This window comes from Roseomonas sp. AR75, from assembly GCF_005222815.1.
In the GTDB taxonomy this organism is placed as follows: domain Bacteria; phylum Pseudomonadota; class Alphaproteobacteria; order Acetobacterales; family Acetobacteraceae; genus Falsiroseomonas.
Genome location: NZ_STGB01000001.1, coordinates 399,479 through 509,264 on the forward strand (window position 1 = coordinate 399,479; position 109,786 = coordinate 509,264).

At 70.9% G+C, this 109,786-nt stretch carries 113 protein-coding genes (2 of these 113 cut by a window edge); 45 read left to right on the forward strand and 68 right to left on the reverse strand.

Going from position 1 to position 109,786, the window contains the following annotated elements:
• From E4T13_RS01760 to E4T13_RS01780, 5 genes are all read right to left on the reverse strand, one after another.
• Positions 1-168 carry the beginning of an adenine deaminase C-terminal domain-containing protein gene (locus tag E4T13_RS01760; protein WP_137176521.1) on the reverse strand. 1,596 nt of this gene lie to the left of the window's left edge, so 168 of the gene's 1,764 nt are visible here — the first part of the coding sequence; it begins with the start codon at positions 166-168; the stop codon falls past the left edge of the window.
• A gap of 25 nt (positions 169-193) precedes the next feature.
• Positions 194-1,198 carry a hypothetical protein gene (locus tag E4T13_RS01765; protein ID WP_137176522.1) on the reverse strand — a complete coding sequence of 335 codons (1,005 nt, stop codon included), beginning with the start codon at positions 1,196-1,198 and terminating at the stop codon, positions 194-196.
• Positions 1,199-1,281: 83 nt separating this feature from the next.
• Positions 1,282-1,677 carry a hypothetical protein gene (locus tag E4T13_RS01770; RefSeq protein ID WP_137176523.1) on the reverse strand — a complete coding sequence of 132 codons (396 nt, stop codon included), beginning with the start codon at positions 1,675-1,677 and terminating at the stop codon, positions 1,282-1,284.
• 72 nt (positions 1,678-1,749) lie between these two features.
• Positions 1,750-3,315 (reverse strand): ABC transporter substrate-binding protein, encoded by a 1,566-nt coding sequence (locus E4T13_RS01775; protein ID WP_137176524.1) that lies wholly within the window; start codon positions 3,313-3,315, stop codon positions 1,750-1,752.
• The gene (locus E4T13_RS01780) at positions 3,312-4,004 is read right to left on the reverse strand and encodes a phosphoribosyltransferase (RefSeq protein WP_137176525.1); all 693 of its coding nucleotides are present in this window, start codon (positions 4,002-4,004) and stop codon (positions 3,312-3,314) included. Before E4T13_RS01780 ends, E4T13_RS01775 begins: the two co-directional genes overlap by 4 nt.
• An 89-nt stretch (positions 4,005-4,093) precedes the next feature.
• Here E4T13_RS01780 and E4T13_RS01785 point away from each other — a divergent pair, with 89 nt between their 5' ends.
• Entirely contained in the window at positions 4,094-5,023 is a 930-nt protein-coding gene (locus E4T13_RS01785; protein WP_137176526.1) for a nucleoside hydrolase, read from the forward strand.
• Between the two features lie 12 nt (positions 5,024-5,035).
• Here E4T13_RS01785 and E4T13_RS01790 read toward each other — a convergent pair whose 3' ends face one another.
• Complete coding sequence (locus E4T13_RS01790) at positions 5,036-7,954, reverse strand: response regulator (protein WP_137176527.1); 2,919 nt, start codon at positions 7,952-7,954, stop codon at positions 5,036-5,038.
• 1 nt (position 7,955) lies between these two features.
• Complete coding sequence (locus tag E4T13_RS01795) at positions 7,956-9,026, reverse strand: TRAP transporter substrate-binding protein (protein WP_240790946.1); 1,071 nt, start codon at positions 9,024-9,026, stop codon at positions 7,956-7,958.
• A 385-nt stretch (positions 9,027-9,411) separates the two neighbouring features.
• On the opposite strand from E4T13_RS01795, the gene E4T13_RS01800 reads away from it, so the two are divergent.
• Positions 9,412-9,846, forward strand: a complete 435-nt coding sequence (locus tag E4T13_RS01800; protein WP_170984746.1) for an OsmC family protein — start codon at positions 9,412-9,414, stop codon at positions 9,844-9,846.
• Positions 9,847-9,923: 77 nt separating this feature from the next.
• On the opposite strand, the gene E4T13_RS29720 is transcribed toward E4T13_RS01800, so the two are convergent.
• The 4 genes from E4T13_RS29720 to E4T13_RS01820 form a co-directional block, all read right to left on the reverse strand.
• Entirely contained in the window at positions 9,924-10,025 is a 102-nt protein-coding gene (locus E4T13_RS29720) for a PEP-CTERM sorting domain-containing protein (RefSeq protein ID WP_170984747.1), read from the reverse strand.
• Positions 10,026-10,103: 78 nt separating this feature from the next.
• On the reverse strand, positions 10,104-11,429 hold the full coding sequence (locus tag E4T13_RS01810; RefSeq protein ID WP_137176530.1) for a TRAP transporter large permease subunit: 1,326 nt from the start codon (positions 11,427-11,429) through the stop codon (positions 10,104-10,106).
• Positions 11,430-11,450: 21 nt separating this feature from the next.
• Positions 11,451-11,960, reverse strand: a complete 510-nt coding sequence (locus E4T13_RS01815; RefSeq protein ID WP_240790947.1) for a TRAP transporter small permease subunit — start codon at positions 11,958-11,960, stop codon at positions 11,451-11,453.
• Positions 11,961-11,962: 2 nt separating this feature from the next.
• Complete coding sequence (locus E4T13_RS01820; protein WP_137176531.1) at positions 11,963-13,048, reverse strand: TRAP transporter substrate-binding protein; 1,086 nt, start codon at positions 13,046-13,048, stop codon at positions 11,963-11,965.
• A 186-nt stretch (positions 13,049-13,234) separates the two neighbouring features.
• Here E4T13_RS01820 and speB point away from each other — a divergent pair, with 186 nt between their 5' ends.
• The 5 genes from speB (at position 13,235) to E4T13_RS01845 (ending at position 19,393) form a co-directional block, all read left to right on the forward strand.
• Complete coding sequence (speB, locus tag E4T13_RS01825; RefSeq protein WP_137176532.1) at positions 13,235-14,122, forward strand: agmatinase; 888 nt, start codon at positions 13,235-13,237, stop codon at positions 14,120-14,122.
• A 577-nt stretch (positions 14,123-14,699) separates the two neighbouring features.
• Positions 14,700-15,908, forward strand: a complete 1,209-nt coding sequence (locus E4T13_RS01830; RefSeq protein WP_137176533.1) for a type III PLP-dependent enzyme — start codon at positions 14,700-14,702, stop codon at positions 15,906-15,908.
• A gap of 38 nt (positions 15,909-15,946) precedes the next feature.
• Positions 15,947-17,365, forward strand: coding sequence for a homospermidine synthase (locus E4T13_RS01835; RefSeq protein WP_137176534.1), 1,419 nt, complete (start codon positions 15,947-15,949; stop codon positions 17,363-17,365).
• Between the two features lie 109 nt (positions 17,366-17,474).
• Complete coding sequence (gene denD, locus E4T13_RS01840) at positions 17,475-18,458, forward strand: D-erythronate dehydrogenase (protein WP_137176535.1); 984 nt, start codon at positions 17,475-17,477, stop codon at positions 18,456-18,458.
• A complete protein-coding gene (locus tag E4T13_RS01845) occupies positions 18,455-19,393 on the forward strand; it encodes a 2-hydroxyacid dehydrogenase (RefSeq protein WP_137176536.1) in 939 nt (312 codons plus the stop codon). Before denD ends, E4T13_RS01845 begins: the two co-directional genes overlap by 4 nt.
• A gap of 71 nt (positions 19,394-19,464) precedes the next feature.
• Here the strand turns inward: E4T13_RS01845 and E4T13_RS01850 are convergent, their stop codons facing one another.
• Genes E4T13_RS01850 through E4T13_RS01860 form a run of 3 tightly spaced genes read right to left on the reverse strand, consistent with a single transcriptional unit; the run spans position 19,465 to position 23,319 of the window.
• Complete coding sequence (locus E4T13_RS01850; protein WP_137176537.1) at positions 19,465-21,165, reverse strand: ABC transporter permease subunit; 1,701 nt, start codon at positions 21,163-21,165, stop codon at positions 19,465-19,467.
• Between the two features lie 46 nt (positions 21,166-21,211).
• On the reverse strand, positions 21,212-22,246 hold the full coding sequence (locus E4T13_RS01855) for a PotD/PotF family extracellular solute-binding protein (RefSeq protein WP_137176538.1): 1,035 nt from the start codon (positions 22,244-22,246) through the stop codon (positions 21,212-21,214).
• The gene (locus tag E4T13_RS01860; RefSeq protein ID WP_240790948.1) at positions 22,243-23,319 is read right to left on the reverse strand and encodes an ABC transporter ATP-binding protein; all 1,077 of its coding nucleotides are present in this window, start codon (positions 23,317-23,319) and stop codon (positions 22,243-22,245) included. Before E4T13_RS01860 ends, E4T13_RS01855 begins: the two co-directional genes overlap by 4 nt.
• A 254-nt stretch (positions 23,320-23,573) precedes the next feature.
• Between E4T13_RS01860 and E4T13_RS01865 the strand changes: the two genes are divergently transcribed.
• Genes E4T13_RS01865 through E4T13_RS01880 form a run of 4 tightly spaced genes read left to right on the forward strand, consistent with a single transcriptional unit; the run spans position 23,574 to position 27,595 of the window.
• Positions 23,574-24,605: an ABC transporter substrate-binding protein gene (locus E4T13_RS01865; protein WP_137176539.1), complete on the forward strand. Its 1,032-nt coding sequence runs from the start codon at positions 23,574-23,576 to the stop codon at positions 24,603-24,605.
• Positions 24,606-24,612: 7 nt separating this feature from the next.
• Positions 24,613-25,413 (forward strand): ABC transporter ATP-binding protein, encoded by an 801-nt coding sequence (locus E4T13_RS01870; RefSeq protein ID WP_240790949.1) that lies wholly within the window; start codon positions 24,613-24,615, stop codon positions 25,411-25,413.
• Positions 25,410-26,270, forward strand: a complete 861-nt coding sequence (locus E4T13_RS01875; protein WP_137176540.1) for an ABC transporter permease — start codon at positions 25,410-25,412, stop codon at positions 26,268-26,270. Before E4T13_RS01870 ends, E4T13_RS01875 begins: the two co-directional genes overlap by 4 nt.
• The gene (locus tag E4T13_RS01880; protein ID WP_137176541.1) at positions 26,267-27,595 is read left to right on the forward strand and encodes a cytosine deaminase; all 1,329 of its coding nucleotides are present in this window, start codon (positions 26,267-26,269) and stop codon (positions 27,593-27,595) included. Before E4T13_RS01875 ends, E4T13_RS01880 begins: the two co-directional genes overlap by 4 nt.
• Before the next feature lie 4 nt (positions 27,596-27,599).
• Here the strand turns inward: E4T13_RS01880 and E4T13_RS01885 are convergent, their stop codons facing one another.
• Positions 27,600-28,181 (reverse strand): NAD(P)H-dependent oxidoreductase, encoded by a 582-nt coding sequence (locus tag E4T13_RS01885; RefSeq protein ID WP_137176542.1) that lies wholly within the window; start codon positions 28,179-28,181, stop codon positions 27,600-27,602.
• Positions 28,182-28,240: 59 nt separating this feature from the next.
• Here E4T13_RS01885 and E4T13_RS01890 point away from each other — a divergent pair, with 59 nt between their 5' ends.
• From E4T13_RS01890 to E4T13_RS01900, 3 genes are all read left to right on the forward strand, one after another.
• Entirely contained in the window at positions 28,241-28,678 is a 438-nt protein-coding gene (locus E4T13_RS01890; protein ID WP_240790950.1) for a cupin domain-containing protein, read from the forward strand.
• Positions 28,678-29,259: an NAD(P)H-dependent oxidoreductase gene (locus E4T13_RS01895; RefSeq protein WP_137176543.1), complete on the forward strand. Its 582-nt coding sequence runs from the start codon at positions 28,678-28,680 to the stop codon at positions 29,257-29,259. The genes E4T13_RS01890 and E4T13_RS01895 overlap by 1 nt, the downstream gene beginning before the upstream one ends.
• Before the next feature lie 62 nt (positions 29,260-29,321).
• Positions 29,322-30,290 carry a tripartite tricarboxylate transporter substrate-binding protein gene (locus E4T13_RS01900; RefSeq protein ID WP_137176544.1) on the forward strand — a complete coding sequence of 323 codons (969 nt, stop codon included), beginning with the start codon at positions 29,322-29,324 and terminating at the stop codon, positions 30,288-30,290.
• 64 nt (positions 30,291-30,354) lie between these two features.
• Here the strand turns inward: E4T13_RS01900 and E4T13_RS01905 are convergent, their stop codons facing one another.
• From E4T13_RS01905 to E4T13_RS01955, 11 genes are all read right to left on the reverse strand, one after another.
• A complete protein-coding gene (locus tag E4T13_RS01905) occupies positions 30,355-31,014 on the reverse strand; it encodes a type 1 glutamine amidotransferase (protein WP_137176545.1) in 660 nt (219 codons plus the stop codon).
• Positions 31,011-31,706 (reverse strand): 7-cyano-7-deazaguanine synthase QueC, encoded by a 696-nt coding sequence (gene queC / locus E4T13_RS01910; protein ID WP_137176546.1) that lies wholly within the window; start codon positions 31,704-31,706, stop codon positions 31,011-31,013. Before queC ends, E4T13_RS01905 begins: the two co-directional genes overlap by 4 nt.
• Positions 31,703-32,743 (reverse strand): tRNA epoxyqueuosine(34) reductase QueG, encoded by a 1,041-nt coding sequence (queG, locus tag E4T13_RS01915; protein ID WP_137176547.1) that lies wholly within the window; start codon positions 32,741-32,743, stop codon positions 31,703-31,705. Before queG ends, queC begins: the two co-directional genes overlap by 4 nt.
• On the reverse strand, positions 32,740-33,255 hold the full coding sequence (locus E4T13_RS01920) for a type II toxin-antitoxin system VapC family toxin (protein WP_206030104.1): 516 nt from the start codon (positions 33,253-33,255) through the stop codon (positions 32,740-32,742). The genes queG and E4T13_RS01920 overlap by 4 nt, the downstream gene beginning before the upstream one ends.
• Positions 33,159-33,419: a type II toxin-antitoxin system Phd/YefM family antitoxin gene (locus E4T13_RS01925; RefSeq protein ID WP_137176549.1), complete on the reverse strand. Its 261-nt coding sequence runs from the start codon at positions 33,417-33,419 to the stop codon at positions 33,159-33,161. The genes E4T13_RS01920 and E4T13_RS01925 overlap by 97 nt, the downstream gene beginning before the upstream one ends.
• Positions 33,420-33,457: 38 nt before the next feature.
• Positions 33,458-33,925 (reverse strand): preQ(1) synthase, encoded by a 468-nt coding sequence (queF, locus tag E4T13_RS01930; protein ID WP_137176550.1) that lies wholly within the window; start codon positions 33,923-33,925, stop codon positions 33,458-33,460.
• The gene (gene tgt, locus E4T13_RS01935; protein ID WP_137176551.1) at positions 33,922-35,052 is read right to left on the reverse strand and encodes a tRNA guanosine(34) transglycosylase Tgt; all 1,131 of its coding nucleotides are present in this window, start codon (positions 35,050-35,052) and stop codon (positions 33,922-33,924) included. Before tgt ends, queF begins: the two co-directional genes overlap by 4 nt.
• Entirely contained in the window at positions 35,049-36,098 is a 1,050-nt protein-coding gene (gene queA, locus E4T13_RS01940) for a tRNA preQ1(34) S-adenosylmethionine ribosyltransferase-isomerase QueA (RefSeq protein ID WP_137177659.1), read from the reverse strand. Before queA ends, tgt begins: the two co-directional genes overlap by 4 nt.
• Positions 36,099-36,212: 114 nt before the next feature.
• Positions 36,213-36,548 carry a hypothetical protein gene (locus tag E4T13_RS01945; protein ID WP_137176552.1) on the reverse strand — a complete coding sequence of 112 codons (336 nt, stop codon included), beginning with the start codon at positions 36,546-36,548 and terminating at the stop codon, positions 36,213-36,215.
• 57 nt (positions 36,549-36,605) lie between these two features.
• Positions 36,606-37,811, reverse strand: coding sequence for a DUF1501 domain-containing protein (locus E4T13_RS01950; protein ID WP_137176553.1), 1,206 nt, complete (start codon positions 37,809-37,811; stop codon positions 36,606-36,608).
• Positions 37,808-39,163, reverse strand: coding sequence for a DUF1800 family protein (locus E4T13_RS01955; RefSeq protein WP_137176554.1), 1,356 nt, complete (start codon positions 39,161-39,163; stop codon positions 37,808-37,810). Before E4T13_RS01955 ends, E4T13_RS01950 begins: the two co-directional genes overlap by 4 nt.
• A gap of 283 nt (positions 39,164-39,446) precedes the next feature.
• On the opposite strand from E4T13_RS01955, the gene fusA reads away from it, so the two are divergent.
• A complete protein-coding gene (gene fusA, locus E4T13_RS01960; RefSeq protein WP_137176555.1) occupies positions 39,447-41,528 on the forward strand; it encodes an elongation factor G in 2,082 nt (693 codons plus the stop codon).
• Between the two features lie 185 nt (positions 41,529-41,713).
• The gene (locus tag E4T13_RS01965) at positions 41,714-42,697 is read left to right on the forward strand and encodes a hypothetical protein (protein WP_137176556.1); all 984 of its coding nucleotides are present in this window, start codon (positions 41,714-41,716) and stop codon (positions 42,695-42,697) included.
• A 103-nt stretch (positions 42,698-42,800) separates the two neighbouring features.
• On the opposite strand, the gene E4T13_RS01970 is transcribed toward E4T13_RS01965, so the two are convergent.
• Positions 42,801-43,157, reverse strand: a complete 357-nt coding sequence (locus E4T13_RS01970; protein ID WP_137176557.1) for a TfoX/Sxy family protein — start codon at positions 43,155-43,157, stop codon at positions 42,801-42,803.
• Between the two features lie 5 nt (positions 43,158-43,162).
• Positions 43,163-43,606: a MaoC/PaaZ C-terminal domain-containing protein gene (locus E4T13_RS01975; protein ID WP_170984748.1), complete on the reverse strand. Its 444-nt coding sequence runs from the start codon at positions 43,604-43,606 to the stop codon at positions 43,163-43,165.
• 85 nt (positions 43,607-43,691) lie between these two features.
• On the opposite strand from E4T13_RS01975, the gene E4T13_RS01980 reads away from it, so the two are divergent.
• Positions 43,692-44,651 (forward strand): tripartite tricarboxylate transporter substrate binding protein, encoded by a 960-nt coding sequence (locus E4T13_RS01980; protein WP_170984749.1) that lies wholly within the window; start codon positions 43,692-43,694, stop codon positions 44,649-44,651.
• A 37-nt stretch (positions 44,652-44,688) separates the two neighbouring features.
• Here E4T13_RS01980 and E4T13_RS01985 read toward each other — a convergent pair whose 3' ends face one another.
• Positions 44,689-45,636, reverse strand: coding sequence for a tripartite tricarboxylate transporter substrate binding protein (locus E4T13_RS01985; RefSeq protein WP_137176560.1), 948 nt, complete (start codon positions 45,634-45,636; stop codon positions 44,689-44,691).
• A gap of 78 nt (positions 45,637-45,714) precedes the next feature.
• Between E4T13_RS01985 and E4T13_RS01990 the strand changes: the two genes are divergently transcribed.
• Positions 45,715-46,623 (forward strand): NAD(P)-dependent oxidoreductase, encoded by a 909-nt coding sequence (locus tag E4T13_RS01990; protein WP_137176561.1) that lies wholly within the window; start codon positions 45,715-45,717, stop codon positions 46,621-46,623.
• Positions 46,624-46,626: 3 nt separating this feature from the next.
• On the opposite strand, the gene E4T13_RS01995 is transcribed toward E4T13_RS01990, so the two are convergent.
• The 6 genes from E4T13_RS01995 to E4T13_RS02020 all read right to left on the reverse strand — a co-directional run bounded on the left by E4T13_RS01995 (position 46,627) and on the right by E4T13_RS02020 (position 51,582).
• Entirely contained in the window at positions 46,627-47,148 is a 522-nt protein-coding gene (locus E4T13_RS01995) for a GNAT family N-acetyltransferase (RefSeq protein WP_137176562.1), read from the reverse strand.
• Positions 47,145-48,629, reverse strand: coding sequence for a tripartite tricarboxylate transporter permease (locus E4T13_RS02000; RefSeq protein WP_137176563.1), 1,485 nt, complete (start codon positions 48,627-48,629; stop codon positions 47,145-47,147). The genes E4T13_RS01995 and E4T13_RS02000 overlap by 4 nt, the downstream gene beginning before the upstream one ends.
• A 10-nt stretch (positions 48,630-48,639) precedes the next feature.
• Entirely contained in the window at positions 48,640-49,104 is a 465-nt protein-coding gene (locus E4T13_RS02005; protein WP_137176564.1) for a tripartite tricarboxylate transporter TctB family protein, read from the reverse strand.
• 36 nt (positions 49,105-49,140) lie between these two features.
• The gene (locus tag E4T13_RS02010; protein WP_137176565.1) at positions 49,141-50,133 is read right to left on the reverse strand and encodes a tripartite tricarboxylate transporter substrate binding protein; all 993 of its coding nucleotides are present in this window, start codon (positions 50,131-50,133) and stop codon (positions 49,141-49,143) included.
• A 76-nt stretch (positions 50,134-50,209) separates the two neighbouring features.
• Positions 50,210-50,650: an NfeD family protein gene (locus E4T13_RS02015; protein ID WP_137176566.1), complete on the reverse strand. Its 441-nt coding sequence runs from the start codon at positions 50,648-50,650 to the stop codon at positions 50,210-50,212.
• Entirely contained in the window at positions 50,635-51,582 is a 948-nt protein-coding gene (locus E4T13_RS02020) for an SPFH domain-containing protein (RefSeq protein ID WP_137176567.1), read from the reverse strand. The genes E4T13_RS02015 and E4T13_RS02020 overlap by 16 nt, the downstream gene beginning before the upstream one ends.
• Before the next feature lie 112 nt (positions 51,583-51,694).
• On the opposite strand from E4T13_RS02020, the gene E4T13_RS02025 reads away from it, so the two are divergent.
• Positions 51,695-53,164, forward strand: coding sequence for a sulfatase-like hydrolase/transferase (locus E4T13_RS02025; RefSeq protein ID WP_240790951.1), 1,470 nt, complete (start codon positions 51,695-51,697; stop codon positions 53,162-53,164).
• A gap of 57 nt (positions 53,165-53,221) precedes the next feature.
• Here E4T13_RS02025 and E4T13_RS02030 read toward each other — a convergent pair whose 3' ends face one another.
• The 6 genes from E4T13_RS02030 to E4T13_RS02055 all read right to left on the reverse strand — a co-directional run bounded on the left by E4T13_RS02030 (position 53,222) and on the right by E4T13_RS02055 (position 58,417).
• A complete protein-coding gene (locus E4T13_RS02030) occupies positions 53,222-53,569 on the reverse strand; it encodes an HPF/RaiA family ribosome-associated protein (protein ID WP_137176569.1) in 348 nt (115 codons plus the stop codon).
• A gap of 50 nt (positions 53,570-53,619) precedes the next feature.
• Positions 53,620-54,915 (reverse strand): TRAP transporter large permease, encoded by a 1,296-nt coding sequence (locus tag E4T13_RS02035; protein ID WP_137176570.1) that lies wholly within the window; start codon positions 54,913-54,915, stop codon positions 53,620-53,622.
• Positions 54,916-54,919: 4 nt separating this feature from the next.
• Positions 54,920-55,435, reverse strand: coding sequence for a TRAP transporter small permease (locus E4T13_RS02040; protein ID WP_137176571.1), 516 nt, complete (start codon positions 55,433-55,435; stop codon positions 54,920-54,922).
• An 86-nt stretch (positions 55,436-55,521) separates the two neighbouring features.
• Positions 55,522-56,565, reverse strand: coding sequence for a TRAP transporter substrate-binding protein DctP (gene dctP / locus E4T13_RS02045; protein ID WP_137176572.1), 1,044 nt, complete (start codon positions 56,563-56,565; stop codon positions 55,522-55,524).
• Positions 56,566-56,756: 191 nt separating this feature from the next.
• Positions 56,757-57,464 carry a carboxymuconolactone decarboxylase family protein gene (locus E4T13_RS02050; protein WP_137176573.1) on the reverse strand — a complete coding sequence of 236 codons (708 nt, stop codon included), beginning with the start codon at positions 57,462-57,464 and terminating at the stop codon, positions 56,757-56,759.
• The gene (locus tag E4T13_RS02055) at positions 57,461-58,417 is read right to left on the reverse strand and encodes a tripartite tricarboxylate transporter substrate binding protein (protein WP_170984750.1); all 957 of its coding nucleotides are present in this window, start codon (positions 58,415-58,417) and stop codon (positions 57,461-57,463) included. Before E4T13_RS02055 ends, E4T13_RS02050 begins: the two co-directional genes overlap by 4 nt.
• Before the next feature lie 172 nt (positions 58,418-58,589).
• On the opposite strand from E4T13_RS02055, the gene E4T13_RS02060 reads away from it, so the two are divergent.
• Positions 58,590-59,147: a cysteine dioxygenase family protein gene (locus E4T13_RS02060; protein WP_240790952.1), complete on the forward strand. Its 558-nt coding sequence runs from the start codon at positions 58,590-58,592 to the stop codon at positions 59,145-59,147.
• A 67-nt stretch (positions 59,148-59,214) separates the two neighbouring features.
• Here E4T13_RS02060 and E4T13_RS02065 read toward each other — a convergent pair whose 3' ends face one another.
• On the reverse strand, positions 59,215-59,436 hold the full coding sequence (locus E4T13_RS02065) for a hypothetical protein (RefSeq protein WP_137176575.1): 222 nt from the start codon (positions 59,434-59,436) through the stop codon (positions 59,215-59,217).
• A 427-nt stretch (positions 59,437-59,863) separates the two neighbouring features.
• On the opposite strand from E4T13_RS02065, the gene E4T13_RS02070 reads away from it, so the two are divergent.
• Positions 59,864-60,328 carry a PilZ domain-containing protein gene (locus tag E4T13_RS02070; RefSeq protein WP_137176576.1) on the forward strand — a complete coding sequence of 155 codons (465 nt, stop codon included), beginning with the start codon at positions 59,864-59,866 and terminating at the stop codon, positions 60,326-60,328.
• A gap of 9 nt (positions 60,329-60,337) precedes the next feature.
• On the opposite strand, the gene E4T13_RS02075 is transcribed toward E4T13_RS02070, so the two are convergent.
• The 5 genes from E4T13_RS02075 to E4T13_RS02095 all read right to left on the reverse strand — a co-directional run bounded on the left by E4T13_RS02075 (position 60,338) and on the right by E4T13_RS02095 (position 66,442).
• The gene (locus E4T13_RS02075) at positions 60,338-60,754 is read right to left on the reverse strand and encodes a PaaI family thioesterase (protein WP_137176577.1); all 417 of its coding nucleotides are present in this window, start codon (positions 60,752-60,754) and stop codon (positions 60,338-60,340) included.
• Positions 60,751-61,950: an imidazolonepropionase gene (gene hutI, locus E4T13_RS02080; RefSeq protein ID WP_137176578.1), complete on the reverse strand. Its 1,200-nt coding sequence runs from the start codon at positions 61,948-61,950 to the stop codon at positions 60,751-60,753. Before hutI ends, E4T13_RS02075 begins: the two co-directional genes overlap by 4 nt.
• Positions 61,947-63,449: a histidine ammonia-lyase gene (gene hutH / locus E4T13_RS02085; protein WP_137176579.1), complete on the reverse strand. Its 1,503-nt coding sequence runs from the start codon at positions 63,447-63,449 to the stop codon at positions 61,947-61,949. The genes hutI and hutH overlap by 4 nt, the downstream gene beginning before the upstream one ends.
• A gap of 137 nt (positions 63,450-63,586) precedes the next feature.
• Positions 63,587-65,257: a urocanate hydratase gene (hutU, locus tag E4T13_RS02090; RefSeq protein WP_137176580.1), complete on the reverse strand. Its 1,671-nt coding sequence runs from the start codon at positions 65,255-65,257 to the stop codon at positions 63,587-63,589.
• A 33-nt stretch (positions 65,258-65,290) separates the two neighbouring features.
• The gene (locus E4T13_RS02095; protein WP_137176581.1) at positions 65,291-66,442 is read right to left on the reverse strand and encodes a PLP-dependent aspartate aminotransferase family protein; all 1,152 of its coding nucleotides are present in this window, start codon (positions 66,440-66,442) and stop codon (positions 65,291-65,293) included.
• Between the two features lie 233 nt (positions 66,443-66,675).
• On the opposite strand from E4T13_RS02095, the gene E4T13_RS02100 reads away from it, so the two are divergent.
• From E4T13_RS02100 to E4T13_RS02120, 5 genes are all read left to right on the forward strand, one after another.
• Positions 66,676-68,034, forward strand: coding sequence for a formimidoylglutamate deiminase (locus E4T13_RS02100; RefSeq protein WP_137176582.1), 1,359 nt, complete (start codon positions 66,676-66,678; stop codon positions 68,032-68,034).
• A complete protein-coding gene (locus E4T13_RS02105) occupies positions 68,031-68,786 on the forward strand; it encodes an SDR family NAD(P)-dependent oxidoreductase (RefSeq protein ID WP_170984751.1) in 756 nt (251 codons plus the stop codon). Before E4T13_RS02100 ends, E4T13_RS02105 begins: the two co-directional genes overlap by 4 nt.
• Positions 68,787-68,791: 5 nt before the next feature.
• Positions 68,792-69,622 (forward strand): GNAT family N-acetyltransferase, encoded by an 831-nt coding sequence (locus E4T13_RS02110; protein ID WP_240790953.1) that lies wholly within the window; start codon positions 68,792-68,794, stop codon positions 69,620-69,622.
• Between the two features lie 54 nt (positions 69,623-69,676).
• Positions 69,677-71,161 carry an ATP-binding protein gene (locus E4T13_RS02115; RefSeq protein WP_137176584.1) on the forward strand — a complete coding sequence of 495 codons (1,485 nt, stop codon included), beginning with the start codon at positions 69,677-69,679 and terminating at the stop codon, positions 71,159-71,161.
• A 68-nt stretch (positions 71,162-71,229) separates the two neighbouring features.
• Complete coding sequence (locus E4T13_RS02120; RefSeq protein ID WP_137176585.1) at positions 71,230-72,195, forward strand: tripartite tricarboxylate transporter substrate binding protein; 966 nt, start codon at positions 71,230-71,232, stop codon at positions 72,193-72,195.
• A gap of 7 nt (positions 72,196-72,202) precedes the next feature.
• On the opposite strand, the gene E4T13_RS02125 is transcribed toward E4T13_RS02120, so the two are convergent.
• The 4 genes from E4T13_RS02125 to E4T13_RS02140 are packed head-to-tail and all read right to left on the reverse strand — an operon-like array spanning position 72,203 to position 75,478.
• Positions 72,203-72,895: a hypothetical protein gene (locus tag E4T13_RS02125; RefSeq protein ID WP_137176586.1), complete on the reverse strand. Its 693-nt coding sequence runs from the start codon at positions 72,893-72,895 to the stop codon at positions 72,203-72,205.
• Positions 72,892-74,010: a site-2 protease family protein gene (locus E4T13_RS02130; protein ID WP_137176587.1), complete on the reverse strand. Its 1,119-nt coding sequence runs from the start codon at positions 74,008-74,010 to the stop codon at positions 72,892-72,894. Before E4T13_RS02130 ends, E4T13_RS02125 begins: the two co-directional genes overlap by 4 nt.
• Positions 74,007-74,555, reverse strand: coding sequence for a lipocalin family protein (locus E4T13_RS02135; RefSeq protein ID WP_137176588.1), 549 nt, complete (start codon positions 74,553-74,555; stop codon positions 74,007-74,009). The genes E4T13_RS02130 and E4T13_RS02135 overlap by 4 nt, the downstream gene beginning before the upstream one ends.
• Positions 74,552-75,478 (reverse strand): polysaccharide deacetylase family protein, encoded by a 927-nt coding sequence (locus tag E4T13_RS02140; protein WP_137176589.1) that lies wholly within the window; start codon positions 75,476-75,478, stop codon positions 74,552-74,554. The genes E4T13_RS02135 and E4T13_RS02140 overlap by 4 nt, the downstream gene beginning before the upstream one ends.
• A gap of 136 nt (positions 75,479-75,614) precedes the next feature.
• On the opposite strand from E4T13_RS02140, the gene cydD reads away from it, so the two are divergent.
• Together cydD and cydC are read left to right on the forward strand one after the other, a co-directional pair.
• Positions 75,615-77,294 (forward strand): thiol reductant ABC exporter subunit CydD, encoded by a 1,680-nt coding sequence (gene cydD, locus E4T13_RS02145; RefSeq protein ID WP_137176590.1) that lies wholly within the window; start codon positions 75,615-75,617, stop codon positions 77,292-77,294.
• The gene (cydC, locus tag E4T13_RS02150; RefSeq protein WP_137176591.1) at positions 77,291-78,946 is read left to right on the forward strand and encodes a thiol reductant ABC exporter subunit CydC; all 1,656 of its coding nucleotides are present in this window, start codon (positions 77,291-77,293) and stop codon (positions 78,944-78,946) included. Before cydD ends, cydC begins: the two co-directional genes overlap by 4 nt.
• Positions 78,947-79,069: 123 nt before the next feature.
• On the opposite strand, the gene E4T13_RS02155 is transcribed toward cydC, so the two are convergent.
• Both E4T13_RS02155 and E4T13_RS02160 read right to left on the reverse strand, forming a co-directional pair.
• Entirely contained in the window at positions 79,070-80,176 is a 1,107-nt protein-coding gene (locus E4T13_RS02155) for an asparaginase (protein ID WP_137176592.1), read from the reverse strand.
• 108 nt (positions 80,177-80,284) lie between these two features.
• Entirely contained in the window at positions 80,285-81,346 is a 1,062-nt protein-coding gene (locus E4T13_RS02160) for an isocitrate/isopropylmalate dehydrogenase family protein (protein WP_137176593.1), read from the reverse strand.
• Positions 81,347-81,496: 150 nt separating this feature from the next.
• Between E4T13_RS02160 and E4T13_RS02165 the strand changes: the two genes are divergently transcribed.
• Together E4T13_RS02165 and E4T13_RS02170 are read left to right on the forward strand one after the other, a co-directional pair.
• Positions 81,497-82,828, forward strand: a complete 1,332-nt coding sequence (locus tag E4T13_RS02165) for an acetyl-CoA hydrolase/transferase family protein (protein ID WP_137176594.1) — start codon at positions 81,497-81,499, stop codon at positions 82,826-82,828.
• Positions 82,828-83,163, forward strand: a complete 336-nt coding sequence (locus tag E4T13_RS02170; RefSeq protein WP_137176595.1) for a Rap1a/Tai family immunity protein — start codon at positions 82,828-82,830, stop codon at positions 83,161-83,163. The genes E4T13_RS02165 and E4T13_RS02170 overlap by 1 nt, the downstream gene beginning before the upstream one ends.
• Here E4T13_RS02170 and E4T13_RS02175 read toward each other — a convergent pair whose 3' ends face one another.
• Positions 83,164-84,210: a serine hydrolase gene (locus E4T13_RS02175; protein ID WP_137176596.1), complete on the reverse strand. Its 1,047-nt coding sequence runs from the start codon at positions 84,208-84,210 to the stop codon at positions 83,164-83,166.
• Positions 84,211-84,483: 273 nt separating this feature from the next.
• Here E4T13_RS02175 and E4T13_RS02180 point away from each other — a divergent pair, with 273 nt between their 5' ends.
• The 6 genes from E4T13_RS02180 (at position 84,484) to E4T13_RS02205 (ending at position 89,197) form a co-directional block, all read left to right on the forward strand.
• Positions 84,484-85,233: a PEP-CTERM sorting domain-containing protein gene (locus E4T13_RS02180; protein ID WP_170984753.1), complete on the forward strand. Its 750-nt coding sequence runs from the start codon at positions 84,484-84,486 to the stop codon at positions 85,231-85,233.
• Positions 85,234-85,367: 134 nt separating this feature from the next.
• The gene (msrA, locus tag E4T13_RS02185) at positions 85,368-85,913 is read left to right on the forward strand and encodes a peptide-methionine (S)-S-oxide reductase MsrA (RefSeq protein WP_137176598.1); all 546 of its coding nucleotides are present in this window, start codon (positions 85,368-85,370) and stop codon (positions 85,911-85,913) included.
• The gene (gene msrB, locus E4T13_RS02190; protein ID WP_137176599.1) at positions 85,913-86,344 is read left to right on the forward strand and encodes a peptide-methionine (R)-S-oxide reductase MsrB; all 432 of its coding nucleotides are present in this window, start codon (positions 85,913-85,915) and stop codon (positions 86,342-86,344) included. Before msrA ends, msrB begins: the two co-directional genes overlap by 1 nt.
• A 74-nt stretch (positions 86,345-86,418) precedes the next feature.
• Complete coding sequence (locus tag E4T13_RS02195; RefSeq protein WP_240790954.1) at positions 86,419-87,501, forward strand: YncE family protein; 1,083 nt, start codon at positions 86,419-86,421, stop codon at positions 87,499-87,501.
• Entirely contained in the window at positions 87,498-88,253 is a 756-nt protein-coding gene (locus E4T13_RS02200; RefSeq protein ID WP_240790955.1) for a polysaccharide deacetylase family protein, read from the forward strand. The genes E4T13_RS02195 and E4T13_RS02200 overlap by 4 nt, the downstream gene beginning before the upstream one ends.
• Positions 88,253-89,197: a sterol desaturase family protein gene (locus E4T13_RS02205; protein WP_137176601.1), complete on the forward strand. Its 945-nt coding sequence runs from the start codon at positions 88,253-88,255 to the stop codon at positions 89,195-89,197. The genes E4T13_RS02200 and E4T13_RS02205 overlap by 1 nt, the downstream gene beginning before the upstream one ends.
• Positions 89,198-89,217: 20 nt before the next feature.
• Here the strand turns inward: E4T13_RS02205 and E4T13_RS02210 are convergent, their stop codons facing one another.
• The 3 genes from E4T13_RS02210 to E4T13_RS02220 form a co-directional block, all read right to left on the reverse strand.
• A complete protein-coding gene (locus E4T13_RS02210; RefSeq protein WP_137176602.1) occupies positions 89,218-90,282 on the reverse strand; it encodes a helix-turn-helix domain-containing protein in 1,065 nt (354 codons plus the stop codon).
• Between the two features lie 125 nt (positions 90,283-90,407).
• Positions 90,408-90,764 (reverse strand): YMGG-like glycine zipper-containing protein, encoded by a 357-nt coding sequence (locus E4T13_RS02215; RefSeq protein ID WP_137176603.1) that lies wholly within the window; start codon positions 90,762-90,764, stop codon positions 90,408-90,410.
• A gap of 99 nt (positions 90,765-90,863) precedes the next feature.
• Complete coding sequence (locus E4T13_RS02220) at positions 90,864-91,745, reverse strand: manganese catalase family protein (RefSeq protein WP_137176604.1); 882 nt, start codon at positions 91,743-91,745, stop codon at positions 90,864-90,866.
• A gap of 143 nt (positions 91,746-91,888) precedes the next feature.
• Between E4T13_RS02220 and E4T13_RS02225 the strand changes: the two genes are divergently transcribed.
• The 3 genes from E4T13_RS02225 to E4T13_RS02235 all read left to right on the forward strand — a co-directional run bounded on the left by E4T13_RS02225 (position 91,889) and on the right by E4T13_RS02235 (position 94,889).
• Positions 91,889-93,001, forward strand: a complete 1,113-nt coding sequence (locus E4T13_RS02225; RefSeq protein ID WP_137176605.1) for a kelch repeat-containing protein — start codon at positions 91,889-91,891, stop codon at positions 92,999-93,001.
• Positions 93,002-93,007: 6 nt separating this feature from the next.
• Positions 93,008-93,823, forward strand: coding sequence for an alpha/beta hydrolase (locus E4T13_RS02230; RefSeq protein WP_137176606.1), 816 nt, complete (start codon positions 93,008-93,010; stop codon positions 93,821-93,823).
• A gap of 241 nt (positions 93,824-94,064) precedes the next feature.
• Positions 94,065-94,889 (forward strand): hypothetical protein, encoded by an 825-nt coding sequence (locus E4T13_RS02235; protein ID WP_137176607.1) that lies wholly within the window; start codon positions 94,065-94,067, stop codon positions 94,887-94,889.
• A 126-nt stretch (positions 94,890-95,015) separates the two neighbouring features.
• On the opposite strand, the gene E4T13_RS02240 is transcribed toward E4T13_RS02235, so the two are convergent.
• Positions 95,016-96,380, reverse strand: a complete 1,365-nt coding sequence (locus E4T13_RS02240) for an MFS transporter (RefSeq protein WP_170984754.1) — start codon at positions 96,378-96,380, stop codon at positions 95,016-95,018.
• 79 nt (positions 96,381-96,459) lie between these two features.
• Positions 96,460-97,428, reverse strand: a complete 969-nt coding sequence (locus E4T13_RS02245) for a RimK family alpha-L-glutamate ligase (protein WP_137176609.1) — start codon at positions 97,426-97,428, stop codon at positions 96,460-96,462.
• 198 nt (positions 97,429-97,626) lie between these two features.
• On the opposite strand from E4T13_RS02245, the gene dapF reads away from it, so the two are divergent.
• Genes dapF through ftsY form a run of 3 tightly spaced genes read left to right on the forward strand, consistent with a single transcriptional unit; the run spans position 97,627 to position 100,906 of the window.
• Positions 97,627-98,454: a diaminopimelate epimerase gene (gene dapF / locus E4T13_RS02250; RefSeq protein WP_137176610.1), complete on the forward strand. Its 828-nt coding sequence runs from the start codon at positions 97,627-97,629 to the stop codon at positions 98,452-98,454.
• Positions 98,444-99,670, forward strand: a complete 1,227-nt coding sequence (mtaB, locus tag E4T13_RS02255) for a tRNA (N(6)-L-threonylcarbamoyladenosine(37)-C(2))-methylthiotransferase MtaB (protein WP_137176611.1) — start codon at positions 98,444-98,446, stop codon at positions 99,668-99,670. Before dapF ends, mtaB begins: the two co-directional genes overlap by 11 nt.
• Before the next feature lie 3 nt (positions 99,671-99,673).
• Positions 99,674-100,906 carry a signal recognition particle-docking protein FtsY gene (gene ftsY / locus E4T13_RS02260; RefSeq protein ID WP_170984755.1) on the forward strand — a complete coding sequence of 411 codons (1,233 nt, stop codon included), beginning with the start codon at positions 99,674-99,676 and terminating at the stop codon, positions 100,904-100,906.
• Positions 100,907-100,915: 9 nt separating this feature from the next.
• Here the strand turns inward: ftsY and E4T13_RS02265 are convergent, their stop codons facing one another.
• Both E4T13_RS02265 and E4T13_RS02270 read right to left on the reverse strand, forming a co-directional pair.
• Positions 100,916-101,227 (reverse strand): hypothetical protein, encoded by a 312-nt coding sequence (locus E4T13_RS02265; RefSeq protein WP_137176612.1) that lies wholly within the window; start codon positions 101,225-101,227, stop codon positions 100,916-100,918.
• A 6-nt stretch (positions 101,228-101,233) separates the two neighbouring features.
• Complete coding sequence (locus E4T13_RS02270; protein WP_137176613.1) at positions 101,234-101,518, reverse strand: osmoprotectant transporter permease; 285 nt, start codon at positions 101,516-101,518, stop codon at positions 101,234-101,236.
• Positions 101,519-101,621: 103 nt separating this feature from the next.
• Here E4T13_RS02270 and E4T13_RS02275 point away from each other — a divergent pair, with 103 nt between their 5' ends.
• Both E4T13_RS02275 and E4T13_RS02280 read left to right on the forward strand, forming a co-directional pair.
• Positions 101,622-102,416 (forward strand): creatininase family protein, encoded by a 795-nt coding sequence (locus E4T13_RS02275; protein ID WP_240790956.1) that lies wholly within the window; start codon positions 101,622-101,624, stop codon positions 102,414-102,416.
• Between the two features lie 46 nt (positions 102,417-102,462).
• Positions 102,463-103,014: a hypothetical protein gene (locus tag E4T13_RS02280; protein WP_137176614.1), complete on the forward strand. Its 552-nt coding sequence runs from the start codon at positions 102,463-102,465 to the stop codon at positions 103,012-103,014.
• Here the strand turns inward: E4T13_RS02280 and E4T13_RS02285 are convergent.
• The 7 genes from E4T13_RS02285 to E4T13_RS02315 form a co-directional block, all read right to left on the reverse strand.
• Positions 102,995-103,309 (reverse strand): hypothetical protein, encoded by a 315-nt coding sequence (locus E4T13_RS02285; RefSeq protein ID WP_137176615.1) that lies wholly within the window; start codon positions 103,307-103,309, stop codon positions 102,995-102,997. The genes E4T13_RS02280 and E4T13_RS02285 overlap by 20 nt on opposite strands.
• A gap of 101 nt (positions 103,310-103,410) precedes the next feature.
• Positions 103,411-103,962, reverse strand: a complete 552-nt coding sequence (locus tag E4T13_RS02290) for an NUDIX domain-containing protein (protein WP_137176616.1) — start codon at positions 103,960-103,962, stop codon at positions 103,411-103,413.
• Positions 103,963-104,051: 89 nt separating this feature from the next.
• Positions 104,052-104,243: a hypothetical protein gene (locus tag E4T13_RS02295; RefSeq protein WP_137176617.1), complete on the reverse strand. Its 192-nt coding sequence runs from the start codon at positions 104,241-104,243 to the stop codon at positions 104,052-104,054.
• A gap of 175 nt (positions 104,244-104,418) precedes the next feature.
• Positions 104,419-105,789, reverse strand: coding sequence for an MmgE/PrpD family protein (locus E4T13_RS02300; protein ID WP_137176618.1), 1,371 nt, complete (start codon positions 105,787-105,789; stop codon positions 104,419-104,421).
• Positions 105,789-107,249 (reverse strand): tripartite tricarboxylate transporter permease, encoded by a 1,461-nt coding sequence (locus E4T13_RS02305; protein ID WP_137176619.1) that lies wholly within the window; start codon positions 107,247-107,249, stop codon positions 105,789-105,791. Before E4T13_RS02305 ends, E4T13_RS02300 begins: the two co-directional genes overlap by 1 nt.
• 1 nt (position 107,250) lies before the next feature.
• Positions 107,251-107,709, reverse strand: coding sequence for a tripartite tricarboxylate transporter TctB family protein (locus tag E4T13_RS30370; protein WP_240791026.1), 459 nt, complete (start codon positions 107,707-107,709; stop codon positions 107,251-107,253).
• The gene (locus E4T13_RS02315) at positions 107,706-108,665 is read right to left on the reverse strand and encodes a tripartite tricarboxylate transporter substrate binding protein (protein ID WP_137176621.1); all 960 of its coding nucleotides are present in this window, start codon (positions 108,663-108,665) and stop codon (positions 107,706-107,708) included. The genes E4T13_RS30370 and E4T13_RS02315 overlap by 4 nt, the downstream gene beginning before the upstream one ends.
• 608 nt (positions 108,666-109,273) lie before the next feature.
• Between E4T13_RS02315 and E4T13_RS02320 the strand changes: the two genes are divergently transcribed.
• Positions 109,274-109,786, forward strand: the beginning of a protein-coding gene (locus E4T13_RS02320; protein WP_137176622.1) for a fatty acid desaturase. The gene runs 738 nt beyond the window's last position; 513 of the gene's 1,251 nt are visible here — the first part of the coding sequence; its start codon is at positions 109,274-109,276; its stop codon lies off the right edge, out of view.

The following is a 109,786-nucleotide window of genomic DNA, read 5'->3' on the forward strand; positions in this document are numbered from 1 at the left end:
ATGCACGCTGGCGATCAGCGGGCCGACGATCCCGACATCCGCAGCGCGCAACTCGCCGGTCGCGACATCCACCACCGTGCCGCCGGCCAGCAGCAGGTCGAAGGGCGCCGCGCCGCGGGCGGCCTGAACCGCCCGCGCGCGCAGCGCGGGATCGACCGGGTCGTTCATGCCCAACACTCCTGCAGGATTGCGTTCACGCCGGCGGGTCGGCCGGCTCCGCGAGCGGCGCCGCGTCGCGGCGGCGGATCGTCTCGCCCAGCGTCTCCACCGCCTTGCGCAGCACGTCGGCGCCGACCTGGCGCAGCAGATATGCGCCGAGGATGCGCGCCTTCGCGTCCTCCGCGATGGCCTTGTCGTCGCCGAGCTTCTTGATCTGGTCGCCGAGTGCCCGCTGCTCGTCGGCGTCCAGCCCCTCGACGAGGCCGAGGCAGAAGGCCGGCAGCGTCGCCTGCGCCTTGGCGAAATCGACATCCTTCATCCAGGCGCCCACCGCATCGGCGCGCGCCGTCGCCTGGTCGCGGTTCACCATCCGGTCGCAGGACTCTAGGAAAGTCTTGAGCATGGTGGACGGCCCGATGCCCACATCGGTGTCGCCCACACGCGCCGTGAACAGCGAAGTGCGGAAGAAGGCGATGGCGCCGAAGGCGGCGATCAGCCCCTCCACAAGCGCCTTGTTCTTCTGCGTGGTCACCACCTCGAACTGCTGCACCAGCGCGAGCGCGATCACGCCGGCCGCCACGTTGATCGCGACATAGGCCGCCGCCGGCCGCAGCCCGAGCAGCCTGCCGGGATCGTCGCGGTAGCGCGCGATCAGTTCGCCGAAGCCGACCGCGCCGGCGAAGAAGGCGACTGCGCCGTACTGCGTGAGCAGCAGCCGCCAGGGCTCCTCCGACCAGGGCTTCGACGGATCGTGCCGCACCCAGATGATGAGCGCGGTGAGCAGCACCGCCAGCAGCAGCGCGCTGCCGAGGGTCAGCACGACGCCGGCCGCGGCGCTGCGCACGCCCGGCAGCGGCGTCGCCGGTGTCGGCACGCTGCGCCCGGCAATGAGGAAGACGAAGGCGCCGCCGACCACCGCGATCAGCCCGATCAGCGAAAGGTCGCGCAGCATGCCCGACGCCGTCAGCCCACCGATGAAAGGGATCAGCGGCAGCGCGACGACGAGCAGGAGGAGGGCAATGCTGGTGCGGCGATCCATCGGCCCCGTGGCTCCGCGACGGCCCCAGCCGTCCGCACCGGAAGCCTAACGGTCGCGGACCGCCGCTGACAATGCCGCGCGGGTCAGCTGGCCTCGCGCGAAGCGGCTTCGCGCCCCGCCTCGGTCAACAGGAACATGCCGGAGTCGTTGCGCACCAGGCCGAGCGTCTCCGCCTGCTTCAGCGCCGATGCCGCAGCGTCCAGCGACGCACCGAAGGTGGTGGCGACCGCAACGACGGAGAGCTTGCTGTCCGGCGCGCTGGGCCAGACCTTCACCAGCGCATCCAGGGAAATGGCGCCGCTCGGCGCCGTCTGCGTCGGGACGGACCCGACCTTGCGGCCGACCGCCTTTTCCACGGCAGCCTGCACCTGGGCCAGCAGGTCCGCCGCGCCCTCTGGCTTGCTGCCGCGCGTAGTCCCGCTGGTGGTGCCCAGCGCATCGAGAAAGGTACCGAAATAATCCGTCTTGCGACCGCTCACCCGAGCCTCCACGCCAACGTGGCGCACGATCCTAGCATGGGTGCGCTCCCCGTCGCGATCAAGGCGCGGCCTTCAGCGCGGCGCGCGCCCGGCGCTGAAGGCCAGCGTCATCTCGTCGGTGCGCGCCTCATAGGTGAGGCCGCGCCGCATCGCCCAGGTGTTCACTTGGAAATACAGCGGGATCAGCGCAGTGTGGTCGCGCAGCGCCAGGCGCGTCGCTTCCTGCGTCAGCGCGCGGCGCCGGTCGTTGTCGATGGTGGTGCGGGCGCGCTGGATGATCGCGTCGATCTCCGGGTTGCTGAATCGCCCGCGATTGGCCGTGCCAAGGCCGAGCTGCGGGTTCCAGCTGTGGATCTGCGTCTCGAGCATCCCCAGCACTTCCGGGTTCGGCGAAAACCCTGCGAGGTTGACGGAATACTTCAACTGCGCCGCCTCGCTCAGCCAGACGGAGCGCGTGCGCGTCTCCACCGTCGCCGTCAGGCCGAGCCGCGTCCACATCTGGGCGATGGCCTGTACCACCTGCTCGTCGTTCGGATAGCGGTCGTTCGGACCGTTGACCTGCACAGCAAAGCCGTCGGGCAGGCCGGCTTCGGCCAGCAGGCGCTTCGCCTGATCGAGATCGAAGGGCGTCGGCGACAGGTCGGGGGAGGTGCCGAAATAGCCGGGCGGTCCGAGGTCACCGGCAGCCAGCGCCTGGCCTTGCATGATGCGGCTGACGATCGCGTCCCGGTTGATGGCGAGCGACAGCGCGCGCCGCACGCGGGCATCGCGCAGCGGATTGGCGATGGGACCGCCGCCCTTGGCGCGCACGAACGGGCTGGTCTCGCGATCGGAATCGAGCGTGAGGAAGATCAGGCGGTTCGAGGGGCTTTCCGCCACGCTGAACCGCGCGGTATCGCCGCGCAGGCGCGCAAACTGATCGGGCGGCACGATCTCCACCAGGTCCACGTCGCCGGCCTGCAGCGCGGCCACGCGCGCGCCCGCATTGGCGATGGGACGGAACTCGACGCGCGCGAAGGCGGGTGCCGTGCCGCCGAAATCCGGGTTGCGTTCCATCACCACGGGGCTGCCGGGCTGCCAGGAGACATGGCGGAACGGGCCGGTGCCGATCATCGCGCGGCCCGAATTGTAGTCCGCCGTCGTCGCGCCCTCGCCATGCTTCTTCGACACGATCATCACCAGCGCCAGGAAGTTCGGCAGCAGGGGCGTGGGCTGGTGGGTGCGGATGCGCACCGTGGTCGGGTTCACCGATTCCACCGCCGAGACGGGGCGCGTGGCGTAGCGGAAGCTGCTGGGGCTGTTGGGCACGTCGCCCGCGCGCGCGATGGTGAAGGCGATGTCCTCCGCCGTCACCGGCGCGCCGTCGTGGAAGCGCATGCGCGGGTCGAGCGTGACCTCCCACGTCGTGTCGTCCACGACGCGCATCGCGGTGGCGATGGCCGGCCGCAGGTTCTGCTGCGCGTCCTGCTCCATCAGCGGCTGGAAGACGTGCCGCGCGAAGGCGATGTTGGTGATCAGGCTGGCGAAGTGCGGATCGAGGCTGGTCGGTCCGGCCTCCACGCCGATGCGCAGGTTGTCCTGCGCGAGGGCGGGCGAGACAGCCAGGGTGGCGGCGAGCAGGGCGGCACGCAGCTTCATGCGGCGAGGTCCTTGGGCATGAGGGGGCAGATGTCGTGGCGCGCGCTGCCGGGAACCGGCACCCAGCCGGCGGAGCGGCGCGCGAAGATCGGCGTGGCGAAGACGGCGCGCACGGGAACGGCGTCGGGCCAATCCGACGCCCAGCGGTCGCCCTGCGCCATTGCGACCAGCAATGCGACCGGGGTGACCCCGGCCGCGGCCAGCAGGGCGAGGCCTGCGCGCGCCGAAGCACCGGTGGAGATCACGTCGTCCACCAGCAGCACGCGCCGCCCGGCCAGCCGCGGCAGCAGCCGCGGATCGAGCCAGAGCCGGCGCTCGACCGGCGAGGTGATGGAGTGCGCCGCCACGCTGAGGCGTTCCTCGTACCAGCGCTTGCGCGACCAGCCCGGCGCGACCCAGTTGGGATGGCCCAGCGCCTCCGCGATCGGCGGCGCGAAGACCTGGCCGAGTGTAGGCAGGCCCACCACCGCCTCCGCGCCCAAGGGCCGGGCAAGCTCGGTCATCCAACCCGACAGGCGCCGCAGAACGGGGAAGGATGCCTGGTTGGCGACGAAGCCGGCCACCGCCGTCTCGCCGAGGTCGCGCAGCGGCAGGCGCAGCGCGGCGCCGTCCGGCAGCGGCGCATCATAGGCCGCGTCCCACGCAGCCCGCGGCGCGGCGCGCGTCTCGAAGCTCTGCCAGAACTCCATCGGCTCTCGGCTGGGTTGATGCGGCGCAGCGTGGCATGCTGCAGGGCAGGACCGCAACCGGCGGGCCGCCGGAAGGGAGCCCGAGGGGTATGAGGCCGAAGCCCACCATCATCGATTGCGACCCCGGCACCGACGACGCCATCGCCCTCTGGCTGGCGCTCGGCTCGCCGGAACTGGATGTGAAGCTGGTGACGGTTGCCGGCGGCAATGTCGGCCTGGCGGCGACCACTGCCAATGCGCGCGCGGTGGTCGGCCTGACCGGACGCGCCGTGCCGGTGGTGGCAGGCGCCGAACGCTCACTGCTGGCGGATTTCCGTGCCGAGACCGCTGTGCATGGCGCGGATGGGCTGGGTGGCGTGCGCCTGCCGGAGGGGCCGCCGCTGGCGCCCGGCATCGCGGCCGATGCGATCCGCACCGTGCTGCGCGCCGCCGACCCGGATTCGGTGACGGTGATCGGGCTCGGGCCGGTCACCAACCTGGCGCTGGCGCTCGCGACCGAGCCCGCGCTGCTCGGGCGCATCGCCGAGATCGTCCTGATGTCCGGCGCCTGGAGCGAGGGCAACATCACCCCCGCGGCCGAGTTCAACGCGTGGAACGACCCAGAGGCGCTGGCGATGCTGCTCGGCCTGGACCGGCCGCTCGCCATGGCGACGCTCGACCTGACCGCCCAGGCCTTCGTCACGCCGGAACTGGTCTCGCGCCTAGCGCAACGGCAGGGCGGCGCCTGCTGGCAGGCGGCGCTCGGCATCCTGCGTGCGCTGCCGGCCTCGAAGCGGTTCGGCCATCGCGGCTACCCCTTGCACGACCCCTGTGCCGTAGCCTGGGCCATCGATCCCGGCCTGTTCGGCGCGCGGCCCGCGCATGCCGTTGTCGATCTCGGCGCCGGCCCATCGCGCGGGCGCACCGTGGTGGACCGTTGGGGGCGCCTGGGCCTCGCCGCCAATCACATGCTGCTCGAGGCGCTGGACGCTCCCGCCTTCTTTGACCTGCTCGCGGAGCGGATCGCCGCGCTTCCTTAAGCGCGGCACACCTCAGTCGGCGCTGCCCTGCATCGCAAGATGGGTGGCCGGGGCCGGGCCGGGATCGTTGACCGCTGCCGGCTGCAGCGCGATCTCCAGCGCCGGCAGCGTTGCCGCGCCGATGCTGCGCACACGCTGCAGCGCCTCCGAGAAGGGGCTGTTGGAGCGTACCCGCTGCTGCAGCGCCTCGATCGCCTTGGCCAGGCGACGCGCGCCGAGCGTGCGGGCGGCGCCGAGCAGCCGGTGGGCCGCCTGGCGCAACCGCTGCGTGTCGCGCTCCATCACCTCGGCGCCCAGCGTCTCCACGCCGAGCCGCAACTCCGCGACGAACTCGGCGATCACGACGCCGGCCGTGGGACCGAGATCGGTGGCGAGGCTCGCCAGCGCGGCGCTGTCCACCAGCGGGGCATCGGCAAGCGTGGCGACGGGGACGGACGGCTCCTCCAGGGTCAGCCCGGCGGCCAGCCTGCCAACCGTCTGCAGCAGCGATTCGCGGTCGATCGGCTTGGCGAGGTGGCCATCCATGCCGGCCTCGTGGCAGGCCGCGATCTGCTCCGGCAGGGCGGAGGCGGTGACCGCGAGGATGGGCACGCGGCCGCGCGTGCCCGGAAGCTCACGGATGCGCCGCGTCGCGTCGAGCCCGTCCATCACGGGCATCTGCACATCCATCAGGACCACGTCGTAGGGCTCTCGCTCCAGGGCCGCGACCGCCTCCGCACCGTCGGAGGCGGAATCGACAGAATGGCCGGCGGCGACGAGCATGGCGCGCGCCACCATGCGGTTCGCCGCGACATCATCGGCCACCAGCACGCGCAGGCGCCGCGATTCGCCCGCCCGAGGCTTCGGTGCCTCGATCGCGGCCGGGGCCGGAGGGGCCACCTCGCGCAGCGGCAGCTCCACCCAGAACAGCGCACCCTGCTGCATCTCGGCATCGCAGCCGATGCGCCCGCCCATCGCGCCGGCGAGGCGGGCGGAGATGGCCAGGCCCAGTCCGGTGCCCGGCTGCTCCTGTCCCGGCGCCGCGGCAAGCTGGGCGAAATCCTCGAACAGCAGATGGCGCTTTTCCTGCGGGATGCCCGGCCCGCTGTCCTGCACCTCCAGCCGGATGCCGAAGCCATCGGGCAGGCGCCGCGCGCGAAGCTGCACCCGCCCGCCTTCCGGCGTGAACTTCACGGCATTGCCCAGCAGATTGAGCAGCATCTGCCTGAGGCGCGTCGGATCGGCCTCCACGCCTTCCGGGGTGTTCGGCGCCACATCCACGTCGAAGCGCAGCCCCTTGCGGGCGACTTCCGGTGCCAGCAGCCCGGCGCAGGCATCGAGCAACGGGCGCAGCGCGACCGGGCGCGGCTGCAGTTCCAGCTTGCCGGCCTCGATCTTCGAGAGGTCGAGCAGGCCGTTCACCAGCTCCAGCAGGTGGCGCCCGGCCTCGTTCAGCGTCGCCACCTGCTCGCGCTGCGCGGCGCTGAGCTCGGGGTCGGCGAGGAGGACCTGGGCGAAGCCGAGGATGCCGTTGAGCGGCGTGCGCAGCTCGTGCGACATGCGCGCGAGGAAGCGGCTCTTGGCCTCGCCAGCGGCACGCGCCGCGTCGCGCGCCGCGGCCAGTTCCTCCATGGTCCGCTTCAGCTGCGTGATGTCGGTGCGGATGCCCACGGTGCCGCCATCGGCCGTGCTGCGCTCGGTGATAAGCACCCAGCGGCCATCCGGCAGCAGCCGCTCGATCGGCGGATTGTTCGCGTGGCGCCAGGCGTCCATCGCGTTGATGAAGGCGTCGATATCCGGCCCGGCCTGCGGGTACTGCCCGCGCACCGCACCTTCGCGCATGATGTCGCGGAAATGCGCGCCCTGGTGGATGAAGGGCGCGGAGATCGCGTAGAAATCCTTGTAGCGCTGGTTGCAGGCGATCAGGCGGTCGTCCGGGCCGAACATCACGAACCCATCCGACATGCTCTCCAGCGCATTTTCCAGGCGCGCGCGCCAGCTTGCGCGCTCCGCCTCCACCTTTTCGCGCTGGCGCAGCCCGACGAGCAGCGCGGCCGCCAGCGCAAGGACGAGCAGCGAGAACAGACCCGAGACGGCGAGGGCGCGCTGGCTCTCCTGCCGCCAGGTGGCGAGTGCCGCTTCCGCCTCGACCGAGGCGGTGACGAACAGCGAGGGATAGAGGGTCGGACGCACGGCCACGAGCACGCTTCGGTCGTCGAAGCGGCTGGTGGTCTGGCCGGCGGTGGGCAGGCTTGAGGCCGCCTTCGGCAGATGCCGCGCGATGCGCGTCTCGTCATGCGGCTGCGTTGCGAGAAGCAGGCCGTCGTTGCGCTCCAGCGTCACCCGCAGCCCCGGCGATTCGCCGCCGGCCGCCAGCAGCGTGGCGATCAGCGGCACCGGCACTTCCGCCACGGCCGCCACTGTGCCGAGGCCCTGGATCGTCACAGGACGGGCGAAGAACACCGACCATTCCCCGGTGATGGGGTTGCGCACCGGGCCGCCGATGGTCAGGCCGCCGACGCTCGGCCCGAGCGCGAAGAAATCCGGTCCGAGCGGGATCGGCAACGGGCGGCGGCGGGAGACGGCGAGGCCGCTGGTCAGCGGCGTGCTGTCGCTGCCGAACAGCAGCACGTCACGGAAGGTGAAGTTCTGGTTGTTGAGCTCGCGCAGCACGCGCCCCGCCCCGGCCGCGTCGAGCACGCCGTCCTGGATGAAGGGGCGCAGCACCGCGGGCAGGCCCGCCAGCATGGCGTCCACCTGCACGAAGTTGCGGTTGATCGAGGCCTCGACGGAGCGGCTGATCCGGTTGACCGTGTCCAGCGCCGTCAGCAGCGCCGCTTCACGCGCGCGCGCGACGAGCAGCGTGGTGGCCACGCCCTGCATCAGCAGCAGCGTGATGGCAGCGGCGACAAGCGCGAGGCGCAGGCGCTGTGTTGTCTGGAGCAGGGCCATGTCAGTCCGCCACCGCGCGCACGCCTACCACCGCGGCGAGATGCGTGTTCCACGCATCGACACAGTCGTTGCCGCAACGGCCGACCCAACGCGGCAGCACCACCTCGGTCAGCAGCCTGATCCGGCGCTCCTGGTCGGCGGGGCTCACCGGCACGATCGTCATGTTGCCGCGGCGCGACGTGCTGCAGCCGGCATGCCCGGCATTGCAGGCCAGCCCCTCGCCGGTCTCGCGCTCCGCCGCCTGCCAGATCTGGCTTTCCAGCTCGCCGATGCCGCGCTTCAGTGCCTCCTGCACGTCGGGCGACAATGCGGCCCAGGCATTCACATTCGCGCCGAAGGCGGAAAGCCCCCAGCTCAGCGCCATGGCATGCACATGCGTCGTCACGTGGTGCAGGCCGATCGCATGGCCGGAAAGCGTGCCGGTGATGGCGCATTCGACCACGCCGCTGCGGAAGGCGGCGACGATCTCCGCAAAGGGCGTCACCACCGGGCTGCCGCCCAGCGCCTCAACCAGTTCGGATTGGCCGACGGAGGATGTCCGCACGCGCCGGCCGGACAGGTCCGCCAGGCTGGAGAAGGCCCGATTGCAGAACACGACCTGTGCCGGATAGGTGTAGACCGCGAGCAACTCGATACCGTAGCGCTCGCGCATCAGCCGTTCCAGATGCGGACGGTAGGCGCCGACGGTGCGGCGCAGCGCGTCCATGTCCGGCGAGAGCGCCGGCAGGTCGACGGCGTTGAACTCCGGCTCCTCGGTCGCGGCGAGCGGCAGGTTGACCGTGCCGAAGGGCACGACACCGAGCCGCATCAGCTGCAGCATCTCCTGCCCGCGGATGCCGCTGCGGTCGAAGGGCGATATCTCCGCGACGACACGGCCCTTCGTGAGTTCGGTCACCTGCTGGCGCCAGAACGGCTCCTCGAAGCGAACGAACTGGCTCACGCCGGCCAGGCCGCCGATGATCTTCAGCTGGTAGGTCGGCTCCTGCGCCGCCGCGGGAAGACAGGTGAGCAGAACGCCCAGGAGAATGGCGGCGAGGCGAGCAGGACGGGTCCGGCGCGGGACCGGCAGCATCGTATACTCCATACAAGAAGCGGTGGAGCCTAGGCCGGACACCGCAGCGGTCGCCACCATCACAACCTGATACCAGAAATTCGCAAGCGCGCGGCAACCTTTGCGCGAAGACCTTACAAGATATGAATGTTTCTCGTACGACTCCTCACAGGTCATGGCTTTGTCGGCTGCGCCGGGGAGGCGGGGCGCCGGCGCGGATCCACAGTGATCGGTCCTGCGAGCGTGCAGGCCGATCTGCGCAGGGGCGCGTCCGGGCGGCAGCGCCGCCGGCAGCACGACTTCGTGGGGCATCGCCACCGAGGCTAGAGGCACGCCCCCGCGCATGTCACGTATTCCGTTGCGTGGAGCGCCGCCGTGGCGGCGGGCGAAGAGGGAGATCCGGCGTATGGCAGCGATTCGGCGCGAAGGCTCGGCGGTCTGGCAGGGCAGCGGCAAGGAAGGGAAGGGGACGCTGTCCACCCACAGTGGCACCCTGGACAACACACCCTATTCCTTCACCGCCCGCTTCGGCGACGGCCAGGGCACCAACCCGGAGGAGCTGATCGCCGCCGCCCATGCCGGCTGCTTCTCCATGGCGCTGGCGTTCCAGCTTTCCGGCGCCGGCCACCCGCCTGAGGAACTGGCCACCACGGCGCGCCTGACGATGGAGCAGGAGACTGGCGGCTGGAAGATCGCCGCGGTGGCACTCGTCCTGAAGGCGAAGGTGCCTGGCATCACGCAGCAGAAATTCGACGAACTGGCCGCCGCCGCCAAGGCGAACTGCCCGGTCAGCAAGGTGCTGAACGCGGCGATCACGCTGGAAGCGACGCTGGAGGCATAGCCCGGCGCGTCACGCCACGGGCGAGCCCGACCTCCGCGCCACTGCTCCAGGCGCAGGCCGTGCAGCCAGAGGACCCGTCAGCCCGCGCGGCGCATTTCGTGGCGTCGCGCGGCGGTGAGCCCGGCAAGGCGGAGGCCGAACAGCGCGAGCGTCATCGGCTCCGGCGCCGCGACTGTCACGCACGATGATCCGGAACGTGCCGCCGTCGATTTCACTGCGGGTGTCTTGAATGACATTCATGCGTGCGCCGAGGCTCCCTACCAGCCGATCGCCTTGGGCAGCCAGGTCGCGAGCGCCGGGAACAGGAAGACCAGCGCGACCGCCGCCAGTTGCATCCCTACGAAGGGGATGACCCCGCGATAGATGTCGCCGGTGGTGACGCCCGGCGGCGTCACGCCGCGCAGGAAGAACAGCGCCCAGCCGAAGGGCGGCGTCAGGAAGCTGGTCTGCAGCATCACGCAGACCAGCATCGCCAGCCACACCGGGTCCACGCCGGCCTGGGCGAAGACCGGCAGGAAGATCGGCACGGCGATGTAGGAGATCTCGATCCATTCCAGGAAGAAGCCCAGCACGAAGATCAGCGCCAGCATGAACCAGATGTCCGCCGCGACGCCGCCGGGCAGGAACTCGAACAGGTCGTGCACCATCTTCTCGCCCTGCAGGCCGCGGAAGGACAGCGCGAAGACCTGGGCGCAGATCAGGATGAACATCATCATCGCGGTGATGCGCGCCGTGCTGCGGAGCGTCTCGACGACAAGCGTTGGTGTCAACCGCCGCCCCAGGGCGCAGACGACCAGCGCTCCGAGGCTGCCCATCGCCGCGGCCTCTGTCGGCGCGGCGATGCCGGCGACGATCGAGCCGAGCACCGCCACCACCAGGCCGAGCGGCGGCGCGATCACCCGCGCCAGCTTCACCAGCAGGTCGCGCGTTGAGGTCAGCGCACGTTCCTCGGCCGGCACCGCAGGCACCATCTCCGGGCGCAGGATGCCGAGGATCAGGATGTAGGCGCAGTAGATCCCGGCCAGCAGCAGCCCCGGGAACACCGCCGCCGCGAAGAGCGTGCCGACCGAGAGGTTCATGATGTCGGCCAGCAGGATCAGGATCAGCGAGGGCGGGATGATCTGCCCGAGAGTGCCGGAGGCGCAGATCACGCCGCAGGCCAGCCCCTTGTCGTAGCCGCGGCGCAGCAGCGCCGGCAGCGTCAGCAGGCCGAGCGTCACGACCGTCGCGCCGACGATGCCCGTGGTCGCGCCCATCAGCACGCCGACGAACACGATGCCGAGGCCCAACCCCCCGCGCAGCGCGCCGGAGAGGCGGCCCACGACTTCCATCAGGTCCTCGGCCAGGCGCGATTTCTCCAGCGCCACGCCCATGAACACGAACAGCGGGATGGCCAGCAGCGAGTAGTTGGTGACCACGCCGAAGATGCGGTGCGGCAGCAGGTTGAACAGCATCGGCCCGAAGCCGAGCCAGCCGAAAACGAAGCCCGTCACGGCCAGGGTCAGCGCCACGGGCATGCCGATCATCAGCAGCCCGAAGAAGCCGACGAGCATCAGGATCGCATAGACTTCCGTCAGCGGCATGGAGGCGGCGTCTTGTCCGGATCAGGCCGCGCGCAGACGCGCAAGCGCCCGCAGCGTCTCGGCAGTGAATTGCAGCAGCAGCAGCGCGAAGCCGACCGGGATGAAGGCCTTCAGGGCCCAACGGAAGGGAATGCCGCCCGGGTTGGGCGAGCCTTCGTCCTGCGCGAAGGACACGCCGACATACCGCCAGGACAGCCAGATCACGAGGAGGCAGACCAGCAGCCCGGCGACGCCCGCGAACAGGTCCACCGCGGCCTGCACGCGCGGGCGGAACTGCGCATACAGCACGTCCACGCGTACATGCTCGCCATGCCGCAGCGCATAGGCCGCGCCGAGCAGCGCAATGGGCGACATCAGGTGCCACTCGAGCTCCTGCGCCCAGACGCTGCCCAGCGAGAAGCCGTAGCGCAGCAGCACATTCGCCGACATCACCACGACCAGCGCCGCGACCGCGACGGCCGAAAGCTGGCCGATGCGGTCCACGACGACGTCGATGGCGCCGGCGAGGCGCGCCGCGGTGCCCTGCGCCACGCTCAGCCCTGGCGAATGCGGGCGTGATACACGGCCTCGGAATAGCCGGCCCAGGCGTCGTATTTGGCCTTGTAGGCGAAGTAGCTGTCATGCACGCGCTTCGTGACGGGATCGCGGGCCACCGCCTCGTCCAGCACGGCGGTCGTCTCGGTCCGCATGCGCTCCACGATCGCGTCCGGCAGCGGCTGCGCGATGACGCCCTGGTTCTTCACCAGGTCCTCCATCGCCTCGGCGTTGTTCTTCTGGCACCACGCCTCGGAGATCACGTTGCAGGCCGCGACCGCGTTCTCGACGATCGCCTTCAGGTCGGCCGGCAGCCGCGCCCAGGCCGCCTTGTTGATGATCAGCTCGGAGGCCGTCGCCGTCTCGTGCCAGCCCGTGGTGTAGTAGTGCTTGGCCACGCGCTGCAGGCCGAGCTGGCGATCGAGGAAGGGCCCGACGAACTCCGCCGCGTCGATCACGCCGCGCTCGAGCGCGGGGAAGATCTCGCCGCCGGGCAGCAGCCGCACATCCACGCCGAGCCGCTGGTAGACGCGTCCGGCGAGCCCGGGAATGCGCATCTTCAGGCCGCGCAGATCCTCCACCTTCTCGATGGGGCGGCGGAACCAGCCGGTCATCTGCACGCCGGTATTGCCGCACAGGAACGGCACCAGGTTGAAGCGGTCATAGACCTCGCGCCAGAGGTCGAGTCCGCCGCCGTCATACATCCAGCCGTTCAGCCCCTGGTAGTTCAGGCCGAAGGGCACCGCGGTGAAGTACTGCGCGGCGAAGGTCTTGCCGGTCCAGAAATAGGCGTTGGCGTAGTTCATCTCGACGATGCCGGAGGAGACGGCGTCGAAGCCCTCCGCCGCCGGGATCAGCTCGCCCGCCCCGAAGAACTGGATGCGGATACGGTTGTTCGACATCTTCTGGATGCGGTCGATCAGGTCGCGCGCGCTGCCCGGGCCCACCGAGTAGAACGCCGCCTGCGGGCCGTAGAAGCTCGTCATTCGCCAGTTGAATGTGGTCTGCGCGGTGACCACGGCGGGCGTGGCCAGCGTTCCCGCAAGGCCGCCGGCGGCGCCGGCGACGAGGTTGCGACGATTCATGATTGTGTGGTCCCCGGACGACGTATTGCGCCGCCGGCAGCAATCCCCGTGCCAGGACGGCCATGCAGGCTTTGCGGCCCTGACGCGCCAGCTCCGGAACATCGCCGCATGCATGCGTGGCCGAATGCCCGGTTCCTGGGCAATCGGCTCTGGCGTACGCCGGCGGGACGAGGCAGGACTCCTCCCATGAGCCTCGTCCCGACCTTCGCCACCCCGCCCGGCTTCCTCGGCCTGCCGCTGCGCGCCGGGGGCGCGGGCATCGCGATCGCCGGCATCCCGCTCGACCTCGGCACCACCAACCGCGCGGGCACGCGCGACGGGCCGGCGGCGATCCGCCGTGCCTCCCGCATGCTGGTGGACGGCGCCCATCCGGTGACGCAGGTGGACCCGCGCGCGCTGGAGCTGGCGGATGTCGGTGACTTCGCCCTGGCGCTCGGCGACCTTCAGGGCAGCCTGGCGCTGATCGAGCGGCAGGCGACGGCGCACGAACACTTGGTTGCTCTCGGCGGCGAGCATGGCATCACGCTGCCCCTGCTGCGCGCGCTCGCGCGGCGCGTCGGCGGTCCGCTCGCGCTGGTGCATTTCGATGCGCATTGCGACACTTGGCCAGAAAGCTTCGGCCAGCGCTTCTCGCACGGTCAGCCCTTCTTCCACGCGATCGAGGAAGGGCTGGTGGACCCGAAGCGCATGGTCCAGATCGGCATCCGCTCCCCGGTGGAGCCCGAGATCATGGCCTGGACCCTGGGCAAGGGCGTCACGGTGCTCTCGGCGCAAGCGGTGCATGAGGCGGGGCCGGCTTCCGTGGCGGCCGGCATCGTGGACGTGGTGGGCGAGGCGCCCGCCTATCTCTCCTTCGACATCGACGCGCTCGACCCCGCCTTCGCCCCGGGGACAGGCACGCCGGAGATCGGCGGCCTGGCGAGCTGGCAGGCACAGGGCATCCTGCGCCGGCTCGGCGGCCTGGATTTCCGCGGCATGGACGTTGTGGAGGTGGCACCGGCCTACGACCACGCGGAGATCACCGCGCTGGCCGCGGCCACCATCGCCTGGGAATATCTGTGTCGGACAGCATAGATCCGTAACACTTCCGGCGATCTGCACTGAATGCAAGGCGCCATGCGTGGGGCATCTGGACTCGGCCGGAAAACCCCTTGAAGTCCCTCGCGGCCGCCGCTATTTGTCCGGCCGTCGCGGCGGTTCCGACCGTTGCGGCAAGTTCCGACGCCAGCGCACGTGCCGCGAGCCCCGGCCTGATCCGGGGCACAAGCAACGACGGGACGCGTCTCTTGTCCGTGCCGGCCACCCCGTGGGCCGGAAAGTTCGAGGGAGCCGCCTGTGTCGCCTGAATGCCGCGGCGCGAGACGATCTCGCGACCCAGCCAGCGCCTGATCCGGCGCGCCACGCCCTGGCCCGGACCGCCCCAGCCCGCAACGGCTGCATGCGGCGAGCGCCTTCGGCGCCGGCGCCCCGGTTGAGCGCGGCGCCCTGACACGTCCCGTCCGCCCGCAAGGGCGGCGCGCCGTGCGCCAGGGGGCTGCGTCAGGTCGCCTCGCGACTCCCTCCTTCCCCGCCGCCGCGCCCGCCGGTTCTCATCGGCCGGGTGTGGCGGCGGGCGCGACATCCCGCAACCCTGCGCTTCGGAACCCCTGCGATGACCGATCTCCGCTTCCGCGGCGCCGTGGCGCCGCTCCGCCGCCCCGACCTGACGCTGCCCCGCAGCGTGGACGCACTCGTCGCGCGCCTGCGCCCGGAGGCGCCGCTGCACTGCCTGCGCCCGGCCGCCATGGAAGGCGCCGCGCGCGCCTTCCTGGCCGCCTTCCCTGGCGAGACGCTCTACGCCGTGAAGTGCAACCCGGAGCCCGCGGTGCTGCGCGCCCTGTGGCGCGGCGGCGTGCGCCGCTTCGACTGCGCCTCGGAGGGCGAGGTGCGGCTGGTGCGCAACATGTTCGCCGAGGCGGCGATCCACTTCATGCACCCGGTGAAGTCGCGTTCTGCCATCCGTGAGGCCTGGCAGCGCCATGGCGTGCGCGACTTCGTGCTCGACAGCGCGGAGGAGCTTGCGAAGATCCTGGCGGAGACGGGTGGTGGCGATCAGCTGGGCCTCGTCGTTCGTCTCGCCCTGCCGAAGGGCGGCGCGATGTACGACCTCTCCGGCAAGTTCGGCGCCACGCCGGCGGACGCCGTCGCGCTGCTGCGCGCCGCGCGGCCGCATGCCGCGACGCTCGGCGTCAGCTTTCATGTCGGCAGCCAGTGCCTGGACCCCTCGGCCTATGCCCGCGCCATCGCGCTTGCGGCGCAGGTGATCCGCGAGGCGGGCGTGACGGTGGACCTGCTCGATGTCGGCGGCGGCTTCCCGGTCGCCTACCCGGATGTCGTGCCGCCGCCGCTCTCCGCCTTCATGGCGGCGATCCGCGCCGCCGTCGCGGCCGAGGGCCTCTCCGGCCTGGAGCTGTGGGCGGAGCCGGGGCGCGCCCTGGTCGCCGGTGGCACCTCGGTGGTGCTGCAGGTGCAGCACCGGCGCCGGGACACGCTGTTCGTGAATGACGGCGTCTATGGCGCGCTGTCGGATGCGGGCGTGCCGGGCTTCCGCTTCCCGGTGCGGCTGCTGCGGCAGAGCGATGCGCCGCTTGTCGCCTTCAGCTTCTTCGGCCCCACCTGCGACAGCGCGGACCACATGAAGGGTCCGTTCCTGCTGCCGGCGGATGCGGCCGAGGGCGACTGGATCGAGGTCGGCCAGCTCGGCGCCTATGGCGCGGCGCTGCGCACTGCCTTCAACGGCTTCGACCGCGCTGGCATTGCCGAAGTGGCGGACCCGCCGCTGCTCGAAACCCCGGGATACGAACTGGGCAAGGCCGCCTAAGCGGCCTTCCCACCACCCATTCACCGGAGACTGCTACGATGAAGCACGCGACCTTCCGCGGCCGCCTGGTCATGCTCGGCTTCGGCTCGATCGGCCAGGGCGTCCTGCCCCTGATCCTCCGCCACATCGACATCGCGCGCGACGACATCACCATCGTCACCGCCGAGCCGCGCGGCCGCGAGGTTGCCGCCGAATACGGCATCCGCTTCGTCGAGCAGGCCGTCACGCGCGACAACCTGCGCGACGTGCTGGTGCCGCGGCTGCGCAAGGGCGACTTCCTGCTGAACCTCTCGGTGGATGTGTCCTCGGTGGAGCTGATGAAGCTCTGCCAGGAGCTCGACGTGCTCTACCTCGACACCGTGGTGGAGCCCTGGGCCGGCGGCTATACCGACCCTGCGCTCTCGCCTTCGCAGCGTTCCAACTACGCGATGCGGGAGGAGGCGATCGCGCTGCGCGAGATGGCCAGAGGCGGGCCGACCAGCATCACCGCGCATGGCGCCAATCCGGGCCTGGTCAGCCACTTCGTGAAGCAGGCGCTGCTCGACATCGCCCGCGACACTGACGCGCCCGTCACGGTGCCGCCGCCAGCGTCCGACCGCGCGGCCTGGGCGAAGATTGCCGCCGAGCTCGGCGTGAAAGTGATCCACATCGCGGAGCGCGACACACAGGTCGCCGATCGCCCGAAGAAGCCCGGCGAGTTCGTCAACACCTGGTCGGTGGACGGCTTCGTGGGCGAGGGCTGCCAGCCCGCTGAGCTCGGCTGGGGCACGCATGAGAAGGCGCTGCCGGCGGACGGCCATCGCCACGGCTTCGGCTGCGACGCGGCGATCTACCTGATGCGGCCCGGCGCCTCCACGCGCGTCCGTACGTGGACGCCGCTGGAAGGCCCGCTCCACGGCTTCCTCATCACCCACAACGAGAGCATCTCGATCGCCGACTACTACACACTGCGCGACCCGGATGGCCGCGTGCTGTACCGCCCGACGGCGCACTACGCCTACCACCCCTGCGACGACGCGGTGCTGTCGGTGCACGAGCTGGCGGGCAAGAACTGGCAGATGCAGGACGAGAAGCGGCTGATGACGGACGAGATCGTCTCCGGGATCGACGAGCTCGGCGTGCTGCTGATGGGCCATGCGAAGGGCGCCTATTGGTACGGCTCGCGCCTGAGCATCGGCCAGGCGCGGGAGTTGGTGCCGCACAACAACGCCACCTCGCTGCAGGTGACGGCTGCCGTGCTCGCCGGCGTGATCTGGGCGATCGAGAACCCGCGCCGCGGTCTGGTGGAATCCGACGAGATGGACCACGCCCGCATCCTGGAGATCTGTCGGCCCTATCTAGGCGAGGTCGTCGGCGTCTATTCCGACTGGACCCCGTTGCAGGGCCGCGGCGTGCTGTTCCCCGAGGAGCTGGACCGGTCCGACCCCTGGCAGTTCCGCAACATCCGCGTCGCCTGAGGTCGCCCACGCCCTTCCTCGCGCCAGCGGGGAAGGGCGCGCGCCCCGCTCGCCTTCCTAACCAGCGCGATCCGCCCTAGCCTGCGCCCCGGTTCGGGAGGGTCCAGGCATGCATGTCCTCGTCATCGGCGCCGCCGGCATGGTCGGCCGCAAGCTCGTTGCGCGGCTCGCCGCGGATGGCATGGTCGCGGGCCACGGCATCCAGCGGCTGAGCCTGGTGGACGTGGTGCAGCCGGACCTGCCGGACGGCTTCGCCGGCGAGGCCTGGGCCGCGGACATATCCGCCTTCGGCGCCGCGGACCGCATGGTGGCCGGCCGGCCGGACCTGATCTTCCATCTCGCCGCCATCGTCTCCGGCGAGGCCGAGGCGGATTTCGAGAAGGGCTACCGCATCAATCTCGATGGCACGCGCCTGCTGTTCGAGGCCATCCGGCAGCAGGGGCTGCACGGCGCGCGCTACGTTCCGCGCGTCGTCTTCACTTCCTCCATCGCCGTCTTCGGTGCGCCTTTCCCGGACGCCATCGGCGACGAGTTCTTTACCACGCCGCTGACCAGCTACGGCACGCAGAAGGCCATTGGCGAGCTACTGCTGGCCGACTATTCGCGCCGCGGCTTCATGGACGGCATCGGCATCCGTCTGCCCACCATCTGCATCCGCCCCGGCCTGCCGAACAAGGCGGCCAGCGGCTTCTTCTCCGGCATCCTGCGCGAGCCGCTGGCGGGGAAGGAGGCGGTGCTGCCCGTGCCCGACACGGTGATGCACTGGCACGCCTCGCCGCGCGCGGCCGTGGGCTTCCTGCTGCACGCCGCGGCGCTCGATACGAAGCCGCTCGGCGCGCGGCGCAACCTGACGATGCCGGGCCTGGCGGCGACGGTCGCCGAGCAGATCGAGGCGCTGCGGCGTGTCGCCGGTGACAAGGCGGTGGCGCTGATCCGCCGCGTGCCGGACGAGGGCATCATGAGGATCGTCGAGGGCTGGCCGCGCCGCTTCGACGCGAAGCGCGCCGAGGCGCTGGGCTTCAGGGCGGAGAAGGATTTCGACGAGATCATCCGCGTGCATGTGGAGGACGAGCTGATGGGGAAGGTGCCGTGAAGCCGGGCGTTCTCGTCGTCGGCGAGCTTCCGGCCTGGGACCTGGAGGCGCTGACGGAGCGCTTCGACGTCCATCTCTACTACGCCGCCGAGGACAAGGACGGCATGGTCGCGCGCAACCGCGAGACCATCCGCGCCATCGCCACAAAGGGCGAGGTCGGCGCCAGCGCTGCGCTGATGGACGCGCTGCCGAAGCTCGAGATCATCGGCTGCTACGGCGTCGGCTACGACCTGATCGACGTGCCCGCCGCCAAGGCGCGCGGCATCCGCGTGACCAACACGCCGGATGTGCTGACCGAGGAAGTGGCGGACATGGCGATGGGCCTGCTGCTCGCCGCCGCGCGCCGCATTCCCGCCGGCGACGCGTGGGTGCGCGACGGGTCGTGGAAGAGCAAGGGATCGATGCCGCTGCAGACGCGGGTGTGGGGCAAGCGCATCGGCATCGTCGGCCTCGGCCGCATCGGCGCCGCCATCGCTCGCCGCGCCGAGGCGTTCCGGATGCCCATCGCCTACAGCGCGCGGCAGAAAAAGGACGTCGCGTACGACTGGTATGCGACGCCGGCCGCGATGGCGCCGCATGTAGACATCCTGATGGTCTCGGCGGCCGGCGGCGCCGCGACCAAGGGCCTGGTGGACAAGGCGGCGATCGACGCGCTTCGGCCCGGCGCCATCTTCTGCAACGTCTCCCGCGGCACCGTGGTGGACGAGGCGGCGCTGCTGGCGGCGCTGCGGGAGAAGCGCATCGCTGCCGCGGGGCTCGATGTGTTCCTCAACGAGCCGGACATCGACCCGGAGTTCCTCACCTTCGATCACGTCGTGCTGCAACCCCACGCCGCCAGCGCCACGGTCGAGACGCGCAAGGACATGGGCCGGCTGATGCGCGAGAACCTGGAAGCGCAGATGGATGGCAGGCCGCTGCTCACGCCGGTTGCGTAGCTTCTCCCTCTCCCCGTCAGGGGGGAGAGGGCCGGGGCGAGAGGGGTACGCAAGAAGGCGACAGCCCTGCCTTACCGCCGCCACACCCGATCCAGCGGCATCAGCCGATTGATCAGCAGCAGCAGCGCGACCGTCATCAGGATGAACAGCGTGCTGATCGCGTTCACCGTGTTTTCCAGGCTGAAGGTCGCCTCGGCATAGATCCGCACCGGCAGGGTCTGCATGCGCGCCGTGGTCAGGAAGGCCGTGACCGTCACCTCGCCGAAGGAGTTCAGGAAGCCGATCACGCAGGCGACGCCGATGCCGGGGCCGAGCTGCGGCAGGATCACGCGGCGGAAGATGCGCGGCGGCGTCGCGCCCAGCCCGCCCGCCGCTTCCTCCAGGCTGCGGTCGAGCTGCGCCACGGATGCACGCAGCAGCATGAGCATGAAGGGCGCGATCAGCACCACATGCACCGCCAGGATGCCGAGGAAGGGCGGCACCATGTTGAACCATTGCAGCAGCCGCAGCATGCCGAGCCCGATGGCGATGCCCGGCAGTGCCAGCGGCAGCACATAGAGCGCGCCCAGCACCTCCCGCCCCGCGAAGCCGCCGCGCACCAGGGCGAAGGCGGCCGGCAGGCTGATGCCGAGCGCGATGGCAACGGCGCAGAGCGCAAGTTGCAGGCTGGTCCAGGCATCTTCCAGATAGCGCGGATTCTCGAAGATCAGCGCGTACCATTTCAGCGTGAAGCCGACGAACTGCGCGACCGTCGCCTGCGGCGTGTCGTTGACGCTGGCCACCACCACCAGCAGCAGCGGGAAGATCAGCAGCAGGATCGCGATACCCAGCAGCAGGCGCGAGACGACCGGCGCCAGCCCCTCCGCCAACGCCACCAGCGCGCGGCGCAGGCCGGGCGGCAGGCTGATGCGCAGCCGTGGCGGCCGGCCGGGGATCCAGGGGGTCAGGAAGGCGATGGCGCGGCCGATCAGGAAGGTGGCCAGCACGCCCGCGAACAGCATCAGCATCGCAAGGGCCGAGGCGATGGGGTAGTTCATCACCTCGATGCCTTCCTTCAGCACGATCATGCCGCTCACCAGCACCTTCCGCCCGCCGACCAGCGCGGCGGAGACGTAGGATTCGGACGCCAGCAGGAAGGTTATGACCAGGCCCGCGCGCAGCCCCGGCAGCGACAGCGGCAGGATCACGCGCCAGAACCGCACGGCAGGCCCGGCGCCCAGACTGGTCGCGGCCTCGTCCAGCCGCTTCTCCTGGCCTTCCAGCACATCGTAAAGCGCCAGCACCATGAAGGGCAGGAACACCTGCGTCAGCGCCAGGCCGACCGCGAACCAGCCGAACAGCAGGTCCGGCCGCGGCAGGCCGAGCTCCACCGCCAGCGATGCGACGATGCCCCGCGGCGCCAGCAGCAGGATGATGCCGAGCGAGCGCACGACCACATTGGTCAGCAGCGGCACCAGCACGATGGCGAAGCCGAGCGGCTTCCAGCGCGGCGAAAGCCGGGTCAGCCACAACGCCAGCGGATAGCCCAGCACCGCGGAGGCTGCCGCCACGCCGACACCGAGCAGGAGCGTGTTGAGGAACACGCGCATGTAGAAGCGGTCGCCAACGAGCTCGGCATACTGCTCGCCGGAGGGCACCAGGGAGATCGGGTCGAACATCCCGCCGGTCTGCTGCACGGACAGCAGCGCCACCGCGCCGAGCGGCGCGGCGAAGGCGGCGAGCAGCCAGATGCCGTAGGGAAGGGCCAGCAGGCCCGAACGCGTGCCGTTCATGATGCTCCGACCCCTCCCCGCCGCGGCGGGGAGGGTTGCGATCCGATCAGCCCGCGATCTCGCGCGTGAAGCGGGAGGACCAGCGCGGCTCGTTCTGCGACACCACGGCCCAGTCGAAATCCACCAGCTTCTTCACCGCTTCCTCGCCCATCACGAGCTTCGCCGAGAGATCGGCCGGCAGCGTCAGGTTGGTGATCGTGGGGCTGTAGTAGATCTGCTCGGCATAGGCCTGCTGGCATGCCGGGGAGAGATGCAGGTTGACCCAGGCCTCGGCAAGCGCCTGGTTCTTCGAGCCGGTCGTGATGCAGGCGACATTCATCGCCACGACCTGGCCCTCGACCGGGTCGGCGACGACCACGTTGGGGTTGCGCGTCTCGGCGTATTTCCGGGTGAAGCTGCCGAACTCGACGCTGGCGGCGCCCACGCCGCTGTCGAACATGCCGTAGAGCTGGTCCTGGCTGCCCTGGATCGCCGCGAAGGGCTTCAGCTTCGCGATGTTCTCGAAGGCCGGGTCGATATTGCGCTCGCTGCCGCCGAAGATCTTCGCCGACATCAGCAGCGCGGAGGTGCCCTGCGCGCCCGGATAGGTCGGCCAGATCACCTTGCCCTTCAGGTCGTCGCGCCAGAAATCCTTCCACGACGTCATCGGCGAGGCGACCGCGCGGCGGTCATAGACCACCGTCACCGGATTGAAGGCCACGCCGTAGCCGCCCTGCCGCGCCAGCGGATACAGGTTGGCGAAGTTCGGCACGTTGGCGGTCGGTGCCTGCGTCACGCCGTCGCGCACCGCCTGGCGGCTTTCGGAGATGTTGAGGTAGAGGATGTCGAAGCTCGGGCGGCCGCGTTCGGCATAGGCGCGGGCGCGGCGCTCCGTGGTGCCGCCCAGCACGTAGTTGATCTTCACGCCGTGCTGCTGTTCCAGCGGCGCGCCGCAATACTGTCGGACGATGCGTTCCTGCACGCCGCCCCAGACGCCGACGGTCAGCTCGTCGCCGCGGCGGATCTGTGCGACGGCGTCCTTGCCCCACAGCGCGGGCGTGGCCAGCGCTGCGCCCAGCAGGGCGCGACGTGAAGTGCTCATGCTGCTTCTCCTGAAACGGACGAAAAATCCTCGATCCAGCTCATGGCGTCGGCTGGCGCGACGAGCGTGACCTCGGCGCCCGGCGCGAAGGCCGGTTCGGATGTCGGGCGGCGCACGCGCAGGCGGTGCGGGCCGAGTGCAACCTCATAATGCACGGCATCGTCCAGCCGCGTCGCGGCCTCGATGCGGGCCGGTGCAAGCAGCGGCGCGTCGGCCGTCGCGCCAGCGGGAATCAGCAGCAGCCGTGCGGCCCGGAGCACGAGATGCGACGGCCGGGAGCCGGCGGGCACGGGCACCGGCGGCAGGCCCGCCGCTCGGAAGCTGCCGGATTCCGCACGGCCCTCCAGCACGCTTCGCGCGCCGAGAAAGCGCGCGGTGAAGACGTGGCGTGGCCGTTCGGTAAGTTCGGCCGGTGTCGCGCATTCCACGATCTGCCCGCGATCCATCACCGCCACGCGGTCGGCCAGCGCCAGCGCTTCCTCCTGGTCGTGCGTCACGAACAGCGTGGTGATGCCGGCCTGGGCGCGCAGCCGCGCGATCTCCTCGCGCATCTCCACGCGCAATCCGGCATCGAGGTTGGACAGCGGCTCGTCCAGCAGCAGCAGCTCCGGGCGGATCACCAGCGCACGCGCCAGCGCCACGCGCTGCTGCTGCCCGCCGGACATGCGCGCGGGGTAGCGCTCCGCCAGGTGGCCGAGCCCGACCATGGCCAGCGCTTCCGCCACGCGCTGGTCGCGTTCGGCCCGCGAAAGGTTGCGCATCTCGAGCCCGAAGGCGACGTTTCCGGCCGCGGTCAGGTGCGGGAACAGCGCATAGTTCTGGAACACCATGCCCATCTGCCGGCGATGCGGCGGGTCGCGCTCCACAGCGCGGCCGCCGACCAGGATTCGTCCCGAGTCGGGGGCGATGAAGCCGGCGACGAGGCGAAGCGTGGTGGTTTTCCCGCAGCCGGACGGGCCGAGCAGCGCGATGCACTCGCCGCGCGCGACGTCGAGCGAGACGCCATCCACGGCGGCCATGGCGCCATAGCGCTTGACGAGGGCATCGAGCCGGAGATGAGGGGAAGCTTGCACCTCGGCAGACTAGGCAAACGCGGTGCCATCCGCCTACCAGCCCGTTCAGACATTTCCCGGCCGCCCGGCACCATCGGCTGCCTAATTTTTTCGCGACTGCCCGCTTTCGCGGCGGTGGCTGGGCGGGCTATGCCGTCGCTCTGCCGGGCGCGACCCTGGCACAAGCCTTGCTGATCCGAGGCCGGCTGCCGATGGGCAGGGGCGTGCCGCGCCGGGCGGCGCGTGGCCGTAGACGTGACGGAGGAACCACCGACATGGGCACCACCAACCGCACCCGATACAGGATCGAACGACGCGCCCTGCTGGGCGGCGGCGCCGCCTTCGTACTGGCCGCCGTGCCCGGCGCACGCGTGCCGGTGGCACAGAGCCTCGACAAGGTGTCGTTCCAGACCAATTGGCGGGCGCAGGCCGAACATGGCGGCTACTACCAGGGTGTCGCCGCCGGAATCTATCGTCGCCACGGCCTGGACGTCGAGGTGCGGATGGGCGGGCCGCAGCAGAACCCTGCCCAGCTGCTGCTTGCCGGCCGCGTGGACATGATCATGTCGAACGGGTTCCAGGCGCTGAACTACGTGCGCGAGAACCTGCCCTTCATGACGATCGGCGCCATCATGCAGAAGGATCCGCAGATCCTGATGACGCATGAGGGCAACGGCATCAACTCCTTCGAGGACATGAAGGGGCGCCCCGTCCTGGTCGGCGCTTCCGGCCGCACCACCTACTGGCCGTTCCTGCGGCGCCGGTTCGGCTTCACAGACGAGCAGATCCGTCCCTACACCTTCAACATCGGCCCCTTCATGGCCGACCGGATGGCGATCCAGCAGGGTTTCCTCTCCTCCGAGCCCTTTGCGGCGATCGAGGCCGGCGCGCGACCCAAGGTCTTCCTGATCGCCGATGCCGGCTACAACAACTACAACACGACCATCGACATCTCGCGCCGCATGGTGACCGAGAAGCGCGACGTGGTGCAGCGCTTCGTGAACGCCACCGTCGAGGGCTGGACGCAGTACATGACCGGCCAGGGCATCGAGGCAGCGAACGCCCTGATCAAGCGCGACAACCCCGAGATGACCGACGCGAAGATCGCCTATGCGATCCGCGTCATGAACGAGAACGGCATCGTCCGCTCCGGCGACGCGCTGACGCTCGGCATTGGCGCCATGACCGAGGCGCGGTGGCAGACCTTCTACGAGACGATGCGCGACGTCGGCCTCTATCCCGCCGGGATGGACGTGAAGCGGGCCTACAGCCTGGACTTCGTCAACAAGCGCGTCGGCCTCACCTGATCGCTGCGTGGCGGTGGACGCGATGGATGGCGCGATGCTCGCCGGCGTGAAGGCCGGGCCGCCGGTGGTGACGCTGGATGGCGTGGTGAAGCGCTACGCCAACGGCACGCTGGCGGTGCAGGGCGTGGACATGGCGATCGGGCAGGGGGACTTCGTCTCCCTGCTCGGACCGTCCGGCTGCGGCAAGTCCACCGTGCTGCGCATGGTCGCGGGGCTGATCGCGCCGACGGCCGGGCGCATCGGCATGGCCGCCGGGGGCGAGGCCACGGGCGATGTGGGCTTCGTCTTCCAGGAGCCGACCCTGATGCCCTGGTCCAACACGCTGAAGAACGTGATGCTGCCGTTGCGCCTGGCCGGGATGAACCGCGGCGAGGCGGCGGACCGCGCCGCGGCCGCGCTGGCCGAGGTCGGGCTCAAGGGCTTCGAGAAGGCCTATCCGCGCGCCCTGTCGGGCGGCATGAAGATGCGCGTCTCCATCGCCCGCGCGCTGGTCACGAAGCCCCGCCTGCTGCTGATGGACGAGCCCTTCGCGGCGCTGGACGAGATCACCCGCCACCGCCTGAACAACGACCTGCTGACGCTGTGGCAGGCGGAGCGGTTCACCGCGATCTTCGTGACCCACTCGGTGTTCGAGAGCGTCTACCTCTCGCGCCGCATCGTCGTGATGGCGGCCCGGCCGGGGCGGGTGGTGGAGGATATCGAGGTGAACGCCGCCTATCCGCGCGGCGAGGTGTTCCGCACTTCCGCGGAATACGCGGCGCATTGCCGCGAGGTGTCGGACGCGCTGCACAGGGCGATGGGCGAATGAGCGTCTCGGTTTCCGCCAACGAAGTCGCCGACGCGCCGCAGGAGGCGCGGGAGCGCACGATCCTCGGCCTGACCGCCGATGCCTGGCTGCGCATCCTGATGCCGCTGGCCATCGGCGTGATCGCGCTGGGCGGCTGGGAGTGGGCGGTGCGCGCGAATGGCGTGCCAAGCTACATCCTGCCGGGCCCGATCGAAGTGGGCCAGACGCTGGTGCGGGACTGGCATACCCTGTCCATCTCGCTCTGGATCACGTTGCAGATCACCTTCGCGGCACTGTTCGTGGCGGCGCTCCTCGGCCTGGCGCTGGCCGTGCTCTTCGCGCAGTCCCGCGTGATCGAGCTTTCTCTGTTCCCCTATGCGGTGATCCTGCAGGTCACGCCCGTGGTCGCCATCGCGCCGCTGATCATCATCTGGGTGGACGACATCCGCATCGCGCTGCTGATCTGTGCCTGGATCGTCGCCTTCTTCCCGATCCTGTCGAACACGACCCTCGGCCTGAACAGCGCCGACCACAATTTGCAGGACCTGTTCCGGCTGTATCGCGCCAGCCGCTGGCAGGTGCTGATGCGCCTGCGGCTGCCGACGGCGATGCCCTATTTCCTGGGCGGCCTGCGCATCTCCGGCGGGCTTGCGCTGATCGGGGCGATCGTCGCGGAATTCGTCGCCGGCACCGGCGGGCGGGCCTCCGGGCTCGCCTACCGCATCCTGGAATCCGGCTACAATCTGCAGATCCCCCGGATGTTCGCGGCGCTGGTGCTGATCTCGCTGACGGGCATCGCCATATTCCTGGCGATGACACTGGTCTCGCACCTGGCGCTGCGCCACTGGCACGAGAGCGCGATGAAGGAACGCCGTTGAAGGAATTTCTTGCGGCTGCGGGCAGCCGATACTGGCTGCGCGATGCGCGCGCACCGGGCGTGCTGGTGCCGGGGCTGGACGCCGAACGCGACCAGGATGGGCTGGTCCGCGTGGATATCCGCATCGAGGACGGCAAGGTCACGGCGGTGGCGCCGGCAGGCAGCGCGCCCGATGGCGTCGACCTGCGCGGCGGCCAGGTCTGGCCGGCGCCGCTCGATGCGCACACCCATCTCGACAAGGGCCATATCTGGCCGCGCACCCGCAACCCCGAGGGCACCTTCATCGGCGCGCTGACCGCCGTGATGTCCGATCGCGGCGCCGCCTGGAGCGAGGCGGACATCCGCGCCCGTGCCGATTTCGCGCTGCGCTGCGCCTACGCATACGGCACGGTTGCGATCCGCACGCATCTCGACACCTACCTGCCGCATGGCCTGGTCACTTGGCGCGTGATGCGCGAATTGCGCGACGCCTGGGCCGGGCGCATCGCGATCCAGATGTCCTCGATCTGCCCGCTGGACCGCTTCTCGGGGCCGGATGGCAAGGCGCTGGCCGATCTCGTCGCCTCCTCGGGCGGCGTGCTCGGGATGGTCACCCGCCCCTCCGGCGGCATCCATGACGACCTGCCGCCTGGCTTCCAGCAGGAGCTCGACACCTTCTTCGCGCTGGCGGAGGAGCGCGGGCTCGACCTCGACCTGCATGTCGACGAGAGCGGCGAGACCGGCGCGCGCGCCCTGCGGGAGATCGCGCTGACCGCGCTGAAGCGGAAGTTCAAGGGCCGCATCCAGTGCGGCCATTGCTGTTCGCTGGCGATCCAGCCCGAGGATTTCGCGCGCGAGACCATCGCTCGCGTGGCCGAGGCCGGCATCGACATCGTCGTGCTGCCGATGTGCAACATGTATCTGCAGGACCGCGTTCCCGGCCGCACGCCGCGCTGGCGCGGCGTGACGCTGGTGCATGAGATGCGCGCCGCCGGTATTCGCGTCTCCGTCGCCTCCGACAACACACGCGATCCCTTCTACGCCTATGGCGACCTCGACATGACCGAGGTGTTCCGGGAAGCGACGCGCATCCTGCACCTCGATCACCCCTTCGGCGACTGGTATCGCGCCGCCACAGCGAACCCCGCCGAGGCGATGGGCCTGAAGGGCAGGGGGCTGATCGCCGCCGGCGCGCCGGCGGACCTGATCCTGTATTCCGCGCGCTTCATGACGGAACTGCTCTCCCGCCCGCAGGCGGATCGCGTGGTGCTGCGCGACGGACGCGTGCTGGAGGCGACGGCGCCGCATTGGCGCGAGCTGGACGCGGTGGTGGGTGTCGCCGGCTAGCCGCCTACCACCTTGCGAAATGGGCGCCGACGCGCTGCACGAAGGCGGCGCATTCCTCGCGCGTGCGATGGTCCATGCGCGTCAGGCTCAGCCATTCCACCTTGCAGCCCCTGGCGCAAAGCCGCGCGATGCCGCGCCCGACCAGCTTGCGGTCGATCCGCCCGATCAGCCACAGCAGCCAGGTGGGCGAGCCATAGGTGGTGACCACGGCGATGCGCCGGATGTTGGTCAGCAGCGGCTCGATCGCGCCCGGCCCGATCCTGAAGGCGACGCCCGGCGCCCAGATACGGTCGAACCAGCCCTTCATCATCGCGGGCATGCCGTACCACCAGGTGGGATGCACCAGCACCAGCGCCTCCGCCCGGCGCAGCGCGGCGACATGGTCCTCCACCCCGTCCAGCTCGCCGCGCCCGTCGCGGAAGCTGACGAATTCGTCCGCCGTCAGCTCCGGCCGGAAGCCCTCGGCATAGAGGTCGCGCAGCTCCACCGTATGCCCGCGGGCTTCCAGCGCGGCCTTCGCCGCGTCGCGCAGCGCGGCGGACAGGCTGTCGGCGCGCGGATGCGCGAAGACCATCAGGATGTGCATGGTCCAGGGTTAGCAACGGCCGTGCCGCGAACGCAACCGATTGGCAGGAGTGTGCCGCGATGATGACCGCCCCGGTGATCGGCAAGCGCGCGAAGGACCTGCGCGGCTTCCGCATCGCGCCGACCGACACGAACTACTTCGCCTGCCTGTTCGACCCGCTGGAGGACGGCGTCTCCTTCACGCTGGTGGTGGAGATCTTCGAGCCCGGCGGCCGCACGCCGCCCAACACCCACCAGGCCGCCGAGGAATGCTTCATCGTGCTCGCCGGCCGCGGCAAGGCCTATGCGGACGGCGCCGAGATGGCGATTGGTCCCGGCGACGCCTTCGTGCTGCGCCCGGGGGTGGAGCACGTCGTGGTCAACGACACGTCGGAAAAACTCTACTGCCTGACGCTGATGGCGCCGAACGAAGGCTTTGCCGAACTGATCCGCAACGGCACCCCGGTGGACCTCGCGCCGGAGGATGTCGCCGTGCTGACTGGCGCGGGCCGCGCCTGATGCGGGTGCTCTACCTCTATGCCCATCCGCTGCCCGAAAGCTTCCACGCAGCCATCCGCGACGCGGCGCGGGAGGGGCTGCGCCAGGCGGGGCACGAGGTGGATCTCTGCGATCTCTATGCGGAAGGCTTCAATCCGGTCCTGAGCGCCGAGGAGCGCCGCGGCTATCATGAACTGCCCGCGAACCGCCGCCCCTGCGAATCCTACATCCGCCGCGTCGAGCAGGCCGAGGCCTTCGTGCTGTCCTATCCCACCTGGTCCTTCGGCCTGCCGGCAATCCTGAAGGGCTTCTTCGACCGCGTCTTCGTCCCCGGCGTGTCCTTCACGCTGCAGGACGGCGTGGCGCGGCCGAATTTCGGCCATATCCGCAAGATCGCCGGCATCAGCACCTATGGCCGCCCCTGGTGGAACGCGGTGTTCGTCGCCGATCCGCCGCGCATGGCGGTCACCCGCTACCTGCGCGCGCTGACCGGCTGGAAGGCGCAGGCGCAGTATCTGGCGATGTACGACATGAACCGCGCGACCGAGGCACGTTGCGCCGCCTTCCTGGACAAGGTGCGGCGGGAGATGGCGCGCTTCTGACCCCGCCTTGCGGTCGGCGCCCGTTTTCGCGAAGGTGCGCCCGACCATAGGGAGGAACCGCGATGACCATCATCGCTCGTCGTGGCGCGCTTGGTGCGCTGGCTGTCGCACTCGCCGCCCCGCGTATCGCCGCAGCGCAGAGCAACACCATCCGCATCGTCGTGCCTTTCGCGCCGGGCGGGTCCACCGATGCCGTTGCGCGGCTGGTCACGCCGGGCCTGACGCAGCGCCTTGGCGCCACGGTGGTGGTGGAGAACCGCTCAGGCGCTGCGGGCTCGATCGGCGCGGATGCGGTGGCGAAGGCGCGCCCGGACGGCCAGACCTGGCTGCTGACCTTCGACAGCCACGCGACGATCTCCGCGCTGCTGCGCAACCCGCCCTTCGACCTGATGAAGGATCTCGACCCCGTCATGCTGATCGGGGGCTCGCCCTATTCCATCGCGACCAAGGCGGACAAGCCGTTCCGCGACATGGCCGCCGTGGTGGCCGCGGCGAAGGCGAAGCCGGATGGTGTCTCCTACGGCTCCACCGGCAACGGCACGATCGGCCACCTGACGATGATCCTGCTGTGCGAGCGCGCCGGCATCAAGATGACCCATGTGCCCTATCGCAGCGGCGGGCTCGCGGTGAACGACGCGGTGGCCGGCACGGTGGACATGATGATCGGCTCGTCGGCGCTGCTGCTGCCGCACATCAATGGCGGGACGCTGCGCCCGCTGCTGCAGTTCGGCCCGGAGCGGCTGTCCGGCCTGCCGAACACGCAGACCTCCACCGAGGCCGGCTTCCCCGGCCTGATCGCGGAAGCCTGGTGGGGCGTGTTCGCGCCGCATGGCACGCCGGCGCCGATGGTCGCACGCATGAACGCGGCGTTGCGCGAGACCCTGCAGGAGGATCGCGTGAAGCGCGTGATGCTGGAGACGCAGCAGGCAAGGCTGGTGATGTCCTCGCCCGAGGAGTTCGCCCGCTTCTTCGCCGCCGAAGTGGCGAAGTGGAGCCAGGTCGTCCGCGCCAGCGGCATCCAGCCGGATTGAAGCGCAACGTCCTGCGCCCTCTGCTCCTTCCCCCGCAGTGCGGGGGAGGGTCGGGGTGGGGGCCTCACCCCTCCGTCGCGCGCCGCAGCATCCAAGCGTAGAGAGCGGCGCGCGCTTCCTCGCGCGCTGGGTAGATCCGTGCGCTCTCCGCCGCCAGCGCCGCCGCATCCACCAGGCCGGGTTTGGTGAACCGCTCCGCCCAATCCTGCATGATCTTCGGCGTTGCCTCCGGATGGAACTGCACGCCGATCGCACGCGGCATGGCAAAGGCCTGTACCGTGCCCTGGTCGGTCGCCAGCACCTGTGCGCCCGGCGGGGCGGTGATGGCGTCGCCATGCCAGCGCGGCCAGGGGCCGGCCAGCACCGGATCCGCGGCGTGCTCGATGCCGAACCAGCCGCGGAAGAAGCGCCCATCCGCCATGCGTTCGGAATTCCCACCCGCCGCCACTGCCATCATCTGCGCGCCGAAGCAGATGCCGATGGTCGGCAGCCGCTGCGCCATGCGCTGCGCCAGCAGCGTGCGCTGCCGCGCGATCCAGGGGATGTCGGTCTCATAGGCGCCGCGCGGAGAGCCGAAGGAGACAACAACCTCCGCCCGGTCGAAATCCGCGGCGTCCGCTGCTTCGCCGCCCACCACCGCAAGGTCATGGCCTCTGGCCGCCAGCCATGCGCCGAAGGCGCCTTCCGGTGCGCTTTCGCTGTTGCGGAGGATCAGGATCTTCATGAGGTCCCTTCTGCATAGCCCTGCCAGCCGCGTGCGCGCAGCTCGCAGGCCGGGCAGGTGCCGCAGCCGGCGCCCCAAGGCCGCGGCGTGCGGTCGCCGAGGTAGCAGGAATGGGTATGCGCGCGGATCGCCTCGACCAGCGGCGCACCGCCGAGCCGCTCGGCCAGTTCCCAGGTCGCGCGCTTGTCGCGCCACATCAGCGGCGTGTGCAGCACGAAACGCTTCTCCATGCCGAGGTTGAGCGCGACCTGCAGCGCCTTGATCGTGTCGTCGCGGCAATCGGGATAGCCGGAATAGTCGGTTTCGCAGACGCCGGTGACGATGTGCTTCAGCCCGCGGCGATAGGCGAGCGCGGCGGCGAAGGTGAGGAAGATCAGGTTGCGGCCTGGGACGAAGGTGTTGGGCAGGCCGCCGGTGTCCATCTCGATCGCGACGGACCGCGTCAGCGAGGTCTCGCTGATCGCGCCGAGCGCATCCAGCGTCAGCAGGTGGTCGTCGCCGAGCCGCGGCGCCCATTGCGCGTGGTTGCGGACCCAGACGAGGAACTCCGTGCGGATCTCCAGCTCGATCCGGTGCCGCTGGCCGTAGTCGAAGCCGATCGTCTCGACATGGCCGAAGCGGTCGAGCGCCCAGGCCAGGCAGGTGGCGGAATCCTGCCCGCCGGAGAACAGCACCAGCGCCGTGTCACTCATGCCGCGAGCCTTTCCACCGCCCAGCGCGCGCACTCCGCGACGACGGGATCGGCATCCTCGCACAACGCCTGCGCGGCGGGGCGCAGCGCGGGGTCCGCGGAGTTGCCGATGGCCACGAGCACGTTGCGCACGAAGCGGTTGCGCCCGATGCGCTTGATGGGGCTGGCGCTGAACAGAGCGCGGAAGCCGGCATCGTCCAGCGCGGCGAGCGCCGCCAGCTTCGGCGCGCGCAGCGCGGCGCGCGGGGCGAAGGCGGGCTCGGCATGGGCGCGGGCGAACTTGTTCCAGGGGCAGACGGCCAGGCAGTCGTCGCAGCCATAGATGCGGTTGCCGATCTTCGCGCGCAGGTCCTCGGGGATCGGGCCGTGATGCTCGATGGTCAGGTAGGAGATGCAGCGCCTGGCATCCAACCGATACGGCGCGGGAAAGGCATCCGTCGGGCAGATGCGCAGGCAGGCATCGCAAGACCCACAGTGATCGGCGCCAACCTCATCCGGCTCCAGCGCCAACGTACAGAAAACCTCGCCGAGGAAGAGCCAGGAGCCATGTGTGCGGGAGACGAGGTTGGTGTGCTTGCCCTGCCAGCCGAGGCCGGCCTGCTGCGCCAGCGGCTTCTCCATCACCGGCGCCGTGTCCACGAACACCTTGATGCCGGTGCCCTGGAAGCGGGCCACCATCCATTGCCCGAGCTGCTTCAGCCGTCCCTTCACCACGTCGTGGTAGTCGCGGTTGCGGGCATAGACGCTGATCGTCGCGCGGTCGCGCTGCGCGAGCGTCGCCAGCGGGTCGTCCCCCGGCGCGTAGTTCAGGCCGAGCGAAATCACGCTGACGGCTTCCGGCCACAGCGCCTGCGGATGCGCTCGCTGTTCCGCGCGGGCTTCCATCCAGCCCATGCTGCCGTGATGTCCCTCGGCCAGGAAGGTTGCGAGCCGTTCCCGCACTTCCTCCGCCAGATGCGCGCGCGCGAAGCCGACGGCATCGAAGCCGAGGGCGAGCGCCTTGGCGCGGATCAGGTCGCGGGGCGAGGAAGCCGTCATCCCTCCAGCACCACTGCGCCGAGTCCGCGTGCCGACCCCGCCATGCGCGCGTCGAAGGTGGCCAAGGAGGCACCCAGCCGTAGCGCGAGCGCGATGTGCATGGCGTCCTGGGTCCGCAGCGTCATGTCCAGGCGCCGAAGAAAGCGTTCGGCCAGCAGCACGTCGCCGTTCTCGAGCTTCGCGGGCAGCGCGGCGGCCGCAACCCAGGCGTCCAGTTTCGCGAAAGCCTCGCGCGCGGCGCTCTCGTCCATGCGCTGCGTCCGCACCCGGAGCGCCATGACGGAGGCAAATTCGGCGCGCGCGAGGTCGCTGACCATCACCGCGGGATCGTGACGCTGGAGCAGCGCATCGGCGCGCTCGGACAGGGCATCCTCGGTCAGCAGCGCGACCAGGACACTGGTATCGAGATAGGCGTTCAGCGTCGCTGCTCGTCGTCGCGCAGGCGCCCGACAAGGCTCGCCGCGTCCTCCGGATCCGCTCCGCCGCCCGTCACGCGGTTGGCACGCAGCCAGGCAAGGCTTTCCGCATTCGACATCCGCGCCGGCGCGTCGCCGACCGGGCGCAACGCGACGACGGGTCGTCCATGCCGCGTGATGACGACCTCCTCGCCTTGCAAGGCGCGGTCGATCAGCCCGGACAGATGGGTCTTCGCCTCGGCGACGCTATGCGTGCTCATGCCCGGATTATGGTCGTCGAATGACCAGATTTCCAGGCTCACCCCCGCCCGCGATACGGCGCCACCCCCTGGTCCGGGATCCACACGCCCTCCGGCGCCGTCCCGGTCTGGTAGAATACGTCGATCGGGATGCCCCCCCGCGGATACCAGTAGCCGCCGATGCGCAGCCATTCCGGATCGAGCAGTTCCACGATCCGCTTCGCGATTCCCACCGTACAGGCCTCGTGGAAGGCGCCGTGGTTGCGGAAGCTGGTCAGGAACAGCTTCAGCGACTTGCTCTCCACCAGCCAGTCGCCGGGGATGTAGTCGATCACCAGATGCGCGAAGTCGGGCTGTCCCGTCAGCGGGCAGAGCGAGGTGAATTCCGGCGCCGCGAAGCGCACGCAGTAGCGCATGCCCGGATGCGGATTCGGAACGCGTTCCAGCACCGCCTCCTCCGGCGAGCGCGGCTGCTCGACGTGCTGCCCCAGCATCGTCAGGCCGGAGGTGTCGGTCTTGATGCTCATGCGGCCTTCCTCTCGGCCTCGCCCTCGGCCCAGACGGCTTCGATCGCCGCGGCCTCCTGCTCGAAGCGGCCGGCCAGGATGGCGCGGCGCAGGCGTTCCATCAGGGACTGGTAGTAGCGGATGTTGTGCCAGGTCAGGAGCATCGGCCCGAGCATCTCCTCTGCCCTGAACAGGTGATGCAGATAGGCGCGGGAATGCCGCATGCAGCAGGGGCAGTCGCAATCGGGATCGAGCGGCGCGGCATCGTCGGCGTGGCGCGCATTGCGCAGGTTCAGCACGCCGCGGCTCGTATAGGCGCGCGCGGTGCGGCCGGAGCGCGTCGGCATCACGCAGTCGAACATGTCCACGCCGCGTCGCACCGCGCCGATCAGGTCCGCCGGCGTTCCCACGCCCATCAGGTAGCGCGCCGAGGCCGCCGGCAGCAGCGGCGTGGTCACCTCCAGCACCCGGAACATCTCCGCCTGGCCCTCGCCGACCGCCAGCCCCCCGATCGCATAGCCCTCGAAGCCGATGCCGGTCAGCGCGGCGACGCTTTCGGCGCGGAGGTCGTCATAGACGCTGCCCTGCACGATGCCGAACAGCCCATGGCCCTCGCGCGGCACGAAGGCCTCGCGGCAGCGTGCCGCCCAGCGCATGGAAAGCCGCATGCTCTGCGCCGCCTGCTCATGCGTGGCGGGATGCGGCGTGCATTCGTCGAAGCACATGGTCACGTCGGCGCCGAGCAGGTGCTGGATCTCCACGCTGCGTTCCGGCGTCAGGCGGTGGGCGCTTCCGTCCACATGGCTGCGGAAGGTCACGCCGTCCGCGTCCATCTTCCTGAGGCCGGTCAGGCTCATCACCTGGAAGCCGCCGGAATCCGTCAGGATCGGGCCGCGCCAATCCATCATCCGGTGCAGCCCGCCAAGCCGCGCCACGCGCTCCGCGCCCGGACGCAGCATCAGGTGATAGGTGTTGCCGAGCACCATGCGCGCGCCGGTGGAGCGCACCGCATCCGCCGTCATCGCCTTCACCGTGCCCGCGGTGCCGACCGGCATGAAGACCGGCGTCGGCACCTCGCCATGCGCGGTGTGCAGCGTGCCCGCCCGCGCTGCGCCGTCCGTTGTCGTCAACGTCCAATGGAGGGTCATGGCAGGTCCTGTTCGCAGCGGAACAGCAGGCTGCCGTCGCCGTAGGAGAAGAAGCGGTAGTCGTTCGCCACTGCATGGGCATAGGCCGCGCGCATCCGGCGCATGCCGGCGAAGGCGGAGACCAGCATCAGCAGCGTGGATTTCGGCAGGTGGAAATTGGTCAGCAGCGCATCCACCGCGCGGAAGCGGAAGCCGGGCAGCACGTAAAGGTCTGTCAGGCCGCGGAAGGGCGCGACCGTGCCGCTCGTCCGCGCCGCGGTCTCGAGCACGCGCAGCGCTGTGGTGCCGGCGGCAACCACGCGCCCGCCCGCACTGCGCGTCGCGTTGATCGCGGCAGCGGCGGCCTCGTCCAGTTCGGCCCATTCCTGGTGGATGTGGTGCTTGCGCGGATCATCCTCGCGCACCGGCAGGAAGGTGCCGGCGCCGACATGCAGCGTCACCGTCGCGCGTTGCACGCCGCGCGCATCCAGCGCCGCCAGCAGCCGGTCGGTGAAGTGCAGGCTGGCCGTCGGCGCCGCCACGGCGCCCGGCTGCCTGGCGAAAATGGTCTGGTAGTCCCGCGCATCCTCGGCGCGCGGCCCAGCCTCGCGCGTGATGTAGGGTGGCAACGGGATCTCGCCCGCCTGCTCCAGCGCCGCCGCCAGCGCGGCCTGATCCGGGCCGAAATCCAGCAGCGCCGTGCCGCCCTCGCGCTCGATCACCCGCGCGGAGCAGCCTTCGGCGCCCTCGATCTCCACCAGGTCGCCCGGCTTGAGACGTCGCGCATTGCGCACCAGGGCCTGCCACAATCCGCCACCCTCGGCGCGGTTGAGCATGATCTCCACCCGCGCATCGCCGCGGCGCCCGTGCAGCCGCGCCGGGATCACCCGCGTGTCGTTCACCACAAGCAGGTCGCCTGGCTCCAGCAGCGCCGGCAGGTCCAGCACGCCATGATCCGCGAGCCCGTCGGCACGCACCACCAGCAGCCTGGCGGCATCGCGCGGCCGCGCCGGCGCCTGCGCGATCAGCCGCTCGGGCAGAACGTAATCGAAATCCTCGGTCCGCAGGTTGGGCGCGGCCGGGACGGGGGGAGGGGCCTCCGGCATGGCCGCCGCATGTGGCCTTGTCGCGCCGGCTTGTCCAGCGGGCGCAGCGCGGGGCTGCTCAGCCCCGCGGCACGGTCACCCGCCCGGGCGCCAGCGGACGAGGTGGCCGAGTTCCGACGCCTCCCCGTCCGTCGTGCCGATCACCGCATCCAGGTCGATGTTGCCGCGGCCCGGGATCTCGAGGATCGGCGGCTCGAGCGAGACGATGCGGGACCCCAACGGCGCCTCGACATGCCCCGCCGCGGAGGTCTGGCCGGCCTCGGCGGGCTCGTTGCCGCGGGGGTGGGCGTCCGACGGCTCGTCATGGCCCGCGTAGCCAACGCCCTTCATGGGCGCGAAGGTGTAGCGGTGCTCGCGGGGCGTCCCCCCACGCTCGATCGGATAGCGATAGACGGTGAAGCGTTCCGGCACCCTGCAATCCCCTTCCATCCGGCAGCGCAACGCGCCGCATCGGAAGGCGGTTCCGGCTCAGCCGCGCAGCAGGCCCGCCATCGGCCGGACACTCTCGCTGTTCGGGAAGGCCTGCGCCACGGCGCGCCCCGGCAAGTCGAGATGCCCGGCCAGCAGCGCCTTCGCCACCGACCGCAGGTCTGCGGTGGGCCGGAGGTCGCGGTTGTCGAGCAACCCGTCCGCCGTCAGTCCGGGCCAGTCCGTCTTGACCTGCCCGCCGGCCACCGCGCCGCCAGCCAGGATGGCGACGCCCGCCGTGCCGTGGTCGGTGCCGGCATTGCCGTTCGCACGTGCCGTGCGGCCGAATTCCGTGATCACGAGCACCACCGTGCGCGACCATTGCGGGCCAAGCGCAGTCTTCAGCGCGCCAAGGCCCTCATCCAGTGCGCGCACCGGCCCGAGGATGGCATTCGCCTGGGCCACATGCGTATCCCAGCCGCCGAGTTCCAGCACCGCCACCCGCGGTCCGCCGGCCTCCGCCAGCAGCTTGCCCGCGGCGGCGGCAAGCTGGGGGAACCGTCCCCGGCCGGGCTCGCGGGTGGGCTGACCGAGCGTGCTGGTGGCAAAGCCACGGGCCCGCAGCCCCTCGGCGAAGAGCGTGCCGAGCGCTGGATCGCCCGCCTGGAGCGCGGCGAGGCGCGCATAGAGGTCGGGCGAAGGCTGCTCAACCCCCGGCGGGAACCAGGCGCCGACCGGGGTGGGCCCCTGCATCAGCAGCGGCACATTGGTGCCCACCGCAAGCCCGGTGCGTGCCTGGGCCGGGTTGGGCAGCGCACCGAGCGCGCGGTTCAGCCAGCCGCTCGACAGGCGCTGGTCGGCGCCGGCCTCCAGCATGTCCTGCGCGTCGAAATGCGATCGGCTGCGATAGGGACCGGCGACGGCATGCACCAGAAGCGCCTCGTTCGCGGCATACATCGCATGCAGGGTGGCGAAGGCCGGATGCAGGCCGAAGCGGCCACCGAGGTCCAGCAGCCCGCCCTCCTGGCCGGGCTCGGGCAGGGCGAGGGAGGCGCGGATCTCCCGCAGCTCCGGGTCGGCATAGGGCTGGACGGCATAGAGCCCATCCATCGCGCCGCGCTGCAGGATCACCACGAAGCGCCGTTCGCCCGGAAGCCGGGCGAAGGCGGCGCGGGTCCCGCCAAGCACCATGGCCGTGCCCAGCCCCAGCAGCAGGCCGCGGCGGCCGAGGGAGAAGGAGGCATGCGCGCGCGGGGCGTTGCTCATCGGTACATGAACTCCGGGCTGCCGATCAGCAGCGTGGCAGCATCGCGCATCGAGCCGGCGCCGCGCATCGCGCCGACCGTCTCGGCCCTGGCCAGGGGGCCGAGCGCGGCCGCGGTGATCCCGGGCAGGTCGGAGACGCCCGCCCGCCCGGCCACGGTGTAGGCCCAGTCCACCCGGCGCATCAGCGCCTCGGGCGCTGCCCATGCGGTCATGCGGTCTGGCCAGCCATTCGGCTGGGGTGCGATCCAGAGCGGCTGGTTCAGCGCGATCAGCCCCCCGATCACCAGATCCGCCCGCTGCTCCGTGACGCCGAGCGCGCGGCAGGCGGCAACGACATAATCCTGCGGCGCGCGGAACTTGCGCAGCGGCGGATCCCAGGCCTGCGGCAGGCTGACCAGCGCGAGGGAGACAGCCGCGAGATCGCCATCGGTGTCCCGCAGCACCGTCTCCAGCGCGCGCACCGCCTCGGGCGGCGGGTCGTCGGCCACGAAGTGTCGGGCGAGTTTCGCCGCGAGGAAGCGCCAGGTGGCTGGCTGGGCGGCGAGAAAGCGCAGCGCCGCTTCCTGGCTGCCCTCGCCTTCCTCGAAGCGGCGGCCGAGCAGATGTTTCGGGCCGGGCTCATGCGCCTGCGGCTGCCACAGGAAGTCGTAGGGCGCGCGGTCGCCCGCCACGCGCCAGCCGGTCAGGATCTTGGCGAATTCCTGCACGTCGCCTTGGGTGTAGCCCCCGGCTGGCGACAGGGTGTGGAGCTCCAGCACTTCCCGCGCCAGGTTCTCGTTCAAGCCGCGCCGGCCGTTGCGGGACGCTGCGCTGTTCGGCCCGACGGAGGCGTTGTTGTTGAGATAGATCAGCATGGCCGGGTGGCGCGTCACGGCCACCAGCATGTCGGCGAAGCGGCCGGTGACATGCGGACGGATCGCTTCGTGTTCCAGCGCCGCCGGCAGCGTCGCCATCGCACCGCCGCGGCGGCTTGTGGTGAAATGATTGGCCCAGAAATCCACCAGGCGATCGCGGAAGGGGTCGGGCGAGCTGAGGCGTCGCGCCGCCCAGCGCAGCGTCTCCCGCCGGACCAGGGCGGGCAGGGGGCTGGTGTCGGGGATGGCAACGCCGTGGCGCTCCAGCGCGGCGCGAAGCTCCGGCGCGCGGGTGCGCGCGACACCGCTGGCCTCGTCGCGCAGAACCACGTTGATGTTCTGTGTGATCAGCGCCTCGGTCGCGGTCAGGCCGGGCGGTGGGTCGGCGGGCTGGAGGATCTGGCGCTGCAGCCAAGCCTGCGGGTCCTCGGGCGGGGCTTCGCCCAGGCGCAGACCGAGGCCGAAGCGGATCGGGGCGATCTGGCTGCGGGTGCTCACTCGACCATCCTAGCATGCCGTCAGGCGTACTGCCCGCGGCCGCGTTCGACCGGCGGTAACGAAGCGTGACGCCGCCGCGACGCCGGGCTGTCCTGCGCAATGCACAGTGTGGCCATGCGGTCGCTCGTGGCGACGCCCGCGCATCCACGCTTGCAAAAACGGGCCGGAAAGGGCATCTCCCCAGCGCACATAGCTGATTCGGCACTATCGGGCGGGCACCTCGGGTCTCGTGGCCAACACCACGGCCCCTGGGGACGCCCGCTTTCGTCCATGGAGGCCCGTCGTGGCACGTACCCCGCTCGATCGTATCCGCAACATCGGGATCACGGCGCATATCGACGCCGGCAAGACCACCACGACCGAGCGCATCCTCTACTATACCGGCAAGTCGCACCGGATCGGCGAGGTGCATGACGGCAACACCACCACCGACTACATGGAGCAGGAGCGCGAGCGGGGGATCACCATCACCTCGGCGGCCGTGACCGCCGTGTGGAAGGACTACCGGATCAACATCATCGACACGCCCGGCCACATCGACTTCAACATCGAGGTGAACCGCAGCCTGCGCGTGCTCGACGGCGCCATCTTCATAATCGAGGGCGTGGCCGGCGTGCAGCCGCAGTCCGAGACCAACTGGCGCCTGGCCGACCGCTACAACGTCCCGCGCATCATCTTCATCAACAAGCTGGATCGCACCGGCGCCGACTTCTACCGGGCGGCGGCGACGCTGACCGAGAAGCTCGGCATCAACTGGGTGACGCTGCAGCTGCCGATCGGCATCGAGGACACCTTCAAGGGCGTCGTCGACCTCGTCGAGATGAAGGCGATCATCTGGGAGGGCGACGAGCTCGGCGCCGCCTATCATGACGCGCTGATCCCCGAAGACCTGAAGGACAAGGCCGCCGAATACCGCGCCAAGCTGCTCGACACCGTCGTCGGCGTCGACGAGGCGGCGATGGAGGAATATTTCGACAAGGGCGACGTCTCGATCGAGACGCTGAAGCGCTGCATCAAGAAGGGCACGATCAGCGGCGAGTTCCGCCCGGTGCTCTGCGGCACGGCCTTCAAGAACAAGGGCGTGCAGCCGTTGCTCGACGCCGTGCTGGACTACCTGCCGAGCCCGATCGACATCCCCGGCATCAAGGTGGCCCCCGCCGAGGGCGAGGACGAGACCGCCGACCGCGAGGTGATCGCCGCCGACGAGAATGCCCCGTTCGCCGGCCTCGCCTTCAAGATCATCAACGACAAATACGGCAACCTCACCTTCGTGCGTGTCTACCGTGGCGTCCTCAAGCAGGGCGACATGGTCATGAACACCACCAAGGACAGCCGCGAGCGGATCGGCCGCATGTTCCAGATGCATGCCGACAAGCGCGAGGAGATCAAGGAAGTCTGCGCCGGCGACATCGCGGCCTTCGTCGGCCTGAAGGATACCGCCACCGGCGACACGCTGGCCTCGCAGGACGACCCGGTGGTGCTGGAGCGCATGGCCTTCCCGGTGCCGGTGATCGACATCAGCGTTGAGCCGAAGACCAAGGAAGGCGTCGAGAAGATGACGCTCGGCCTGCAGAAGCTGGCCGGCGAGGATCCCTCGCTGCGGCTGCGCACCGACCAGGAGAGCGGCCAGACCATCCTCTCCGGCATGGGCGAGCTGCACCTCGAGATCATCATCGACCGGCTGAAGCGCGAATACGGCGTGGACGCCAACATCGGCGCGCCGCAGGTGGCGTATCGCGAGACCATCACGCGCGAGCACACCGAGACCTACACCCACAAGAAGCAGTCGGGCGGCTCGGGCCAGTACGCCGAGGTGAAGATCGTCTTCCAGCCGCTGGAGCGGAACGAGGGCATCATGTTCGAGAATGCCGTGGTCGGCGGCTCGGTGCCCAGGGAATACATCCCGGCGGTCGAGAAGGGCATCAAGGTGCAGGCCGACACCGGCGTGCTCGCCGGCTTCCCCACGGTGGACTTCAAGTACACGCTGGTGGACGGCAAGTACCACGATGTCGACTCCTCGGCGCTCGCCTTCGAGATCGCCGCGAAGGCCTGCTTCCGCGAAGGCATGAAGAAGGCCGGCCCGGTCATCCTCGAGCCGATCATGGATGTGGAGGTCACCACGCCGTCCGATCACGTGGGTGACGTCGTCGGCGACCTGAACCGCCGCCGCGGCGTGATCCAGAGCCAGGACATGGCGGGCACGTCGGTGATCGTGCGCGCGCATGTGCCGCTGAAGGAGATGTTCGGCTACATCTCGAACCTCCGCGGCATGACCAAGGGCCGCGCGAGCTTCTCGATGCAGTTCCACCACTACGATCCCGTGCCGCGCAACGTCGCCGACGAGATCATGAAGAAGAGCGCCTAACCTTCCGTCGCGTCCCGCCTGCGGGCGGTGGCGCGGCGACGGATTGCCGTTCCCGAGCGGCTCCGGCGCATGGCCGGAGCCGCTTTTTTGTTTTGTTCGCGCTGCGGCGCCAGGCCGCCTTCATGATTGCTGCGGCGGCCGGATATTCGTCATGATCGCGGTATTTGGGTCCAGGATCACCGCGAATGAGCGACAATCACGGCTTGGCCGCGGCGTTGTCCACTATCTCCGCCGATGTGAGGGAGACGATCCGAAACGAGGTGGCCGAAGCCCGAAAAGCCGGCCGGAGTTCCGCTTGGCTGCCCATTCTCGGCTCCCTGCTCGCCGCCCTGATCGGCGCCGCGTCCAGCTACGTGGCGGCGACCGAGCAGGCGCGCACGCAACTTGCCAAGTTGCGCGAAGATACGGCGAGCCGCATTGCGGAGCTTGAGCTTCAGGGCCGCCAAGCTTCCGACCTGACAGCCTACCAGAAGTTGTTCGATAGCGTGCTGTCCGCCGCCGATCAGGAGAAGCTGCGGCGCGCGCTGGCCGTCGTCGTGCTGGCGCAACTCGTCGATGGCGACCGCCGGACGGGGTTGTGCCGCTTTCTGGTCACGGCGAACCTGGACGCCCAACCCGGCGCCGACGATCCGGAGCCGACGGACCGGCAATGCCGCCAGTCTGCTGCGCGGCTTCTCGGGGTAGCGCCCGCACAGACCAGCGCCGCGTCGGCGATCAGCGGGGCCATTGCGGAACAGGTTGCCGGCGCATTGCCGGTCGGCAGGGGCGTGGAGCGCGAGGTCGTCGAGCTGATCGAGGATCTCGGCGCCGAATCGGCGCAGAAGCGCCTGAACGCCGCCCAGAAGCTCGGGGAGATGCTGAACGGCTCCAGGCCTGCGCCGGAGCGGCTGGACGTGTTCCGTGCGCTTGTGGCCACCACTGATCCGGCCGTGTTCTCACGCCTGACGCCGAACGGCCGGTACAACATCTTTGTCGTGCTCAGCGAGATCAGGCCGTTCCTGCGCGCCATGGCCGGCACCGACGCCCTCCGCCTACCCTTCATGGAGCAGGCGGCGCAACTTCGGGTGAACGCGCGCGACGTCCTCGAGGAGGCGGCTAAGACGCCGGAGTTGGCCGGTGCCGCCACCAGGCGCCAGATCCAGCAGACCATCGACCGCCTTGGGCAATAGTGGCTGGCCAATGCGGCAACGGTGCTGATCCGAACCCTTCAGCCCCTCGTACTGGCCGACGCACAACGCCGGTCCTCACCCCCGTCGCCGGCCCGCCGCCTGATCACCGCACCCCGCGCGCCAAGGCCTTCGGCGCCTTGGGCGGCAGCGCCGCGACGTAGCGTGCGGCGAAGGCGATCCAGGTTTCCAGCCCGGCATCCTCCGCCGCGTCGGGCTCGACGAGGATGAAGCCTCGCATCGGCTTGCCGGTGAAATCCATCACGCGCGCGCCCGGACGCGACAGCGCCTCGGCTTGCTGCGCCGTGCCGACGCGGAACATGAAGCAGTCCTTTGCGATGCCGCAGAGCATGTTGCCATGCAGCATCCAGCACAGGCCGCCGAACATCCGCTTCTCGACCAGTCCTCGCCGTCTGCCGAGCGCCTGGCGCAGCATTTCGGCGAGATGCGGATCGGCCGCCAAGGCCGTCAGCGCTTGAGGAAGTGCGTCGCCAGCGCGTCCAGCACGACGCGGTCCTCCCTCAGCGTCGCCACCCGGTAGCGCAGCTTCGCGATCCCCATCTCCGGCTTCGAGCGGCTCGTGCGCAGTTCCTCGATGGTCAGCGTCATCCCGACGGGATCGTCCGGATCGAGCGGCGTCGGCCAGTGCAGCTCCACGCCGCCGCCGGCCAGGTTGATCTCCGCCAGCAGCCCGCTGCGGATCAGGTGCCCCACGGCGGCGGAGAAGGTGTGCAGCCCGCTCGCCACCAGCCGCCCGAACACCGAGTCCTGCGCCGCCGAATCGTCCAGGTGGAAGGGCTGCGGGTCGAATTTCCGGGCGAAGTCCAGCACCTCCTCGCGCGGCAGCACGAAGCTGCCGAGGTCGAAGGTCATGCCCGGCGACAGGTCGTCGAAGGAGCGGATCGGGGTCATGCCGGCGACGCTAGGCGAGGCACCGGCTTGCCGCCAGGGGCGGCGGACCGATAGGCTCACGCCAACGCAACAAGGGGAGGGCGCCATGCGACGCCGCGATCTGCTCATCATCGGCGCCGGCGCCCTCGCGGCGCCGGCGGTGCAGGCCCAGGGGGCCTGGCCCAGCAAGCCGGTGCGGCTGTTGGTGCCCTACATCCCGGGCTCGGCGCCGGATGTCATCTCCCGCAATCTCGCCGACCGGATGACGCCGGCACTCGGCCAGAACGTCGTCATCGAGAATCGCGGCGGCGCCGGCGGCAATATCGGCTACGAGGCTGCGGTGCGCAGCCCGCAGGACGGCCATCTGCTGGTACTCGCGACCAATGCGATGATCGTCAATCCCGCGATCACCTCGCGCACGCTCGGCTATGACCTCTTCCGCGACTTCGTGCCCATCACCGTCGCCTTCGCGATGCCGCACTGTCTGGTCGTTCCGCCCGCCGGCCCGGCCAGCGTCGCCGCGCTCATCGCCGACCTGAAGGCGCGTCCCGGACAGAACTACGCCAGCGGCGGCAACGGCTCCGGCGCGCATCTCTCGGCCGAGCTGTTCAAGGTGAAAGCGGGCGTCGAGGCGACGCATGTGCCCTTCCGCGGCGCGCCGGACATCGTCAACAACGTCATGGCCGGCAATGTGCAGTTCGGCTTCCCGACGCTGGCGACGGTGACCGAGCTGATCCGCGCCGGAAGGCTGAAGGGGCTCGGCATGACCTCGGCGCAGCGTAACGCCGCGCTCCCCGACATCCCCGCCATCGCCGAGACGCTGCCCGGTTTCGACCTGACCTCCTGGTTCGCGATCATGGGCATGGCGGGCATGCCGCCCGAGCACGTCGGGCGGGTGGATGCGGCGATCCAGGCGGCCTTCGCCGATCCGGCCTTCCGCGCGCGCACCACGGCGGATGGCTCGATCGCTGTCGCGATGGGGCCCGCCGCCTTTGCCGACTTCCTGCGCGTCGAGCACGCCAAGTGGAACGAGGCGGTGCGCGTCAGCGGCGCGAAGGTGGACTGAGGGCGCCTGCGGGCAGGGCGGGTGGACCAGGACCCGCTCACCCCGTCCCGATCAGCCCCAGGGCGTTGAGCGTGCGGTCGAAGATCGCACGCTCCGCGTCCAGCACCTGGCCGAACTGCGCGGGCGAGAGGTAGTCGGGCTCCAGTTCGAAGCGGCGGATCACGGCGCGCACCTCCTCCGATTGCGCGGCATCGCGGAAAGACGCCTGAAGGCGGCTGACCAGCGCAGGCGGCATCTCCTTCCGCGCGACCATGCCGAAATGCACGCTCATGGACAGCGGGATGCCAAGCTCGCGGAAGGTCGGCGCATCGGGCCTGCTGGTCGCGCGCGTCTCCGCATAGGTCGCGAGCGCGCGCTGCTCCTGCGACGGCACGCCGGTCGCCACCAGGTCCACGTCGCCGCGCATCACCGCAAGGTTCGACGGCGGCGCGCCCTGATAGGGCACGTGGACAAGCTCGATGCCGGCGAGGCGCGACAGCTCCTCCATCATGATGTGCGGCACGCCGCCGGCGCCGGGCGTGGCGTAGGTGTAGCGGCCGGGCGCCTGCTTCGCCGCCACGATCAGGTCGTTCAGGCTCCGCCAGGGGCTGTCCTGCCGCACCATCAGGAAGCCGTTGCTGCGTGCGGCGTTGCCGATGATGGCGAGTTGGTCGTGATGGATCGGCGAGCGCGCGAAGATCGGGCGCGCGGTGAGGGAATCGCTCGGCGACATCAGCAGGAACTGGCCGTCGCCGGGTGCGGCCACCAGCCGCTGCAGCGCGACGAAGCCGGAGGCGCCGGGGGCGGAGACCGTCACCATCGTCGCACCAAGGTCGCGCGCCATGCGCTCCTGAAGCGCACGGGCCAGCACGTCCACGATGCCGCCGGGCGGCAGTCCCACCAGCACCTGCACGGTGCGCACCGGCCAGCCTTCCTGTGCCTGCAGCGGCGATGCAGCAAGGGCCGATGCGCCTGCAAGCACCGCCCGGCGACGCGTGACCATCATGACGCCCTCCTCCACCGCTTGTCGTTGCCAGCCTTGGAGAGGATCCTAGGCGACACGGGAACGGCGAGGAAACAGTCCATGCAGATCGGCTTCGTGGGCCTGGGCACGATGGGCCTGCCGATGGCGCGCAACCTGCTGCGCGCCGGCCATGCCGTGCGGGGCTTCGACACCAACCCCGCTGCCCGTGCCGCCTTCGCCGAGGCCGGCGGCGCGCCCGCGGAGAGCGCCGCGGCAAGTGCCCGAGGCGCCGAAGCGGTGGTGACGATGTTGCCCGACGACGCCATCGTGCGCGGCGTGCTGGCAGGCGAGGGCGGCCTTCTGGCGGCAATGGCGCCAGGCAGCGTGCTCGTCGAGATGAGCACCACCGGCCCCGCGACGAAGCAGGCGATGGCGCAGGCGGCGGCAGCGGGCGGAATCACGCTGCTGGACTGCCCCGTCGGCCGGACGGTGGACCACGCGGTCGCCGGCACGCTGGCCATCATGGCCGCGGGCGACACCGCGGCGATCGAGCGCATGCGCCCGCTCTTCGACGCGATGGGCGAGCACGTCTTTGTCTGCGGACCGGTCGGCGCCGCATCGGCGATGAAGCTGATCAACAACGCCCTCGCCGCCGCGGTGAATGCCGCGACGATCGAGGCGCTGGTCGCCGGCAACAAGGCGGGGCTGAGCCTCGAGACTATGTTCGCGGTGTTCCGCACCACCGCCGCCTGGAGCAACGCACTCGCCGCCAACCTGCCGAAGAAGGCGCTGAAGCGTGACTTCAAGCCGGGCTTCATGGCGCGGTTGGCGCACAAGGATCTCGGCCTGGCGATCGGCTTCGCGGAGGAGGTCGGCGCCGAGGCGCGCTTCGCCCGCGCCGCCCATGCCGTGCTGGCGGAGGCGCTGCAGGATGGCTACGGCGCGGAGGACAGCGCTGGCTCCATGCTACGCGCGGTGGAGCGGCGATCGGGCGTCGAACTGCCGCTCATGGAGAAGCCGCCCGGCTGAAGGTCAGCCGCTCCAGAGTTCGGGCCGCCGCCAGGGCTCCGGCACCGCGAGGAGGCCGTGCAGGCGAGGGCCGTCCTCGGCGAGACGGCGCGACTGCCACGCGGTGCGCCAGGCCGCGGGCAGGTCGTAGGGCGGCAGCACGCCCTGCTCCATCGTGAAGCCGAAGCGGCCGTAATAGGCCGGGTCGCCCAGCACCAGGACCAGCGGCACGGCCTGCGCGCGGAGCCGCGCCAGCCCGGCACGGATCAACGCACTGCCGATACCCTGTCGCTGCAAGCCCGGCGCGACGGCCAACGGGCCGAGCAGCGCGGCCGGCGCCGTGCCCTCGCCAACGGTGCAGGGCGTGAAGACCGCATGCCCCGCGACGTCGCCAGCATGCAGCGCCACCAGCGACGGTACGCCGGTTTCGGAAAGCGCCCGCACCAGCGGCCGCAGGTCCTCTGTGGGAAAGGCTGAGGCATAAAGCGCGTCGATCGCGCGCGTGTCCGCCGGCAGGGTCGCGCGGATCGCGGGCGTGCCGCTCATCGCCGGGCGCTGCGCAGCACCCCGCGGCCCAGCATGATCGCCCAGATCAGCAGCGTGGCGGCGCCGAGCATGCCCGCGATCGGGCGCGCGAAGAACTCCAGGTAGTGCCCGTCCGCCTTGATCATGGACTGCACGAAGGTCTGCTCCAGCATCTCGCCGAGCACCAGGCCGAGAATCAGCGGTGCGACGGGGATGCCGTGCTCCTCCAGGAACCAGCCGAACAGGCCCATCACCAGCATCAGCGCCACGCCGTAGAGGCTGTTCGTCATCGCGAAGCTGCCGACGATGCAGAACAGCAGGATGCACGGCAGCAGCAGGTTGCGCGGCGTCCGCAGCATCTGCCGTGCACTCTTGATCGCGGCCCAACCCAGCGGGAGCATGATGAGGTTCGCCAGGATGAAGATCAGGAAGACCGAGTAGATGAGCTGCGGGTTCTCGGTGAACACCGTCGGACCCGGGTTCATGTTCTTCATATAGAGCACGCCGATGACGATCGCCGTGATCGAATCGCCGGGGATGCCGAAGACCAGTGCCGGTATCCAGGCGCTGGCGAGCGCCGAGTTGTTGGCAGAGGTGCTGTCCACGATGCCTTCGACATGGCCCGTGCCGAACTTCTCGGGCTCCTTCGAGAAGCGTTTGGAGACGGCATAGCTGATCCAGGCGGCGATGTCGGCGCCGGCGCCGGGCAGCGCGCCGATCACGGTGCCGATGGCGCTGCCGCGCAGGAAGTTGGCCCAGTAGCGCCGCCAGATCGCACCCAGCCCGCGGAACATGTCGCCGACCTGCTGCACCACGACATGGCCGGCATCGCGCACGCTGATCGCGCCGCGCAGCAACTCGCTGACGGCGAACATGCCGATCATGGTCGCGATGAAGTTGATGCCCTGCATCAGCTCCACCTCGCCGAAGGTGAAGCGCGGGAAGCCGGCGGAGGGGTCGATGCCCACGGTCGCCAGCAACAGGCCGAAGAACAGCGAAAGGAAGCCTTTCACCGCATCCGCATTGGTCAGGAACACGGCGCAGGTCAGGCCCAGGCAGGCCAGCCAGAAATACTCGAAGGAGGAGAAGTTGATCGCCACCTCGGCCAGCGCCGGCGCGGCCAGGATCAGCACTGCGACGCCGATCAACCCGCCGGCGACCGAGAAGACGAGGTTCACCCCCATGTTGAGGTTGAGCTGACCCTTCTTGGTCATCTCATAGGACTCGTCGGCATAGGCCGCGGAGGCCGGCGTGCCGGGCATGCGCAGCATCGCCGCGGGGATGTCGCCGGCGAAGATCGCCATGGCCGTCGCGGTGACGATGGCGCCGAGCGCCGGCACGGGCGGCATGAAGAAGGTGACCGGCACCAGCAGCGCCGTCGCCATCGTGGCGGTCAGGCCGGGCATGGCGCCCACGAACATGCCGAACACCGCGGAGACCGCGATGACGCCGAGCACGACGGGATCGAAGACGAGCCCGAAGGCCTGGATCAGCGCGTCCATGCAGGGCGCCTCACAGCAGCGGGTCCATGAGCCCGCGCGGCAGCGGCACGCGCATCAGCCCGCTGAAGAACCAATGGACGGTGAGTGTCACCCCTGCGGCCACGGGAAGGGCGACAAGGAGCCGCGCGCGGAACCACAGCGCAAGCACAAGAAGGATCAGGAACGCGGTCGGGATGAAGCCCAGAAAGTCCGAGACCAGGATGTAGAACAGGGCTGCGCCCGGGATCAGCAGGAAGGAGACGAGCCTGGCAGGCTCCCGTGTCCAGCCGTCCAGCATGACCAGCGGCGCGCGGCTGCGCAGGCCGCGCAGTATCAGCAGCAGCCCGCACACGCCGATCGCGCCGGCGAGGATGCGGGGGAACAGGTTCGGCCCGTAATCCTGCCCGGGGAAGGCGGGGAAGAAGGTGGTCATCCACCAAACCCACCCCGCGAACCCCAGCAGGATCGCGCCGAGCAGCGCGTCGTTCAGGCGCATGCCCGGCGCGTGCCTCTCGTTCGATCGGACGGCGGCTCAGCCGCGCGCCAGGCCGGCGCCGCGCATCGCCTCGCCCATCGCGCGGTCGCCTTCCGCCATGAAGCGGACGAAGCCCTGCGGGTCGGCATAGACCATGCCGAAGCCGCGCTGCGTCATGAAGCTCTTGAATTCCTGGTCGTCATAGACCGCCTTCAGCGCCGGAACGAGCACGCCCGTCACCTCGGCGGGCAGCCCCTTCGGCCCCGCGATGCCGCGCCAGGCGCCGACGGAGTAGTTGATGCCGAGGCTCTCGTTCAGCGTCGGCACGTTCGGGAATTGCGGGTTGCGCTCCGGCGCCATGATCGCCAGGGCCTTGGCGCGCCCGGCATCGATCATCGCGCGCGCCTCCGGCACCGAGCAGGTGACGATGTCCACGCCGCCCGCCGCGAGCTCCTGCATGGCCGGCGCGGCGCCGTTCGAAGGCACCCAGCGCACATGGTCGCCCTTGAGGCCCATGGCCTGCAGCCACCCGACCAGCGCCAGGTGCCAGATGCCGCCCTGGCCGGTGCCGCTGGCCTTGAAGGTGCCGGCCGGGCGCGCCTTGATGGCCTCCGCCAGCGCCTTCACGTCCGCATAGGGCGAGTTCGACGCCACCTGCACGCCGGGCGGGTCGGAGTTCATCAGCGCCAGCGGCGTGTAGCTCTCCGGGTTGAGCTGCGTCAGGCCCTGCCAGTGCATCATCGTGATTTCCACGGTGATCATGCCGATGGTGTAGCCATCGGCCGGCGCCGTCGCGATGGCGCTGTGTCCGACGACGCCGGAGCCGCCGGTGCGGTTCACCACGTTGAAGGGCTGGCCGAGCCGCTTCTCCAGCATCGAGGCGACGATGCGCGCGGTGGCATCCGTGCCGCCGCCGGCGCCCCAGGGCACGACCATCTGCACCGGCCGGTTAGGATAGCGGGATTGCGCGAGGGCGGGCATCGCCAGCAGGCCGCCGCCGGCGGCGAGAAGGGTGCGGCGTGCGAAGCGGGGCGAATGTGGGGCAGACATCTCAGCTCTCCTCCGATGCGCCACCGGTTCGTCCCGGCGCGCTTGGGGGCAAGCTATGCCGTCTTGCGCCGCGGCATCAAGCCGGAGGGGGGGATTCGGGTCGGACGACGAGCAGCATCCCGTCCACCGCCTCCACCCGCACGACGCTGCCGGGCGCGGGCAGTGCGACGCCGCGGGGCAGGCGCGCCGGCCATTCGCTGTCACCGAGGCGCACCCGCAACCCACCTTCCTCCGCCAGCACCACCGTGGCGTGGCGACCGGCGAGACCGGCTTCCGGCGCGTTCACGCGGTGCGCCGGGCCGCCGCGTGGGCGCAGGCGCAGCGAGGTGACGATCCCCGCCGCCAGCAGCACCAGGAACAGTGCGACGGAGACGGCGAAGCCCGGCGCGAAGGCCATCAGCACGAGGCCCGTCCCGATCGCGGCCGCGCCGGTCCAGAGCAGATAGACCCCCGGCAGAAGCAGCTCCGCGCCCAGCAGCGCGAGCCCGACCAGAATCCAGATCAGCCCCGGGTCCATGGATTCCCGCCCACCACCGGCGGCGGCGCCGCGTCGGGCGCGCCGCCCGGCCCCGGTGCGCGCAGCAGCTCCATCGCCTGCACGATGCCCCCCGCCAGCGCCGAGCTTTCCATCGGCACGATGACGAGGCGCGATGTGGGATTCGCCGCGATCGCCTCGAATGCGCGGACATACTTCTCCGCCACGAAATAGCGCAACGCATCGCCGCCCGAGCCCGACGCGGCCTCCGCGACCATGCGGGTCGCATTCGCTTCCGCCTGGGCGAGGCGTTCGCGCGCCTCCGCGTCGCGCATCGCGGCGTCGCGCCGGCCTTCCGCGGCCAGCACCAGCGCCTGCTTCTCGCCCTCCGCGCGGGCCACCGCGGCGCGACGCTCGCGCTCGGCCGTCATCTGCAGGTTCATGGCGCGGATCAGGTTGTCGGGCGGCTCGATCTTGCGGATCTCCACCCGGCTCACCTTCACGCCCCAGGGCTCGGTCGCACCGTCCAGCACGGTCAGCAGCGTCGTGTTGATGCGGTCGCGGCCGGACAGCGTGGCGTCCAGGTCCAACTCGCCGACCACGGAGCGGATGTTGGTCATGGCCAGGCTGGTCAGCGCCAGGCTGAGGTCCTGCACGGCATAGGCGGCCTTCGCCGGGTCCATCACGCGGTAATAGACGATGCCGTCGGTCGCCACTGTCGCGTTGTCCCGCGTGATGACCGCCTGTTCGGGGATGTCCAGCACCACCTCCTGCACGTTCAGGCGGCGGCCGATGCGGTCCACATAGGGGATGATGAGATTGAGCCCGGGCTGCAGCAGCCGAGTGAAGGCGCCGAAGCGCTCGACGGACCACACCTCGCCCTGCGGCACGGTGCGGATGCCCTGCGCCACGGTCACGACGGCCAGGATGACCAGCGCGACCAGGACGATGGTGGCGAGCGGAAGCTCGGACATGGGCGACTCGGGCGCTCCCTGGCGTTTCGCGTCAGAGTAGCGCGTCCCCCTCTTTTCCGCGCGCCTCTTCGCGCCCAGCATGGCGCCGCATCGAGGGGGGGAGGGGCGTCGCGTGGCGGCCGTGCCGAAGCAGAACCTGCTGTTCATCCTGTCGGACGAGCACAATCCGAAGGCGCTGGGCTGCGCCGGGCATCCCTTCGTCCATACGCCGAACCTGGACGCGCTGGCGGCGCGCGGCACGCGCTTCACCACGGCGATCACGCCTTCGCCGATCTGCGTGCCGGCGCGCGCGGCGCTCGCGACCGGGCGCAACCTGCATGCGATGGGCCGCTACTACGACAATGCCGACCCCTATGACGGCGCCGTCCGCTCCTGGCACCATGCGCTGCGCGAGTCCGGTCACGAGGTCGTCTCGATCGGCAAGCTCCATTTCCGTGGCCAGCCTGGGGATGACCACGGCTTCTCGGAAGAAGAGATCCCGATGCATGTGGTGGACGGCAAGGGCGACCTGCTCGCGCTGATCCGCGACGAGACGGCGCCGCCGCGCCAGGGCGCATCCAAGATGGCGAAGGCCGCCGGGCCGGGCGAGAGCGACTACACCCGCTACGACCGCGACATCTGCGCGGCGGCGCAGGTCTGGCTGCGGGAGAAGGCGCGGCAGCCCACGGACAAGCCCTGGTGCCTGTTCGTCTCGCTGGTCACGCCGCATTTCCCGCTGACCGCGCCGCCCGAGCATTTTTTCCGTTATCCGCCGGACGTCGTGGGCATGCCGAAGCTCTACGGCAAGGACGAGCGGCCGACGCATCCCTTCGTGCGGGACTACGCGGCGACCATCCCCTACGACGCCTCGGTGAAGGATCCGGCGACAGCGCAGCGCATGATGGCCGGCTACTACGGCCTGGTGTCATTCATGGACGAGCAGGTGGGCAAGATCCTGGCCGCGCTGGAGGCGAGCGGGTTGGGCGGCAACACCCGCGTGCTCTACAGCTCCGACCACGGCGACAATGTCGGCGCCCGCGGGCTTTGGGGGAAGTCGGTGATGTACGAGGAATCGGTCGGCATCCCGATGATCCTTGCCGGCGCCGGCGTCCCCGCCGGCGTCACCTGCGCAACGCCGGTGAGCCTGACCGACGCCTATGCCACGGTGCTCGACGCCGTCGGCTGTGCGGAGGCGCCGCCGCCGGGCTCCACCTCCCTGTTCGATGTCGCGGCGGGTGCAAAGGTGGGGCGCAGCGTGGTCAGCGAATACCACGCAAGCGGCTCGCGCGAGGCGGCCTACATGCTGCGCGACGGGCGTTGGAAATACGTGCGCTACGTCACCTATCCGGCGCAGCTCTTCGACCTGGAGGAGGATCCGGAGGAGTTGCGCGACCGCGCAGGGGATCCCGCCTTCGCCGAGGTGCAGGCGCGGCTGGACGCGAAGCTGCGCGACGCCATTGGCGAGGATGTCGGTGTCCTCGATGCCGCCGCGAAGGCACGCCAGGCGGAGATCCTGGCGGCGAATGGGGGGCGGGAAGCCGTCATGGCACGCGGCGACCTGCCCTATTCTCCGCCGCCTGGCGTTCGCCCGGCCTGGAGTTGATGATCCTCCTTCCCCCGCTCTCGCGGGGGAGGGTCGGGCTGCGGCAGCCCGCTGCCTTCAGCGCAGGTCGTTGTCCCGCACGGATGGCGCGCCCTTGTGGTCGGTACGCGCGGCGAGCGCCTTGTCGAGCGCCTTTCGCGCCTTCTCCAGCGCCCCATCGATGGCCAGCGGGATCGTCGCTGCCTGGTGCGTCACCGCCACGGGCTGATGATGCGTTGGCCGCGCCTCGATCATGCAGCGCTTGTCGGCCGGGCCGTGCTTGCCGGCGTTGACGTCGCCCAGATGGACCTCCACGCGCGTCAGGTGCGCGGCGAAGCGTTCCAGCGCCGAACCCACCGCCACCTCCACGCGCCCGGTGAATTCGTCGTCGCCCGCCGTGTCATGGGTGTTGATCTGGATGTGCATCCGCGTCTCCTTCCGTCCTGCAACGCGCCGGAGCCCACGGGGTTGAGCGGCTACAGGTCGCCCAGCAACCGCGGCAGGAACAGCGCCAGTTCCGGCACGAAGGTGATCAGCAGCAGGGCGCCCAGCATCGCCAGCACGAACCAGATCACCCAGGGAACGGTGGATTCGATCGAGCATCCTGCCACCTTGCAGGTGACCATCAGGTTCACCGCCATCGGTGGCGTGAAGGCGCCGATCGCCACATTCATGGTCAGGATGATCCCGAACCAGGTCAGGTCCCAGCCGAATTGCCGCGCGATCGGCAGCAGCACCGGCAGGAACACCAGGAAGATTGAAATGGCGTCGATCAGCATGCCCGCCACCAGCACGAGCACGGTGATCATCAGCAGCATCACCACCTCGTTCCCGGTGACGCCGACCAGGAACTGCGCCAGGGCATCGAAGGCACCGACGGTGGCGCCGGCATGGGCGAAGATGCTGGCCAGCGCGACGATGATCAGCACCACGGCGCTGATCTCCGCGCTGTCGCGCAGCACGGCGTAGATGTCGCGCCAGCCCAGCACGCGATAGACGAAGACGCCGACGAACAGGCCGTAGAACACCGCGACCACCGCGGCCTCGGTCGGCGTGAAGGCGCCGGAGCGCAGCCCGCCCAGGATGACCACGGGCGCCGCAAGGCCCCAGATCGCCTGGCGGAAGCTCTGCCACAGCGGCGGCCGGTCGTCGGCCGCCTCGGCCAGGCCGAAGCCGTGGATGCGCGCGAGCAGCACCGCGGGAATCAGCAGCGCGAGTCCCGCCATCACACCGGGGATCAGCCCGCCGACGAACAGCGCCGGCACCGACACGCCGGGGACCAGCACGGCATAGACGATGAAGGGAATGGACGGCGGGATCAGCACGGCGGTGGATCCGGCGGCCGCGATCAGGCTTGCCGCATAGGGGCGCGGATAGCCCTGGCGCAGCATCGCCGGCAGCATCACCGCGGCGACGGCGGCCGCATCCGCCGCGCCCGATCCGCTGATGCCGCCGAGCACCATGCAGACCAGCACGGCGACGATGGCAAGCGCCCCGGTGCGACGCCCGACCAGCGCGGCGGCGAAATCCACCAGCCGCGCCGCGACGCCCGCCCGTTCGAACACCAGCCCCGCCAGCACGAACATCGGCAAGGCCAGCAGCGGATACTTGGCGATGCCGGTCCAGATGTTGGTGGGCAGCGCCATCACGCCGAGCCCCTCGATGGCGATCACCAGGAAGCCCGCCACGCCCAGCGAGACCCCAACCGGCACGCCGAGGAACAGCAGGACGAAGAAGACGCCGAGGAGGATCAGCGAGCCTTCGAGCGCCATGGCGCTAGATCCCGACCCGCGCGACGCGCCACATCCGCCCGAGGATGCGTAGGCAGATCACCACCGACAGCAGCGGCATCCAGACCGTGTAGTACCAGGACGGCACGCCGAGGCCGGGCGTCATCACCTCGAAGCGGTACTCATCCCAGGTGTACCACGCGCCGAGCCAGCCGATCGCGCCGAACACGAACAGGCAGGTGAGCAGCACGACGATCTCGACCCGGCGCGCATTCCGCGGCGCCAGCTTCTCCGTGAAGAAGGTCATGCGGATATGCCTGTCCGCGGCGAACGCCGCGGCAGAGCCGACGAAGGTCATCACCACCATCAGCGCCACCGAGTATTCCTCGGTGAAGGCGAAGGAGACATTGGTGAAATAGCGGACGAGGACGTTGCCGAAGGTGATCAGCGCCAAGGCGCCCATGATCAGCGCGCCGATCGCGCCCTCGATCGTCACGGGGATGCGCGGCGGCGCCTCCCCGAGCTTGAGGCCCGGGGCCTGGATGTCGGCGTGGTCGGACATGAGAGCGCTTCCTCGCCGCTGCGGACGCCTCCCTCCCCCCAATGCGGGGGAGGGCCATCAGGCAAACGGGGAGATGAACGAAAGGATCAGCTCTGCGCGGACCGCACCGCGGCCTCTGCGCGGCGCACCAGGTCGGCGCCGACCGTCTGCGCCCATTTGTCGTAGACCGGCCGCGTCACCCGGCCGAACGCGGCCTTCTGCTCGTTGTCGAGCGTGGTGACGGTGACGTTGCGCCTGGCCAGTTCCTCCAGCGAGGAGTTGTCGCCACCGATGCCGATGCCCTTGCGGCTGGCCGCGATCTGCGCCTTCGCCGCATCCTTCGCGCAATCCATGATCAGCGTGCGATCGGCCGGGGAGAAGCTGTCCATCACCTGCTTCGCCACCACGAACAGGCCGGCATCCGCCACGTAGTTCCAGATCGTCAGCTGGCGCTGCGCCAGCGTGTCCATGCGGAAGGCGAGGAACAGGTTGATCGGGTTCTCCTGGCCGTCCACCGCGCCGGTGGACAGTGCCGGCTGCAGGTCGGCAAACGACATCTGTACCGGGTTTGCGCCCATGGCGGTGAAGATCTCGCTGAAGATGGCGCCCGCCGCGAAGCGGATCTTCAGCCCGCGCATGTCCTCCGGCGTGCGGATCGGGCGGCGGGAGTTCGAGATTTCGCGGAAGCCGTTCTCGCCCCAGGCTGCCGGCACGACGTCGCGCCGCGCGACGGTGGCGAACAGTTCCTGCCCGATCGGGCCGTTGATGATGGCGTCGAAGCCGCGGCTGTCATTCAGCAGCCAGGGCAGCGAGAACAGGTTCATCTCGCGGATCTGCGGCGAGATGTTGATGGTGGAGAACACCGCGAAGTCGATCACGCCCTGGCGCATCGCCACCAACTCGCGCGTCTGGTCGCCGCCGACCAGCTGGCTGCCCGGATAGACCTTCAGGTTGATCTTTCCGCCGCTGCGCTGGGTCACCATGTCGGCCCACTGGAAGGCGCCTTCGGACAGCGGGATCGGCCTGTTGCCGACGACGGAGAGCTTGTACTCCGGCTTGTACTGCTGCTGCGCGCGCACCCGCTGCGGGATCGCGATCGGCGCGGCAGCGGCGGCAAGCAGCGCCGTGCGGCGCGTCAGGCGCATGGTCATGTCGTTTGTCCTCCCTAACGGATCGGCGCGCGCGCCGGCATGGCCGGCAGCATTGCCGCCCCTCCGCGCCAGGGCAAGGGGGACGCGGCCAGAGCGTTTTCAAGCCGGGCGGAATCGCTCGGCGAATCGGAAAACGCGACAAAAACAAAGGCTGGACCCGCTTCATCGCGCATGGACGTGGTGAAACGGGTCTAGCGCGAGGCGGCCTCGTCGTGCCCGCCCTGGCCGGTCATCCTCGCCCAGGCCTGGAAGCGCGGGCTGGCGGGCAGGACGCCTTCCAGGATGAGGCGCTGCCAGGCCGCGCAGGCCTCCACGAAATACGGCACGGAGCCGGGGAACATCGCCAGGCTGATCGCCTCTGCCATCTCCTCTTCGGGCACGGCATCGGCATAGGCCGCTTCCAGGTGCCAGGCGAAGGGCCGCCAGCGCGCGCGGCACACCTGCACCGCGAGCCCGGCAAGATGCACCAGCCGCATCGGCGCGTCCGGCGCGATCCGCCGCAGCGCCGCGAGGTAGGCCTCCCGCGGGTCGAAAGGCTCAAGCTGCCGCGCCCAGTCCCGGGCCGCGAAGTCGAAGGCCTCGGCGCCGATCGCCAGCGCCGCGGCGGCGAAGGCCGCGCCGATGCCCGCATCCGTCCCTCCGGCGTCGCGGAACTTCCGGATGTGGTGCGTCGCCACGCGCTCATCGGTCGCGCAGAGCACGCCGAGCCAGACGAACTCCCGGTCGTGGTGCGACAGCACGCGGTCGTCGAGCGCCAGCGCGGTGTAGGCGGCGTCATAGCCTTCCAGCAGCTTCGGGAAGGCCAGCGCCATCAGGCCGTGATGCGGCAGCAGGTAGCCACGCTTGGCGCGGACGGAGGCGAGGCGGACCTCCAGCTCGGCGGCCGTCTCGGCGCTCATTGCGCCTGGATATTCGCGCTGCGCACCACCTCCCGCCAGCGCGGCACCTCGCTGGCCACCATCGCTGCGTAATCCGCCGGCGACATGCGGTTCGGGGCGGCACCGAGCGTCGCCAGTCGCTCGACCGTCGCCGGCGTGTTCAGGCCCTCGACCAGCGCGGCGTTCACCTTCGCCGCAGCCTCCGCCGGCATGCCCGCCGGCCCCGAGAGGCCGAACCAGTTGGACGCCACGAGGGTGTCGAAGCCGAGTTCCTTGACACTCGGCACGTCCGGCCAGCGGGTGGCGCGCTCGGGCGTGGTCACGGCCAGCAGCCGCAGGCGGTCGTTGTTGCCGATATCGGGCACCGCAGCGATAAGCCCCTCGACATTGCCGGCGATGACATCGGTGACGGCCGGCGCGCTGCCGCGATAGGGAACATGGGTGATGTCCACGCCCGCCGCCCGCTTGAGCAGCTCCAGCTTGACGTGGGAGGAGGTGCCGACGCCGGTGGAGCCGAAGCGCACCGCGCCCGGCTGCGCCTTCGCCCGTGCCAGCAGATCCTGCAGCGTGCGGAACGGACCCGTGGCAGACACCGCGATGGCGCTCGGCACCGCGGCGATCAGCCCGACATGCCGGAAGTCCTTCACGCTGTCATAGGTGATGTTGGGGTTCACCGCCGGGCCGATGGCTTGGCTCGCGATGTTGGACAGGATCAGCGTGTAGCCATCCGGCGCGCCGCGGGCGACGGCAAGCGATCCCACCGCGCCGCCGGCGCCGGCACGGTTCTCCACCACCACGGACTGGCCGACCCGCTGCTCGATCTCCCGCCCCGCGAGGCGGCCGAGCAGATCGGCGGTGCCGCCGGGCGGGAAGGGCACCACGATGGTGATGGGCCGCGATGGCCAGGCCTGGGCGAAGGCCGGGCGCGCCAGCGGCGCAAGGGCGAAGGCGGTCAGCAGGCCGCGACGGCGCATGGGATGAACTCCTCCCCGGGGTTGGCCGCCAGCCTGCCCAAGCGGGGCCGGCGGGTCCAGCCCGCCGCGGCCGCGGGGAAACGCTTGCCCTGTTGCCAGGCAGAAAGGGATGAACCAACCGCTCATCCACAGAACAGGAGCAAGCTTTGCCATTCCGGCATTGATCGCTGCAATGTCCTTCGGCATACTGCCGGCGCAGAGAAATGGCTTCGCCCCGATGACCTACATCCGCCCCCGCACCGCGCTCGAGACGATGCTCGCCGAGATCGCCCTGGCGGCGCGCCGGCCGCTGGCGGAGCGGGACGGCGCGGTGGCGGCGGCGATCGGCGCCTTCGTCACGCGCCCCGAACTGCTGGACGGCAAGGACTGCCCCTGCTGCCCCGATCGCTACGTGCGCCACCTGCTGCATAGCGATCCGGAAGGCGGCTACGCGGTGGTCGCCCTGGTGTGGCGCCCCGGCCAGATGTCGCCGGTGCATGCGCACCGCACCTGGTGCGCCTTCGGCGTCCACCAGGGCGTCCTGACCGAGAGCTACTACACGCCCGGCGAGCCGCCCGTGCTGAGCGCGACAAGGCTGCTGGCGCCGGGCGCCGCCAATCACGGCGCCGCAGACCCAAGCCTGATCCACCGCCTCGCCAATCTCGGCTGCGGCACCGCCATCTCGGTGCATTGCTACGGCGTGGGCTATGATCGCTTCGGGGACAGCGTGAACGAGGTCTACGCCGCCTGAGCATCCGGCCCGCTCGGCGGTGAGATCGCCAGGGCCGCGAACTGCCGGACCGGGGCCGGCCTGGTATTCAGTCGGTCGGTGACTGGCCTTGCCGCGCCCATCGTGGCATCGCCGCGCCGGCAAGCGCGGCAAGCCTCTCCCGGGCCAGCATCCGCTCCCGCATCAGCCGGCGCAGCAGCACATCGTCCGGAGCCGGCCGCAAGCGCTCGTCGGCGATGCGGCGCGCCAGGTCAGCCTCCCGCTCGGTGAGGCGGACTTGTGACGATGACGCGGGAATGCTCCCGTCCATGACGCGCTTGACCCCCGTGCCTGCCACACAACCCGGTCGGACCCTTCGGTTGTATCCAATCGCCGGATGCACCGGGCGATTGGAGGCAATCTCGCGTCCTCGCGGCACCTTCCAGCAGTCGGGCGGACATTTCAAGCGCCAGAGTCGATTGTATCCATATCCGAGTCGAGATTTTCACAAATTCGTACCTAGGTCAGGGATTCAATGGGTTCGGTCGGGATAAGGTTGTGCCCTGCTACGATGGAGGGCGGGACTGTACGTCTGCCGCATGTCAAGCCTGCCTAGGATTTCAGCAGCCAAGTCCGAATGGCAAAGCGCCTCAAAATCCAAACACTCGTGCAATTTTGTGCGGATCGCCTTGCATTGTCCGCGAATGTGATGCAACTTCTAGTTAAGAGTGGTCGCCCAGCTGTGCGGGAAGGGCAAGATGGACAGTTCCGTCGGAACGGCCGAGCGGCGCAGGGCAAAGCGGCAGGGCATGCTCAAGCGCGCCCAGATCGCCGCGGGGCAGACGCTCTTCGATTGCTGCATCCTCGACAGTTCGGAACATGGCGTACGGATCGAGACGCCGATGCCCGTGCGTCTCCCTGACAATGTGGTTCTGCGCCTGCAGGGCGAACTCGCCATCGCCGCCCGTCGCTGCTGGAGCCGCGGCACCGAGGCCGGGCTGGAGTTCGCGGCCGAGGATCGCGGCGCGCTCTCGGATGCCGCCACCCGGGCCTGGGCCATCCACGCCGTGCTCGCCGACGGCCATGTCGACGTGGCGCTGCGCAAGCTGCGCGACACCCGCTTCTTCGATGACGAGGCACTGCGGGAGGCCGCCGAGGCTGCGGAAGTCGCCCGCATGCGGCTGGCCGGCGCGCTCCGCGCCTTCGCGCTCGGGCGTTCCTGACGAGCCCGCTCAGCCGCGGCGCGCTGCCGCCCAGCTGGTGGTGACATGGGCGCAGGGGGCGGCCTCGCCCTCCGACCGCAGCAGGACCTCGCCATAGGACAGCGTGCGCCCTTTCCGGATCACCCGCGCCTCCGCGATCACCGCCCGCGGTGCCGGCGGGCGCAGGAAGGTGATGGCCAGGTTGGACGTCAGGCTCTCGTCCTTGCCGCCGGTCAGCGACAGCAGCGCCACCCACATCGCCACATCGGCCAGTCCCATCAGCGCGGGGCCCGAGACGGTGCCGCCGGGGCGCAGCAGGTCCTCGCGATGCGGCAGGCGCAGCGTGGCCTCGCCATCGGCGAAGGCGATCACCTCCACGCCCCAGGCGCCGGCGAGCGGCACGCCCTCCCGCACCAGCGCCTGCATCTCCGAAACCGTCAGGCTCATGCGCCGGCGACCACCCGGCCGAGGCAGGGATTGCGGCCTATCCAGTAGCAGAGTTCGGCGGGGCGGGAGATGGCGTAGAGCGCCAGGTCGCAGCGCTGGCCGGGCGCCAGCGTGCCGCGGTCGGCCAGGCCCAGCGCGGCCGCGGCGTTGACGGTCACGCCGCGCAGAGCCTCGGCGACCGTCAGCCGGAACAGCGTGCAGCCGAGGTTCAGCATCAGCAGCAGCGAAAGCGCCGGCGAGGAGCCGGGATTGAGATCGGTGGCCAGCGCGATGCGCAGGCCGGAAGCGCGCATCGCGGCGATATCCGGCAGGTGCGTCTCCCGGATGAAATAATAGGCGCCGGGCAGCAGCACGCCGACCGTGCCGGCCCTCGCCATGGCGGCGATGCCGTCCGCGCTGGCGTATTCGATGTGGTCGGCCGACAGCGCGCCGTGGCGCGCCGCCAGCGCCGCGCCCGCATCGTCGCGCAGCTGGTCTGCATGCAGCTTCACAGGCAGACTGGCGCGCTGCGCCGCGTCGAAGACCCAGGCGGTCTCCTCCGGTGTGAAGCCGATGGCGCTGTCGGTGAAGGCGTCCACGGCGTCCGCCAGGCCCTCGGCGGCGATGGCGGGAATGATGTGCTGCGCGACGTGGCGCGCGTACTCGGCGCGACGGCCGGCGTATTCGGGCGGGATGGCGTGGGCGGCGAGGCAGGATGTGACGAGCGAGACATCCCGCGCCGCGCCCACCTGCCGCGCCGCGCGCAGCATCCGAGCCTCCGTCTCCAGGTCCAGGCCGTAGCCGGACTTCACCTCCACCGTGGTCACGCCTTCGGCCAGCAGCGCGTCCAGCCGGGGCAGGGCGGCGGCGACGAGTGCATCCTCGCTCGCCTCCCGCGTCGCGCGCACGGTGGAGAGGATGCCGCCACCGGCCTTGGCGATCGCCTCGTAGCTCGCGCCTTCCAGCCGCATCTCGAATTCGCGCGCGCGGTCGCCGGCGAAGACCAGGTGGGTGTGGCAATCCACCAGCCCCGGCAGGATCCAGGCGCCGTCGCAGCGCGTGGTCTGCGCGGCCGTCCCTGGCAGGTCGGCGCGCCTTCCGACCCAGGCGATGCGCCCGTCCTTGGCGGCGACGGCGCCATCCTCGATCACGCCGAGGCCATCGCCCTGCATCGTGCAGAGATGCGCGTCTGTCCAGATGCGGTCGAAATCGCTCATGCCAGGCTCACCAGCGCGGCGAAGCGCCCCTGTTCCACCAGGCGCTTCGCGGCCTCGATATCCGGCGCCATGGTGCGGTCCTCGTCCCAGCGCGCGGCGACGGCGCGTAGCGCCGCATGCGCCTGCTCCAGTGGCGGCGAGCTTTGCAGCGGGCGGTGGAAATCCACGCCCTGCGCCGCGGCCAGAAGCTCGATGCCCAGGATCACCGCGAGGTTCTCCGCCATGGTCATCAGGCGCAGCGCGGCGCCGGTCGCCATGCTGACATGATCTTCCTGGTTGGCGCTGGTCGGCAGGCTGTCCACGCTGCGCGGCGTGGCGAGCGCGCGGTTCTCCGCCACCAGCGCGGCCGCCGTGACCTGGGCGATCATGAAGCCGGAATTGATCCCGGAATCCGCGACGAGGAAGGCCGGCAGGCCGGAATTCAGCGCGGGATCGGTCAGCAAGGCGAGCCGCCTTTCGCTGATCGCGCCGAGCTCGGCAAGCGCCAGCGCGATGGTGTCGGCGGCGAAGGCAACGGGCTCCGCGTGGAAGTTGCCGCCCGACAGCACTTCGCCTTCGCCGACCACCAGCGGGTTGTCGGTGACGGCGTTCGCCTCGCGCAGCAGCGTCGCCGCGGCGTTGCGCAGCAGGTCGAGGCATGCGCCGGCGACCTGCGGCTGGCACCGCAGTGAATAGGGATCCTGCACGCGCGGATCATCCTCGCGATGGCTGTCGCGGATGGCGCTGCCCGCGAGCAGCGCGCGCAGTGCGGCGGCGCATTCGATCTGGCCGGGCTGGCCGCGCAGGTCATGGATGCGCGGATCGAAGGGCGTGTCGGAGCCGCGCGCGGCATCCACGCTCATCGCCCCGGCGACGAGTGCCGTCTTCAGCAGGTCCTCCGCGGCGAACAGCCCTGCCAGGGCGATGGCCGTGCTGACCTGCGTGCCGTTGAGCAGCGCGAGCCCTTCCTTCGGCGCAAGGTCCAGCGGCGCCAGGCCGGCTGCGATCAGCGCCTCCGCGCCGGAAACGCGGCGGTCGCCGAGGAAGGCCTCGCCCTCCCCGATCAGCACCAGGGACAGATGCGCGAGCGGCGCGAGATCGCCGGAGGCGCCGACGGAACCCTTCGACGGGATGGCGGGCAGCACGCCCTTCGCCAGCAGACCAAGCAGCGCATCGACCACATGCGGCTGCACGCCGGAGGCGCCGCGCGCCAAGGACATCGCCTTCAGTGCCAGGATCAGGCGCACGACCGGCGCGGGCAGGAAGGCGCCGGTGCCCGCGGCGTGGCTGCGCAGCAGGTTGAGCTGCAGATGCGCGAGGCGATCCGGCGGGATGCGCGTGGAGGCCAGCTTGCCGAAGCCCGTGTTCACGCCGTAGAGCGCGGCCCCCGTCGCAAGCCGGCGCGCGAGCCCGTCCGCGCTGCCCTGCACCACGCCGCGCCACGATGCCTCGAGCGCAAGCGGGCCGCCGCGCATGATGGCGCGAAGGTCCTGTAGCGTGGCGGCGCCGGGAGTGATCATTGTCTGTGGGTTTCCCAACGGTGATTACCCCCACCCCGACCCTCCCCCGCTGCGCGGGCGAGGGAGCAGGCCGCGCAGCTCGCACTCCCTCTCCCGCAACGCGGGGGAGGGCTGGGGTGGGAGTTCAACACATCCACTCAGCGCAGCATCGGCATGTCGAGCCCGTATTGCCGCGCGCAGTCCTTCGCGATGTCGTAGCCCGCATCCGCGTGGCGCATCACGCCCGTCGCGGGATCGTTCCACAGCACGCGCGCCAGTCGTCGCGCCGCTTCCGGCGTTCCGTCGCAGACGATCACCATGCCCGAATGCTGGCTGAACCCCATGCCGACGCCGCCGCCGTGATGCAGCGAAACCCAGGTCGCGCCGGAGGCCGTGTTCAGCAGCGCGTTCAGCAGCGGCCAGTCGGAGACGGCGTCGGAGCCGTCCAGCATCGCCTCCGTCTCGCGATTCGGGCTCGCCACGCTGCCGGAATCCAGGTGGTCGCGCCCGATGACGATCGGCCCGATCTCGCCGCGCGCGACCATCTCGTTGAACGCCAAGCCCAGCTTGTCGCGCAGCCCGAGCCCGACCCAGCAGATGCGCGCCGGCAATCCCTGGAAGGCGATGCGCGCGCGCGCCATGTCGAGCCACTGGTGCAGGTGCTTGTCGTCGGGGATCAGCTCCCGGACCTTGTCATCGGTCTTGCGGATGTCCTCGGGATCGCCGGAGAGCGCGGCCCAGCGGAAGGGGCCGATGCCGCGGCAGAAGAGCGGGCGGATATAGGCCGGCACGAAGCCCGGGAAGTCGAAGGCGTTCGCCAGGCCCTCGTCCTTCGCCATCTGGCGGATGTTGTTGCCGTAGTCGAGCACGGCGCTGCCCATCTTCTGGAAATCGAGCATCGCCTGCACATGCGCGACCATGCTGTGCTTCGCGGCGGCCGCGACGGCTGCAGGGTCGCTCTCCCGCTTCGTCTCCCACTCCGACAGCGTCCAGCCGGCGGGCAGGTAGCCGTTCACCGGGTCATGCGCGCTGGTCTGGTCGGTGACGATGTCGGGCACCACGCCGCGCCTCACAAGCTCGGGGAAGATGTCGGCGGCGTTGCCCAGCAGGCCGACGCTGATCGCGCGCTTCTCGTCGCAGGCCTTGCGGATCATCGAGAGCGCGGTGTCGAGATCATCCGCGCGGTGATCCAGATACTTCGTCTCCAGCCGCTTCTCGATGCGGGAGGGCTGGCATTCCACCGCCAGCACGCAGGCGCCGGCGAAGACGCCCGCCAGCGGCTGCGCGCCGCCCATGCCGCCGAGGCCGCCGGTCAGGATCCAGCGTCCGCGCAGGTCGCCGCCGAAATGCTGCCGCCCGGCCTCCACGAAGGTCTCGTAGGTGCCCTGCACGATGCCCTGGCTGCCGATGTAGATCCAGGAACCGGCCGTCATCTGGCCGTACATCATCAGCCCCTTGCGATCGAGCTCGGAGAAATGCTCCCAGCTCGCCCAGCGCGGCACCAGGTTGGAGTTCGCGATCAGCACCCGCGGTGCATCGGCATGCGTGCGGAACACGCCGACCGGCTTGCCGGACTGCACCAGCAGCGTGTGCTCCTCGTCCAGCCGCTTGAGCACCGACAGGATCGTCTCGTAGCTGTTCCAGTCGCGCGCGGCGCGGCCGATGCCGCCATAGACCACGAGCTCGCCGGGCTTCTCGGCGACCTCGTCGTCCAGGTTGTTCATCAGCATGCGCATCGCCGCCTCGGTGGTCCATTGGCGGCAGGAGAGATCGAGGCCGCGCGGCGCGCGGATCGCGGGGGCGTTGCGGAAGCGAGCGGGGTCGGTCATGCGGCGCAGGCTACAGCGTGTCGCGGGCCGGCGTCACGCATTCGCCGCGCGCAGCGCGCGGTCGAGATCGGCGAACAGGTCCGCGGGGTCCTCGATGCCGGTGGACAGCCGCAGCAGGTCGTCGGGGCAGGGGGAACCGGCGCCCTCGATCGAGGCGCGATGCTCGATCAGGCTCTCCACCCCGCCGAGCGAAGTGGCGCGCTTCCACAACTCCACGCGCGCCGCGGTGCCGATGGCGTGCTGCGCCCCGCCGCGGACCCGGATGCTGAGCATCCCGCCGAAGCCGCCCTGCATCTGCCGCTTCGCAACATCGTGGCCGGGATGGCCGGGCAGGCCGGGATACAGCACCTGTGCGACGCCTGGATGCGCCACGAAGCGCTCGGCGAGTTCCTGCGCCGCGGCGCAGGCGGCCGGCACGCGCACCGGAAGGGTCCGCATGCCCCGCAACAGGAGAAAAGCCTCCAGCGGCCCGAGGATCTGGCCGAGCATGGAGCGGTTGCGCCGGATGCGGTCCCAGAATTCGTCGGTGCGCGCCGTCGCCAGCGCGCCGGCCACCACATCGGAATGGCCGTTCAGATACTTGGTCGCAGAGTGCATGACGATGTCGGCGCCATGCTCGGTCGGCCGCGTCAGCAGCGGCGTGGCGCAGGTGGAATCGACGGCCAGCCTCGCGCCGGCCTCATGCGCGATCCGCGCCGCGCCGGCGATGTCGGTGATGGACCACAGCGGATTGGCCGGCGTCTCGATCCAGACCAGCTTCGTCCGTCCCGGCTGCACCGCGGCGCGCAGCGCATCCAGGTCGGTCATGTCCACCAGCGTGAGCGCGATGCCCCAGCGCGCGGCATCCGTCATCAGCCAGTTGCGCATCGCCCAGTACATCACGTTGGGCGCGACGACGTGATCGCCGGGCGACAACGCCAGGAAGACCGCCGTCGCGGCGGACATGCCGGAGCCCAGCAGCATTGCCGCCGGCGCGCCTTCCAGCATGGCGATCACCGCCTCGGCCTCCCGCACCGTCTCGTTGTCGGCGCGGCCGTAGATGTTGCCGCTGCGGTACTGGTTGTCGGGGTCGCGCAGGAAGGTGGTGGTCACGTGGATCGGCGGCACGACGGCGCGCGTCGCCTCGTCCACCTTGCCCATCGCCTGCGCCGCCAGGGTGCGCGCCGTCCAGCTCTTGGTGCTCATGCCTGCTCCTGCCTCGCCGCCCCGATGTGGCACGCCCGGCCGTCTCGCGCGAGGGCGGTCACGATGCCCCTGGGCCGCCGGCCGTTCTGGACCTGACCGCGGACGATGCGGGAGACGCGTCCGCGCCAGGCGCCTTGCGTTGCATGAAGAGGGACGGGCCCTGCCGAGCCAGGCCTGGCGGTTGCACCGCGCGGCCGGATCGGCCAAGCCTTGCACATGGATCGGGTAAGGTCATGACAGCATACCACGCGGCCGCGGCGCTTCTGCCCGGCGGATGGGCGCGCGACGTGCTGGTCGAGGTGGCGCCGGATGGCGGCATCGCCGCCGTGACGCCCGGCGCCGCGCCCGCCGCCGCGCGGCGCCTCTCGGGGCATGTGATCCCCGGCGTGCCGGACCTGCACTCCCACGCCTTCCAGCGCGCCATGGCCGGCGGCGCGGAGCGGCGCAGCCCCGCCGGGCAGGACAGCTTCTGGACCTGGCGGGAGACGATGTATCGCTTCGTCGGCCGCTTCTTGCCCGAGGATGCCGAGGCCGTCGCCGCGCAACTCTATGCCGAGCTGCTGGAACACGGTTTCTGCAGCGTCGCCGAGTTCCACTACCTGCACCACCAGCCCGACGGCACGCCCTATGCGGATGTGGCGGAGATGGCGAAGCGTCACCTGGAAGCGGCGCGGCAGGCGGGCATCGGCATCACCATCCTGCCCTCGCTGTATCGCCATGGCGGCATCTTCGGGAAGCCGCCGCATGAGGGGCAGCGGCGCTTCCTGAACGACCTCGACCGCTTCCTGCGCATCGTCGAGGCAACCCGCGCTGCCTGCGCCGGCGATCCGCAATGCGCCGTCGGCCTGGCGCCGCATTCGCTGCGCGCGGTGACGCCGGCGATGCTGCGCGCGCTGGCGGGCGATGCCGGCCCGATCCACATCCACGCCGCCGAACAGCCGAAAGAGGTGGAGGAATGCCTCGCCGCCACCGGCGCGCGGCCGGTGCGGTGGCTGCTCGACAACATGCCGCTCGATGCCCGCTGGTGCCTGATCCACGCGACGCATCTCGACGACGCCGAGGTGACGGATCTTGCGCGCTCCGGCGCGGTGGCGGGGCTGTGCCCGACGACCGAAGCCTCGCTCGGCGACGGCATTTTCCGCCTCCCGGAGTTTCTTTCTGCCGGCGGGCGCTTCGGCATCGGCACGGACAGCCATGTCGGCACCGCGCCGGCCTTCGAGCTGCGCCAGCTGGAGACCACGCAGCGCCTCCGCGACCATGCGCGCGCGGTCGCCACGGGCGACCAGAACCCGCATCCCGGCCGCACCCTGTTGGATGCCGCGCTGGCCGGCGGCGCGCAGGTCTCGGGCCGCGCGCTCGGCGCCATCGCGCCGGGCATGCGCGCGGACCTGGTCGAGCTCGACGACACGCATCCGCTGTTGTTCGGGCGCGCAGGCGATGCGCTGCTCGATGCCTGGGTGTTCAGCGGCCAGGGCAACCCGGTGCGGACGGTGGTGTGCGGCGGCCGGCCGGTGGTGGAAGCGGGGCGGCACGTGAACGCGATGGCGATCCGCGATGCTTTCGGCGCGGCGATGCGGAGGCTGATGGCGTGACGGGACAGTTGGACGGGCAGGTCGCCATCATCACCGGCGGCAGCCGCGGCATCGGCCGCGCCATCGCGCTGCTCTACGCCAGGGAAGGCGCCGACATCGCCTTCTGCCACCTGCACGACGCCGAGGGCGCGGCGGAGGTCGCGGCCAAGGTCGAGGCGCTCGGCCGCCGCTCTTTCCACGCCGATGTGGACGTGGCGGAACTGCCCGCGCTGCGCGCCTTCATCACGGGCGCCGAGGCCACGCTCGGCCCCTGCGACATCCTGGTCAACAACGCTGGCCTCAACCTGCGCGGCCCCTTCGAGACGATCACCGAGGAACAATTCGACCGGGTGATGTCGGTGCATGTGCGGGCCAGCTTCTTCGCCGCGCAGGCCGTCTGGCCGGGCATGGTCGCGCGGGGCAGGGGCCGGATCATCACCACCGCCTCGCAGCTCGCCTTCAAGGGCGCGCCCAACATCGTCCCCTATTGCATGGCCAAGGCCGCGCTGGTCGGCATGACCCGCGCCCTCGCGCGAGAGGGCGCGCCGAAGGGCATCCTGGTGAACGCCGTGGCGCCCGGCCCGGTGGAGACCGACCTGACCGCACAGCTCGGCCCCGCATGGTCCGCGCAGACCGGCGCCGCGCTGCCCATCGGCCGCGTCGGCCAGCCGGAGGAGATCGCCGCCGCCGCGCTGCTGCTGGCAAGCTCCCCGGGCGGCGACTTCTTCGTCGGCGCGACGCTCTCCCCCAATGGCGGGGACGTGATGCATTGAACGCCGTGATCCGCACCCTGACACCGACAGAGGCCGAGCAGGCCGTGGACTGGGCCGCGGCCGAGGGCTGGAATCCGGGCCTCGTGGATCTCGACTGCTTCCTGGCGCAGGACCCGGGCCTGTTCCTTGGTGCCTTTCAGGGCGATGCGCTGGTCTCGGTGATCTCGGCGACGCGCTACGATCCGGATTTCGGCTTCATCGGCTTCTACATCGCGCGGCCGGAGGCGCGCGGGCAGGGGCATGGCATCGCCATCTGGCGCGCCGCGATGCGGCAGCTTTCCGGCCGGCTGATCGGCCTCGACGGCGTGGTCGCGCAGCAGCCGAACTACAGGAAATCGGGCTTCCAGCTGGCCTGGAACAACATCCGCTTCGGCGGCGAGGCGCCGGTGCTGCCGGCGCCCCGCGTACACATCGTCCCGGCCGTCTCGCTGCCCTTCGCCGCCCTCGAATCGCTGGACCGCCAGGTCTTCCCGGCGGAGCGGCCGGATTTCCTGCGCGCCTGGCTCGGCGCGCCGGGCCACATCGCGCTCGCCCTCGTGCGGGATGGCGCCGCCACCGGCTTCGGCGTGATCCGGCCCGCCCGCAGCGGCCACAAGATCGGCCCCCTGGTCGCGCCCGACGAGGCCGCCGCCGAGGCGCTGCTCGCCGCCCTGCTGGAACGCACCGGCCCCGGCGAGATTTTTTGGGACGTGCCGGAGCCGCATGCGGCGGCGGTGGCGCTGGCAACGCGACTCGGCCTCAAGCCCGTCTTCGAGACGGCGCGGATGTACACCGGCGCCGCCCCACCCGTCGCAATGGACCGTCTTTTCGGCATCACGACCTTCGAGCTCGGCTGACACTTTCCCCCTCCGCCCGCCCCCGCTACCTGGGGCGGGCAGGATGGAGGGGTGATGACGGTCCGCATCGAGATCGGGACGACCAATGCCGGCGCGCCGGCAACGCTCGACCTCGAGGAACTGCTCGCCACGCGCCTGCTGGTGCAGGGCAATTCCGGCTCGGGCAAGTCGCATCTGCTGCGCCGGCTGCTGGAACAATCCGCGCCTTGGGTGCAGCAGGCGGTGATCGACCCCGAGGGCGATTTCGTCACCCTCGGCGACCGCTTCGGCCATCTGGTGATCGACGCGGCCGAGTCCGGCCTGGCCGGGCTGAGACGCGCCGCGGACGGCGTGCGCCGCCATCGTGTCTCCGTCGTGCTGAACCTCGAGAATCTGGAGCAGGACCAGCAGCTTCGCCATGCCGCCGCCTTCCTCGACGGCCTCTTCACCGTGGAGCGCGACATCTGGTCTCCCATGCTGGTGGTGGTGGACGAGGCGCAGCTCTTCGCCCCCGCGATGGGCGGCGATGTCTCCGACGAGGCGCGCCGCACCGCGCTCGCCGCCATGACCGACCTGATGTGCCGCGGCCGCAAGCGCGGCCTCGCCGGCGTCGTCGCCACGCAGCGCCTGGCGAAGCTGGCGAAGAACGTCGCGGCCGAGGCGTCGAACTTCCTGATGGGCCGCACCTTCCTCGACATCGACATGGCCCGCGCCGCGGACCTGCTGGGTATGGAGCGGCGACAGGCGGAGATGTTCCGCGACCTCGCGCGCGGGCATTTCGTGGCGCTCGGCCCCGCCATCACCCGCCGCCCGCTACCGGTTCGGATCGGCGAGGTCGAGACGGCGTCGCGCGGGCAGGGCCCGAAGCTGGTGCCGCCGCCGCAGGAAGCCTCGGAAGCGGCGCGTGAGCAGATCCTGAAGGCCGCCGCCGCGCCGGAGCCGCGCCTCACCCCACCGCCGCGCCGCCCCGCCGCGCCGCCGCCGGATATCGCCGCCCAGCTTGCCGCCGCCCGCCCCGCGCCGGTGCATGACCGTGCCGAACCGACGCTGACGGTCGAGGAGGAAGAAGCGCGCTCAAGGAAACTCGGCGAGGTCCTGCGCGCCGTGCTGTCCGAGCCCGAGGCCGCTTACCGCCAGCCCGCCATCCTCTACCAGGACTTCCTGGTGCGCTGCCGGATCGCGCGGCTTGGCGCCGCACCCGACCTGCCGGCCTTCCGTCGGCTGCTCGCGCTTGCCCGCGCCGGGGTCGAGGAGGCGGCGCTGGACGATGCCGACTGGCCCGCGGTCGCCGAGCAGGCCGCCGCCCTGCCGGAGGATACGCAGGGGGTCTACCTGCTCCTCGCCCGCGCCGCGCTCGCCGCCGAGCCCTGTCCCTCCGATGCCGCCATCGCGCGGGCCTATGGCAGCCGCTCGCCCGGCCGCGCGCGGCGCCTGCTGGACTGGCTGGAGGCTCAGGGCGCCATCGTCTGCCGTACGGACAATCTCGCGCGCCGGATCGTCGCGCTCACCGGCTCGGGCCGCGAGACGGCGCCGGGCGATCCCGCGGCGGAGGCGGCATAGCCCCAGGGCTTCCTCGAAGGCCGGGACGGCCGCATGCTCGCCCCATCCGCTTGAGCAAGGATGGCTGCATGCCCACCCGTCGCCTCGCCCTGCTGGCCGTCGCCGCCCTTGCTGCGCCGCATCCGGCTCGTGCCCAGGCCTGGTCCACGCGGCAGGTGCGGCTGCTCGTGCCCTTCGCACCGGGCGGCAGCGTGGATGCGGGCGCGCGACTCTTCGCCGAAGCGCTCGGCGCGCGGATCGGCCAGGCTGTGGCGGTGGAGAACCGCGCCGGCGCCGGCGGCGCGATCGGGGCGGAGGCCGTGGCGCGCGCGGCGCCCGATGGCACGCTCCTGCTTTGGGGCTCTTCCGCGGTCGTCTCCATCGCGGCGGCGCTCCGGCGCGGCCTGGCCTATGACCCGCTGAAGGACCTGGCGCCGATCAGCCTGGTGATGCGGGCCTGGCACGGGCTGCTCGCCAGCCCGCAGCTTCCCGCCGGGATCGCCGCGGCGCTGGCCGAGGCACGCGCCAAGCCAGGCGCGCTGAACTTCGCCTCCGGCGGCACCGGCTCGGCGACGCATCTGCTGGGCGAGCGGCTGAAGCTCGCCGCCGGGCTCGACCTGGTGCATGTGCCCTATCGCGGAAGCGGCCAGATCTATCCCGACCTGGCCAATGGCCGCGTGCATTTCGCCTTCGAGAGCCTGCCCGTCGCGCTGGCCCAGGCGCGCGCCGGCACCGCGCAACTGATCGGCGTGACGGCGCCGGAGCGCACGCCGCTCACGCCGGATACGCCGACGCTGGTGGAGAGCGGCATCGCCGGCTTCATCACCAGCGCCTGGTTCGGCCTGCTGGCGCCTTCCGCCACACCGGCGCCGCTGCGCGCGGAGATGGAAGCGGCGGCGATCGCGGCGGCGGGCAACGCGCAGTTCCGCAGCCGCAGCGAGGCGGCGGGGTTTGAGGTGGTGGGCTCGACCGCGCAGCAATTCGCGGCCCTGATCGCGGACGAGGTGGCCGCCTGGCGCGAGGTCGGCGCGAAGACCGGCATCAGCCTGAACTGAGGCGGGCCTAATCGCCCTCCGCTTCCGCCTCCGCCCAGGCTCGGAACCCTGCCGAGGCCGGCAACGCCCCCTCGCGGATCAGGCCGCGCCAGATGCCCGCCGCCCGCACCAGGCGCGGCAGCCCGGCGGGCTGCACGGTGAGGCACATCGCCTCCGCCAGATCACGCTCCGCGATGCCGAGCGCGTAGCCGGCGCGCAAGGCGCGCGCGACGCCCGGCGCATCGTCCAGCGCCGTCGCCGCCGCGAGGATGCCGAGCAGCGCGCGCCGCTCCGGCACGCCACCGCCCGCGAGCAGCGCGGCCCACGCCGCATCCTCCGCGACGGCGGCATCCCAGCCCGGCAACTGCTTCGCCCAGGCGGCGCCGGCGAAATCGAAGCGGCCGCGGCCCATCGCGAAGGCGGCGATGCGCAGCGCCGCCTCGACGCCCGCGCTGCCGCCGCCCGCTTCGCGGAAGCGGCGGACATGGTGGCGCGCGGTGGCGCTGCCGACCACCGCGACGATCACCACCCAGACGAATTCCTTGTCCTCCGCCGCCAGCGAGACGGGCTGCAGCGCGAGCGTCCCGTAGGCGTCCTCATAGGCGCTCGCGAAGCGCGGCGAGAGCAGCACGAACAGCCCGTGATGCGGCAGCAGGTAGCCGCGCCGTGCCCGCGCCGCGGCGAGCAGCGCCAGCGGATCGGCGTTGTCCTCCGCGCTCATCGCGGCGGCATCCAGGGATTGGCGGAGGGCGGTGGGCGGCCGCCGCGGGCGGTCTGCACCATCAGCATCTCGCCCAGATTCTCCTGCGTCAGCAGCCCGACGAGCCGCCCGCCCGCATCGACCACGCCGACAGGGCCGGAAGCCTGCTGCATCGTCAGCAGCGCGTGTTCCAGCTTCATCCGCTGCGGCACCACCGGCACCTCGCGCTGCATGGCATCCAGCACCGCGCTCTCCGGTCCCGCTTCCTTCAGCGCGCGGATCAGGTCGGAGCGGGTCAGGATGCCGCGCAGCTTGCCGCCGCCATCCACCACGGGAAAGTCCGTCTGCGCGCTGCGGATCAGCAGCTCCACCGCATCCTCCAGCCGCGCCGTCACCGGCAGCGTCTCGAAGCGCGTCACCATCGCATCCGCCGCGACCATGCCGCGCGAGAGCTCCCGCATGCGCACGGCGTGGCTTTCCGCCGCCGCGCCGAGCCAGACGAACAGCGCCACGAAGACCAGCAGCGGCAAGCCGTTGACGAGGCCGAGGAAGCCGAAGACGAAGGCCAGCACCTGCCCGATGGTCGCCGCTATGTCGGTCGCGCGGCGATGATCGAGGCGATAGGCCAGCAGCGCCCGCAGCACGCGCCCGCCATCCATCGGGAAGGCCGGGATCAGGTTGAAGACCACAAGCGTGACGTTCACCCAGAACAGCCGCGCCAGCATGGCATGGCCCGGGTTCTCCACGCCTGTCGCGGCCTCGAAGGGCGGCACGCCACCGAGCAGCGCGAGCAGCACCAGGGCGATGATCACGTTCACCGCCGGCCCGGCGAGCGCGACGAACAGTTCCTCCGAAGGCTTTTCGGGGATGCGCTCCAGCCGCGCCACGCCGCCGATCGGCAGCAGCGTGATGTCGGGTGTCGCGATGCCGTAGCGCCGCGCGGCCAGGCTGTGGCCGAATTCGTGCAGCAGCACGCAGGCGAAGATCAGGCAGATGAAGACCACGCCCTCGATCGCCGCCTGCCGCCCGCCTTGCGCCGCGGCGGAGAAGCCGATCCAGGCGAGCAGCAGCAGGAAGGTGAGGTGCAGGCGGATCTCGGTGCCGAAGACGCGGCCGAGCGGGATGGACCAGGTCATGGGGCCGCCTGGCGCGGCGGCTGCGGCGTGGGTTGCAGGCGGGAGACGTCGAAGCCCTGCGCCGCCGCGATGCCGACGGCCTCGGCGTATTCGGCGGCCGGCAGTTCCGGCGTGCGCGACAGGATCCAGAGGTAGTCGCGGTCCGGCGCGCCCACCACCGCCCAGCGATAGGCGGGATCGAGCCCGATCACCCAGTAGTCGCCGTAGAAAGGCCAGAAGAAGCTGACGCGCAGCTTCGCGTTGCCCGTTCCCTCCACCGCATAGGCGCTGCCTTCGGCGATCACCGGCTTGTCGCCATCGGCCGCGTCCAGGCACCGGTTGGTCACCGTCACCTGGCCATCCGGACGCAGCGCGTAGCCGGCGGTGGTGCCGATGCAGCGTCGGCCGCGACCATCCTGGAAACTGTTCGGGAAGCGCGCGATCTCGTACCAGCGCCCCATGTAGCGCTCGATGTCGACCTGCGCGACGGTCTGCACCGGCGGCTGCCGGGGAGGGCTCGCGCAGGCCGCCAGCGCAACCAGCGCGACGAGCAGAACGCGCCTCATGCCGCACGCTCCTGCGCGGATGCGCGCGGGCAGCCAGGCACGGTGCCGGCGGGCAGCGCCTGCACATGGTCGAACACGGCGCCGGCGGTGGTGATCCAGATGCGCCCGCGTTCCTGTGCCACAACCGAAAGCGCGCGACGCAGCACGCGCAGCCGATGCGGCTGGCCCACGATGTACGGATGCAGCGCGATGCCCATGACCTGCGGCAGCCCGTCCTGCTGCACCTGGCGCAGGCGTTCCTCGAAGTCGTCCACGATCATGCGGGCGAAGGAGTCGGGCGAATCCTTGCGCGCGACGATGGCGGGGATGTCGTTCACCTCCTGTGGGTAGGGCACGGCGAGCAGCGGGCCGCCCCGCGTGCGCATCCACACCGGCGCGTCGTCGGCGCACCAGTTCATCGTGTAGGCGTAGCCGGCTTCCGCCAGCAGGTCGGGCGTGGCGCGGCTCTCCGCGATCCAGGGCGAGAGCCAGCCGCGCGGCGCCCGACCCTCATGCAGCGTGATGGCGGCCGTGGCCTCCGCGATCAGGCGCTGCTCCGCATCCTCGTCCAGCACGGATTGCCGTTCGGAATTGGTGCGGCCGTGCCCGGCCATCTCGTCGCCGCGCGCCCGATGCGCCGCGACCAGGGACGGCGCATAGTCGTACATCGCGCTGTTCAGCAGCACGGTGGCTGGCAGGGCGAGCTCGTCCAGCATGTCCAGCAGCCGCCAGGCGCCGACGCGGTTGCCGTAGTCCCGCCAGGCGTAGTTCAGCACGTCCGGCTGCGGCCCGCCCGGCGCAAGCTCCGCGCCCAGCCCCTCGCCGAAGGCGAAATGCTCGAGGTTCACGCCGAGATAGACCGCGAGCTTCGCCCCGTTCGGCCAGGCATAGGCCGTGCGGCCCCGCCAGGCGGCGTAGTCGTAGCGTCCATGGCTCGGCAGCATCGCGTGTCCCCGCTCGGTGTCACCGCGACAGCTTGCGCCGGATCGGCGCCTCGGCAAGGGCGGTGGCATGGTTGTCAGCCATCCCTTACAGGGTGGGATGACCGCGCACGACCGCTGGCCTATGGTCCGCTTGGCCATGTCACGATCTGGGAACGAGGCAGACCGCGCCGCGGATGAACTGCTCCGCCGGGAGGCGAGGCAGGCGCGGGGGCGCCTGCTGCTGCCGCTCGCCCTCGGCGTCGCGCAGGTCCTGGCCGGGATCGCGCAGGCACTGCTGTTCGCGATGCTCGTCGGCAGCCTGCTCGGCTTCGGCGAGGCCGGCTGGGCGGAACTCGGCCTCGCGGCGCTGCTGACCGCGCTCTCGGCCGGCCTCGGCGCGGCGCAGGAGCGCGCCCTGGTCGCAGCGGGCGAAGCGGCGAAGTCCCGGCTGCGCACAACCGCCTTCGCAAGGCTGCTGGAGGACGGCCCCTCCGACCTCCGTCCGGTTGGCGAGCGTGCGGCGCTGGTCGTCGACCGGATCGAGGCGCTCGAAGGCTTCCTCACGCGCTGGCTGCCGGCCGCGGCGCTGGCGGTGGTCGGTCCCGCGCTGGTGATCCTGGCCGCCTTCCTGGCCGATCCCGCAAGCGGCGTGATCCTCCTGGTGGCGGGGCTGCTGGTGCCGGTGATCATGGCCGTTACCGGCATCGGCGCCGCCCAGGCGAGCCGTCGCCAGTTCGAGTCGCTCGGCCGTCTCTCCGGCCGTTTCCTCGACCGCATGCGCGGCCTGCCGACGCTGGTGCTGTTCCGCCGGCAGGAGGCGGAGGCGCAGGCGCTGGGGCAAGCGGCCGCCGAGTTGCGCGCACGCACCATGAAGGTGCTGCGCGTCGCCTTCCTCTCTTCCGGCGCCATGGAACTGCTCGCGGCGGGCGCCATCGCGACACTCGCGATCCGGCACGCGGCGCAACTCGGCGCCGGGCATCCCGATCCGGTCGCAGGGATCTTCTGCCTGCTGCTGGTCCCCGCCTTCTTCACGCCGCTGCGTGCCTTCTCCATGGCCTATCACGAGAAGCTGGCGGCACGCGGCGCGGCGGCCGAGCTTGCGCCGCTGCTCGCCCCGCCCGCCGGGGCGCCGGGCCTGATCCTGGAGGAGATGCCGCGCAAGCTGGTCGTCACCTTCCAGGATGTGCGGCTGACCTACGACCCCACGCGGCCCCCGGCGCTGGATGGCCTTACCTTCAGGGTGATGCCAGGGGAGACGCTGGTGCTCTCCGGCACCTCCGGCGCGGGGAAATCCTCGGTGCTGCGGCTGCTCATGGGCTTCCGTCGCCCCGATTCCGGCCGGATCGCGCTGAACGGCCAGGATGCCACCACGCTGAAGCCGGCCGAGCTGCGCCGTCTCTCGGCCTATGTGGGACAACGCGCGCATCTGTTCCGGGGGACGCTGCGCGAGAACATCCGCCTGGCCCGGCCCGAGGCCACCGATGCGGAGGTGGAGTCCGCCGCCGAGGCCGCGCAGGTGATGACCTTCGCGCGCGGGCTGTCGAAGGGACTGGATACGCTGGTGGGAGAGGGCGGCTTCGGCCTGTCCGGTGGCCAGGCGCAGCGCGTGGCCGTGGCACGCGCCTTCCTGCGCGATGCGCCGCTGGTGCTGCTGGACGAGCCGACCGCGCATCTCGACCCCGGGACCGAAGGCGACGTGCTGGAAAGCCTGCGCCGTCTCTGTTCCGGCCGGACGGCGATCGTCGCCACCCATTCCCGCGCCGCGCAGCGCATGCTGGGCCGCGTGCTCGCAATGGAGCACGGGCGCGCGGTGGGCGCGCGGATGGCCGGCGAATGAACCGGGATCTGCTCCGCGTCCTCGGCCTCTGGCGCAGCCGCGCCCCCTGGTTGGTGGCGGGCCTGCTGGTCGCGGCGCTGGCCGGGCTGGTCGGGGTCGCGCTGCTGGCCGTTGCGGGGCGCGGCATCGCGCATGCCGTCACCGGCGCCGCGATCTTCGCAGGCGCCGCCGCGGCGATGGCCTGGATCTGGCCCATCGCCCTGATGCGTCCCGTGCTGCGCTATCTCGATCGCCTCGTCAGTCACGCCGCCGCCTTTCGCGCGCTCGCCGACACGCGCGTCTGGTTCTTCCGCCGCCTGGCCGAGCGCCTGCCGGCCGGCGTCGGCTTCCGCCGCACCGGCGACCTGCTGGGGCGGCTGGTCTCGGATATCGACGCGCTGGACCGGCTCTATCTCGGCGCCATCGTTCCCGCGGTCGCGGCCGGCGTGGTTGTGCTCGCGATCATGCTGCTGCTCGGCGTGGTCGCGCCGCCGCTCGCCATCCTCGTCGCCGCTCCGCTGGCATTCGCGCTGCTGCTTCCGCCGCTGCTCGCACCCGGCGCGGCCGAAGCCGGGCGGCAGGTGGCGCAGGCCCAGGGGAGCCTGCGGGCCGCCGTGGTGGACCCGCTGACCGGCATCGAGGATACGCTGGCCGCCGGCGCCGAGCGCGTCGCCGGCGCCCGCGTGGCCGAGGAAGGCGCAACGCTCTCCGCCGCGCAGCGCCTGCTCGCCCGGCGCGGCGCGGCGGGCGGCGCGGCAGGGACCGTGCTGACCCAGGCGGCGATGCTCGGCGCCCTGGCCTGGGGCCTCGCCATGGGCACGGAGGGCGTCGCCGGCGCCGTGCTCGGGCTGTTCCTGGCCATCGCCGCGGCCGAGTCGCTGGGCCTGATGCCGCGGGCCGGCGCCGCGCTCGCCGCCGCCGCCGCCAGCGGCCGCCGCCTGTTCGAAGCCGCGGACGCCACCCCGCCGGTCATCGACCCGCCCCAGCCCGCCGCGCTGCCCGCGGGCTACGCGATCCGGATCGAGGATGTGCATTTCACCTGGGACACCGACCGCCCCGCCGTCTTCGATGGTCTGGCGCTCGATGTGCCGGAAGGCGCGCGGCTGGCGCTGCTCGGCCCGTCCGGCGCCGGGAAGTCCAGCCTGGCGGCGCTGCTGCTGAAGTTCGCGGCACCGCGCACCGGCCGGATCCTGCTGGACGGCGTGGACATCGCGACGCTGACCGGCGAGCAGGTGCGCAGCCGCATCACCTGCCTGACCCAGGATGCACGCCTGTTCGACGACAGCATCGCTGCCAATCTCCGTCTCGCCCGGCCGGAAGCCGATACGGCAGCGCTGTGGCGCGCGCTGGATTCGGCTGGCGTCGGTGACCTCGTGCGCAGCCTGCCGCAAGGGCTGGAGACCCGCTGCGGCGAGGCCGGCACGCGCTTCTCCGGCGGTCAGGCGCGCCGGCTGGCGCTGGCCCGTGCGCTGCTGTCGGAAGCGCCGGTGCTGATCCTCGACGAACCTGCCGCCGGGCTGGACCCCGACACCGAGCGCGCCTTCCTCGAGACGCTGGACGAGGCGACGGAAGGCCGGTCGGTGATCCTGATCGTGCACCGCCTGATCGGCGTCGAGCGGCCGACGAAGATCCTCCGCCTGGCTGGCGGTCGCGCGCTGACGGCGATGGGGTGATGCTGCCGATACCGCCCCCGCATACGGGGGCGGAGGCGAAGCGCGGCGTCGAACGCCGACGGGGCGGCGGCATGCCGCCGCCCACGCAGGCTGGCTGGGTTGGGGGCCTTGCGGCCTGCCCGCCTACCGCGCGTCCTCGAAGAGTTCGAGCACGCCCGAGCCCGGCACTTCCGACATCCAGAAGCCAAGGCTCGCCTTGGTGGGCCTCGTCGGCTGCGGCCGCTGCACGACAACCTCCACCCGGCCGATCTCACGGCCGTTGCTGTCGGTCAGCGCCGGCTCGACGGCGGCGATCAGCAGCTCCGCCTCCTCGGTCGGCAGCGCATGCACGCGGCCGAGGATGCGGGCCAGCACGCCCATCTTGGCGCGCCCGCTGCTGTCGCCGTCGGCCACCTTGATGGCGATGCCGAGCGCGCGGTCGCGGACGCAGGCCAGCATGTAGCCTTCCGCGCCGCCCTTCAGGATCACATTGCCATCGGTGTAGCGGATCATCCGCGCGGTCGGGGAATCCTTGCCGGCGAGATGGTCCGGATAGGCCGCCATGGCGCCGACCACGCGGCGCACCGCCGCCCGCCGCCGCTCCGACGCCGCCTGGCCCACGCCGAGCCGCGCCGCCGCGCGCGCCATCGCGCTGATCGGCACGCCGAGCGCAGGCAGGCCGCAGCCATCCACCCCGACCGGCAGCGTGTGGGCGTCGAGCCCGGTGAATTCGGAGAGGATGTCCCGATACAGCCGCTGCGCCGGATGGTCGGCGCGGCCGTAGTCGAGCCCGCCGCCCAGGTGCTTCGCCACGGACAGGAAGCCGCAATGCTTGCCCGAGCAGTTGTTGAAGATCCGCCGCGGACCGCCATGCGCATAGGCCTCCGCGATGTCGGCCGCGCCGCGCGGCACGGCGGGGCCGCAGATCAGCGCCTCCTCCGTCAGGCCGAGCCGCCCGAGCCAGTCGCCGACCAGCGCCACCTGGAAGGGCTCGGCGTGGTGCGAGGCGCAGGCGAGCGCGATGTGCTCGTCCGTCAGCCCCAACGCATCCGCCGCCCCGGATTCGACCAGCGCGATCGCCTGGAAGGGCTTCAGCGCGGAACGCGGCGTGGTGACCCAGCCTGTGCTGCCCCAGGAATGGCGCAGCGTGCCGCCGGTGTCGGCGACGGCAATGACGCCGTGATGTACGCTTTCCATGATCGGGCCACGCCAGACGCGGGCGAGTTCGACAACTTCGACGCCATTGGACATGGCAAGTCCCCTGTATGCGCCGCCAAGGGCGGTCGTTGCTCGGCTCCCCAACCCATAGCGATAGAGCGCAGGCCGCCCCGCGTCCAGCGCGGCCAGCGTTCCAGCCGGTCAGCCGGCGAGCAGCGCCGCCACCTTCCGCCCGAACGCCTGCGTGCCAAGCTTCCCACCAAGGTCGGGCGTGCGCGTGGCGGGGTCGGCCAACGCAGCATCCACCGCCGTGTTGATGGCCGCCGCAGCCTGTCCGGCTGCGTGGTTGCCGCGCTTCTCCGCGTGCCAGTCCAGCAGCATCGCGGCCGAGAGGATCAGGGAGACCGGGTTCGCCTTGTCCTGGCCCTCGATGTCCGGCGCGCTGCCATGCTGCGCCTGCGCGCAGCACAGCAGGTCGTTCTGGTTGGTGCTGCCGGCGAGGCCGAGCCCGCCCGACAGTTCCGAGGCGAGGTCGGAGAGGATGTCGGCGTGGAAGTTGGTGGCGCACAGCACGTCGAAGCGTTGCGGGTCGCGGACCAGCATCGCGGCGCAGGCATCCACGATGATCTCGTCCAGCGCGACGTCCGGGAAGTCCTGCGCCACCTCCCGCACACAGCGCAGGAACAGGCCGTCGGTCAGGATGAAGGTGTTGGCCTTGTGGACCGCCGTGACCTTGCCCCGCCGCCGCCGCGCCAGCAGGAAGGCCTCGCGCGCAATGCGCCGCGAGGCATGCGCGGTGATCTTGCGCATGGACATCGCCACGTCCGGCGTCGGCATGAACTCGCCGCTGCCGGCGTGCATGTTGCGATCGGGATAGAAGCCCTCCGTCGCCTCCCGCATGATCACCAGGTCGAGCGGCGCATGGCCGCGGCCGAGGCCGGGGCGGGTGCGCGCCGGGCGGACATTGGCGAACAGGTCGAGACCGACGCGGAACGCTGCCGACACGTTGATCCCGCCCTTGTCGCGCGACGGGTAGTGCAGGTGGGAGATCGGGCCGAGGATCACGCCGTCGCTGGCCTTCGACGCCTCCATCACCTCCTCGGGCAGCGTCGTGCCGCGGGTCTTCAGCGTCTCGAGGCCGATCGCATGCGTCTCGAAGGTGAGGCCGAGGCCGAAGCGGGCATCGGCGGCGCGCAGCACGGCGAGGGTGGCGTCGGTGATCTCGGGCCCGATCCCGTCGCCGGGCAGGACGATGAAGCGCATGGTCTGGCGGTTCCTGGGTTTCGGCCGCGATGTGGCACGGCCCGGCGCCGGCGGGGAAGGGGGCGGCGTCTGGCGCGGCCGCGCCCGAAGGAGTACCTCTTTCCCCAACAGGTCGTTGCCCGCTGGGCGCGGCGCGGATGGAGGGGGTCCATGGGAGCGAGCGCAGGCGGCGGGCCGCGCCACATCACCGCGGAACAGGCGGCGGCGCTGGTGAAGCCCGGCGATTGGATCGACTACGGCGCGTCCTTCACCCAGCCCGACGCCTTCGACCGCGCGCTTGCCGCGCGCAAGGGCGAGCTTTCCGACATCTGGCTGCGCAACTGCCTCAGCCTGAAGCCGCGCGCCGTGCTTGAAGCCGACCCGGACGGAGAGGTGTTCCGCTGCTTCAACTGGCACTTCTCCGGCTACGACCGGAAGAAGCACGACGCCGGGATCTGCCACTACATCCCGGTCCATCTCGGCGAGATCCCGCACTACTACCGCCGCAACATCGACCGCGTGGACGTCGCCGTGCTGAAGGCCGCGCCGCCGGACGAGGATGGCTGCTTCAACATCGGCCCAAACAGCCTCTGGCACCGCGCGGTGATCGAACGCGCGAAGACCGTCATCATCGAGGTGTCCTCCCAGGTCCCGCCCGCGCGCGGCACCGACAACCGCATCCCGGCGAGCGAGGTGGACTACGTCATCGAGGGCGATGGCGGCACCACGCCGGAGCTGCCGAATGCGCAGCCGACCGACGTGGACCGCGCCGTGGCGCGGCTGATCGCCGAGGAGATCGCGGAGGATGCCTGCCTGCAGGTGGGCATCGGCGGCATGCCGAACGCGGTCTGCGCGCTGCTGCTGGAAGGCGGCGCGCGCCGCTTCGGCATCCACACGGAGATGCTGAACGACGGGCTGGTGGAGCTCTATCGCGCGGGCCGCGTGGACGGGTCGAAGAAGGCGGTGGACCCGGGCCTCATCACCTACACCTTCGCCCTTGGCACGCGCGTCCTGTACGACACGGTGCGCGACAACCCGGATTTCCTCTGCCACGCGGTGGATTTCACCAACGATCCCTTCGTGATCGCGCGCAACAGCCTGGCGGTCGCGATCAACAACACCACGCAGATCGACCTGCAGGGCCAGGCGGCGTCCGAGAGCGACGGGCATCGCCACATCAGCGGCACCGGAGGCCAGGCTCAGTTCGTGCGCGGCGCCTATGCCTCGGAGGGCGGCAAGAGCTTCATCTGCCTCGCCTCCACCTACGAACGGAAGGGCGTCCGGAAAAGCCGCATCGCGCTGAACCTCACTCCGGGCAACGTGGTGACCACGCCGCGGTCCGACATGATGTATGTCGTCACCGAATACGGCATCGCGAACCTCAAGGGCCGCTCGGTGGCGGAGCGTGCGAAGGCGATCATCGGCCTGGCGCATCCCGACTTCCGCGAGGACCTCGCACGCGAGGCGCGTGAGGCGGGGCTGCTGCCGCGCTACTGGCTCTGATGCGCGCGCTGGTCCTGGTGATGCTGTTGCTTGCGGGTGGCGCGGCCGCGCAGGGGCCGGACAGCACCGCTGCAATCCTGCCGGGCTGCCAGGCCCATCTGCAGGGAAGGCAGGACCGGCGCGAGGCCGAGGGGATCTGCCTCGGCAGGCTGGCAGTGCTGGTCGCCAATCTCGACCTGATCGGCGCCTGCCCGCCCGCCGAGCCGCGCCTGCGCACCACCCTGCAGATCATCGTGGACTACATGGAGAAGCGGTCGGAGCGCTGGGGCGAGCCCTTCGGCCGTTTCGGCGCGGAAGCGCTGCGCGTGGCCTGGCCCTGCCCGGCGCCGCGATAGCTACGCCAGCGCCTTCGCCGCCATCCCGCAGAAGCGCCCGAGCGCATCCGGGTTCACCCAGCGCAGCACCGCCACGACCTCGCCCGCCGGCCAGATCCAGGTGTAGTTGCCGCCGGCGCCCTGGGCGAACACCGAATCCCGCGGCGCCTCGGCCTGGCGCCCCGCGCCGTTCAGCCACCACAGGAAGCCGTAGGACGGGTTGAGCGGGCAGGGGGCCAGCGACCAGTCGATCCATTCCGCCGGCACCACCTGCCTGCCGTCCCAGGCGCCGCGCTGCAGCACCAGGCGCCCGACAAGGGCCTGGTCCTCGGCGTGGATGCGCATGCCGCCGCCCCAATGCGTCCCGCCAGGCACCGAGGGCAACATGCGCCCGTGCACCTCGACGATGGCGTTGTCGTAGGGATACCAGGTCCAGTCCCGGCTGCCGCCGATCGGGTCCATGATCCGCTCGGCGAAGACCTCCGGCAGCGGGCGGCGGAACAGGCGAAGCAGGCAGAGCGAAAGACGGTTCACCCGCACGTCGTTGTATTCCCAATGCGTCCCCGGTGCCTGCAGCGGCCGCGCAATGCCCTTCGGCCCCGACCCCTCCCGCGCCAGGTCGCGGCCGCGGTCGATCACGTCGGACTTGCCGAACAGCTCGCCCTCCCATTCGGAGGTGTTGGTCAGCAGGTGGCGCCAGGTGATGCCGGCGTTCTGGTCGCTGTCGAAGCCGCCGTCGCGGATCTTCGCGCGCACCGGTTCGTCGAGGTCGGTCAGCAGCCGATCCGCCCAGGCGATGCCCGCCAGCAGCGACAGGTAGGACTTCGCCACGCTGAAGGTCATGTCGGCCTGCCGCGTGTCGCCCCAGGCGGCCAGGCGCTCGCCGCGGCGCTCGATCAGGCCGTTCGGCGCACCGCGCGGGAAGACCGGGCCGATGACCGCGTTGTGCGGTGGCGGGTCGAAATGGCCGGATTCGAGATGCGCGCGCAGGTCACGGGGGAAGGGGCTCTCATGGGCCGCGGCGAAGGCGACGGCGTCGCGCAGCGTCGGATGGGCTTCGGGCTTCAAGACAGGTGTTCCACTCGGTTGCTGCGGTTCCGGCGCTTGCCTGCCACCGGCTCGCCGCCCGGACAAGAGCGGTTACAATTTCGTTTTCTTACAATGGCTTACGGACGGAATTTCTTACACTCTGCGTCGAACTATCGCAGTTGCATCCGACAACCCACTGATTTTTCGTATCACGAGAATGTGGCATACAATTTGCCATTCCTCCACCGCTGGTGCGCGTCCACCGTCGCAACCCGCGCCATCGGTTCATCCGCTCAAGAGGAATGTCAGAATATGCGTATCGTCCCGGCCGCCCTGGCGGCGGTCATCCTGGCTGGCGGCTCCGCCGTCGCCGCCCCCACCAACCAGGGCTTCGAATCCGGCCTGGCCGGCTGGAGCACGCTGGGCAACGTCTCCGCCACGCCGTCCACCAGCGTCACCACCTACAACAGCATCACCTATGCCATCAGCGCCTATGAGACGACGATGGCCCTGCTCGACAGCGCCGGCGGCGCGGCCGCCGCGACCGTGGAATCCACGCTGGGCCTCGTCGCGGGCTCGCTGACGGCACTCAACATCAACCCCGACGGCGGCGAAGTCACCCAGGCGAGCGCGATCTATCAGGATTTCGCAGGCACCGTGGGCACGACCATCACGCAGTTCTTCAACTACACCGCGCGCGACTACATCCCGTTCAACGATCCTGCCTTCGCTGCCGTCATCAACCTCGACACCGGCAATGTCGAGCACCTGAGCGGGCTCGCCAGCACTCAGGGTCTGGGCGCCAATGTGGGCACCGCCGGCAGCACCGGCTGGCTGACCTTCAACTATACGCTGGCCACCTCCGCGAATTACCGCCTGGCGTTCATCACCTCCGATGACAAGGACGACGCCCTGTCGTCCGTGCTGTTTCTCGATAACGCCGCCGGCACCTGCGACCCCGCCTGCCCGCCGGTCGGCGTGCCGGAGCCCGGTTCGCTCGGCCTGCTCGGCTTCGGCCTGCTCGGCATAGGCGCGGCGCTGCGCCGCCGGCGCCAGGGGTGACGCAGGACGGGCGGGGTCTGCGCGGATCCCGCCCGGCCACCCTCTGCATGTGGCGATCGCGCCGGGGCCATGTAACCCCCTGAACCGGCGCGCCGAACGCCCTACATTCCCCCGCGTGGAATGGAGGACGCCGGATGGCGATGGAAACCGCGACACTGGGCGGCGGCTGCTTCTGGTGCATCGAGGGCGCGCTGCGCCACCTCGACGGCGTGACCCGCGCCGAAAGCGGCTATGCCGGCGGTCATGTGGACAACCCGAGCTATGAGGCTGTCTGCGGCAAGCGGACCGGCCATGCCGAGGTCGTGCAGATCGACTTCGATCCCGCCAAGGTCGGCTACGCCGACCTGCTGCGCATGTTCTTCACCCTGCACGATCCCACCACCAAGGATCGCCAGGGCAACGACATCGGCCCGCAATACCGCAGCATCATCCTGACCCATTCGCCGGAGCAGGAAGCGGTTGCCCGTGACATCGTCGCCGAGATCGACGCCGCCGGCATCTGGGGCGGCAAGGCGGTGACGGAGATCGTGCCGCTGGAACGCTTCTGGCCGGCCGAGCCCGAGCACCAGGACTATTTCGCGCGCAACCCCTGGGCCGGCTATTGCCGGGTGGTCGTCGCGCCGAAGGTCACGAAGTTCCGCAAGATGTTCGCGGACCGCCTGAAGAAGGGAGCCGCCTGATGAGCCTGTTCGGCACCAAGGCCAAGGACACGGACGAGACGTTCCCGGTGCAGAAGACCGAGGCGGAATGGCGCGCCGAATTGCCGCCGGAAGCCTTCCGCGTCCTGCGCGAGCACGGCACCGAGCGGCCCGGCACCAGCCCGCTGAATGTCGAGAAGCGCGACGGCCTGTTCGTCTGCGCGGGCTGCGGCACGCCGCTGTTCCGCTCCGACACGAAATACGAGAGCGGCACCGGCTGGCCGAGCTTCTGGGCACCGATCGAGGGCGCCGTCGCCACCCGGACCGACCGCTCCTTCTTCATGACGCGGACGGAGGTGCATTGCGCCACCTGCGGCGGGCATCTGGGCCATGTCTTCCCGGACGGCCCCAGGCCGACCGGGGAACGCTACTGCATGAACGGCGCGGCCATGCAGTTCAAACCGGCGGGTTGACACTGCCGGACCGCTGGACAAGGCGGGGCGGGGGATGCTGAGTCCCCCGCCGGATCACCCAGAGGACATTGCCGGTGCGCCTGCACCCCCTGCTGCTTGGCCTGCTGCTTGCGGCCGCGCCCGGCGATGCCCGGGCGGACCTGCTCTACGTCCTCAATTCCGGCGCGGCCTCCGTCAGCGTGCTCGATGCGCGCAGCCGCACGGAGGTCAAGCGCATCCCGGTGCTGCGGGAGCCGCACCACCTGGTGCTGACGCCCGATGGCAGCCAGCTCGTCATCGCGGATTCCGGCGGCAACGAACTGCTCTTCGTCGAGCCCGCCACCGGGGAGGTGACGCGGCGCGAGCGCATCTCCAACCCCTACCACCTCGAATACAGCCCCGATGGCCGCTACCTGGTGATCGCCAGCCTGCGGCGCGACCAGGTGGACATCTATGACGCGGCAAAGCTGGAGCTGCTGCATCGCTTCAGCCCCGGCGACATGCCGAGCCATGTCGCCTTCTCCCCGGACAGCCGCCACGTCTTCGTGACGATGCAGGGCGACAAGGCGGTGGTCGCCTTCGACCTGGAGACGCGCACCCAGCTCTGGTCGGCCGAGGTCGGGCCGGAGCCGGCGGGCATCATCTGGCACCGCGGCAAGCTGCTGGTCGGGATCATGGGCGCGGACCACTTCGTGGAGCTGGACCCCGAGACCCAGGCAGTGCGCCCGGCCTTCACCATCGGCCGCGGCGCGCACACCATCTTCCCATCGCCGGATGGCCGCGCGCTGTTCGCGACCTCCCGCGTGGACAGCCGGGTGGCGGAGATCAACCCGGACACGCTGGCGGTGCGGCGGATCTGGAACATCCCGGGCGGTCCGGACTGCCTGACCTTCGATCCGGAAGGGCGGATCTGGATGACGCTGCGCTGGACCGGGAGGGTCGCCATCCTCGACCCGCTGGACCCGCAGGGCACCGAGCCGCCCTGGCAGGTCATCCGCGTCGGTCGCAGCCCGCACGGCATCTTCTTCAAGCCGAGGCGGGACGGCGTGACGGCGAGCTTCGCGCGCGCCCTGCCCGGCGCCGCCTCCGGCACGCGGCCGATGGCCGACGCGCCCCCACCGGGCGCGACCCAGCCCCGCCCGATGCCCGGCGGCGCCACGCCTGCGGCGGTGCGGTGAAGCGAAGGACGCTGTTCGGCGGCATGCTCGGCACGTTGGCGGCGCCGGCGCTCGCGGCGTCGCCGGCGGTCTGCAAGGGCCCGCTCTACCTGACCATCGACACCGGCTGGAGCCGGGAGGCGGAGCGGATCGCCCTGATCCTCCGCCGCGCCGGCGTGCCGGCGACGCTCTTCATCGCGGACGAGCCGACCTTCCGCGGCGACACCACGCTGTCGGAGGCCTGGGCGCCGTTCTGGCGGGCACGCGCGGCGGAGGGCCATGCCTTCGCCAGCCATACCTGGCGCCACTGGTATTTCCGCGGCGATCCCGCGCCCGGCCAGGTGCGCTACGTGTCGCGCCGCGGGGAGGGCGCCGTGGTGCTCGACCAGGCGGGTATGTGCGCGGAACTCGCCCGGCCGACCGACGCGTTGCGGCGCATGGTGCCGGAGGCGCGCATCCTGCCGCTCTGGCGCGCGCCGGGCGGCATCACCACGCCGAACGCGCTGCAACTCGCCTCCGGCTGTGGCCTGAAGCACCAGGGCTGGAGCCGCAACGGCTTCCTCGGCGACGAGCTGGACAGCGCGAAGAGCCCCAACGCCGCGCTGCTGCGGCGGAACCTCGCGAATATCCGCGCCGGCGAGGTGCTGGTGATGCATTGGGGCGTGCGCAGCCGCCGCGAGCCCTTCGCCGACATCCTGGAGCCGCTGATCACAGGCCTGATCGACCGCGGCTTCTGCTTCGAGACCCTGCCGCCCGAGGGCATCCCGACCTGATGTTCGATTTCCTGACCCGCATCTGGGTGGACACCTCCGGCACGATCTTCGAGGTCGCGTTGCAGCCCGCCCTCTATGCCGCGGGTCTGATGATGTGGGCGGACCGCGCGCAGGAATGGCTCGACTTCGCGCTGCTCGGGGTGGTGCAGGTGGTGCTGGTCTATGCCGTCTGCCGTCCGCTGGAGGCGCTGCATCCGGTGGAGCCGGTCAGCGACCATGCGGCGATCCGCACCGACGTGCTGTACACGCTGCTGGCCCGGCTGGGCCTGCTGCCGCTGATCGCCTTCGTGCTGCTGTCCTCCGCCGAGCGGATGCTGAACGGGTTGCTGGCCGACACGGGCTTCGTGCCGCCGACGCTGGAGACGCTGTTCCCCGCGCTGCGCGACATGCCCGTGGTGGCGCTGCTGCTGTATGTCGTGATCCTGGATTTCGGCGAATACTGGCGCCATCGGTTCCAGCACATGTTCGGCTGGTGGTACGCCCTGCACAGCGTGCATCACGCGCAGCGCCAGATGACCTTCTGGACCGACGACCGCAACCACCTGCTGGACGACGCGATCGCCGCGCTCTGGTTCGGCGCGGTGGCCCTGCTGATCGGCGTGCCGCCCGCGCAGTTCGTGCTGATCGTCATGCTGCGCCAGCTCGCGGAAAGCCTGAGCCACGCCAATGTCCGCCTCAGCTTCGGCAGCCTGGGCGAGCGGCTGCTGGTCAGCCCGCGCTTCCATCGCATCCATCACGGCGAGCTCTCGGCCGGCGAGCATGGCCGCAACTACGCAGTGCTGCTGCCGGTCTGGGACTGGCTGTTCGGCACCGCGGATTTCGACCGCAAGAGCTACCCGCGCACCGGCGATCCCGATGCGCCGGAAAGCCTCGCGACGGGCGGCTGGCTGCGCCAGCAGGTGGACGGGCTGAAGCAGTTCGGCCGGGCGCTGCGCGGGCGATAGCGCCGACGCGCCGGCGGCGGTCAGGACCCGCGTGCGTAAGCGCGCGCGCTGGATTGGCCGATGCCGCGCAACAGCGCCGCATAGTCGTCGGCGGGCGTCGCGACCGGCGCCGCAAGCCTGGCGCCGCCCAGCCCCGCCAGCGCCGCCTGCCGAGCCTCGCGGGGGCTGCAGCCATGCGCCGCGCGGAAGGCGCGGCTGAAGGCGCTGGCATCGAAGAACCCGGCGCGTTCCGCCAGGGCCGCTATCGGCTGATTCGCAAGGGCCGGATCCGACAGCAGCGCGACGGCCCGACGCAGGCGCATCGCGTGGATATGCTCCGCCACGCCGCCGCGGCCCTCGAACAGGCGGTACAGCGCACTGCGTGACATGCCCGCGAGGCTGGCGAGGCGCTGCGGCCCGAAGCGCGGCGAATGCAGGTGCCGCTGGATAAGGCCTCGCACCCGCTCGAACTGCGCGGCTTCAAGGTCGGCCGGCGCCGCTGCCGCTGCGCCGCCCTCGGCGGCCAGGCAGGCCGCGAGCACGCCCGCCGTCGAGGCGGCGAGCACCGGCACGCGCGCCGGCGTTGCCGCCCGGATCTGGTGCTCGAGCAGTCGCAGGTATTCGGCCAGCACCACCGCGCCCTCGCCACGCAGCGGGCCGGCGCCGCGCAAGGCGCAGGCGGCGGCAAGGCCGGGATGGGCATCGCGCGGCACGCAGAGCGAGATCCAGGCGGCGTCCTCCCACTCCGTCTCCCAGGGCGCGTCCAGGCGGAAGAGGAAGGGCGCGCCCGCTTCGATGACATGGGTCGTGCCGCCATGGCGCGTCCGGCTGCGGCCGCGAAGCAGCATCCGCACGATCCAGTGGTCGAGCCCGTCGCGGCGCAGATGCTGCGGGCTTCGGACGAAGAGGGCGGGCGCGGTGCGGCTGACGCTCAGCAGCATGTCGCCCAGCACCCAGTCCTCCGTGCGGACGGAGACGCTGCCCGGGCCGGTCCCGCAGGGGGTGACGTCGTTGAGGATGGCGAAGCGCGCCTGCCAGGCAGGCAGTCGATCGCGGTGCGGCAGCGTGTCGGTCGTGAAGACGACAGGCGCCACCACGCCGGACATGACAGTGTCCGGATTGCTCCTGGCGGTTGGGAATACGGCCATGCGGTCCCCCTGCGGCGGTCGCGCGCGGCCGGGTATGCACCCGTGTCCGGCACGGGTGCAACGCAGCATTGGTTACAGGCGGCCTATCGGTAGTTCGGCCGGTAGCCCGCGGGCGGCGGGCCGGCGTGCCATTGGCCGTACTGATCATACCATCCGCCGTAGCGGGCATCGTAGCCGCTGGCGGGGTAGGGATCGGCCGGGATGCGGTCCGGCTGCGGTGCGGGCGTCAGCGCGCCCGCCACGCCACCGAGCGCGCCGCCGATCAGCGCCCCCTTGCCGGCATCGCCGCTGAGCGACCCGATCAGCGCGCCCGCGCCCGCCCCCAGCGCCGCGCCGCCGAGGGCGCGCTGGTTGCGGTCATTCGGGTCCACCCCGCCGGCGCAGGCCGACAGGACCAGCGCGGGGGCGAGGAGAAGGGCGGGCAGGCTGGGGCGCATCATGGGTCTCCGGTTCGTGCGGCCGCGCGAAAGGCGCGGCGGCAAGGCCCGACCGGAACGCGCGAGGCGGCCGAAGGTGCATCGGCCGCCTCCGAAGGGATGTCAGGCCGTGGCGCCGCCGGTCCGGCCGACCGGATCATTCGCGGCAACCGGCGTGGTCTGCGTCGCCTGCTCGCGCTGCGCGCCGGCCTCGGGCTTGCCCGGGGCAAGGTGCGGCACCTCGCCCAGCGGTTCGCTGCGCCGCGCCTCGAAGGTGCCGCGGCCGTCGAGGGAAGGGCCCTCGGTCCAGCGGCCCGTCGGCACCATCCCGGAGATGTCATGGCCGAAGAAGGCATAGGCGAAGCGCCGGTGTTCCGCCGTGTCCTCGACCGTGTTGGGGATCGGCAACTGCTTCTCGTAGCCGCCGAGTTCCTCGATCACCGCCAGCCATTGCTGCTGATGCATCGTGTCACGCGCGATGAGGAAGCCCAGCATGTCCTTCATGCCGGGGTCGTCGGTCATGCCGCGCAGCCTGGCGGCAAGCGCCCGTCCGGTGGATTCCGCGGTCGCATTGGCCATCATGTCGCCGGCGACGTTGCCGCTGGCATAGACATGGCTGGCATTGAACGGCACGCCGTTGCAGTCCTCCGGCGTGGCCGCGAGGCCCGCCGAGAGGACGTGCCGCAGGTTCATCCCGTTCAGCACCGACCCGGCGATCGGGTTGGCCGCGACCTCCTCCTGGAAGGAGAGCGGCGCCTTCTCCAGGTTCAGCGCCACGGCGGTGGCGAGCATCTCGATATGGCCGATCTCCTCCGTGCCGGTGTTGAGCAGCATGTCGCGATACTTCACGGGACCGCGGCAGCCCCACCCCTGGAACAGGTATTGCAGGCAGACGCGGATCTCGCCTTCCACGCCGCCGATCGCCTGTTGCAGGGCGCGGGCGAAGACCGGGTTGGGCGTCTCGACGCGCACCGGATATTGCAGCTTGCCGTCCATGTAGAACATCGCGGGGAACCTTCCTGGCTGTGCTGTCCCTGCCGGCAACGGCAGCCGGTGCCGCCGGTTCAGGCGGTCGCGCGGAACGACCTGTTGCGTGACGGCGTGCGATCCTATGTGCTGGCCCATCGGGCAGAGGGGCACGGGACAGCATGCAACGCAGGACGATGCTTGGCGCGGCGGCCGGGTTGATCGGTTCCGCCACGGCGGCAGGGGCGCAGCACGCAATGCCGCATCATGGCGCGCCCATTCCGTCGGACCAGTTGGCGCCCTTGCGCGGGCAGGGTCCGGTGGTGCTGACGCCGGCACAATACGCCCAGCGCTTCGTGCAGAGCCCCGCCCCTGCAGGCCCGCCGGGACGCTGGGTCGAGCGCGCGCCGCTGCCGCTGCCGCGCACCGAGATGGCCTGGGCTGCGGAGGCGGACGGCAGGCTCTGGGTGATCGGCGGCTATGCCGAGCAGCGGGTGAACAACAGCTACAACCACGTCTACGACCCCGCGACCAATAGCTGGACGGAGAAGGCGCGCATTCCCCGCGGCGCCAATCACATCGCCGTCGTCGCGCTGGGCGGACGGATCTACGCGCTGGGCGGCTTCAGCAACCAGAATCGCGGCGCCGACGAGCTGGCCTTCGTCTACGACATCGCATCCGATCGTTGGGAGCAGATCGCGCCCATGCCCAGGCCGCGTGGCGCGGGGGCTCTGGCGGCGGTGAACGGAAAGCTGCACCACATCGGCGGCGCCTCGAACCCCGAGAGCGAGCGCTCCTCGGTCGGCTGGCACGAGGTCTACGACCCGCAGACGGACAGTTGGGAACGCCGCAAGGCGCTGCCGGGCGCGCGCGACCATGCGGGCGTGGTGGTGCATGACGGCCGCATCCACATCATCGGCGGCCGCTTCAACACCTTCGAGTACAACACCGGCCTGCATCACGTGTACGACCCGCAGGCGGACCAGTGGAGCACGCGCGCGCCGCTGCCGACGCCGCGTTCCGGCCACGGGCTGGTGGTCTATCGCGGGCGCTTCTTCGCGATGGGCGGAGAGAGCGGCGAGTTCGTGAACCGACAGCTCACCGGTCATGTCCACGGCCAGCTGGAGAGCTACGACCCCGCAACCGACACCTGGCAGCACCACGCCCCGATGCCGACGCCGCGGCACGGCATGGGTGCGGTCGTGATCGGCGATTGGATTTACGTCGCAGGCGGCGGACCGGTGGTCGGCGGCGGCATCAAATCCGCGGTGCACGAGGCCTTCACGCTCGGCTGATCCGGCATGATCCCCGCCGAGGCTCTCTCACCGCACGGCACAAGGCGCGTCGCCCTCGGCCAGGGCGCGCTGTTCCTCCGCGCGGACGGTGCAGGGCCGACGCTGCTCTGCATCCCCGGCGCCTATCATGGCGCCTGGTGCTACGAGGCCTGGCTCGATGCCTTTGCTGCCGCGGGCATCGCCTCGGCGGCGCTCGAGAAGCGCGGCCATGGCACGCTGCGCGGCAGGCTGGACCCGATGACGGGGATCGACGATTTCGCTGCCGATGCGGCGGAGGCGGCTGCCGCGCTCGGCGCGCCGCCGGTGCTGGTCGGGCACAGCCTCGGCGCGCTCATCGCGATGCGCGCGGCGCAGCGCCTGATGCCCGGCGGCGTGTCCGGCCTGGTGCTGGTCGCGCCCTCGCCACCCGGCAACCTGCCGGGCGCGGCCAAGGTGCCGCTGGTGCCGGAAGGCGCGCTGCGCCCGCCTCCCGACCTCGCCACCACGGCGGAGCGCTTCCTCGGCGGCGACACGCCTGAATGGCTGCCGGAATACCAGCGCAAGCTTTCGCCGGAATCGCCGCGCGCGATGAACGAGCGCTACGATCTGCGCCTGCCCGTGGATCCCGCGCATCTGGCAGGCCTGCCGGTCTTCGTGCTGGAGGCCGGGCGCGACGATGCGGCGCGGCATCCGCCCGGCCAGGACGCTGCCATCGCGGCATTCCTGGGCGGCACGCATGCGTTGCTCCCGGATGCGCCGCATTGCTTCATGCTCGGCGACTGGGCGGCGGAGAGCGCGGCCGCCGTCATCGCGTGGTACCGCGCCGCCGTCGCCTCAGGCTGAGCAGGCGGGCCGGCGCCGCCATCGACCCGGCAAGCTTCACGCTGCCTGTGGTGCCGCCGCAGGGATGAGTGGGAACATCGCCGCCGGGCCCGGCGTGCCGGCGCCCTGGCCGACATGACACGCCGTGCCGGCACCGCGCCCGCGCGGACAGTACCACGCGCCGACGCCGCGACTGATGCAGATCAATCGGCCCGATGCCCAATCGCCGTAGAAACGGCAGTGGGAGCGGAGACGTCGGCAGATGGGCAACCAGGTATGGCGCTGGCAGCTGGCAATCATGCTCCCCGCCATTGCCGGCTGCGTCAGCGCAGCCGAACCTGCCGCGCGGCCGGATGCAGCGCTGCCCCAGGGGATCGTGCCGTTCGCGGAGCCGATCACCTTGAGCTATCGCGGGTTCAGCAGTTTCACCTACACGTTCAGGTCGGACATTGACGCGCCCTCCGGCCCGACGATCGCCGAGGGCTGGGTCATGCAGGGCACGATGCGGGCCGTGGGCGATCAGCGGGAATGGGTTTACCGCATGTCGAACATCGGCCGGGATGGCGTGCTGCGGGAATACGGGTCGCTGGTGGTCACCACCGATGCATGGGGGCAGGTCCGGGAGGCGCGGGTTACCGAGAACCGGTGGAGCCGTGGGCCGATGCGCAGTTCCGCCGATGCATATTTCGACCCCACCGATCTCCGCTTTCCCCTCTGCTGCTGTCCGCGCGGACCGGTTCGCCTGGGCGAAGCGGTCGCGATGCCGCCGCGCACCGAGACGATGCCCAGGGCCGAACGTCGGTCCGGCGCGATCGGGCCGGCCATGGGGCAGTTCGACGACAGCGGGCGCTCCGTGGCGGCGGGCCTTCTCGACCGGGACGGAAGGCCCCAACTCGTCCTGCGCCACGATGGCAGCGCATCGGCGCCAGGACCCGAGTCCGTGTCGATGCAGCGCCATGGCTACAGCCTGATCGACACGCGCGCCTGCCTTCCGACCCGCAGCGTCTGGTCGAACGACTTCACGGTCACCACGCCCGCGCGAACCGTTTCCTTCAGCATCACCCACAAGCACGAGACCCGCTTCTGACGGCGCGGCATCCGCCCGGCCAGGACGCTGCCATCGCGGCATTCCTGGGCGGCACGCATGCGTTGCTCCCGGATGCGCCGCATTGCTGCATGCTCGGCGACTGGGCGGCGGAGAGCGCGGCCGCCGTCATCGCGTGGTACCGCGCCGCCATCGTGCCAGGCTGAGCAGGCAGGCGATCGCCGCCAGAGCGGCAGCGACCCTGAGCGAGACAAGGGAGGCGGAGCCCGGCAGAAGCTGGAACAGGATCGCGGCACCGACCGTGCCGACGCTCTGCCCGAACAGCCGGGCGGTCGCCTGCATCCCGCCGGCGCCGCCGCTGCGGGACAGCGGGGCGGCGCCGAGGATCGCGCGCATGTTCGGGGTCTGGAACAGGCCGAAGCCCACGCCGCAGAGCATGATCGCGGCCGCGGCCAGCCAGGGCGCCGCCGCGCCCGGCACCACCGACAGCGCAATCAGGCCCATCCCGAGCACGCCCGATCCCGCGGCGCAGAGGATGGCCGTGTCGTGGCGGTCCGCCAGGCGACCGGCCACCGGCGCCAGCGCTCCGACCGCAAGCGGCCAGAGCAGCAGCAGCGCGCCGCTCAGCGCCGTGCTGAACCCCCAGCCATGGTCCATGAGGAAGGGCAGCACGACGAAGCCCAGCATCTGCGCCGCGAAGCCGCAGACCGAGGCCGACAGCACGATTCCCATCGAGGGCAGGGCGAGCAGGTCGATCGGGAGCAGCGGCTGCGCCTTGCCGCGCTGCTGGCGCACCAGGAGCCAGAGCGCCACCGCACCCCCGGCGACGAGGCAGAGCCCGAGCCACAGCTCCAGCACCAGCCAGCCGGCGCCGGTCAGCAGCAGCCCGAAGGCCAGGGCGTTCAGCGCGGCGCCCCGCATGTCGAAGCGGCGGCCGGTGCCGGCCACCCGAGGCAGGGTCGGCACGCCGACCAGCCCCGCGACCAGCGCGAAGGGCAGCGTGACGGCAAAGACCCAGTGCCACGAGCCGAGCGACAGCACCAAGGCGCCGAGCCCCGGCCCCAGCGTTCCGCCGAGCGCAACGGTCATGGCGTTCAGGCCGATCGCGCGCCCCAGCGCCGCGGGTGGGAAGGCATGGCGCAGCAGCGCGCCGGTCAGCCCCATCACCGCGGCCGCGGCCACCCCCTGCAAGGCGCGGGCCGCCACCAGCACCGGCAGCGAATCCGCCAGGGCGCAGACCACGCCCGTGACAGCCATCCCGGCCAGCCCGAAGAGGAACACCCGATGGTAGCCGATGGCCTCGCCCAGCGCGCCGCAGGGCAGCAGGGATGCCAGCAGCGCAAGCTGATAGGCCGTGACCACCCAGACCACCTGAGCCGCCGTCACCTCCAGCGCCTCGGCCATGACCGGCAGCGCCAGGTTCACGATGCTGCCGAGCAGCACCGACATCAGGGTCGAGAGCAGGATCGCCGCGACGGCGAGGCGGCGTCGCCCCGGCGGCAGCCCGCCTTCTCCGCTGGCGGCCTGCCGCATGCGCCCGGTCTCGCCTGATGCCGCCGTCATCCGGCGCGGAGTCTAGACCCGCGCCAGCGAGGGGAACAGCCGGCGCGCGTCAGGCGGCGCGCCGGAGCTGGCGGCCGAGAAGCTCGTTCAGATGCACGGCCACCGCGCCCATCCCGGTGCGCGCACCCTCCCGGTTCGCGCGGCGCTCCGCCTCGGCGTTGTAGTTCGTGTTCGTGTTCACATCGTAGGCGAAGGTCCGGCCCTGCCGGTCGGTGATGAACTCGATCGCGCCGACGCCGATGCCGTTGGCCGTCAGGAACGCCTCCATCCGGTGGATCAGCGGGTGGGCGAAGCCCTCGACGATGCGGAATTTCTCGCCTGCCGCCACCGCGGGGCAGGCCTCGCCTTCGCCGGCTTGGCAGGCATCGGCGGGGCAGAGCTCGAAGCCCTCGGAGGTGTCCACGCGGACGGCGTAGAGGAACCTGCCGCCGATGAACTCGGCGCGGGTGATGAAGGGCTCCGGCGCCTCGACGTAGCGCTGCACCAGCCAGATCCCGTCGCGCGGATGGGCATGCGGGTCGGTGTCGTAGGCCAGCAGGTGCAGCGCCTGGCGAAGGCCCTCGGCGCTGCGCACCAGGCGCACGCCGAGGCCCTTCCCGGCGCGGTTGTGCTTCAGGATCACGGGATAGCCGAGCTTCTCCGCCGCGTCCGGGATGTGCTGCGCGCCGACTACCGCGATGGTGTCCGGCGTCGGGATGCCATGCGCGGCGAGCGCCTGGTACTGCGCGACCTTGGAAACCTCGAGCTGCAGCGCGCGGCGGCCATTGACCACGGTGCGGCCATGCCGCTCCAGCCATTCGATGACCGCGCCGGCGTATTCCGGCGCGTAGGCGTGGTCGCGCGTGTGCGAGGATGCGCTCATGCGATTGTAGAAGACGCCCTCGGGCGGCGGCTGCGTCAGGTCGAGCAGGCCGGTGTCGAGGAACCATTCGGCATAGGGGGCGCGGAGCTGGTCGAAGGCCGCGCGGAGCGGGACGACCCAGGCATCGTTCTCGTGCAAGACATGGATCTGCGGCATGCGCGGCGCCTTCGGCTGATCTTGGATGATCGTGCTCTAGAAGGGACGAATTTCGCCCGCAAGAGAAAAAATTTTCTCGCATTGCGCCTTTGACGCGGAGGTGGATGTCCTCCGCGACCTCGCCCGCGCGCGGCTGCCATGCTCTGCCGCCGCCGCGGGTTCCGGTGCGGGCGCGCGCCGCCTATATCCGCTGCCACGATGGTTCCCTTCCGCAAGATGCATGGCCTGGGCAACGATTTCGTCGTGCTGGACGCGCGCGCCCGCGCAGTGCCGGTCACGCCCGCGGCCGCGCGCGCCATTGGCGACCGGCACCGCGGAATCGGATTCGACCAGCTCATCATCCTGGAACCGCCGCCGGAGGGTGCGGACGTCTTCATGCGCATCCTGAACCCCGACGGCTCCGAGGCCGGCGCCTGTGGCAATGCCACGCGCTGCATCGCCTCCCTGGTCGCCGACCAGGCCGGAAAGGATCGCGTGGTGGTCCGCACCATCGCCGGCGACCTGCCGGTGGAGCGGCTGCCCGACGGCATGTGGCGCGCCGACATGGGGCCCGCGCGGCTCGGCTGGCGCGAGGTGCCGCTGGCGCGCGAGATGGACACGCTGCACCTGCCGCTCGCCCTCGGCCCGGTCAGGGACCCGGCAGCCTGCTCCATGGGCAACCCGCACGCGACCTTCTTCGTGGAGGACCTCGACGCCATCCCGGTGGCGGAGATCGGGCCAAAGCTGGAACGCGACCCGATCTTCCCCGACCGCGCGAACATCGGCTTCGCGCAGGTGCTCTCGCCGGAGCGCATCCGGCTGGTGATGTGGGAACGCGGCGCGGGGATGACGCTGGCCTGCGGCTCCGGCGCCTGCGCCACCATCGTCAACGCGGCGCGGCGCGGACTGACGGGGCGCCGCGCGACGGTGGAGCTGCCCGGCGGCGCGCTGGAGATGGAATGGCGGGACGACGGGCATGTGCTGATGACAGGCCCGGTCGCCACCGCCTTCACCGGCGAGCTCGACCTCGCGGCCTATGCAGCCTGAGATCCTCACTTTCGGCTGCCGGCTCAACGCGTACGAGTCGGAGGCGATGCGCGAACTCGCGGCGCAGGCGGGGCAGGGGGATGCGCTGATCGTCAACACCTGCGCGGTCACGGCGGAAGCCGAGCGCCAGGCGCGGCAGGCGATCCGGCGGGCGGCGCGGAACAATCCCGGCCGGCGGATCATCGTGACTGGCTGCGCCGCGCAGATCGCACCCGGCGACTGGGCCGCGCTGCCGGGCGTCGCGCGCGTCATCGGCAACGGCGAGAAGCTGAAGCCGGCGGCCTGGGCCGCGACTGCCACCGATGCCGTGGCGGCGACGGAGACCGCGCCTGGGATGGTCACGGGTTTCGCGGGCCGTGCGCGCGCCTTCGTGCAGGTGCAGCAGGGCTGCGACCATCGCTGCACCTTCTGCGTCATCCCCTTCGGCCGCGGCCCGTCGCGCAGCGTGCCGCTCGGCGCGATCGCCGAGCAGGTTCGCGCGCTGGCGGCGCACGGCTATGCCGAGGTGGTGCTGACCGGCGTCGACATCGCCAGCTATGGCCGCGACCTGCCGGGCGCGCCGCGGCTCGGCCAGATGGCGCGGCGGCTGCTGGCGCTGGTGCCGGAGGTGCAGCGGCTGCGCCTCTCCTCGCTCGATCCCGCGGACATGGACGAGGATCTGTGGCGCCTGGTGGCGGAGGAGGGGCGGCTGATGCCGCATCTGCACCTCTCGCTGCAGCATGGCGACGACCTCATGCTCAAGCGCATGAAGCGCCGCCACACGCGCGCGGAGGTGGAGGCGCTGTGCGACCGCGCGCGGCGGCTCAGGCCCGACATCGTCTTCGGCGCCGACCTGATCGCCGGCTTCCCGACCGAGACGGAGGACCATTTCGCGGCGATGCTGGCGATGGTCGAAGGCTGCGGCCTGACCTTCCTGCATGTCTTCCCCTATTCCGAACGCGCCGGCACGCCGGCCGCGCGCATGCCGCAACTGCCGGTGCCGCTTCGTCGGGAGCGCGCGGCGCTGTTGCGGGCGGCGGGACAGCGCGCGGCGCGACGCTTCTACGACAGCCGCGTGGGGCTGACGGAGCAGGTGCTGCTGGAACGCAACGGGCGCGGCCACACGCCGCATTTCGCGCCCGTCCGCCTCGCCGAGGAGGCGGGAAGCCCGGGCGAACTTCGCGCGCTGCGCATCGTTGCCGCCGGGGATGACGGCCTGATCGGAAAGGCGGCCTGACGCATGGCGCTCAAGGGATTCTGGGATCGGCTGCGTGGCCGCGGCACACCGGGGGAAGGGCCGCAGGACCCCACGCCCACGCCGGAGCCTACGTTCCCGCCGCCGGCCGTGCCGGTGATGCCGGATCCGAATCTGCCGCCGCCCTACGAGACCCCGGCCGCGCCGATCCCGCCCACCGTTCCGCCGTCGCCCGAGCCCGTGCCGCCTCCGCCGCCCGCGCCGCCGCGCGAGGACAGCGCGGCGCTGCGGGAGGCGCTGGCGAATACGGTGCCGGAGCTGGCGCCTGAGCCCGAAGTGGCGCCGGAACCCGAGCAGCGCGGCGGCTGGTTCGCCCGGCTCAAGGCCGGGCTTTCGCGGTCCACGGCGCGGCTGACCGAGACGATCACCACCGTCTTCCGCAAGCGCAAGCTGGACGACGAGGCGCTGGAGGAGCTGGAGGAGACGCTGATCTCCGCCGATCTCGGGGTGCCTGCCGCACGCCGCATCGTGGAAGGCTTCCGCAAGACCCGCTTCGGCAAGGAGGTGACCGACGAGGAGGTGAAGGCGGCGCTGGCCGACAGCGTCGCGGAGATCCTGGTCCCCGTCGCGAAGCCGCTGGAGATCCTGCCGGCGCGCGCGCCGCATGTCGTGCTGGTGGTCGGCGTCAACGGCACCGGCAAGACCACCACCATCGCCAAGCTCGGCCAGCAGTATCGCCGGCAGGGCCACAAGGTGATGTTTGCCGCCGGCGACACCTTCCGCGCCGCCGCCGTGGAGCAGTTGCAGATCTGGGGCGAACGGACGGGGTGCCCGGTTGTCGCGCCGGCGAAGATGGGCGCCGACGCCGCCGGCCTCGCGCATGACGCGCTGGCGCGCGCGAAGGCCGAGGGCATGGACGTGCTGCTGATCGACACCGCCGGCCGGCTGCACAACAAGTCCGCCCTGATGGAGGAACTGCGCAAGATCATCCGCGTCATCCGCCGCCTGGACGAGACCGCGCCGCATTCCGTGCTGCTGACGCTCGACGCCACCACCGGCCAGAACGCGCTGAGCCAGGTGAAGGTGTTCCGGGAGATGGTGGAGGTGGATGGCCTCGCCGTGACCAAGCTCGACGGCAGCGCGAAGGGCGGCGTGGTGGTCGCGCTGGCGCAGGAATTCGGCCTGCCCGTGCATTTCGTCGGCGTCGGCGAGAAGGCCGACGACCTGCGGCCCTTCACGGCGCGCGACTTCGCGCGGGGGCTGGTCGGGCTGGACTGACGGGCGCGCTCAGTTCCCCTTCAGGATGAACAGCGTGACGATCAGTGCGAAGATGCCGATGCCCGCCAGCGCCGGCAGGGCGACGATGGCGACCAGCAGGATCGCCGGCGTCATCTTCCCGGCGCGACGGAATCCGACACTGGCAATCAAGGCCACCACCCCGGCCGCCACCGCCACGGCCCAGGCGATGAGCCCCTCGCGGTCCTTGTTCCCGGGATCCGCCAGCGCGAAGGGAAGCTGCGTGAAGGTCGCCATGGCCACCAGCGCGAGCGATGGGATCGCCACCAGCAGCATCAGGCGCCAGGCCCAGACCGCGCGCATCGCCTGCTAGTTCCAGCGCGGCTGCATCAGGATCAGCAGCAGGAAGAACAGCGCCAGCAGCACCGCCGGCACCGCCACCACGCCGAGCAACGCGATGGCGGCGGCGCCGTGGCCCTGCCGCCGCATCGCCACCCCGCCCGCCACAGCCGCCGCCGGCACCGCCAGGGTCACCAGCCAGATCAGGATGTTGAAGTCGGAGACGGTGCCGTCCGAGACTCCCCAGAGAAAGAAGAACAGCAGGACCCCGAGCGTGAGCAGGGCGATGCCGAGCATGATCCGGTAAGCCATCATGCCCGGCAGCGTAATGGTGTTTTCGTCCCTTGCGCCAGCCTGCCTGCCTTGACCGCGTGCGCGCCCCTGCCGAGGCTCGCGTATCGAAAAGGGGAGAGGTGCGGTGGAAGTCCGTTGGGAACGCATGACCGCGCCGGAGCTGCGCGCGATGGCGGCACGCAATGCGGTGGTGGTGCTGCCGGTCGCCGCGCTGGAGCAGCACGGGCCGCATTTGCCGGTCTGGACCGACAGCTTCGTCGGGCATGCTCTGGCGATCCGCGGCGCGGAGCTGGCGGCGGAGCTGCCTGCCGTGGTGCTGCCGCCGATGTGGATGGGGCTCTCGGAGCACCATTTTCCCTTCGGCGGCACGATAAGCCTCGACTACGCGACCTTCGCCGGCGTGCTGCGCTGCGTGACGCGCTCCATCATCGCGGACGGCTTCCGGCGGCTGTTCCTGCTGAACTCGCATGGCGGCAACATCGAGCCGCTGGCGGTCAGCGCGCGCGAGCTTGCGCATGAGTTCGGCATCCCCGTGGTGACCACCACCGTGACCAGGCTGGCCCCGCAGGCGATTGCCGCGGCGCTGAAGACGCAGCCGGGCATCCAGCACGCCTGCGAGGGCGAGACGAGCCTCTGGCTGCATCTCGACCCCGCGCAGGTGCGCCGCGGCGAGGTGGAGAACAGTGTCTCGCCCGGCGGCTTCTCCGCCGGCGACGCAGCCGCGACGCGCTTCCGGTCCTTCGCCGAGCGCGCGCCCGTCACCGGCGTGCGCGGCGATCCGCGCGCGGCGACGGCGGAGAAGGGCAAGGCGATCTTCGAGGCGATGGCCGCGGGCCTCGCGGCCATGCTGCGCGACGCGGCGATCTGGCAGGCGCCGGACGCCGTCTGGGCACCTGGCCGTGCAGGACAGGGACTGTGACCGCCCGCGCCCGAACCATCACCGGACACCCCGGAGACACCACGCAATGAGACCGCCTGCCACCCTTGCGATGCTGGCGTTGCTCGGCGCCGCGCCCGCCGCGGCCGACATGGTCTACGACGTGTCCCTCACGGTGGGGAAGGCGAGCGCGACCGGGACGATCACCACCGACGGCACGATCGGCACCCTCGCAACGCCGAACATCCTCGATTACGCCGTGGAAATTGCCGATCCGTCGAACATCTTCAGCTTCACCCCGGCCAACAGCCAGGCGGTGGTGCTCGGCGGGGCGTTCAGCGCGACGACGGCAGGGTTGTTCTTCGATCATGCCGGCAACAACAGTGCATTCTACATCATCGACGGCCCGGCGGAGAACGCGATCTGCCTGGAAGCCGTGGGCGTTGGCTGCACCTTTGGCGGTCCGTCGAAGCTGATCCTGTTCGCGGAGGCCGGCTACATGGTCAGCGCGAGCGGCGTGACGCGGGTCGCGACTGCGCCCGGGATCGTCTCCGCGCCGGCGCCGGCAAGCGTGGCGGTGCTGCTCGTCGGCCTCGCCGGCCTGGGCGTGGCGCGCCGTCCTACTCGAAGGGAATCCTGAGCCGCGCGCCGGGCAGCAGGTTGTCCATCGGCACGCGCAGGCCCTGCGGCAGCATCTCCTCCATGGAGCGGTCCGGGACACTGTCGCGCAGATGCTCCGAGCCGAAGGTCATGCCCTGCGGGCGGTCCGGGCGCAGCACCATCGGCTCGAGCCGCGGCGCCATGGGATCGCTCAGGCGATCAGGCGGCGCCTCGATGGCGCGGTTGGGCATGGGGGCCGGCTCGAAGGCGGCGGTCGTCGTGCGCACGGCGAAGGGCTGGCCCAGGGTCAGCGTCGGCGGTGCGGGGCGGACCACGGGCGGCGGCGGTGCGTCCGACCTGACAGTCGCGGGCGGCTGGGGCGGAGCGCAGCCCGGGGCCAGGGACAGCGCCAGCAGGACGATCGCACCGCGCCGCATCACGCGCCCTGACCCAGATGCCGGGTTCCGCGCGGGTCCTCGGCAGGGTTGGTGCGGGGCGGGCCGAGCGGGCCGTCGCCGGTCTCGCGCCAGGCGTTCAGCACCCAGTGGACGGACGGGAAGGCCAGCTCCTCCCACGGGATCTCCTCCCAGGCAAACAGCCGGACCTCCAGGCTCTCGGCGCCGGCCGCGAAGCCGGGCGTGGCGAGATGCGCGCGGAACAGCACCTGCACCTGGCCGATCCGTGCGATGGAATAGAGCGCCAGCACGCCTTCGATGGCGATCTCGGCGCAGGCTTCCTCGCGCGCCTCCCGCCGGGCAGCCTCCTCCACCGTCTCGCCGAGTTCCATGTAGCCGGCGGGGATTGTCCAGAAGCCGCGGCGCGGCTCGATGGCGCGGCGGCAGAGCATCACCCTGCCATCCACGGCCACGACGGAGCCGGTGACGATCTTCGGGTTCTCGTAGGCGATGTAGCCGCAATCGGCGCAGGTCAGCCTCTCGCGGTCCTCCCCCTCGGGGATGCGGCGCACGAAGTTGCTGGCGAGCGACATGGCGCAAGGTTGGGGCGCCGCGATAGTCCCGGCAAGGCGTGCCGCGCCATGTGCCGCGGGCGGTCCGTTCCCGGCCCGGCAGGCCGGCGTCAGACCTTGAGGTCGAGCAGCGATCCGCGCGGCAGCGGGGTAGCCGGGGGCGGCGGCAGCGCATCAAGCCGACGCGGCGACTCGGGCGCGGGAGAGGCGGTGGCGGCGCCGGCCGTCCCGGTGGCCCCGCGCGCCTGCACGGGTCCCTGGAAGCGCGACACCTCCGCGGTGAAGGCGGCGAGGGAATTCATGCTGATCATGCGCAGCACGATAGGCCGCAGGTCTGAACGCCGCCTTAAGCGGATACGGGCAGCGCGGGCATCCAGGCCGATCGGGCGCATGCCGCAGGATGGGCTGCGCCGGCGTTAACGATCCAGCAACCTCCGGTAGAAAGCACGCAAATCCCAACGAAGGATGAAAGCCGCCTCACCCCCGGAAGGGGGCGAGGTCCAGCTTCGGCAGGTCGAAGGCGCGGGCGGCGAAGCCGACCAGCGCCGCGGCCCGCGCATCGTCCCAGCCGCCATAGCGGCAATTGTCGCGCGCCTTCGTCTCGATCTCGGCACGGGAGAGCGGATCGGCGTGGCCGCCGCGGAGATTCGCCTGGCGCTCCTCCACGACGCTGCCGTCGCGTAGGGTGGCACGCACATGCCCGGTATAGGCGCGCGGATACGGGTTCTGCGGATCCACCACGTAGGAAACCTTGGCGCAGAGCGCGCGCAGGTCCGGGCGCATCACCATCGCCTCGGTGAAGGCTTCCAGCCCCGCTCCGCCAAGGATCAGCCCGGCGGCGATGCCATAGGGCGTGCTGAACTTGGCGGCATACGCGTTGGGCGGCGCCTGCTTGGAGGCGAGCGGTTCCCACAGACGGTGCAGGATGCCCTCGGCGGTCTCGCAGGTGATGGCGGTGATGTCCTCGGCCTTCACGCCCCGCGCGCGCAGCTTCACCGCGCAATCGACATAGGGCTGCACCATGGTGCCGTTGGCCCAGGGCTTGAAGGCGATGGTGGCCGCCACCCAGTCCCGGCCGAAGCCGTCGAGCAGCGCGCCCCAATTCCCCTGCGTGGTGTGCGCGAAGCCGTGGAAAAGTCCGTGCGGGCCTTCGAATACGGTGCGCGGGCCGAAGAAGCCGCCCTTCGCCAGCAGCGCCGCGCGCAGTCCTGCCTGCGCCGCCCAGCCCGGATGCAGCCGCTTCGTCCAGGCGCCGTCCGTCAGGTATTCGATGATGCCCGACGCCATGGAGCCGGCGATGCCGACGGCATCCACCACCTGCTTCGGCGTCAGCCTCATCGCGACCGCGACCGCCAGCGCCGCCGCCGGCGCGCCGAAGACGCAGGTCGGGTGGAAGCCGGATTTGTGCACGGCCTTCGGCACCACGGTGGAGAGGCGGCACGCCGCTTCCGCGCCCACGGCGATGCCGCGCAGCACGTCGGCGCCGGTCAGCCCGAAGCGCTCCGCCGCGGCCAGCACCGCCGGCACGATCACCACGCCCGAATGGATCGGCCCGCCTTCGAAGGTGTCGTCGTAATCCTCGCCATGGGAGGCGGTGCCGTTGATGATCGCGGCATCGGTCGAACTGAAGCCGCCGGCATGGCCGAAGGCGCTGCAGGCGCCGCTGCCCTCCACCGCGCCCAGCGTCGCGGCGACGTAATCGGTGCCGCGCGCGGCGACGCAGAGGCCGATGATGTCCATCAGCAGCCGCTCGCATGTCTCGCGCACCGCCGCATCGGGCTGCGCGGCGAGTGCGGCCTCGGCCAGCCGCTCCGCGACCGTCGGGCCTTCCGGCACGCTCTCAGCCATCACGTCTTCCTTCCGAATTCACGCCAGAGGGACCAGGCCGTCAGCAGCGCGGCCAGGCTCAGCAGGATCAGCGACACAGGGTCCTGCAGGAACACCCAATGGTCGCCGAAGGAGATCACCAGGCTGCGGCGGTAGTTGCTCTCCACCATGAAACCCAGCACGACGCCGAGCACCAGCGGCAGCGTCGGCACGCCGGCGAGACGCAGCAGGTAGCCGACGACGCCCGCGGTCAGCACGATGCCGACATCGAAGAAGGACTGCTCGATGGCGAAGACGCCCGAGAGCACCAGGGCCAGGATGGCGGCGATCAGATAGGGCTTCGGGCGGTTCACCAGCCACAGCGCCGGCGTCAGGATCACCAGGCCCAGCAGCAGCATGGCGATGTTGGCCAGCAGCAGGCCCCAGTAAAGGCCGGCGACGACCTCCGGCGCCTTCTCGAACAGCATCGGCCCTGGCTGCAGCCCGTGGATCAGGAAGCCGCCGAGCAGGATCGCCGCGGAGTTCGATCCGGGGATGCCGAGCGAGAGCAGCGGCACCAGCGCCGTCGCCGTGACCACGTTGTTGGCGCTCTCCGGCGCGGCGACACCTTCGGGCGAACCCTTGCCGAACTCCTCCGGCTGCTTGGACCAGCGCTTCGCCTCGTTGTAGGCCATGAACGCCGCGACGGTGCCGCCCGCGCCGGGCGTGACGCCTTCGAAGGTGCCGATCCCGCAACCGATCGCCTGCGCCCGGAACAGCCGGCGCTGCATGCCGAAGGAGGGGAGCTTCAGGCGCGTGTCGCGCTTCTCGGCCTTGCCCCAGGCGGGCTCGCCGATCTGCACCAGCATCTCGCTGACGGCGAACAGGCCGACCATGATCAGGATCGGCCGCACGCCGCCCAGCAGGTCCGGGCTGCCGAAGGTGAAGCGCGGCACGCCGGAGACGGGATCGCTGCCGATCGTCGCGACCAGCAGGCCGAGGCAGGCGGCGATCACCCCCTTCAGCAGCGATCCGCCGGACAGCGAGGCGATCACCGACAGGCCGAGGATCGCGAGCGAGAAATAGGCCATCGGCGTGAAGGCCAGCGCGACCTCCGCCAGCGGCTCCGTCGCCAGCACCAGCACCGCCAGGCCGAACAGGCCGCCGACGAGGCCCGAGACGAGCGAGATGCCCAGCGCCTCGCCCGCCTTGCCCTGCCGCGCCATCTCGTAGCCGTCGATCGTGGTGGCGGCGGAGGCGTTGGTGCCGGGCGTGCGGATCAGGATGGCCGGGATGGAGCCGCCATACTCGGCGCCGACATAGACGCTGGCCAGCAGCACGATCGCGGTGACCGGTTCCATGCCGTAGGTGAAGGGCAGCAGCAGGGCCATGGCGATGGAGGGCGAGATGCCCGGCAGGGCGCCGCCGAAGATGCCCCAGAGGCAGCCGGCGAAGGCGGCCGGCACGGTCCAGCCGCCGAGCGCCGAGGCGATATGGTCCAACCTATCCCCCGAAGATCGTGCCGACGGGGAAGGCCACGCCGAGCAGCTTGACGAAGCCCAGCCAGCCGAAGGCTGCCACGCCCGCGCCGAAGGCCGCCACGCGCCAGCCGAGACGCGCGCCGCCATAGGCCGCGACGGCGGCGGCGAACAGGCCGATCGCCAGCGGATAGCCCAGCATGGGCGCGGCCAGCACATAGGCGATCATCATCGCCAGCAGCCCGGCCGCCTTGGCGTGCGCCGCGATGCTGCGCGACTCCCCGGCCGGCGGCGCACGCAGCAGGCTGCGCAGCACCAGCAGCGCGCCGGCGCCCGCCATCACGGCGGCGAGCGCCATCGGCACGCCGCCCGCGCCGACCGCATCGGACAACAGGCTGTCCTCGATGCCAACGGCCTGGTGGAACCAGGCGCCGCCGGCCGCGATCGCAGCGAGGCCGAGTGCGATGTCGCCGCGGCGGCTCAGCGGATCACGCCCATTTCGCGCAGCGCCGCGCCGATGTCCTCCGCGGCCTGGGCGGTGAAGCGCCGCGCCTGCTCGCGCCCGAGCATCACGGGCACCAGCGCCTCCTTCGTGTACACGTCGCGATAGGCGGGGCTGGCGAGGACCGTGCGCAGCGCCTGTTCCCACATCGCCGCGATGTCGTCCGGGATTCCCTTCGGGCCGGCGAGGCCGCGGAACTTCGTCACGACGAGGTCGAGCCCCTGTTCCTTCGCCGTCGGAAGGTCCGGGAATTCCGGCAGCCGGCTCTCGGTGAGGACGCCGAGCAGGCGGATGCGCCCCGCTTCGAGCTGCGCCTTCACCTCCTGGATCTCGCCGATGCCGACATCGTAGGTGCCGTTCAGCACGCCGACCATCAGGTCCGCGCCGCCCTCGTGGCTCACCACCGCGGCGCGCGCGCCGGTCAGGCGGTTCAGCCGCTCCATCGCGATCCGTTCGAGCGAGGCGGGATTGGCGGCGCCCCAACGCTGGCGGCCCGGATTGGCCTTCGCCGCGTCCATCGCCTCCTTCAAGGTGCGGAACGAGGACTGGCTGCGCGTGTAGATCACTTCGGGATCGAGGAAGACGATCGCCATCGGGTCGAGCCCGTCCCAGCGCACCTCAGGCCGGCTGAGGTAGCTCGTCTGGATGTAGGTCGGCGTTGTCGCGTAGAAGGTGCCGCCATTCGGCGCGCTGCGCGCGACGCGCGCGACGGCGGTTGCGCCGGAGCCGCCGCGGACATTCTCCACGGCGAAGCTGACCCCCATCACCGGCTGGAGGTGCTTGATCAGCTCGCGCAGGAACACGTCGCTGCCGCCGCCGGGCGAGGAATGGGTGATCAGCGTGACGGGGTTCACGGGATAGCGCATCTGCGCGCGCAGCGGCGCGGTTGGCAGCAGCGGCAGGAGCGCCGCGGAGAGCGCAAGACGGCGGCCGATCATGCTGGATCCTCCCTGGATTTGCCGGGGATCGTGGTTCAGCCGTCGGAGTCGCGCAAGGCGGCTGCGTCGCGTCCGTTCCGGTGTCTGATTGGTGCTCCGCGCCGCGCTGCAACCGATGTCGCGGCCGCGTGATATGCCGCCGTCATGATCGCGCGCAGGTTGCTGCAAAAGAAAGAATTTCGTGCAATGAGTTCATGATTGTGCAACACTGGCGTTGCGTTGGGTGAAATTTCCGGTCTCGATGCATGCTCGCGAGACTTCCTGACGATGTGCCGGCCCGGCCTTCGCGTGAAGGTTTGCGGGAAGCAACGATGCTGCCGGGCGAGCACCGGCGGATGGCGGTGCCGGCCCGGCGCATGACATTGTATGGCAGCTGATCGAGGATCGGCGGTCCGCGACGGGGCCGGGCTTCGACAAGAGGCCCGGTATGCGCGGGTTTGCCGCACGGGCCGTGTCGCGGCGGCCACTTGGCGGCGGGTGAATTCGCGACTCAGGCAACTAGGTAGCGAGTTTGCCCTCCTGATCAATCGAAAGGTGTGTCAATACACTGTCGCGCGATCAGCTGCGCATCAGGACGAACCATCACCGTTTCGGACAGGAGGACCATCATGCTTGTTCTGCCCAGCCAGAGGGAACCTGCGGTGGAAGCGGACCAGCCGCTTTCGCGCGAGCTGCCGAGCCCGCGGGAGGCCATGGCTGTACGTTTGCCGACCTATCTGCAGCCTTTCCTGACATGGTTGACCGCGAAGCCCGCGATGGGCGAGGAGGCCCCGTCACGCAGCGCGATCTCCTTCGTCGTCGGCGCGCTCGCCTGGATGATCGGCGGCTGCGCGCTGACGGTCCTGCCATTCCTGCTGAGCGATCCGCCGCTCGCGATGTGGCTGCTGGTGCCGGTCGGCCTCACCTTCACGAGCTGCGGACTGGGCCTATTCCAGGTTGTGATCTTCCATCACTGCTCGCACGGAACGGTCTTCGCGACCCGCGAAAGCAACCGTCGCGCGGGCAGGCTGATTTCCTCCCTGCTGTTGTTCAAGCGCTTCGAGGACTACCAGCGGGAGCACATGATCCATCACAGCGCGAAGAAGCTGCTGACCGAGGAAGACGAGTTCGCCGATTTCGTG

Coding starts and splice junctions, on each gene's coding strand:
- E4T13_RS01765 (WP_137176522.1), bottom strand. CDS start 1,198: ATGGATCGCCGCACCAGCATTGCCCTCCTCCTGCTCGTCGTCGCGCTG.
- E4T13_RS01775 (WP_137176524.1), bottom strand. CDS start 3,315: ATGAAGCTGCGTGCCGCCCTGCTCGCCGCCACCCTGGCTGTCTCGCCC.
- E4T13_RS01780 (WP_137176525.1), bottom strand. CDS start 4,004: ATGGAGTTCTGGCAGAGCTTCGAGACGCGCGCCGCGCCGCGGGCTGCG.
- E4T13_RS01785 (WP_137176526.1), top strand. CDS start 4,094: ATGAGGCCGAAGCCCACCATCATCGATTGCGACCCCGGCACCGACGAC.
- E4T13_RS01790 (WP_137176527.1), bottom strand. CDS start 7,954: ATGGCCCTGCTCCAGACAACACAGCGCCTGCGCCTCGCGCTTGTCGCC.
- E4T13_RS01795 (WP_240790946.1), bottom strand. CDS start 9,026: ATGCTGCCGGTCCCGCGCCGGACCCGTCCTGCTCGCCTCGCCGCCATT.
- E4T13_RS01800 (WP_170984746.1), top strand. CDS start 9,412: ATGGCAGCGATTCGGCGCGAAGGCTCGGCGGTCTGGCAGGGCAGCGGC.
- E4T13_RS01810 (WP_137176530.1), bottom strand. CDS start 11,429: ATGCCGCTGACGGAAGTCTATGCGATCCTGATGCTCGTCGGCTTCTTC.
- E4T13_RS01820 (WP_137176531.1), bottom strand. CDS start 13,048: ATGAATCGTCGCAACCTCGTCGCCGGCGCCGCCGGCGGCCTTGCGGGA.
- speB (WP_137176532.1), top strand. CDS start 13,235: ATGAGCCTCGTCCCGACCTTCGCCACCCCGCCCGGCTTCCTCGGCCTG.
- E4T13_RS01830 (WP_137176533.1), top strand. CDS start 14,700: ATGACCGATCTCCGCTTCCGCGGCGCCGTGGCGCCGCTCCGCCGCCCC.
- E4T13_RS01835 (WP_137176534.1), top strand. CDS start 15,947: ATGAAGCACGCGACCTTCCGCGGCCGCCTGGTCATGCTCGGCTTCGGC.
- denD (WP_137176535.1), top strand. CDS start 17,475: ATGCATGTCCTCGTCATCGGCGCCGCCGGCATGGTCGGCCGCAAGCTC.
- E4T13_RS01850 (WP_137176537.1), bottom strand. CDS start 21,165: ATGAACGGCACGCGTTCGGGCCTGCTGGCCCTTCCCTACGGCATCTGG.
- E4T13_RS01855 (WP_137176538.1), bottom strand. CDS start 22,246: ATGAGCACTTCACGTCGCGCCCTGCTGGGCGCAGCGCTGGCCACGCCC.
- E4T13_RS01865 (WP_137176539.1), top strand. CDS start 23,574: ATGGGCACCACCAACCGCACCCGATACAGGATCGAACGACGCGCCCTG.
- E4T13_RS01875 (WP_137176540.1), top strand. CDS start 25,410: ATGAGCGTCTCGGTTTCCGCCAACGAAGTCGCCGACGCGCCGCAGGAG.
- E4T13_RS01885 (WP_137176542.1), bottom strand. CDS start 28,181: ATGCACATCCTGATGGTCTTCGCGCATCCGCGCGCCGACAGCCTGTCC.
- E4T13_RS01890 (WP_240790950.1), top strand. CDS start 28,241: ATGATGACCGCCCCGGTGATCGGCAAGCGCGCGAAGGACCTGCGCGGC.
- E4T13_RS01895 (WP_137176543.1), top strand. CDS start 28,678: ATGCGGGTGCTCTACCTCTATGCCCATCCGCTGCCCGAAAGCTTCCAC.
- E4T13_RS01900 (WP_137176544.1), top strand. CDS start 29,322: ATGACCATCATCGCTCGTCGTGGCGCGCTTGGTGCGCTGGCTGTCGCA.
- E4T13_RS01905 (WP_137176545.1), bottom strand. CDS start 31,014: ATGAAGATCCTGATCCTCCGCAACAGCGAAAGCGCACCGGAAGGCGCC.
- queC (WP_137176546.1), bottom strand. CDS start 31,706: ATGAGTGACACGGCGCTGGTGCTGTTCTCCGGCGGGCAGGATTCCGCC.
- queG (WP_137176547.1), bottom strand. CDS start 32,743: ATGACGGCTTCCTCGCCCCGCGACCTGATCCGCGCCAAGGCGCTCGCC.
- E4T13_RS01925 (WP_137176549.1), bottom strand. CDS start 33,419: ATGAGCACGCATAGCGTCGCCGAGGCGAAGACCCATCTGTCCGGGCTG.
- queF (WP_137176550.1), bottom strand. CDS start 33,925: ATGAGCATCAAGACCGACACCTCCGGCCTGACGATGCTGGGGCAGCAC.
- tgt (WP_137176551.1), bottom strand. CDS start 35,052: ATGACCCTCCATTGGACGTTGACGACAACGGACGGCGCAGCGCGGGCG.
- E4T13_RS01950 (WP_137176553.1), bottom strand. CDS start 37,811: ATGAGCAACGCCCCGCGCGCGCATGCCTCCTTCTCCCTCGGCCGCCGC.
- E4T13_RS01965 (WP_137176556.1), top strand. CDS start 41,714: ATGAGCGACAATCACGGCTTGGCCGCGGCGTTGTCCACTATCTCCGCC.
- E4T13_RS01975 (WP_170984748.1), bottom strand. CDS start 43,606: ATGACCCCGATCCGCTCCTTCGACGACCTGTCGCCGGGCATGACCTTC.
- E4T13_RS01980 (WP_170984749.1), top strand. CDS start 43,692: ATGCGACGCCGCGATCTGCTCATCATCGGCGCCGGCGCCCTCGCGGCG.
- E4T13_RS01985 (WP_137176560.1), bottom strand. CDS start 45,636: ATGATGGTCACGCGTCGCCGGGCGGTGCTTGCAGGCGCATCGGCCCTT.
- E4T13_RS01990 (WP_137176561.1), top strand. CDS start 45,715: ATGCAGATCGGCTTCGTGGGCCTGGGCACGATGGGCCTGCCGATGGCG.
- E4T13_RS01995 (WP_137176562.1), bottom strand. CDS start 47,148: ATGAGCGGCACGCCCGCGATCCGCGCGACCCTGCCGGCGGACACGCGC.
- E4T13_RS02000 (WP_137176563.1), bottom strand. CDS start 48,629: ATGGACGCGCTGATCCAGGCCTTCGGGCTCGTCTTCGATCCCGTCGTG.
- E4T13_RS02005 (WP_137176564.1), bottom strand. CDS start 49,104: ATGCGCCTGAACGACGCGCTGCTCGGCGCGATCCTGCTGGGGTTCGCG.
- E4T13_RS02010 (WP_137176565.1), bottom strand. CDS start 50,133: ATGTCTGCCCCACATTCGCCCCGCTTCGCACGCCGCACCCTTCTCGCC.
- E4T13_RS02015 (WP_137176566.1), bottom strand. CDS start 50,650: ATGGACCCGGGGCTGATCTGGATTCTGGTCGGGCTCGCGCTGCTGGGC.
- E4T13_RS02020 (WP_137176567.1), bottom strand. CDS start 51,582: ATGTCCGAGCTTCCGCTCGCCACCATCGTCCTGGTCGCGCTGGTCATC.
- E4T13_RS02030 (WP_137176569.1), bottom strand. CDS start 53,569: ATGCACATCCAGATCAACACCCATGACACGGCGGGCGACGACGAATTC.
- E4T13_RS02035 (WP_137176570.1), bottom strand. CDS start 54,915: ATGGCGCTCGAAGGCTCGCTGATCCTCCTCGGCGTCTTCTTCGTCCTG.
- E4T13_RS02040 (WP_137176571.1), bottom strand. CDS start 55,435: ATGTCCGACCACGCCGACATCCAGGCCCCGGGCCTCAAGCTCGGGGAG.
- dctP (WP_137176572.1), bottom strand. CDS start 56,565: ATGACCATGCGCCTGACGCGCCGCACGGCGCTGCTTGCCGCCGCTGCC.
- E4T13_RS02050 (WP_137176573.1), bottom strand. CDS start 57,464: ATGAGCGCCGAGACGGCCGCCGAGCTGGAGGTCCGCCTCGCCTCCGTC.
- E4T13_RS02055 (WP_170984750.1), bottom strand. CDS start 58,417: ATGCGCCGTCGCGGCCTGCTGACCGCCTTCGCCCTTGCGCCGCTGGCG.
- E4T13_RS02060 (WP_240790952.1), top strand. CDS start 58,590: ATGTCCTTCGGCATACTGCCGGCGCAGAGAAATGGCTTCGCCCCGATG.
- E4T13_RS02065 (WP_137176575.1), bottom strand. CDS start 59,436: ATGGACGGGAGCATTCCCGCGTCATCGTCACAAGTCCGCCTCACCGAG.
- E4T13_RS02070 (WP_137176576.1), top strand. CDS start 59,864: ATGGACAGTTCCGTCGGAACGGCCGAGCGGCGCAGGGCAAAGCGGCAG.
- E4T13_RS02075 (WP_137176577.1), bottom strand. CDS start 60,754: ATGAGCCTGACGGTTTCGGAGATGCAGGCGCTGGTGCGGGAGGGCGTG.
- hutI (WP_137176578.1), bottom strand. CDS start 61,950: ATGAGCGATTTCGACCGCATCTGGACAGACGCGCATCTCTGCACGATG.
- hutH (WP_137176579.1), bottom strand. CDS start 63,449: ATGATCACTCCCGGCGCCGCCACGCTACAGGACCTTCGCGCCATCATG.
- hutU (WP_137176580.1), bottom strand. CDS start 65,257: ATGACCGACCCCGCTCGCTTCCGCAACGCCCCCGCGATCCGCGCGCCG.
- E4T13_RS02095 (WP_137176581.1), bottom strand. CDS start 66,442: ATGAGCACCAAGAGCTGGACGGCGCGCACCCTGGCGGCGCAGGCGATG.
- E4T13_RS02100 (WP_137176582.1), top strand. CDS start 66,676: ATGACAGCATACCACGCGGCCGCGGCGCTTCTGCCCGGCGGATGGGCG.
- E4T13_RS02115 (WP_137176584.1), top strand. CDS start 69,677: ATGACGGTCCGCATCGAGATCGGGACGACCAATGCCGGCGCGCCGGCA.
- E4T13_RS02120 (WP_137176585.1), top strand. CDS start 71,230: ATGCCCACCCGTCGCCTCGCCCTGCTGGCCGTCGCCGCCCTTGCTGCG.
- E4T13_RS02125 (WP_137176586.1), bottom strand. CDS start 72,895: ATGAGCGCGGAGGACAACGCCGATCCGCTGGCGCTGCTCGCCGCGGCG.
- E4T13_RS02130 (WP_137176587.1), bottom strand. CDS start 74,010: ATGACCTGGTCCATCCCGCTCGGCCGCGTCTTCGGCACCGAGATCCGC.
- E4T13_RS02135 (WP_137176588.1), bottom strand. CDS start 74,555: ATGAGGCGCGTTCTGCTCGTCGCGCTGGTTGCGCTGGCGGCCTGCGCG.
- E4T13_RS02140 (WP_137176589.1), bottom strand. CDS start 75,478: ATGCTGCCGAGCCATGGACGCTACGACTACGCCGCCTGGCGGGGCCGC.
- cydD (WP_137176590.1), top strand. CDS start 75,615: ATGTCACGATCTGGGAACGAGGCAGACCGCGCCGCGGATGAACTGCTC.
- cydC (WP_137176591.1), top strand. CDS start 77,291: ATGAACCGGGATCTGCTCCGCGTCCTCGGCCTCTGGCGCAGCCGCGCC.
- E4T13_RS02155 (WP_137176592.1), bottom strand. CDS start 80,176: ATGTCCAATGGCGTCGAAGTTGTCGAACTCGCCCGCGTCTGGCGTGGC.
- E4T13_RS02160 (WP_137176593.1), bottom strand. CDS start 81,346: ATGCGCTTCATCGTCCTGCCCGGCGACGGGATCGGGCCCGAGATCACC.
- E4T13_RS02165 (WP_137176594.1), top strand. CDS start 81,497: ATGGGAGCGAGCGCAGGCGGCGGGCCGCGCCACATCACCGCGGAACAG.
- E4T13_RS02170 (WP_137176595.1), top strand. CDS start 82,828: ATGCGCGCGCTGGTCCTGGTGATGCTGTTGCTTGCGGGTGGCGCGGCC.
- E4T13_RS02180 (WP_170984753.1), top strand. CDS start 84,484: ATGCGTATCGTCCCGGCCGCCCTGGCGGCGGTCATCCTGGCTGGCGGC.
- msrA (WP_137176598.1), top strand. CDS start 85,368: ATGGCGATGGAAACCGCGACACTGGGCGGCGGCTGCTTCTGGTGCATC.
- msrB (WP_137176599.1), top strand. CDS start 85,913: ATGAGCCTGTTCGGCACCAAGGCCAAGGACACGGACGAGACGTTCCCG.
- E4T13_RS02205 (WP_137176601.1), top strand. CDS start 88,253: ATGTTCGATTTCCTGACCCGCATCTGGGTGGACACCTCCGGCACGATC.
- E4T13_RS02210 (WP_137176602.1), bottom strand. CDS start 90,282: ATGTCCGGCGTGGTGGCGCCTGTCGTCTTCACGACCGACACGCTGCCG.
- E4T13_RS02215 (WP_137176603.1), bottom strand. CDS start 90,764: ATGATGCGCCCCAGCCTGCCCGCCCTTCTCCTCGCCCCCGCGCTGGTC.
- E4T13_RS02220 (WP_137176604.1), bottom strand. CDS start 91,745: ATGTTCTACATGGACGGCAAGCTGCAATATCCGGTGCGCGTCGAGACG.
- E4T13_RS02225 (WP_137176605.1), top strand. CDS start 91,889: ATGCAACGCAGGACGATGCTTGGCGCGGCGGCCGGGTTGATCGGTTCC.
- E4T13_RS02230 (WP_137176606.1), top strand. CDS start 93,008: ATGATCCCCGCCGAGGCTCTCTCACCGCACGGCACAAGGCGCGTCGCC.
- E4T13_RS02235 (WP_137176607.1), top strand. CDS start 94,065: ATGGGCAACCAGGTATGGCGCTGGCAGCTGGCAATCATGCTCCCCGCC.
- E4T13_RS02240 (WP_170984754.1), bottom strand. CDS start 96,380: ATGCGGCAGGCCGCCAGCGGAGAAGGCGGGCTGCCGCCGGGGCGACGC.
- E4T13_RS02245 (WP_137176609.1), bottom strand. CDS start 97,428: ATGCCGCAGATCCATGTCTTGCACGAGAACGATGCCTGGGTCGTCCCG.
- dapF (WP_137176610.1), top strand. CDS start 97,627: ATGGTTCCCTTCCGCAAGATGCATGGCCTGGGCAACGATTTCGTCGTG.
- mtaB (WP_137176611.1), top strand. CDS start 98,444: ATGCAGCCTGAGATCCTCACTTTCGGCTGCCGGCTCAACGCGTACGAG.
- ftsY (WP_170984755.1), top strand. CDS start 99,674: ATGGCGCTCAAGGGATTCTGGGATCGGCTGCGTGGCCGCGGCACACCG.
- E4T13_RS02265 (WP_137176612.1), bottom strand. CDS start 101,227: ATGCGCGCGGTCTGGGCCTGGCGCCTGATGCTGCTGGTGGCGATCCCA.
- E4T13_RS02270 (WP_137176613.1), bottom strand. CDS start 101,518: ATGATGGCTTACCGGATCATGCTCGGCATCGCCCTGCTCACGCTCGGG.
- E4T13_RS02280 (WP_137176614.1), top strand. CDS start 102,463: ATGAGACCGCCTGCCACCCTTGCGATGCTGGCGTTGCTCGGCGCCGCG.
- E4T13_RS02290 (WP_137176616.1), bottom strand. CDS start 103,962: ATGTCGCTCGCCAGCAACTTCGTGCGCCGCATCCCCGAGGGGGAGGAC.
- E4T13_RS02295 (WP_137176617.1), bottom strand. CDS start 104,243: ATGAATTCCCTCGCCGCCTTCACCGCGGAGGTGTCGCGCTTCCAGGGA.
- E4T13_RS02300 (WP_137176618.1), bottom strand. CDS start 105,789: ATGGCTGAGAGCGTGCCGGAAGGCCCGACGGTCGCGGAGCGGCTGGCC.
- E4T13_RS02315 (WP_137176621.1), bottom strand. CDS start 108,665: ATGATCGGCCGCCGTCTTGCGCTCTCCGCGGCGCTCCTGCCGCTGCTG.